We start from the raw sequence: 115,343 nt of genomic DNA on the forward strand, positions 1-115,343 counted from the left end.
CAGGCATAATGTGCGCAATTCTGTGTGTGACTGCCGCGTTAACCAGCGTCACCACGCCGCCCGCCAATCTGTAGGCTGTGAGGTTTGTCGAGAAAGATATTTATTCTTTTCCGAATGCTCCGAAAAAAGCACTTACAGATCAATTAAGCTTAACCTGGTGCCCGACCGCATCTAGCCAAAGTAGATCAATTGCGTCGACTACCTTTGGATCGAAGTTACTTTTCTCTTCCCAGTATCTTCCTGAAGGGACGAAATAGTTAGCGGCTGCTTCGGCTTGCAGTGCTTTGTCCACGCAGTTTTTTTTGAATTGTGTTGGTGTTAATTCTTCGAGTTCGGAGCGACAAGCTCGCGGGAATATGAGCCGTGTTCGCTGCGCTGTAGATAAATTCACGACCGCACAGCCAGCCCTTGACGCTAAGGCCCAAAATCTAGCTGATTTTGCCTCAAGTGACCGTAGGGTGATATCATCTCGCAATGGATCTGCTTTGCCGTGGCCATAAAAGTGAGTGGGGCCATTATCCGGATATATCATGTCGCACCCGATCATCGCGATCACGCGAGGCTTCAGTGCTCCGAGCGCCCAGTATCCAGCAGTAAAAGCCATTGTTCCGCCGGCATACACAAAGCCACCGAATTCATTTTGCACCGGGACATACTCTCGTGCGCCAACGATACGTTGTCCTCTTTGCAGTGAATTTGGCCGTCGATTTGCGGGAAAGTCTTCGGGGTGTATCAGCCAGTCCCAATCCTCACGCACCCGCCAGGCATTGTTGATGGCAACAAAAAATTCTGAGGGTTTGCGCGGATGGTTACGTGTCTTTGTAACACTTGGCCCAGATCCCAGAATGATAACAGTGCAATCCGTCATTGTTTCTTCTTGCAATACAATCCTATTTTAAATGTTAGCCCAGCCTGGGCTAAATTCTAGAAATTGGCCCACGGTTGACGGTTTGCAGCTTACTCCTCCACAGTGAAAAGCTTTTTTTCCGACATGTTTTTGATACTCTGCTGAGGGTAGGCACCTTGCGAAATCGATATCACTGTGTGTGATGATTGATTACTACAAGAGTGATCCCATCACTCGTCGAGGAGACTTAGACATGTCCACTTTGAGGATTGAGAGTGTTGATTTCTTTTACCTGTCAATGCCGCAAGTCACGGTTGCAGCTGATGGGAGCCAGGACGCATTGGTGGTCAGGGTGCGTGGGGGCGATTACGAGGGATGGGGAGAGTGTGAGGCTGCTCCGCTACCATCAATTGCTGCATTTGTCTGCCCAATCTCGCACGGCGCATGTCGTCCAGTATCTGACGCAGTGCTCGGGGCGCGGATCGAAAGCCCAAATGATATCAGAGCAATTGCCGCAAAGGTTGCTTACAACTCTATGGACCTACTGCAGGCCGCTCACACTTGGTCCGGAATTGAAATGGCCCTATGGGACTTGCTCGGCCGGGCTCGAGGCGTCCCAGTTTGGCAACTCTTAAATTGGGAGAAGGCATACGCCAAAACTCCCTACGCCTCAGTCTTGTTTGGCAGCAGCCCTGAGATAACATTGTCCCGTGCCAAAGACATAAGATCCAGTGGCTTTCGAGCCGCAAAATTTGGTTGGGCACCTTTTGGCCAGTCTGTTGAAGCTGACGCCAATCAAGTGGCAGCAGCCCGCGAAGGATTGGGTCCAGACGGCATCCTCTTGATAGATGCCGGTCAAATATTTGGTGAAGACGTGGAGGCGGCAGCGGCGCGGCTGCCAGCTATGGAGGCTGCCAATGTCATGCTATTTGAGGAGCCCTTTCACGGTCACGCATATCGTGCGTATCAGTCGCTTTCTAGCCAATGTAGCACAGTCAAAACCGCTGGCGGAGAGGCGGCACATAATCGGCACATGGCAGAGCACTTGATTGACTTTGGAGGCGTTGGCTTCATCCAAATTGATTGCGGTAGAATTGGTGGTATTGGGCCTGCGGTCGATGTGGCGCGCTATGCCGCCGAGCGAGACGTGGTCTACATAAATCACACGTTCACATCGAACCTAGCTCTGTCAGCCTCAATCCAACCTTATGCCGGCCTCCAGAACCATAAAATCTGTGAGTATCCCACCGGTTTGTCGGCGCTGGCACGCGAGCTGACGATTACTCAGATCGCCCCCAATGCCAATGGAGAGATTGAATTGCCAGATGCTCCAGGGTTGGGAATTGAGCTGAACCTCGAAGCCCTGGAAACCTATCGGGTGGATGTGGACATCCGCATTAATGGGGAGCGTGTTTTTCAGTCTCCTAGAATTTAACGTACCCCAAAGCTTATCCGTCATGTCCGCGTTGAGCCGCACTAAATTTTCACTTCTATTTACTATTGGAGTTCATTCAACAACCATTTCGCAAATGCTGCGGCGTCCGCACGCGTTGTTGATGTTAGAGGCTCTAATAGGAAGAACCCTTCTTCAATTTCTTGAGTAAACTCAAATGGTGCTACCAACCGGCCTATTTTCAGGTCGTTAGCGACCAACGAACTTCTGCCGAGTGCAATGCCTGCGTCTTGTGCAGCCAGTTCATATGCGGCTAGCGAGTTGTCGACTTGCAGCCCAAGTCCGTGGTCAACGCCCTGAAGATTTGCGGCATTGAGCCATGTGCCCCACCCATCTTGATAACCTTGTACATGGATTAGTCGCTCAGTGCTAAGCTGTTCAGGGTGCTTCAGGGTTTTCGCTCTGGATGGCGCGCAAACTGGAGTAATTTTCTCATACGATAAACGATAGCTTTTGGCGCCAGGAAAAGTCCCCGTTCCATATTGGATATCAAAATCGTAGGCTTCATGATCAAATGCATCGACCCACACACTTGATATGATGCGTATTTTCTGATCGGGGTGATCAGCTAGGAATTTTGGAATTTTTTCAGATAGCACGTTTACCAAGAATGAAATGGCACAGCGGATTGTCAGTACATCCCCTTGAGTGCTTCCAAAAACTTCTCTAGTCCCGCGCGATAGCCTTTGTAGCGAGTCCTGAACTTTTGGGAGGTACGCCTCCGCCCACTTTGTCATTTCCAAGCTTCGGGGATGGCGAATGAACAATTGGCGTTTCAGGCGCAGCTCTAATGACTTCACATGTTTGGAAATTGCCGCTTGTGTAAGGTTCAATTCATGCGCCGCAGCCGTGAAGCTCAGCAATCTCGCTGATGCTTCAAACGCACGAAGCCATGTAAGTGGTGGAAGATCGCGATACATAGAATATGACTATGCATAACTTTTTGTAATGGCAAAGATCATAAATCGATTGATTGAGTGCCACAGTACTAAATTCTATCTTTTGTTCGATCTTGGGGAGCGAGCAGATGTTTTTATTTCAGCCTAATAGTCGAATTAAGCCTTCACCCTTTCTAGAGGCAGCAATCCTTGATGGTCTCAAAATGGCAAACGTCTACAACCGTATGATTATGCCTACGTCATATGGGGACCCAGAGGGTGAGTACTGGCGACTAATTAATGGGGTGTCGCAATGGGATGTTGGTGTTGAGCGCCAAGTCCAGCTGAAAGGAAAAGACGCAGCCAAGTTGGCACAAATTCTTGTGACAAGAGACCTATCAAGGTGTGAGGTCGGACAAGGAAAATATGTGGCGATATGTGATCACCGGGGCACCATTTTTAACGATCCGATTTTGCTAAAGTTAGCTGATGATTTGTTTTGGCTTTCCATCGCCGACAGTGATGTAGAGCTCTGGGCTAGGGCAATCGCTGCGGAACGTGGTCTCGACGTTGAGATCTGTGAGCCCGATGTTTCGCCGATGGCAATCCAGGGCCCCAAAGCCGAGGATGTTGTCGCGCATGTGGTCGGGAATTGGGTGCGAGAGCTGAAGTATTTTTGGTTTAGAGAATGTGAAATTGAGGGGATCCCTGTCGCCATTCAACGTTCCGGCTGGTCCAAGCAGGGAGGGTTTGAAATCTATCTGAAGGACGCCCAGTTTGGGACAAGGTTGTGGAACATATTCAAGGAAGCCGGAAAGCCTTGGGATATTGGTCCAGGCGCCCCTGCCACACCCGAGCGCGTAGAAAGTGGCCTTGTTTCAGTTGGCGGTGACACCGATGATAAGACCAATCCTTTTGAAATTAGAATGGAAAAATACATCGACTTACATGTGCCCGATGACACCATTGGGATACAGGCTTTGCGGCAAATTAAAGTTGAGGGTTTTAGGCGTCACCAGCTTGGGATCATTTTGGAGGGCGATACCCCCGCTCCGCTTGGAGTGCACCGTGAGGATATTGTAGCCTCCGGAAAAAAAATTGGAATGTTGACCAACTGTGTTTGGTCCTATCGGCTCAAAGCCAACATTGGTTTTGCTTTGGTTGACCGTGCCGTCCCCGTGGGTGCCCAAGTTGAAGTACTCCGCCAAGCAGGGCGCAGTAATGGCTGTCTCGTAGAAATGCCTTTTTTGTGATGCAAGCGCGGCTTTTTTCCATCTTCCGCTTAAGTTGGCCTTTGTTTGCAAGGGGTATTTTTTGGGTCGGATTTTATGGGGTCATTCTTATTTCGTGGGTTATTTTAATTAAGATGAATGCCTCGCCATTACCTGGAATGACCGCTGCTGAATACTGGGCAGCTCTGTGTGTTTCAGCCGGTTCCTCCAATCCAAGTTTGATCTTTAGCATGTGGGCACTGATGTCTGCGGCGATGATGTTACCGACGTTTGTTCCAGCAGCTCGAGTGTTTGGCGACCTTGGGAGCGTGGACGCCACAAGTGCTGGATCCATGACTGCTCTAGCTCTTGGCTATTTGTCGGCTTGGTTAATATTTGCAAGCGCCGCCACTACATTGCAGATATTATTGGCTAGAGCCGGAGCTCTAAGCGATGCTGGGCAACTATTAAACCCTTGGATAACCGCAATCCTTTTGGGTATCTCAGGCGGCTACCAATTCAGTGCGTCCAAAATGGCTTGCCTGTCCAAGTGCCGTCATCCGCTATTGTTCTTCATGGAGTATTGGAAACCGGGATACTGGCCGGCGTTTTCAATGGGCGTCAGGCTTGGACTGTGGTGCATTGGATGCTGTTGGCTTTTGATGCTGATTGGTTTCATTGGTGGCGCGATGAACGTTCTTTGGATGGGTGCGGCGACAATTTTCATGGTTTTTGAAAAGCTTCCTGAGTTTGGTCGATTTGTGACTAAGCCTCTGGGGGTTATCTTGATTGGTGCTGCGCTGATAAAATTTGTTATATTAATGACGGTAGGAGGACAGTTATGAAAAATACGATCCCAGAATGGAACTTGAAGGGCGAGTTAATTTTAAACTGTAACTGTACAGTTTTCTGCCCATGCGTTGTAAGTTTAGGGAAGCATCCACCGACCGAAGGTTATTGCCAGGCGTGGATGGGCGTTAGAATTGATGAAGGCAATTTTGACGGTGAAAGTTTGGCAGGCCTGAACATAGGCATGGTGCTAGACATACCTGGCAACATGGGCCGAGGAAACTGGAAGGCAGCCGCCTATATCGACGAACGGGCAACTGAAAAGGCCTTTGAGGGACTGGTGTCAATTTTCTCTGGTAAAGTGCGCGGCACAACTGGGTTATTTTCAATGCTTGTTTCAGAGTTTCTGGGAGCTGAGCGTGCACCTGTTGTTTTTGAAAATGACGGTCCTAAGCGCCGCTTAATAGTTGGCAAAATAATTCAGGGCGAGGTGGAGCCCATTGAGGGTCCTGACCCGAATGAAGACGTTAAAGTGATAAACACGGGCTACTGGATGGGTTCTGAAATCACTATCGCCTCTGCCAATAAGGGGCGAGTTCGCGCCCACGGACGTGTGTGGGACTTTGAAGGTAGATCTGCGGAAATTTGTCAGATTAACTGGCATGGCCCTGCGTAGGAGGAGTGGGTATGAGAGAGCATTTTGAAGAGCTTAAATTCAATCCAGCTAATCATGTGCCTCTTTCGCCCGTGTCTTTTTTAAAGCGCGCATCCGCGGTGTATTGTGATCATCCGGCTTGGACTTATGGCGATGAGCAGTGCACTTGGCGTGACATGGCGCTCCGTTGCCGTTCAGTTGCGGGCGCACTGGTTACGCGCGGCATCAAACCGGGCGATACAGTTTCGGTAATTTCTCCAAATATACCTCAGCTTTTTGAGTTGCATTATGCTGTCCCGATGAGCGGGGCCGTATTAAATACGATCAATACTCGCCTCGAAAAAGAAACCGTTGCCTATATTCTTGAACACTCTGACAGTTGCCTTGTTCTTTGCGATAAAGCATTTCTGCCGCTTCTCAAGGCAGCATTTGAGATCAACGGAAAAGCGTTACCTGTAATTGAAATTGTCGATGCTCAGGCAGGTCAAAGTGCAAGTGGCGATGACACATATGACAAGATGATAGAATGTCAGCCGATTGACTGGCGGCTGCCAGGCTCCGAGGACCAGGCAATTTGTTTGAATTACACCTCAGGAACATCGGGTCAGCCAAAGGGAGTAGTCTATCATCATCGCGGCGCCTATCTGATGGCTATGGGTACAGTCGCTGCTTGGGCACTTCCACAAATGCCAACTTACCTCTCCATCGTACCAATGTTCCACTGTAATGGCTGGAACCACCCGTGGGCGATGGCAGTTGTAGGTGGAAATATGGTTTTCACCCGCGACCCTCTTCCTGCGAAACTTATTTCGGCGATTAAGGTTCACGGTGTTACTCACATGGGTGGGGCTCCCATTGTGTTGCAAATGTTATGTGAAAGCCCTGATGCGCCAGAGAATCCTTTTTCACCAATGATAAAAGTGATGACAGCGGGTGCTCCTCCTCCTCCATCTGTCTTGGAAAAGGCGGCTGCTTTGGGCCTCGAAGTCATGCAAGTTTATGGTTTAACCGAAACTTACGGCCACATATCTCAATGTTTGTGGAAGGATGAGTGGGCTGATCTTTCAATGGCAGAACGGGCGTCTATGCAGGCCATGCAGGGCGTTAGTTTTCCGATGGTTGAAGATGTACGTGTGGTGGATCGTCAAACAGGTAACGATGTTGTCGCAGATGGAAAAACTCAGGGAGAAATTGCTATCCGCGGCAACACCGTAATGACTGGCTATTATAAGAATGAGATCGCCACTAAAGACGCATTTTTAGATGGGTGGTTTTGGTCGGGAGATGCTGCCGTAGTTCACCCAGATGGGTATGTGCAAATTCGTGACCGCCTAAAAGATGTCATTATTTCTGGGGGAGAGAATATTTCCTCCGTCGAAGTTGAGGCTGTATTGCACCGCCATCCAGCAGTGCAACTGGCGGCGGTTGTTGCGAGACCTCACGCCAAATGGGGTGAAAGCCCTTGTGCATTTGTAGAATTAAGAGTTGGGAGTAATCCTACAGAGCAAGAGATTATTGATTTTTGTAGGAACAATATCGCTCATTTTAAGGCGCCAAAAACAGTTGTTTTTGGAGAACTCCCCAAGACAGCGACTGGGAAAGTTCAAAAGTACTTATTGCGTGGTTTGGCGCGAGAATTGGGTGAACAAAATTGAACCTTCACGAGAACGTTTTCGACCTTTCGCTTCATCGACGGCTGCATGAATGCGAAGATATTTGTGCGGCGAAGAAGGGTTGCTTTGGCTCATTTTCTGGGAATGAAACTTCTTAGCAAGGACTGCAGAAAATACCAGCTGCTCCCGCGAAGGACTTATGGTTTGCGTCAACTTGGGCATGGCTCGGCGTGTTAACGATCAAGACGATTTGAGGGCAGCCGATCCTTCACAAGTTGTACCCAGAATTCAACACCAATGGGTATAAGCGCGTCGTTGAAGTCATAGGTATCGGAATGCAATGGCTGCCCGTGGGTGCCGTTGAGGCCGTTTCCAAGGAGAAGAAGACAGCCAGGCACCTCATGGCAGAAATGTGCAAAATCTTCGGAAAAACTCATGGGATCTCGATCGCCGATTGTGTCGCAACCCGCTGCCCTGCCAGCACGAATGACAGCATTTGTCGGAGTTTCTGAATTTACTGTCTCAATGAACTCGGTCCGAAAATCGACTGATACGTTAACCCCATGGGCAGCCGCGATACCATCTGAGATCTGCCGCATGTAGGTTTCGATAGCTGTCCTATCTTCTGTGCAGCGTGCTCGCACATCACCTTTCAAGATGGCTTGACCTGGTAAAACATTACGCTTGCCGTCTGTGATGAATTCAGTGACCGAGACCACTGCTCCAGCCCCTGGTGCAATTTTGCGGGATACTATGGATTGCAGGGCTTGCACAATTTCTGAACCAACGGTGATGGTGTCGCGGCCAACTTGTGGCATAGATGCGTGTCCGCCTTGTCCATGAATATGGATTTCGAACAGGCTCTCAGAAGAACACATCAGTCCAACGCGAGTTGAGACCTGACCCAAGGGCGCTCCCGGAAGGTTGTGGATTGCATAGACTTCTTCAATTGGAAAACGTTGTAGAATACCTTCATCTAACATCGCCCGAGCACCAAGGCCATTTTCTTCATTAGGCTGAAACAGAAAAATTACAGTCCCATCAAAGTTTCTATCAGCAGAAAGCCGCTGCGCCGCGCCGAGAAGCATAGTTGTGTGACCGTCATGGCCACAGGCATGCATTACTCCTGGGGTCTTTGAGGCGTATCCATGAGTACTTTTTTCCAAAATCGGCAAGGCATCCATGTCTGCACGAAGGCCTATAGCATGATTGCCAGAACCCGATCGTAACACTCCAACCACGCCAGCGCCTTCATACACCTCAAGACCAAAGTCACGTAAAAGGCCGGCTATCGTTTCTTTGGTCTTGGTTTCTTGGAAGCCTAATTCAGGCGATTTGTGTAAGTTTTGACGCAATTGTGCCAAATTCAGCTTTAGTTTTCCCACGCACAGGTTCCTTTCGGCACAAGTAATCTGTGAAGCAAAAAATACTTATGCATTCATTGGACGTTGCTTGCTAGCTTTTGCGCTAAAGTCCACCGCAATTATGCTGGATGCCATTTGCCTCCGGAAACAGTTCCCACTGGTGTCAACAAGCTATCGTGGCTCACGATTTCACCTGTTACATCTGCCAAATCGACGGTGCCTGGAGTTAGTCGTATTACGCTAGCCTCAGGTTGAGCAGTTTTGCCCAAATGGCCAAGATCTGGCCGGCTAAGAACTTTAGCAGGAGCAATACTTGCCGCAGCAATGACATCTTCGACTGACCAGCCGAGTGCTAAGAATTTGGTCATAACGTTAAGATTGTCATGTGCCGGACCGTCAATGCAAAATGCATGAATGTCTGACGAAATTACATCAGGCCGAAACCCTGCGGCATCCATTTTTCGCGCGGTATCCCACGAAAATGACCCCATGCCATGCGCTATATCAAAAATTACACCACGTTCCCGAGCTGCCAAAACAGCATCCCTCACGCGGCCGTCGCCGTGGCAGGGTGCATTAGGGAATGGTCGGAAGCAATGAGTTAGGACATCTCCTTTGCGTAGACGCGCTACTACGTCCGAGTAAGATGGAGGCGGTTCGTCGATGTGCACCATTAACGGCAAGCCCGTTCGATCGGCAACATCCTGCGCTACATCCAGAGGAGCAATACCGGATGGCCCAGAAGCGTGAGCCCCTATTCTAACTTTTATGCCAACGATAACGCCTGGGTGCGCGGAGGCTACCGCAGCAGCTTCACGCGCAGCCATCAGGCGCATATCGTGGCTCTCGCCGACCATAATAGTGCCGCCAAAGCCGTAGATCCCTGCGAACGACACGTGGAGATAGGCTAGGATACGGACCCTGGATTGTTCAATCACATGCTCTCTAAAGCCGGTAAAATTTCCTGGGCCTGCGCTGCCTGCATCCACGAGTGTTGTACAAGCAGATTTGTCCGCGAAGCTTTCAGGCTTAACGCCAAGAGAAGTACCACCCCAATAAACATGTACGTGCAGGTCAATCATACCCGGGGTTACAATGCTTCCCTTGCAATCAATAACTTGTGCCCCATCCGGTTCCGGCACGTCGAGACCTAAGACTTTGTCTTTTCCAAGTACCAGGTCAGCGACCCGGTCAACGCCATTAGCGGGGTCAATTACCCGGCCACCGCGTAATACAATCGACCCTGTCATAGCGGCTTATAGGCGATTGCTTCGATTTCGACAGCGATATCGATCATCAATCGCGACTCAGCTGTTGAACGGGCGGGAGGATCTGATGGGAAATGCTTTCCATAAGCTTCATTGAAGGCAGAAAAATCATCTCTGTCCCTCAACCACACTGTCGTTTTGACGACGTCGGCTAGCGTACACCCAGCGAGGGATAATGCTTTAGCCACATTTGCCAGTACTTGGTCAGTTTCAGGTCCGATCCCGCCTGGAACGATAGCCCCATCCTCACCGACGGGCACTTGACCAGAGACAAAAACGAAATCTCCCGCACGTACAGCGGGCGACAGCGGCACATGGGAGGAGCCTAAGCTTTGCTTTTTAGTCATTTTAGAGCCTTCCTATTTTATTTAGATGGTTTTTGAGGGTTTAACCTGAGTACAACGAAAGCCATTTAACTAAGGATCAAGTGACGCAGCCTCGAGCCGCTACAATCTCTTCCCCTTCTATTTTTTTACCACGCAACAGCGTGATACGATCCATCATGTTAGTGACCACACAGGCGTGATTGGGAATGATGCGCACACGTTGGCCCACCGATAGTTGGTGGGGTGTTTTAGAAAGCATTATTCCATGCTCCTCTGACAATGCGTGGATAGTAAGATCAGGATGGTCAACGACATAGCCATAGCCATCCATACCCAACAAATCAGAGGTTAAAACTTTTGAGCCTGCATCAATGATTGCTCTTTTTTCAGTGGGTGTTGAAATAACAGTGGCTAGAACGGTAAGTGCACAATCATCCCACTTGGCAGTTCCTCGAGTGACAAGCGATCGGTCGTTATAAATGTATGTTCCCGGACGATACTCAGTTGCAACGGGCACATCATCCGCCTTCCACATACCAGGAGTTCCGCCGGTTGATATTGTATCAACTTGAAGCCCTGCGTTGAGGCAAGCATGCTGAGCATCTGTCAGCCACTGTTGGACCTCTCTTTCCCTGTCAGTAGGAGGATAGGTCATCAAGCCGCCAAACATTAATCCAGCTGTGTTGTTGATGCGCTGCGCAATCTCGCAAGCTGCTTCAGGCGTTTGGACACCACATCGTCCTGCACCAGTGTCACACTCAACAAGGACCCTTAGCGGAGTTGTGTTAGAAAAGGCTGCTGACAAGCCTTCAATCACAGTGAGATTGTCTGCGACTACCGTTAATTTAATCTTACTAGCCAAACGATTTAGTCGGTCGAGTTTTGATGCGCTAAGAATATTGTATGTAATGAGAATGTCATCCAGACCAGCGTTTGCCATTACCTCTGCTTCACTGATTTTCTGGCATGTTATGCCCACTGCACCCGCTTTGATTTGAGCCTTCGCGAGGTCTGGCAACTTATGAGTTTTAATGTGAGGTCTAACGGTTATTTGCGCTTTATTTGCAAAGCTCTGAAACCGATGAATATTTCGTTCCGCAATATCTAAGTCTACTAGGACGGAAGGCGTATCGAGCGTAGCAAACATAGCCGGGGGCAGATTGTCCAACATTCGAAACTCTTTCAATTTTCGTCATTCATTATTGTATTCAATGCCCGATCTATGGCAGTGGAGGCGGCGGCGCGAACGCCGCCGCCCTTATTTCTTAATCCATCATATAAAGTTGAGAATTTGCTGCCCCGAGCTCCGACTTCATCAAGTTGAGGAGTTCGGTTGCCTTGGCGTCTAGGTTGTTTGCGATGTGCTGTTCAAATGCTGGTTGGGCGGCATCGACAAACTCCTGCCGAGTTTCGTCGTTTAGTGCGGTGACTGTCATAGTCTGCATCAATCCCGCCAAACCACGGTCAGATGCCTCGATTATGCGTGCCAACCCGCGGCTGGCGGCCACACACTCTTCCGCAGCCAAGCGCATGGTTGCCTGCTGCGCAGGCGTGAGGCCCTCATACATCGCGCGGTTCACTAAGAACGTGTATGGCGAGAACAGGTGGTTTGTCAGTGTCATGTACTGCTGAACTTCATTGAAGTTCGAGAACGAAATAATTGGGATGGGGTTCATCTGCCCATCAATTACGCCAGTTTGGAGGCCCGAATATACTTCGCCCCAGGCCAGTGGATAAGCTTCAGCACCGAGTGCTTGGATAATGACCTGGTGAGAGGGAAGGGTCATCGTACGGATACGCACGCCTTCCATGTCGTCCAGTGACGCGATTTCCTGTTTGGAATTGGTAATGGCAAAGAAGCCGCCCGTATCTGGGAACCCAAGAACGACGACGTCGCCGAGCGTTTCTTCGATATCCGCCGCCAAGGCTTGGCCAAAGGCGCCATCAAACACATGATATGTCGCCGCGTTGTTGGCAAATGCGAATGGCATGTTCAACACGTCAATCCGCGGGTAATAGCTTGCCATGGCGCCCGTGGAGGAAAGTGTCGCATGGATAATGCCGTCGCGAACTTGCTGCACGTGCTCAGATGCGTTGCCGAGTTGGTTATTACCGAAAATTTCGACGTTAATCTCTCCGTTTGTGGCAGACTCCATAATGTTGCTGAATACGCCTGCACAAGCGTGTTGTGGGTTATCAAAAACATCAGGGTTATTGTCGGTTCCAAATCTAAGTGTTTGTTCGGCATTAGCAGTGGCTGCTACCGCGCACAGCGCGAGTGTTGCCGTCATTGTTCGAAGTTTGGTCATCCGTAAGGTCCTCCTAGGTTGGTTTAGTTTAGTTTGCAAACCCGAAAGCACGAGGCAGGGCTAGCGCGACGTCTTCCATAAAGGCGAACGCAAATAGGACTGCGATTTGCGCCAAAAGGAATGGGAAAAGCTTGATAGAAATCCGTTCAACAGTTTCGCCCGTCACCGATGACAAAACGAACAGACATGCGCCAACCGGTGGGGTCATTAGTGAGATGTTTAGGGCGAGGACAAAGATTATTCCTGCGTGAATTGGCTCCAGACCGATGCTTGCGGTCAGCGGCGTAAGAACTGGAGCCAGCAGAATTAGAATTGCAGTAATGTCCATAATCATGCCGACCACTAAGAGTAGCGCAACGATTATTGCTATAATGACATAGGGGTTCTCACTGAGGGTTAGCACGGCCTGTGCGACAGCCTGCGGAATACGCTCAAAGGTCAGCCAGAAGCCTAAGATGTTCGCAAAGGCGATAATCACAAAAATTACGCCCGTTATCCGAGCAGTGCGGATCAGCATTTGGTAGAGGTCTCGCCACACTAATGTGCGGTAGATGACCCCGCCGAGAAATAGTGCGTATGCCACCGCAATTGATGCGGCTTCGGTAGGGGTTACGATGCCGCCCAATATGCCGCCAAGAATAATTATGGGCATAAATAGTGCGGTTAGCGAATGTTTGAAAGTTGCCCAAATTTCCGCAAAAGTGGCGCCGCGTTCTGCGACGGGCAAGTTCTCGCGCTTTCCCCCGATAACAATAATGCCCATGCAGACCACGGCTATCGCCAGGCCAGGCAAGATACCTGCCGCGAAAAGTCCTGCGATCGAAACGCCCATCAGTGACCCGTAAATCACCATTAAGCCAGAAGGTGGGATCGTGGGTCCGATAATCGACCCTGCTGCTGTAACCGCACAGGCATAGTCACGGCGATAACCGGCTTTAACCATTGCGGGAACCAATGTCCGCCCGAATGCTGCTGCATCAGCCGTTGCCGAACCAGTTAGCCCTGCAAAAAATACAGAAGCTAGCATATTAGAATGAGCCAATCCCCCCCGGAACCGCCCAACTAGAGCTTGCGCAAAGGCAACGAGGCGCTGTGTAATTCCCACCGCATTCATAATCTCGCCGGCAAGTATAAAAAAGGGCATGGCTAAAAACGGGAAAAGATCGAGCCCGGCGAAGATCCGCGATGGTGAAATGGCGAGGAATGATGTCCCTCCAAGCGAGATCAATCCAACTACACCAGCGGCTCCAATGACAAAGCCAATTGGCATTCCAATTAAAATAAGTCCGACGAAAACGACAGCTACGATCATGTCAAACTTTCTTCTCGATTGGGCCTGTCTACATGCGACCCAAGATCGCGCAGCATTGTCAGAAACATTTGAACTGAGGCCAAGAATGCGGCCGCGGGAACGGCAGTGAAAAAGGGACCCATACTCGCTCCGAAAATCATTGCTTCTCTACCGAAGCCGCCTGCAGCGAATGGGATACCTGTCACAAAAAGATAGGTAAACAATGCGAGCGTGACTAAGTCGGCAAAGATCAGAAATCCGCGACGGACACCAATAGGCAGTCGTCCAACGAAACTCATGAGGCCGATATGATCGCGGCGAGCAATTCCTGCAGAGATCGCAAGAAGTGCAGCCCAAATCATTAGGTACCGCGCAAATGCTTCAGGCCAGTCGAGTTGCCAACGGAAATAGTAGCGATCAATAACACCCAGCCAAACATCCAGAACGAGCAACGCCATTAAAATGGCCAATATGAGTTCCACAGCGCGGTTAATGCGGTCGCTCCATAAGGCCGCAAACTCCCATCCTGGATAATCTTTTTCGGGCGGTGCGTCGGTCACTCTGTTCTCCGTGATCGGCTTTAGCAAAAAAGAATCGTTAGGATTCAACCGTAACACGAAATTTATTTTTGGATAGTAAAACTATTTCTTTTGCAATTTTTTGGTCATTAAGTAATTTCGCTACGTATTTAATTGTGTCTGTACACGTAGAGGGCGCCATGTATTGGGAGAAGATGACATCAGCTCGAATTGAGGAGGTTGAGCGCAGTACACCAGTTATTTTGAACTTGGCGGCCATAGAGCAGCATGGCCCTCATCTGCCTGTCGATACTGACGTAGTCATCGGGTCTCATTTTTTGTCCAGGCTTGATCAGGATGATCCGGGGGGCCAACTAATTCTCCCAACAGTGAAAGTAGGGTGCTCGGCGCATCATCTTGATTTTTGCGGAACGTTAAGTGTGCCTCATCGAGTGATGATGGAATATGTTATTTCAATTTTAAATTCGGTCTGTGGCGCTGGCTTTAGGAATATTCTTCTGTTCAATTCGCACGGCGGAAATCAGGCTATCGGTCAGGTCATCTTAGAGGATTTCGGAGCCGCCCACCCGGAGTGTCGAATTGCATTAGTGACATGGTGGACTTTGGCTCGGGATGCGCTCGCTGAAGTCAGCGAGACTGGACAGTTTGGGACAGGCCATGCTTGTGAATTTGAGACGTCCTTGATGATGGCAGCGGGAGCGGTTGCGCCAAGTATCGATTTGCCGGCAGGGGAGTTCTTTGTCAAAAGTTACGCCTGGGCCGACGGTTCAATGCTTTATAAGAGTGGAGGCACCCTTTATCGCTCAATGCACAGTATTTCTGGAGGCAGTGGTGTCGTGGGCCAGCCTGATGCCGCGAGCGTCGAGCAGGGAAACAAGATAACAGAGGAGGTGGTGAGGCGTTTGAAGGCAGTGGTTGAGGACCTTGGCCAGTTTGCCCCATAAAATCAGATCGCGGCGATGCAGGCCCTAAAAGTCAAATGATCATCGCTGCTGACCGAGTTGATTATTTTGTCGCGAACGCCTTATTTATTATGCCCATTCTGAGGCGATTGTAAGTTTGATGAATGAGAATTGTGGACCGAGGTCCACCTAAATACCAACGCGCGCAACTGACGAAAGAACTGCAATATGACGAAACGTACTCCACCGCTATCCTCGTCAGGCAAATCTAAATTACCGAGCCGTGGTTCTGGCAACTTGCTGGATATCTTGCGCAGCTCGGTACCCGATTTGAACAACGGCGAAGCCAAGGTGGCGCGTATCATTTTAGCGAACACTGAATGGGTCTCACATGCATCAATAAAAGCAGTGGCGGATAGGGCTGCCGTTTCCGAACCAACTGTCTTACGTATGTGCCGTCGAATTGGCCTAGAAGGCTTTAAAGCTTTAAAGCATCGCCTCGCTCAAGATTTAATTCTGACGCAGGTGTTAAACACGCCGCACGTGGAGGACGGCCATGCATTCCCCAGTGAATTGGTTAAGGTAATGCTTGACTCATCCATGGGGGCATTGCGCGGCGCCGCGCAGGCAACTGACGTCAAAGTGTTGGATGAGGCTGCTGCCGCGGTCGTCAAATCACGGATCACCTACTGCATTGGCGTGGGTGGGTCATCAAGTGTGTTGTGTGAAGAACTCGAAAATCGCATGTTTCGACTTGGTCTTCCCGTCCAATCAATTCTGGATTCCTATCGTCAACGAATGGCTGCAGCCGTCGCGAAGAAGGGCGATCTGTTCGTTGCTATTTCGTCTACCGGCGTCCCCGCGCCAGTGGTGCAATCTATTGAATTGGCTCGATCGAACGGCGCAACGACGATAGCGATTACGCAAGTTGATAGTCCCCTGGCCAAGGTGAGCGAAATTGTCTTGCCGGTCGAATTTTTTAACGATCACACCTTTTTCATGCTGCCTGCACAGACGCGCTATGCACAGCTTTTTACTATCGATTGTTTGATGGGAACAATCGCGGCACGGATGCCCGATGCCGCCGCTAATTTACAGTCAATCCGCAACACCCTGCGGGCTCTTCATGGCACCATTCGGCACCAACCAATTGGCGATTAGTTTGTTGTGTTAATTTCGCCATCTAAGCTATTCGAACACACCAGTTTCGGCATGTCGCGCCTCAATAGCTTCCATGTAAGCGCGTCCCCGCTTTCCTGCTTTTTGAAAACTTTTATATGCCAATACCCGTAATACTGATTGAACACCTGAATAGCTGTCAAACAGGTAAGGAGACTCAACTGGACAGGTAAGGGTCCATCGCGCAAATGCTGGCACGACACGCGCGGAGGGATCTGTGAGTAATAGGATTGGGACGCCACGATCATGGAGAGCCTCCATTTCATTTTTTAACGAGCTGAGGATACGGCGCAAGCCGATAACCAAAACCACATCTTCACTCGTCAGGTCCGCAGTGCTCTCAGTGATAGTTTCGCCTGGTCCAGGCGAAATGCGCGTTCCACTTCGAAATTGTAGAAATTGATTGCGAGCGTAGCTGGCCAAAAAATGGCTGTTGCGAAATCCCATGAAAACGAGGTTGCGCGCGGCAACTAGAGCATCGGCCATCTCGTCAATTTCAGACGGGACCAAGCCGTTAAGGGCTTGGCTCAGATTGCGCGTTTCTACTTCTAAAAAGTCTGACAGAAATTCATTGTCTGCAGTTTTATTGGCCGGTCCTGTTTGAAACAAGGGCGAACCCCAGCTGCGAGCGTCACGTGCGGCGAGCCGCATTTCTTCGTAACTAGAAAATTGGGCGCGCCTCACGAAGCGTGTGATTGTAGCCTTGGACACATCTGCTCGTTCAGCCAACTCAGAGGCAGAGTAAAGTCCTAGCTCTCCTGGGGCATCAAGGATGACATCGGCCACCCTTTTTTCTTGCTTGCTGAAGTCTTGATAAATTCTGTGCAGGGTATCTACGATGACACTATGTGAGCTAGGTCCGCCCGCTTTTTTCTTATTTTTTGTCACACAGATCACCACTTAATTGCATGAAATTTATTTTTCATAGTTCTTGCTTTTGTGAAATTTTTATATCATCTTTAACCTGAAATTAAAAGAGCTTGAAATATATTTTAGTGTCCGTTGCGAAGCTTTAATGTGGGAGCAGGATGCTTTCTGGGCCGTTCGCCGCCCACCTTGAGAGGAGCTTTGACAGTGCGCTTCACCAACACTTTAGGCCTAGAGAAAGACAATGAACTCTTGCTTAATTCTATGGCAAGCAAGGGGGCCGCATATGGGCCAGAACAATCGGCCGTGTTAAACGATGACGCATTTGCTATTGCCAAGTCCACTATTTCTGCCTGGCCTGGATATGTGCCGACCCCTCTAATCCAGCTAAAGTCACTCGCTGCCAAAGCACGTGTTGAGAGCATACATTACAAGGATGAGGGCCCGCGTTTTGGTCTCGGTAGTTTTAAGGCGCTAGGTGGAGCTTATGCCGTTTCACAGTTGCTGCGTCGTGAAATCGCAAGGATCAAAGGCATTGAAATGCCCAAAATTAGTGCGCTCTTAGACGGTACCCATAGTGATTTGATATCTCAGGTGACTGTGTGTTGCGCGACAGATGGCAACCACGGTCGCTCTGTCGCCTGGGGTGCGCAGACATTTGGCTGCAAGTGTGTAATCTTAATTCACTCGACAGTCAGCGAAGGTCGCAAGCACGCTATCGAGGCCTATGGGGCCACTGTAATCCGCACCAAAGGTAATTACGATGACAGCGTGCGTGAGGCACAAGAGTCAGCAACCCGAGAGGGATGGTTCGTTGTCTCTGATACCTCGTACCCAGGCTACACAGATATACCAAAGGACGTGATGCAGGGTTACGAACTAATGGCCGCTGAAGCCTGTGACCAATTGGAAGCTGCGCCTACACATATTTTTTTACAAACTGGCGTTGGCGGTATGGCGGCGGCAGTGGCTGCCTACACCAAGCGCAGATATGGCAATGATCGGCCAGTGATTGTGTTGGCGGATCCTGATCAATCTGCTTGTTGGCTTGAATCCATAAGACACGGAACTCCTACTCCAGTGCATGGCGATTTAGACACTTTAATGGCGGGCCTAGCCTGTGGCGAAATTAGTGTGATCGCTTGGGATATCCTGCGTCAGACTGCCGATGCCGTAATGTCAGTTACGGATGATGACGCAGTAATGATGATGCAGGTTTTGGCTAATCCGACCGCAGAAGACTTACCAATCGTTGCTGGAGAGTCGGCCGTGGCGGGCTTGGCTGCACTGATGGCCGCAGCGGATCATTCCCAAGCGCGCAGCAAATTGAGTTTGGATGCTAATTCTAGAGTTCTCATATTTGGCACCGAAAGTGACACGGATCCTGATCTATACGTAAAATTGATAGGGCGCAGTGCTGATGAAGTTCGGAAAATCAGATGAATGTTCAGATCAACTTAGACCGCTTGATGGGCCGTGTCTTCGCCTTGGGCAAAATTGGTGCACTGCACGGCGGTGGTGTGAAGCGTCTCGCTCTAAGCGATGAGGACAGGGCAGGGCGTGACCTTGTCATCCAGTGGATGGAAGAGGCAGGCCTTCAAATTACCACTGATGTAATTGGCAATACCTGGGGAGTGCGCGCAGGCTCTGACGATGCAGCGCCCGTGATCATTGGGTCTCATATAGACACTGTCGCCACTGGAGGTTTGTATGATGGAGCTTTAGGCGTTTTGGCTGGGCTTGAAATTATTCAGGCCTTGAATGACGCGGGGGCAGTGACCCGTCTGCCAGTGGGAATTGCTTTTTTTACAAATGAAGAGGGTGCGCGGTTTGCCCCCGACATGATGGGTTCGGGCGTTGCACAGGGCGCGCTGGATTTGGATGAAATGCTGTCAGTTCAGGGAATTGATGGCAAAACGGTAGGGGAAGAGCTTCTACGTATTGGTTACGCAGGCAAAGCCTCAGTGCTTGCTCTACGTCCCCACTGCTTCCTGGAACTGCATATTGAACAAGGTCCAGTCCTTGAAGCCGAAAGTTTGGCCATCGGCGCGGTGACCGGCGTGCAAGGCATTTCTTGGGCTGAATATGTCATTGAGGGGCAGTCCTGCCACGCGGGTACTACGCCGATGGTGATGCGACATGATGCGGGGCTGGTTGCTGCACAAATTGCCGTTGAAGCGCGCGCCATTGCGAATGATTTTGGGCCGCCTCAAGTGGCCACCGTTGGCATGTTTGACGTTTCACCTGGTCTGGTAAACGTCGTGCCTGAGCGTGCAGTGTTGACCGTTGATTTGCGCAACACCTGTGATGAGACGCTCAAAAAAGCTGAAGAGCGCCTTAATCGAGCGGCTGAAGATTTCGCTGTGGCACAAGGGTGTAAAGTTCAACGTCGTAGTCTTGCTAGGTTTGCACCTGTTGAATTTGATTTAGGTCTTGTCGGTGAGATTGAATCTCATGCGAAGTCTTTGGGTTATTCAGTGCGCCTAATGCCCTCTGGTGCAGGTCATGATGCACAGATGTTCGCGCCAAATTGCCCCACCGCTATGGTCTTTGTGCCTTCGAAAGACGGATTAAGCCACAACATCAATGAATTTACAGCTCCGGAGCATATTGCTCCCGGTGTCGATGTGTTGCTGGGGGTTGTATTAGGCCAGGCCGAATTGGTCTCTTAATGAGAGTGAAAAAAATGAAGCGTGAATATATGGCTGCAGCGGCCCAATTAGGGCCAATAGCTAAGGATGAACCGCGCAGTTCGGCTGTGTCTCGAATGGTTTCATTGCTACATGAAGCAAAGGCGCGCGGCGTTGAAGTAGTAGTGTTTCCAGAATTGGCGCTGACCACATTTTTTCCGAGATGGTACACTGAGGATGATGCTGAGTTGGATGCATGGTTTGAAACTCAGATGCCGAATGCTGATGTGCAGCCTTTATTTGACGCAGCCGCAAAACTTAATGTTGGTTTTTACCTCGGCTATGCCGAGTTGGTTGTGCAAAATGGGAAGAAGCAACGGTTCAACACATCAATAATTGTTGACGGTTCTGGGAAGATTGTCGGGAAATACCGTAAAATCCATTTGCCTGGCCATTTTGAACATGAACCATGGCGACCATTTCAACATCTCGAAAAGTGTTACTTTGAAAAAGGAGACTTAGGATTTCCGGTTTTCGATGCGTTTGGCGGTAAGGTTGGCATGTGTATATGCAATGACCGACGTTGGCCCGAGACGTTTAGGGTCATGGGCTTGCGAGGAGCAGAGTTAGTCATGCTCGGCTACAATACGCCGCGACATTATCCTCTTGCTCCAGAGCACGATCACTTACAAGATTTTCATAATCATTTGTGCATGCAGGCGAGTGCCTATGCAAATGGTTGCTGGGTTATCGGGACTGCGAAAGCAGGATTAGAAGAAAACTGCGATTTGATCGGTGGTAGCTGCATCATCGCGCCAACCGGAGAAATTGTGGCCAAAGCACAGGGCGTCGGTGACGAACTGGTAATCGCCAAGATCAATTTGGATCGTTGTAAAGAACTGCGCGAGAACGTTTTCAATTTTTCGCTTCATCGACAGCCGGACGAATACAAAGATATTTGCGCGCTAAAGTAAGGTGCTTTGGCTCATTTTGTGCTAGCTAAACTCTTGGAAAAGGACTGCGAAAAATATCAACCGCCACCACTAGCTAGTTCAGGGATCTCGCTGAATTGCGTGCTCGATGCGCTTGCCTAAGTTCATCGCAATTTGAGTGCCGAATGCCACGCAGTATTTGTGATTTTCTGCGACAACAGCCGGTAGGTGTGTCGCATTCATCAGGGCCTTGTCTATCCCTGCGAGGCCAGCCCCACCTCCCGTGAGAACTAGTCCGTTTTCCTGAATGTCTCCAGCCAAATCAGGCGGTGTCTGCTCCAGGAGGAGCATCACGGCCTCGCAGATACTACTCACCAACGGCCGCAGCGCCTCGGCCATGTCTGCCTGCGTGACCTCGATTTCTTGTGGCAGGCCACTGACGCTGTGACGACCCCGAACGCTCGCCTTGCGCCCGACGCCGTCATTGGGCGAGACGGCTGTGCCGATCTCAAATTTCAGCATTTCACAAGTGGCCAAGCCGACATTTAGATTATATTTCTTTTTGATGAATGCGGCTATCGCCGCGTCAAAGTGGTCCCCGCCAACTCGGATCGACTGCGCGACGACAATGCCCCCTAGAGACAGCACCGCAACCTCGGTCGTGCCGCCGCCAATGTCCACGATCATGGAGCCCGTAGGTTCCAGAACTGGCATTCCGGCGCCCAGTGCGGCCGCCATCGGCTCCTCGACAAGGCCGACACGGCGGCCGCCAGCGGCCTCAACGGACGCCTTGATCGCGCGCTTCTCCACTGGCGTGGCGCCATATGGCACGCACACAAATACAACTGGCTTTCGAAACGCAAAATTATTCAGCACTTTTTTAAAGAATGCAGAAATCATGTCCTGGGCCGCGTCAAAATCCGCAATCACGCCATCGGACAGTGGGCGGATGGCCAATATACTCTCCGGCGTCTTTCCCAGCATGAGTTTGGCGTCATCCCCAACCGCCAGGAGCCGCTTCTGACCATTTTTCATCTGATAGGCGATAACCGAGGGCTCATCTAAGACGACGCCATTCTTGTTGTCGACGATGACAATATTGGCCGTACCTAAGTCAATGCTAATCTCATAAGCCAAGAATTTCCCCTCACTATTAAGCTCTTGGCCTTTTGATGGCGCAGGCTAGTGGCTGACTGCGTTGCCCCCGGAATTCCAACGCGCTCCGTTCTTCATTCTTTCATTCAACTAAATTCACAAAAATATCAAATGCAATCAATGTTTTTTCTGAGCTACAAAATTTCTCTACGCACTTTCCCAGACGTTGTGCTCTGCCTTCTCAAGGTATCGAGCTAAAACTGCATGGGTCCGCCAGCCACCTGCACGCATTATGGCGATACTGTCGTTCCCCTGTCTCAGTAATTCCTGAGCGGCTCCCACACGAAGTGAGTGGGCGCTGAAGTCATCGACGACCCACTTGTCGTACCCGGCCAAACGCGCGCTCGACTTGATAATATTTTTCACCGTGGAGCCAGAGAGTGGCCGATTGATCGCCACGCCGCGATAGATCGCGCAAAAGAGGGGCCCTATCTCCCCACCGCGCCACTCGAGCCATTGACCCACGAGCTCTGCGGAGCGGGGAGACGTGAAGGCAATCCGGCCATGACCGGACTGATCTGTCTTGGAGCGGCGCAGGATCACCTCCAGCGTGCCGTCCCGGCGCCAACTCACATCCTCGCTGCGCAGCGCGGTGATCTCTGATCGACGCGCTAACAAGTCATAGCCGAGCGAGAGCAGGGCCCTATTGCGGAGCCCCCAAGGTGTGCCCGGCTGCACGTCGAGGAGTTCGTGTAATGCGGCTAGGCTGAGCCCCCGAGCCTGCTTGGGCCGCGTTGGCCGCGCCCGCGCAATCCGGCGCAGGCACAATTCCACTTCTGGATCATCTGTGGGGTCAGACACTCCCGCCAGCGTGAAGACGCGGCGGGCACTGTAGACACGCCGCAGGACAGTGCCATGACACATGCCACGCTCCGCCTCATGCTCTAAGAAGTCACAGACATCCTCGGGCGATAGGGCATTCCAATTGAGCTCATGCCTCACGCACCAGTCGACTAACGTGCGCATGTCGGTATAGTATGACTTGATAGTGGCGGGCGCGTATGCGCCGTTGAGGGGTGCGATAAAATCCTGCCAATTATCTGATTGGGTACCCATGAAGTATATTTTGAACTAAATTGGTCCAAAATGCAAGAAGAACATGAAATTTGTGCAAGCCAAATAATTCTTGCACGTGCAGCCCTCGGATTATCAATTAGAGAGCTGTGTGTGAACACAGGAATAAGTATGTCGTCCCTGAAAAGGTATGAGCTGGCTAATGCTGTTCCTTCGACGACGAAGGGACACTTGGCGCTTTTGAAGTCGTTCTTTGAAGCCCGCGGCATTGAGTTCGTGGGCGCGCCGGACGAGGGCCCGGGCATCCGGATATGGGATCGGGATAGCGGCTAGCGCGGTCGCGTCAAAAGCTCTGGCAGTTTCATATAAAGCGGAGCAAGAGACCCCCAATTTTACACTTCCCGCTCACTATTACCCAATGTCCAGGGCCTGCAACGGTTCGGGACCAGACCCGGCTCAGGGTCGCGATATCCCTTACAGCTTGCCCATCATGAGATAAACGCTAACTAATACTACAATTAGTGTAGAAGGGGGGCGTGCCACTTGATCTCTAAGGCAATTAAAATTTCAGTATGTGCCGCGTTAGCGTCCGTCGCTCCTAGTTTCGCGATCGCTCAGTCGGGCCTGGCGGACGCCTTCTGCCAGGCCTACATGCCCGTCGTGGAGCAGTCTCTCTACATGCGCGACCAGGGCATCCCCATTGGCGTGTCGAAGGACATGGCCGACTCCGCATTCGACACCAATCGCGAGCTGTGGCTGTGGCTAAATCAGGCCATAGACCTCGCATACCAGGACCCGGGTCTCGTCCGCGCGGCCATTAGCGATGGGCGCATGATGCAGAGCTGCGTCGCCTCCGTACGCGGATATTGAGGGCCGCCCGATGAAGTTTTCATTGTCAGCCTTAATAGCAGTCGCCCTTATCACATTCGCGGGCCCGGCGGCGGCGGCCTGCGGCGCGGGCGAGGTCTCCGTATTCTCCTGCTCGATCGCCTCAAACGGCAATCGCCTTGAGGTTTGCCGATCGGAGACGTGGCTGGGATACAGCTACGGCCCCGCGAAGGGCAGCCCCGACCTGGAGCTGTCGGCAGACATCTACACTGACTTCCGCCCGTGGCTCGACGGCGATGCCGTGCGAGAGGACATATTCCGCTTCCGCAATGGCGACTACCGCTACGACGTCGTAAGCGGCCTGACGGCCTCGGGCAATGACGACGTGGCCTACGGCCGCGTGGACGTCTACCAGAACCAGGACCGGATCGCGTCTCTAGAGTGCAACCCGTCCTCTCTGATGACCCAGTCATCGGCGCTCTACGAGGAGCTGGACGGGTTGGCGCTCTGCTGGAATGACGGCCTTGACCGCTGGGCCGAGTGCCCCGAGGCGGAGCCCGAGCCCGAAGTGGGCTCAGTGCCCGGAAAGCCACCCCTGCCAAGCGCAGGCAATAATCCGGCCCCGGGCAAAGTCCCGCAGCCACAGGCGCCTTCCGACCAGCCCGCCCAGCCAGTGGACGCGGGCAGTGACACGCTGAACACGGTGACCGAGACCCAATGGACGCTCTACGGCACGCCATCCTGCGGGATTGGCGGAGAGGTGACCGACTACCAGCGCTTCCTGCCGACGGAGTACTACAACGTCATCACGGGCACTGAGTATCACTCCGACGACATGCGGGTGGAGTACTTCCGCGTGGACGAGGCCCGCCGCCGTTTCGAGGCCAGCTATTCAACCTGGGTGGCCATGGCCCCGGCCCACCCCTGGACGATTATAGAATACGTGGGCGTGCTGCAGGCAGACGGCTCCATGAAGCTCTCGACAGTGATACAGCAGGTTGACTTCGACACCGTCAACGACCTCGTCCCGCGCTACGATACGACGCGCGAGGAGGAGACGCTATGGCCCTGCGACAACCTCCCCGAGGCGTCGGCCGGATCCGATGGCGCAACGCGCGTACTCGTCCAAGTGCCCGACGGATTAGACCCTGACGCATATGACAGCTGCGACGCGGTATTCAGTGCGGCGTTCGACGGGCTGGACGTGCCAATCATGACTGTATTCGAGCAGGTGGACGGGACCTGGCAGGCCGAGAACTTCCACACGGCCCACTGCGAGGAAAATAGCCCGAACATGTGCCCCTTCATGGGGGGTGAGTGGACCCAGAACCCCCGCGAAGTCTCGTCGAACCCGATCGTGCTGGAGATCACCAACGACGGCTGCACGAGCAGCTATGAGTTCATTCTCGAAGGGCGCTCGGGTGTCGCAAACGGCTCGAGCCGCGGCGACTGCGCGTTTGGGGGTGAGCCCTTCACCTACGCAGTGATCGACTGCGCGCAGTAAACACCCGCACCCACCCAATGCGTGAGGGGAGGGCGCGAGGCACCACTCGGAGCAGTGACGCGCCCGGAACGCGGTTCAGAGGAGAAAACATAAGCCACTGAAATTATTCACTGAAACGCGTTCCACACGCGCGGCTGCGTGCTCAACAACTTTTCAGGATTTCTAAATTCCCGATAAGGTCACAACCCCCTCACACCCCCTCCACAATCTCGCGCATGGCGGTGAGGAATTGTGCGACTTCGGTTTCGGTGTTGTAGTGGCACATTGAGACGCGTACGGCGGCGTCTAGGCCCAAGGGGGAGAGCACGTTGCCTGAATAATGATCCGCCTTGCGGGTATGGGTGCGGATGCCGCGTTCGCGCAGTTTGGTGACAATATAAGGCGCGGCTTGGCCCTTGACGGTCAGGCAAACCAGACCCTCGCGGGCGGGGTTCTCGAGGCCGCCGATGATGTCGACCTCCGCCATATCTTTGAGGCCTTTGATATTGCCAATGCCGTTGATCATGGCATCGGTGAGGTGTTTTTCATGGGCGTGGATCGCCTCGCCTGCCGCGACAATCCGCGCGCGAGGATCGGTCTGGTTCGAAACTTCGCCGCCGAGCCAGACAAAATAATCCACCACATCGGAAAAGGTCACATAGGCACCCGTATCACGTGTGCCGAATTCCCATGGGTTTCCGGGCGCATCAATCAGATGTTCGTGCTTGATCGCATGCAGCCTGTCGCTGACCCAAGCCACGCCATAGCCATGACGCGAGAAGACCTTATAGGGCGAGATGACATAGCCATCGACATCATAGCTTTCGATATCAAGCCTGCCATGCGCGGCGTGCTGGATGCCATCAACGATGATGATGCAATCAGGCGCGATTTTGCGGATTTCGGCGGCAATGGCGCCCACATCCACACCCATGCCCGTGACGGGCGAGGTGTGCAGGATCGTGGCCACGCGGGTATCTGGGGTGATTTCGGGGCGATAGGCCTCGGGGCCGACTGTGCCCGTGGTGTCATCATGCGCGACAAGAATATGGGGTTTGCCCGCCACTTCGGCCCAATGGGCGGCGGCACTGCGCGAGGCGGGATGCTCCAATGTGCTGCCCAAAACGCGGCCTGCGCCCGTGCCGACAATCGCGGTTCGGATCAAGCGAAACAGCAATTCTGTTCCGCTTTCGCCGACGAAAAACTGCCCCTTCGGTGCGTTGAAAAACAACCGCATATCTGCCTTTGCTTTGTCAATCAGCGCCACAAGGGCATGGGCGGCAGGGTTGTCACGGCCTTGATTGTCAGGGATGGCGGCGAATTTGGCCGAAGTTTCGACCACAGAATTCAAGGTCAATGCACCGCCTGCATTCTCGAAGAACACCCGAGGCCCTTCAAAGGGGCAGGTGTCCACATGGGCGAAGCGACCGCGAATTTCATCCAACAAACCCGATTTTTCACTCAGCATTTGACCATTTCTTTCCAGACAGTAAGGTTGCGCCTCTTAGGGCAGAGGGCGATAAAACGTCCCAAATCAGCGCGCCCATAGGAGTGAGGAAATCGCAAATGAGCAACCCCCTTTTTGATGCCTTATTGGCCCCCCATCAGAGCAAGGAGAGCAGCTTTCTCATTTTGCCGGACGGGTCAGAAATGGCACATAGCGCATTCCTTGGTTTGGCCAACCAAATGGCGCATGCTTTGCGCGCCGCCGATGTGGGGGTGGGGGATCGGGTTGCGGTGCATGTTGAGAAAACCGCGCCTGCCTTGGCGCTTTATGCGGCGTGTATCACGGCGGGTGCTGTGTTTTTGCCACTGAACACCGCCTACACGCCCGCAGAACTATCCTATTTCATCACTGATGCGGATGCGGCGCTGGTGGTTTGTGATCCGTCTGAACTGGCTGCCTTGACCCCAATTGCCGAAACCTGCAAGGCGGCAATCCTGACCTTGGATGCGTCAGGGCAGGGCAGTTTGGCCCGTGCGGCGGCGCAACACCCCACGGAATTTACGCCCGTGCCACGCGGCCAGAATGATCTTGCAGCGCTTCTTTACACTTCGGGGACAACAGGCCGCTCCAAGGGGGCGATGTTGACCCATGAGAACCTGCTGTCAAACGCGCGCGCCTTGGCCGAGGAGTGGCGCTTTAAAAGGGATGATGTGCTGCTGCACGCTTTGCCGATATTCCATTCGCATGGGCTTTTTGTTGCTTGCAATGTCAGCTTGTTGGCAGGCAATGCGATGATCTTTCTGCCAAAATTTGACCAAGAGGCAATTATGCAGCTCTTGCCGCGCGCCACCACGATGATGGGCGTGCCAACCTTCTACACGCGGCTGTTGGAGGATGCCCGCTTCACCCGTGAGTTGGTCGCGCATATGCGGCTGTTTGTGTCTGGCTCTGCCCCGCTTTTGGCGGAAACCCATTTGGCTTTTGAAGGGCGCACAGGTCACCGCATTCTTGAAAGATACGGGATGACTGAGACGAATATGAACACCTCAAACCCCTATACGGGGGATCGGCGCGCAGGAACCGTGGGCTTCCCCCTGAAGGGGGTGGAGGTGCGTGTCTGTGATTCTGAGACGCGCGCAGAATTACCCACGGGTGAGATCGGGATGCTTCATGTGCGCGGGCCAAATGTATTTTGTGGCTATTGGAATATGCCTGAAAAAACCCGTGAAGAACTGCTTGACGATGGGTTTTTCATCACGGGCGATTTGGCCAAGATTGACGCGGATGGCTATATCACCATTGTGGGGCGGGGTAAGGATTTGATCATCTCCGGCGGGTTTAACATTTACCCAAAAGAGATCGAGATGTTCCTCGATGCGCAGTCAGGGGTTAAGGAAAGCGCTGTCATCGGGGCCCCGCATTCCGATTTTGGGGAAAGCGTGGTCGCGGTCTTGGTGCCTGAGGCGGAAGGCAGTATTGATTTGGATGCCATCCTTGCGGCGGCCAAGGCCGAACTTGCAGGTTTCAAGCGCCCCCGTCATTTCGCGATTGTCGATGCCTTGCCACGCAATACAATGGGCAAGGTGCAAAAGGCCGAGATGCGCAAAACCTATGCAGATGTGTTTCAGGCTTAGACAGGTGGGGTCGGGCGGCGTTCCAAATCTGCGCGCCGCTCGCGTGCGAAGACATACAAACCTGACCCCACGATAATCGCGATACCCAACCATGTCAGGCTATCTGGGAAATCTCGGAACAGGAAATACCCCACCGCGACCGATCCCGCGATTTCGAGATATTGCAGCGGCGCGATTGTAGCTGTGGGTGCCAGTTTTAAGGCGACTGACAGCAACAGATGAGAAATTGTGGCCAGGATACCCACGGCCAATAAGGCCATTATGGCAAATTCACTGGGCCAAACGGGATCTAACCATGGGTTGTTCGTGCCCTCAAACCCAATAATGAGGGGCAGGATTAACAGGGATGCCCCCAAGGCCGTATAAGCTTGAAGCGCGATTGGATGTTGGCGGTCTGACATCGTGCGCGTGAGGATCATATAGGCGGCAAATGTCACAGCCGTGCCAAGGGGGAGTAACGCCACAAACCCCAATTCCTGAAAGCTTGGTTGGATCACAAAAAGCGCACCGATAAACCCAATAACACAGGCGGTTATACGGCGCGGGCCAACCTGCTCGCCCAGCAAAAGGCCCCCCATGAGGGTTAAGATGAATGGCTCGACAAAGAAGATGGCCATAGCATTTGCAATCGGCATGTATCGAATGGCTGAGAAAAAGCAAAATGTTGCCAAGAGCAGCATCAAGCCGCGCATCAGATGCCCCACAACATCGCGCGCCGTGGGACGCATGGCGACCCCCATCATAATCGCCATGGGGATCAGGATCACAACTTGAACCCCAAAGCGCGCCGCAACAATTTGCAGCACAGGCACTTCATTTGGGGTCAGCTTGGCCATCCCGTCCATGATTGGGGCGGTGATGCAAAAGCCGATCATAAAAAGAATGCCCAAAACGGGCTTATCTGCGGTGCTGCGCATGCGGTAATCCATCGTGAGAGTGGCCCCAACAAACAGGGGCGCATGGCCCATCACTGGCACGATCAGGTGGTTTTGGGAATGATAATTTGCGGGGCAGGGGTTTAGGCCATGACCTCGTTGCGATCATCATCGCGCAAGGGGGCTGGGCGGGGGGCAGGTGTTGCGAAGACGATCAACCCCATCACATCTTCTCCACGATCTTGGCGAATAGGGGCTTTGGTGATCTGCGGCGGGGCAAAGCCCGCTTGTGCCAGAAGATCGGTGATATATCCCTGTGAATGGGTGAAGCGGCGCGATGCCATCAGACGCAGGGGCGCATCCCCAGCCTCAACCGTGAAACAAAGCCGCCCTTCGGGCAAAAGCGCATCGGCGCACCACCCAATCACCTGTTCCAATGCACCGATATAATTGAACACATCCGCCGCAACGATCAGATCATAACTTGGGCCGATAAGGGCCAGTTCCGTGATATCGCATTTTTCCAGCCTGTCGTAACAGCCCTTTTCTTGCGCCTCTGACAACATGGCCGCAGAGAGGTCATACCCAACAAGCTGCGCTGCAAGCGGCCGCAACAGAACCCCCATCAGACCTGTGCCGCATCCCAAATCCAGTGCAGCATCGGTGTGGCGAAGGTCTGTGCGCGACAACTCTTCGGCAATTAATTCTGGTGCGCGATACCCAAGCCCCTCGCGCAGTGATTTCTCGAAGCGCGGCGCATATTGATCAAATAATGTCTCGATAAAGGCCGCGGGCATGCGGTCGGTGATGGGGTCAGCTCGCGCGATAAGATCGCATTTCATCGCTGCACCGAAAGGATCGCTTGGGTCGAGGCTCATGGCCTTACGCCAAGCTGCAAGCGCCAAATCTGCTTCGCCTGTGGCCTCGTGATATTCACCCAAACGATACCACCCAGCCGCCCAATCAGGGGATAATTCAAGCGCGGAATTTAACGCCTCGACTGCGCCTGCAGCATCGCCTAAATGGGCCAGGGTTTCGGCAAAAGATGCGCGCCTATCTGCCGCCGTATCGCCAGAGGAAAAGGTGTTAAACCCCATGATTTTTTAACTTTAAACCTTGGCCTAACGTCTTTGTTGCGTCCGTGGCCATGAAACTACGGCTGAGCCCCGTAGCAACGTCGCAGATATGTCCTGACTGTCCTGCAGTCAAGCACCTTAACACATCAAATCAAGGTATCACTTTGGCCTTCAATTTTTGTTGTAATCTTTGGATTTGGTAGCTTGCACGCAGATGCGATTAATTATCTACGACATGCTGACGTCACGGATCATTTGAAAGCCTGTATAACCGTTCTTTGCTATATCTTCACAACGGGCGCTGTAGACATCGAGCCCGCCAGCATACGGCATGAACACACGTGGTTTTCCGGGAATATTAGCTCCCAAATACCAAGAGTGGTTTGCCTTAGGTAGCAGGGTGTTACTTGCAACTGTATTCACGTGTTCTGTCCATTGAAACATCGCTTCTTCACGAACCTCAACGGATCGAACTTTGTTAGATTCAGCAAATTGTAATAAGTCAGTAATCCAATTCACATTTTGCTCAATCGATCTTGGCATATTGGTTAAGACTGATGGGCTGCCTGGCCCAGTAACAATGAACATATTTGGAAAATGAGCTACGCCGACACCTAGATAAGTCTTTGGTCCGTCGCGCCATGCGTCACACAGCCGAAGGCCGTTTTTTCCGACTATGTCCATATTAAGAAGTGCGCCGGACATCGCATCAAAGCCAGTGGCAAATACTATGATATCGGCTTCGATCTTTGTCCCGTCCTCAAGAACCAAACCGTGCTTGTCTAATTTCGAAATCGGGTTTTCACGAACATCAACAAGATGAACATTCTTCCGATTGTAGGTTTCGAAATAATTTGTATCTATCGGGGGACGCTTTGTCGCGAATGGGTGATCGGACGGCAGTAACTTTTGGGCGGTGTCTTGGTTCCCGACAATTTCAAATATCTTTGAGCGTATAAAATCGGACATGATCTTATTTGATTGCTCGTTGAATAGAATGTCCTGAAAACTTTCGCGGAACCGAAGGCCTCCTACCTCCCAGGCTTCTTCTAAAATCTCGGTGCGTTCGTTTTCAGGTGTTTCAACTAGATTCCTTGGAGGAGCTGTCCATGGATGGCCATGCCGTGATGATAGCATCTGAGCCCTTACATGGTTTCGTTCTTTTGTAAATTTTGAATGAAAATCGGGGTGCAGTGGAGCATTTCTAGCTGGAACACTGTAATTGGGGGTACGCTGTAAGACGGTTAGCTGCTGCGCCTCTTCTGCAATCACTGGAATTGCCTGAATTCCGGTTGAGCCTGTGCCAATAATCGCTACCGATTTGTTGCGAAAATCTACGCCATCATGAGGCCATTGACCCGTATGGTATATTTGACCTTCAAATTCTTGCGCGCCATCAAAATCTGGAGTGTTCGTCGAGGACAAGCAGCCTACCGCCGATACCAGATATTTTGCTTCAATACTAAAGCCACTATTGCACTGTATTTGCCAGCATGCCGTGTCTTCATTCCACACAGCTGTTTTGACGCGTTGATCAAGATAAATGTCACGTCGCAAATGCAATTTGTCTGCACAAAAATTCAGATAGGAGAGTATCTCAGCTTGGCCCGGATATCGCTCTGACCATCTCCATTCGTTCAGAATTTCGTCGGAAAAATAATAACAATATGTGTGGCTTTCTGAGTCACACCGAGCGCCCGGGTACCGGTTCCAGTACCAAGTTCCTCCAACACCAGCGCCAGCCTCAACAATAGCGGCTTTCAAGTGCAATTTATCCCGCAATAAATGAAGCTGATATAGGCCGGAAAATCCAGCGCCGATGATGAGGGCATCAAGCTGTAATTTCGATCCATTAGCTACGGGGTGTTGATCAATCGATGTGTTTGCCATTGTCTTTTTAAACATTAGTGTTTCAGAATTTCCTCTAGGAGCTAGCACTGTAACGTGACTATTCTAGTCTGGACAGAGCCAAGGCAGTTGTTGCGTTTGGGTTGAAGTTTTTGAGCTGTTCGGGAGGTGAATTATGAGAGAGATAGTGATTGGCGGCGCCCAAATGGGCGCGATTCAAAAAGCCGATACCAGAGAAGCTGTCGTGGATCGGATGATTGTTTTGCTTGATCAGGCAAAAGCAGCGGGCTGCGATCTGGTCGTATATCCCGAACTAGCTCTTACAACTTTTTTCCCGCGCTGGTTTATTGATAACCAATCAGAGGTTGATTTTTGGTTTGAAAATGAAATGCCTAATGCTGCAACTGCGCCACTTTTTGCAGCAGCGAAGAAAGCTCAGATAGCGATAAGTTTTGGATATGCGGAACGCACTCAAGATGGGCATTACTACAACACTTCTGTGCTCACTGATCGAGATGCGAACATAATTGGCACGTATAGAAAGGTGCATTTGCCTGGGCATTCGGAATATGATCCCGAGCGCTCATTCCAGCATCTCGAAAAACGCTATTTTGAGCCTGGCAATCTTGGATTTCCAGTGTGGAAAAATTTGAATGCAAGAATGGGGATGTGTATCTGTAACGATCGCCGTTGGCCCGAAGTATATCGTGAAATGGGTTTGCAAGGTGTCGAGCTGGTGATGCTTGGATACAATACTCCGACGGTGAATAGTCAGTTATCTGATGAAGGTATTGAGCAAAGGCTTTACCATTCTGAACTTTCGATGACTGCAGGCGCTTATCAAAATGCGACTTGGGTGGTGGGTATTGCAAAAGCCGGTTTGGAGGACGGACACCCTCTAATGGCAGGATCAATAATCGTAGATCCTAATGGTTATGTTGTTGCGAGAGCTTCCTCTGAGGTCGATGAACTTGTTGTTCATGCTTGTGATATGGATGCTTGTACCTTTGGTAAAACAACAATTTTTGACTTTGGCCGGCATCGTCGTATCGAACATTATCAACGGATAGGTACACAAGCTGGTGTAGTTATAAATGACTGACCAAAAGCATTGCACGCTCAGAATAAGTCGTCTGAGTTTGAGAAGGCGTTGCGTTGGTTTGGGCGTCTGATGACTAGAGACGGATTTTGGAGCGGTCAAAATGGCTGAAAAGATTAACAGACATTCGCGCGGCGTATTTATCATTTCCGTTACACCATTCTCGAAAAACGGAGCGCTTGATTTAGAAAGCGCTGACCGATTGATCGAGTTTTACATCGAATGTGGTGTAACCGGCATGACCATTCTCGGTATAATGGGCGAAGCTCAAAAACTATCAGCGCAAGATGCCATTCAGTTCTCCAAGCATGTTTTGGATCGTGTCGCAGGTCGAATTCCAGTTGTGGTTGGCGTATCTGGCGCCGGTTTGGGGAACCTATCTGATCTGACTAAATCCGTCATGGATGATGGTGCTGCAGGTGTAATGGTAGCTCCCATGCCTGGTCTTGTGCACGAGGTGAAAATAAAAAACTACTTTGGTGAAGTTTGTAAGGCTCTAGGGGATGATGTCCCGATTTGCCTGCAAGACTACCCACAGACAACAGGCGTTAACTTTAGCGTAGAAACAATCCTCGATTTAACTCGCACTTACGCACAAATTGTTATGCTAAAACATGAAGATTGGCCTGGACTAACTAAACTTTCACAGGTTCGCGCTCAAAGTGGCACTGACCATACGCCGAGATTGTCTATTCTAACGGGAAATGCCGCTTTATTTCTTCCTCAAGAACTTCAGCGCGGAGCTGATGGAGCAATGACAGGTTTTGCCTACCCTGAAATGTTAGTGAACGTGGTAAACCGGTATCAAGAAGGTGACTTAGATGCAGCTGAAAACCTCTTTGATGCTTACTTGCCTTTAGTGCGCTACGAACATCAGCTTGGTATCGGCTTAGCTATACGCAAGGAGATACTATTCCGTCGAGGTGTAATTGAAAGTCCTACTGTAAGAGCTCCTGGTCCTGCGCTTAGCGATGTCGACCACGCCGAGCTAACGCGTTTAATAGAGCGCCTGAATGTAAGATTGTCTGAACTGCAGTAAAATATTTTCAATTTAATTAGGTCTGGAGAGAACGGTGCAGCATGATTTGGTGATAAAGGGCGGTAAAGTTGTCACCGCGTCCGAAATCTTCGTTGCTGATGTTGGCGTTTCGGGTGGTAAGATTGCCACATTGGGTAGCGATCTGTCGGGTGATGAGGTCATTGATGCTACCAATAAACTGGTAATGCCAGGCGGAATTGAAGCGCATTGCCACATCGCTCAGGAGAGCGGCATGGGCCTCATGAGTGCTGATGACTATGAAACTGGATCAATATCAGCGGCGTTTGGTGGAAATTCTTGTTTCGTACCGTTCGCAGCTCAAAAAGTTGGTCAGAGTGTTGCTGAAACGCTTTCTACCTATGACGGCAGGGCTTCAACAAAATCAGTTATCGACTACTCTTATCATCTCATACTTACCGATCCGAATGCAGATGTTCTGGCAGAGCTTCCAGGCGTCTTTGAGAGGGGGATTACCTCTTTCAAAATTTTCATGACTTATGCGACCCGAGTCAGTGATGCGCAAATACTTAATATTATGACCGCTGCGCGACGCTATGGGGGCCTTACCATGGTCCACGCTGAAAATCATGACATGCTCACGTGGATGTCCTCTGCTTTAGTGGAGAATGGCTACACCGATCCCAAATTTCACGCTCCGTCGCGCCCAGCTATAGCTGAAGAAGAAGCAATCAATCGTGTAATAAGTTTAGCCAAGCTCACAAATGCCCCGTTGATGATTGTTCATGTTTCGACACCGAAGGGCGCAGCCTTGGTTGCTGAAGCGAGATCTGAAGGTGCATATATCTTTGGTGAAACTTGTCCGCATTACCTATTATTGACGCGAAATGATCTAGATCGCTCGGGCAAGGAAGGAGCAAAGTACATTTGTTCGCCGCCACTTCGTGACGAAAATACGCAATCAATTTTGTGGCGTCATGTCGCTGCTGGAACGTTTAGCGTTGTGTCATCGGACCACGCCCCTTACCGGTTCGATGATACGGGTAAGTTTGCCAATGGGCCGGACGTTGATTTCCGCAAAATAGCGAACGGAATGCCAGGTATTGAGATGCGATTGCCAATTCTGTTCTCAGAAGGTGTGATGAAGGGCCGAATTAACCTTAATCAGTTCGTAGCTTTATCGTCTACTAATGCGGCTCGATTGTATGGCATGCACCCTTTCAAAGGTACAATGGCCATTGGTGCAGATGCTGACATCGCGATATGGGATCCAAACCTCACGAAGGTGGCTGGTGAGACACATGATTATGTGAATTATAATCCATTTGAAGGGATGGAAATTACAGGTTGGCCAGTGACTGTTCTTACAAGGGGTCAAAAGATTGTTGAGAACGATAAGCTGATAGCTAATCCAGGTGATGGAGCATTCGTCAAACGGGGTCGTACCGATTTGTCGGGCTTAACCGGAACGCATTTGCCAGAAACTGATCCAATATACAATTTTGGGGCAAATATTATTACATGAACGGTCCGATAGTAGTAATTAATCCAAATTCGAATGAATTGGTTACCGAAGGCATAAGGGATGCGCTGAAGGAATTTAATCTTCCCAAAAGGCCTGCAATTGAGTGTGTCACTTTGACGGAGGGGCCGTTCGGAATCGAAAGTCAGTTGGATTCTGATAGTGTAATTATCCCGTTAGTTAATTTGGTACAGTCCCGAGCGGATGCGGGGGCTTTTGTTATAGCTTGTTATTCAGATCCAGGTCTTCACGCTTGCCGATCAATTACCCAAAAGCCTGTTTTTGGAATTCAAGAAAGTGGAGTGTTGAGCGCACTAGCTCGCGCAGATCGCTTTGGAGTTATCGCAATCTCAGAAGCCTCCATACAACGTCATTGGCGAGTTATGGCAAGGATGCAAGTTCTTGATCGGCTGGCCGGTGAATTGCCATTGAATATGAGCGTTGATGAAAGCGCTCGGGGCACTAAAACGCTCGAAAAACTTGTGAATGTGGGCGGACTTCTGAAAAAACAGGGCGCTGATGTGCTTGTTTTGGGGTGTGCTGGAATGGCAACGCACCGAAAAAAGCTGGAAGAGGCGCTTGGAATACCTGTGATTGATCCAACTCAAGCAGCTGTAGCATTGGCTATGGGAGTTTTGCTCTCAAACGCATAAGCAACTGTACAATCCGTAAGTGGTCATCCGCGATCGTTTTGAGAAAATTATTATTTTGTTAGCGGGACAAGTGATTAATATAGTCTGTTGAAGTTCTATGATTTCTCACGGAAATCCCTAATGATTGATCAATCAACCATGCTAGCTCGGACGGCTGTGCGTTGTTGAATTTACAATGAAAACTTTTTGATGTGTCTGTGGAAGCTAGTAATCTGATAAATAAAAGAAAAGTGGTGAAATTTGACTAATAAAATTGGGATTGTTTGGGCAAATCAATCCGCATCGTTAAAAAGTATTTTTTTGATGATAGCATCCACTTTCTTTGCTGCGACGATGCATGTTCTTGTAAGGATTAATACCGAAGACTTGCACGCCTTTGAGGTCGCTTTTTTCAGGAGTCTATTCGGGTTTATCGTGATTTTACCGATGATAGTTCGATCACGTTTTAAGTTTCTAAAAACGACTAAGTTACGGTTACACCTTGTCCGTGGTCTCTTAAACACAACTTCAATGCTAATGTTCTTTTCTAGTTTAGGATTGATTACGTTAGCTCGCGTTAATTCGCTAAGTTTCACAGCCCCAATCTTTTTGGCGATATTAAGCGTGATCTTCTTGGGTGAGCGCTTCCGGATCTATCGTTGGATGGCAATTGTCATGGGTTTCATAGGAATGCTCATCATTCTTCGCCCAGGTTTGTTGGAAATTGACACTGGTTCGATATTGGTACTTGCGTCAGCTTTTTTTTGGGCTGGATCAATGCTATTTATTAAAATCTTATCAAAAACTGACGATAGCTTGACCATAGTTTCTTGGATGGGCGTCACCACGATTATTTTATCGTTCATTCCAGCTATTTTGGTTTGGAAAACCCCAGATTTTAATCAACTTGTTTGGTTAGTCGTTATTGGATGCTTGGGATCTGCCACTCAGCTCACCCTTAGCCAGGCATTCAAGGAGGGGGACCCAACCTTATTGATGCCTTTTGACTATGTTAAGTTAATTTGGGGAATTGTATTCGGGTTTTGGCTCTTTGGCGAAGTCCCAGATGTTTTCACTTGGATCGGTGGAACTATAATTTTTGTCTCAGGAGTGCTCATTGCTATGAGAGAAAAGAAAAGTAACGCGAAGCCCGCACGTGCATCGACCTCAGTGGTTTAATAGTATCCGATGAAGCGCAACTACAGTACGAAATATCTGGCCAGCGAACTGAAATGTGCTGCGCTGAACGGGGGATATTAAGATGCGTTCTATAAAAACCATCCATATCGTATCCGCACATGCCGAAGGGGAAGTGGGTGACGTAATAGTCGGAGGGATACTACCCCCACCTGGCGAAACTTTGTGGGAGCAATCGCGATGGATTGCGAACAGCCAAGAGCTTCGGAACTTTGTTCTGAATGAGCCGCGTGGGGGAGTGTTTCGTCATGTAAACCTTCTAGTTCCACCCAAAAACCCCGAAGCCCAAGCCGCTTTCATCATAATGGAACCAGAAGACACACCTCCCATGTCAGGCTCTAACTCTATCTGCGTCGCGACCGTGCTGCTCGATAGCGGCATATTACCAATGGTCGAACCAGAAACGCACTTAGTGCTGGAGGCCCCTGGGGGCTTAGTTCGCGTGCGAGCCGAATGTAAAAACGGCAAAGCTGAGCGGATATTTGTACAAAATGTTCCCTCATTTGCAGGTGATTTAAATGAAAAAATTGAGGTCGAAGGCATTGGAACCGTCACTGTTGATACTGCTTATGGCGGAGATAGCTTTGTGGTAATTGATGCGCCATCAATGGGCTTCGCGCTTACCGAAGACGAAGCGCATGACATTGCGACACTTGGAGTTAAGATCAGTGATGCCACCACTACCCAGCTAGGCTTCACCCACCCAGAGAACCCTGATTGGCGACATATTTCCTTCTGTCTTTTCGCTGGCCCGCTGACCCGAGGCTCAAATGGGCTAGAAACAAAGGCAGCAGTCGCTATCAAACCAGGTAAGGTTGACCGCTCACCCACAGGCACAGCACTCTCAGCCCGCATGGCGCTTTTAAATGCTCGCGGGCAGATGAAAACGGGCGATCGGTTGACCGCAACTTCTCTGATTGGGTCAACTTTTTCAGGCACCATATTGGGCGAAACCTTCATAGGGGATAAACCCGCCATTCACCCCGAAATTTCGGGTCGAGGCTGGATTACAGGCATTCATCAACATATGCTTGACCCCTCCGACCCATGGCCTCAAGGTTATCGGCTATCTGACACATGGGGAGCTAGGTAAGTCGCGGGCAGGCGGAGTTTACCTTACCAAAACAGACATAAGCGGAAGCAACGCGCACGCAGGCGGGAGCAAACACGCAGCCACGCGCGTGTGGGACGGTGGTTCGAGTTTAGCGTGAAATTACGTCTAAGTTCGGCGTATAATTTGCCAGATTGGCCTATTTTACGAAATTTTTGCCTTGCGCGTATCGCCATTTACTTGTGTGGACGCCATGCAGCGTGGGGACGAATGTGGGGACGCAGAGCTTAGCAATTTACTAAGCTATTGAAGTTATTTTATATTTTGGGGGGATGTGGCAGCCCGTAGGGGAATCGAACCCCTCTTTCCAGGTTGAAAACCTGGCGTCCTAACCGATAGACGAACGGGCCACGCTTAGTGTGGGCGGTTCTTAGGAAATGTGCGGCTGAGGCGCAAGAGGATTCTGTACTTATGCGCGCTAATTTTTTATTTCATAAATTGATCTAGGTCTAACTCAGCGTGCTTGGCCATCTGCCCACGCGGCATCTTCAAGGCGCAATTGTACTTTGCTGCGGCCCTGCCAATGGTTCAACTCGAGCCGCCCTGCGATGTGGATGTTGCGTCCTGATCGCTGTGCCTGTTGTAAAGCAGGACCAAGCGGGCCCTCCATAGCACCAAAAGCAATGCCGTCTATTTTCGTAGGACCGCCATCGGTGGCAGTGAATTTTAAATGAGTTTCGCCCACCGGTTTTGAGAAGATGATTTTCATATTTGGAAAGCCAAAGCGTGGAGCGGGGGCTGAGGCACCGAATGGTCCTACTTGGTCCAACAGTTCTATTAATTCCGTCGTGGCTCCCGAGGGTAGGATTATAGCGTCGACCCGTAAATCTTGATGTATGGTGAGACCTGAACCTTGACGAGCTAGAAGATCTGACAAGCGTGCCATCGCGGGTTCTAGTTGCGCGCGATCGAGACTTAGACCTGCAGCCATTTTGTGCCCGCCGCCTTTTTCAATCAGGCCCTCTGCCGCTAACTTTTGTATGGCTGAGCCTAGGTCAATACCCGCAACTGAACGACCAGATCCCTTGCCGGCATCCCCATCAAAGCCGATGACAATGGCTGGACGGTTCGATGCTTCTTTTAGTCGGCTTGCAACAATACCTACCACACCAGCGTGCCATCCATCGTTTGCAGCCCAGACAAGCGGTGCATCCAAACCGCGCGCTTCTGCTTGCGCAAAAGCTGCATTACGTACTGCAGCCTCGATTTCGCGGCGGTCTGTGTTGAGGCTTTCGAGCTTGGTTGCTATCGCTTGGGCCTTATTCGGCTCAGTCTCGCACAAAAGTTTCGCACCAAGATCGGCTTCTCCAATACGTCCTCCTGCATTGATGCGTGGGCCGAGGACGAATCCTAAATGGTGGGCGCTTGGAGTACGATCAAGGCGAGCTACATCGCATAGCGCCACAATCCCTGGACGCGCACGTCTTGCCATGACAGCTAGTCCTTGACGCACAAATGCGCGATTTACCCCGATTAATGGCGCAACGTCAGCCACTGTAGCCAGGGCAACTAGATCTAGCATTGCCATTAGATCAGGGCCGATTTTGTCATGAACTTTTCTTAGCTCACGGTTCATTTCCACTAATACTAAAAATACAACAGCAGCCGCACAAAGATGACCCCATTCTCCAGTTTCGTCTTGGCGATTTGGGTTTACAACGGCGACACAATTGGGCAACTCAGCACCACCCAAATGGTGATCGAGAACCACCACATCACAGTTTGCTGCTGCGATTGGCTCATGTGACAAGGTCCCACAATCAACACAGATGATAAGATCATGTGAAGCGCCTAGTTCCTGCATTGCAGGGATGTTTGGGCCATAGCCTTCGTCAATTCGATCAGGCACATATATGGTGGCGTCGTGGCCCAATTGACGCAGCCAGTCGACCAAAAGTGTGGCAGAGCTAGCCCCATCGACATCGTAATCTGCAAAAATTGCAATCTTTTGGCGCGTGGTGGCGGCGGTCAAGATACGAACTGCGGCCTTATTCATATCCAGCAAATTGCTTGGGTCAGGCAGCAGGTCGCGAAGTGTGGGGTTCAAAAAACTTTTGGCCTGCTCAGACAATACTCTGCGCTGCGCCAAAAGCATGGCCACAGGTTGGGGGAGTTGCGCTTCACGCGTAATTACGGTTGCATGGCGCGCCATCTCAGTTGCTGGCGCGACCCATCTTTTGCCCGTAAGCGATACCTTTACTTCCAGGCAGATATTCGCGTTCAAATCATCTGTCATAACAGATTTCGTGGTATGAGCTCCGTGTGTTTTGTAGTTTGGGTCATTTAGCGACCCGTAGGATGACGGTAGCTCATACGGCGAATTGATCCCGTTTTGGAGCGCATTAAGACCGTTTCTGTGGTCAGCCAACCTGGTTCTCTTTTGATGCCGGAAAGGATTGATCCTGATGTCACACCTGTGGCAGCGAAGATCACATCCTCTGTTACCATTTCATCGCGCGTGTAGACACGTTCAAAATCGGTAATACCGGCTTTGGCAGCGCGAGCACGCTCGTCCTCATTTCGGAACAGCAGTCGTCCCCACATTTGTCCGCCCATGCATTTCAAGGCTGCCGCGGCTAGAACTCCTTCCGGTGCACCACCTTGGCCCATATACATATCAATACCAGTCAGATTAGCCTCGGCGGTATGAATGACACCGGCTACATCGCCGTCGGTAATCAAACGGATCGAGGCGCCTGTGCCGCGAATTTCCGAAATTATCGCCTCATGTCGGGGGCGCTCAAGAACACAGACTGTGATATCGTTTGGGCTGCATCCGCGCGCTTTGGCAAGAGCCGTAACACGTTCTGAAGGAGTCATATCTAGGTTGAGGATGCCTTCAGGGTAGCCAGGCCCAATTGCAAGCTTATCCATATAAGTATCAGGCGCGTGAAGCATAGATCCACGTGGCCCCATCGCAATCACAGTCAAGGCGTTTGGCATGTCCTTTGCGGTCAGGGTAGTCCCTTCAAGCGGATCGAGCGCTATATCAACAGCGGGGCCATTTCCCGTGCCAACCTCTTCGCCGATATATAACATTGGGGCTTCGTCTCGTTCGCCCTCACCGATCACAACCACACCCTGGATATCGAGCAGGTTCAACTGCTCGCGCATGGCGTTTACGGCGGCTTGGTCAGCGGCTTTTTCGTCGCCCCGACCAATGAGATCTGCAGAAGCAATTGCCGCTGCTTCAGATACCCGCGCCAATCCCAGGGACAGCAAGCGATCATTAAAATCGGATTTTTGCGACATGGGCGCTATAGCCTTTCTTTCAGACGTCTTCGATGCGCAAAGCAACTGGGGCGCTCATCAATACGCCCGTCTGCGGCAAGGCTGCAAGCGCCTCTTGCAGTGCGGGCTGAGCAGCTTTGTGAGTTACTATTAATACGGGCGCAGCTTCGTCAGGGTGATCATATTGACGCATTCGATCAATTGAAATGCCATTATCTCCCAATACTGTGGCAATTTTTGCCAAAGCGCCAGGTTTGTCGTTGAGGGTCATGCGAATATAGTAACGCGCAGCCGAGGCCGCTGATGCGGGCGGTGCGGCTTTGAGGGTATTCGCGCGTTGGCCAAATGTAGAAATCCGTATGTTGCGCGCGATATCGCAAATATCTGACAGCACTGCACTTGCTGTTGGACCTTCGCCTGCACCCGCACCGCGCAGCACGATTTGGCCAACATAGTCTCCTTCCACCACCACCATATTGGTGCCTCCCTCAAGCTGCCCTAGGGGCGAAGAAGCAGGAACCAGGCAGGGGCTCATCCGTTGTTCCAAGCCACGCGCTGTCATACGCGCCACTCCGAGAAGTTTAATCTTGAACCCAAGATCAGCAGCGCGATTGATGTCTTCGATGGTGACTGCGCCAATGCCCTCGAGGCTTATACCGCTAAAATCGACTTTTGTTCCAAAAGCGACAGAGGACAAAAGCGCCAATTTATGTCCGGCATCAATGCCTCCGACATCAAGCTGTGGGTCAGCTTCTAAATAGCCAAGGCCATCAGCCTCGGCAAAAGCTTCCTCATAGGTGAGGCCTGCATTGCCCATCCGCGTGAGGATGTAATTGCAGGTTCCGTTCATCACCCCCATTATCCGGGTGATCTGGTTGCCGGCCAACCCTTCGGTCAAAGATTTGATGATTGGGATGCCGCCCGCCACTGCAGCCTCAAAACGCAGGACAAGGTTATTATCCTCTGCCGCTTCAGCCAGTTCCTGTCCATACAACGCCAAAAGCGCCTTATTGGCTGTGACAACATCCTTGCCTGCGGCAATTGCTGCTTCGGTCGACGTCTTTGCAGGGCCATCCGAGCCGCCCATCAATTCAACAAATACATCCACATCATCGCGCTTGGCCATCGCAACGGGATCATCTTCCCATGCGTATTTCGCCAAATTCACGCCGCGATCTTTGTCACGGCTGCGTGCGCTTACGGCAGAAATGGTAACCTTGCGCCCTGTGCGAGCCTCGATCAGTGCGCCATTGTTCTGAATTATCTTTATGACACCTGTGCCAACCGTGCCAAGACCTGCGATTGCAAGACGCAAAGGGCGTTCCATGATGCCGAACCTCCAATAGCTGTGCGTATCGCGCACATTATCAAGTTGAACCCCTGTTAGCTCCTTCCAAGAAAAGGTGCAACGCAGGCAGAACAACTATTCCTCAAGCATTAATTAATGGGCTCATTAGCCAAAGCCGCTGCGCGGCGGCGCAGGTCTTCTGCGCGACCAGCCAATTCCCCAACGGTTGCTTCAGGGGTGCTTAGTGTTTCGGCGCTGGCAGGACTGCGCATCTCTTCAATCTCAAGCGCGCTAAGCGGCAAAAGCGCGGGATAGCTTGCATTACGCACTTCTTGGCGAGCGCTGTCCTGGGTGCTGCAGGCAGACAAAATGAAGGGTAATGTTAACAAAAAGGGCGTGAAAAATCGCATAGCACTGCGATAGCGCGCCAATCGACTTGGGTCTAGTCTTGTTTGCGTGTTCGAGCCCGGCTAATTTGGCACATTGGCGTTTTTTATGTTTAGAGTGACGCAGGGAATACAAAAGCGCTTTTTAACTGGTCTTAGGCTTGGTGCGTTTAAAAAAAGGATTTTGCGCCATGGAAGACAAAGTCTTGCAACCAACTGTGATCCGTCAGAACCCTTATCGTGGGGTAGGTCTGCCTAATCTGCGGGGTTTCCCCAGTGATGATGCAAGCCCTGTGAAGGCTCTCCTGGAACACTGTCCTGCTTACGCGCCCACGCCTCTTTTGGTGCGTGATGATTTGGCAAAAACTGCCGGCACAGCCGCGTTTTTTGTTAAAGACGAGCGTGGGCGCATGGGACTTGGAAGTTTTAAAGCCTTGGGAGCAGCCTATGTGATCGCCCGCGTAGCACGCGCAGCCATGGAAAATGGGGCCACTGACTACAGCACGGCCCTGACAGGCCGAGCGTTTATCGCCGCAAGTGCAGGCAATCATGGCCTGTCTGTAGCTGCAGGGGCGCGGGTCTTTGGCGCGCGTGCAATAATTTATCTGTCTGACACTGTGCCGGAGGCTTTTGCCGATCGCCTCCGTGCGCAAGGGGCAGAGCCGCGCCGTGCGGGCGCCATATACGAAGAAAGCATTGCCGCGGCTGAGGCCGCCGCATCGGCAGGAGAAGGCACGCTTCTTCCGGATAGCACATGGGAGGGTGAGATGACCCAAGGCTATTTGGTGATGGAGGGGTATTTGCAAATTGGGGCAGAAATGGTCGAAGCGATGGACAGCCCACCAACGCATATTTTCTTGCAAGCAGGTGTGGGTGGAATGGCAGGAGCCTTGGCTGCACATGCGCGCGCCACATGGGGGCAGGCCCCACAGATTATCGTGGTAGAGCCTGATGCAGCTCCCGCCCTTCAAGATGCGATTGCTGCAGGCCATGTTGTCGACAGCAAAGGCCCTGTCTCAATCATGGGGCGGCTGGACTGTAAGACAGCCTCGCTTGTGGCGTTAGCGGGGCTGGCGCGCGATGCAGATCAGTTTTTGACGATCTCAGATGGCCAAGCGGCCTCTGGAGTGGCGCGATTGACTAAAGCGGGGCTTGCCTCCACGCCATCGGGTGCGGCGGGCGTAATTGCAGCGGCTTATCTTGGCTATGACTTTCCGCCAGATGCGCGAGTCCTCTGTGTTCTTAGCGAAGGGCCAGAGGATGTCTGATCTGTTCCCACCCGCTGAATATCACCGCCGTCATCGTGGGATTCAGGCCCGCCTACAGGCTATAGGCCTAGATGCAATTTTGCTGACCCAAGCGGCGGATATTTTCTACGTCACAGGCTTTCTCACGCGCTTTTGGGAGAGCCCCGCACGACCGTGGTTTGTGCTGATCCCCGCCACAGGCGCTCCAATGGCTGTGATCCCTGAGATCGGGGCTTATCTCATGGGGAAATCGGTGATCACAGATATCCGGACATGGCCCGCACCGCGCCCCGAAGATGACGGGATCAGCCTGCTGGCTGAGGCATTATGTGAAGTCACACCCAAAAGTGGAAAGATCGGGGTTGCAATGGGCCTGGAGACACAGCTGCGGATGCCCTTGGGGGATTTCTTTGTGCTGCAAACCCGTCTCGCCCCCCGCAGTTTTGTGGATGCAACAGATATCATGCACCGCACTCGTGAGATAAAATCGGCGCTTGAGATTGAAAAACTGCGCTCTGCTTGCGCCATTGGCAATCGCGCCTTTGCCCGCGTTGATGAAATTGCCCGCCGCGGCACGCCGTTAGATGCGGTGTTTCGCGCATTTCAAATCCTGCTGCTCGAGGAGGGGGCCGATTGGGTGTCTTATGTCGCAGGGGGGGCTGGCGAGGGAGGCTATGGCGATGTAATTTCACCTGCCGCACCGACACCGCTGCGCAATGGTGATATTTTGATGTTGGATACGGGCGCGGTGAAAGACGGCTATTTTTGCGATTTCGACCGAAATTTTGCTATCGGAACCCCAAGCCCTGACGCTGCCCGCGGGCATCAGATTTTACAAGATGCGATTTATGCCGTGATGGAAGTGATCGAACCTAATATACGCGCCTCGGATCTGCACGCGATGCTGTGCCGCGAAATTGCCGCGCGTGGTGGCACGCCGTGTGGCGGGCGGTTAGGGCATGGGTTGGGGGTGACGCTCACCGAATGGCCATCCCTTACGCCGCAAGACCAGACAGTGCTGCACGCAGGTATGGTTCTCACGCTTGAGCCATCTGTTGATCTGGGAAAGGGACGGATTCTAGTGGCCGAAGAAAATATTGTCCTGGCAGAAAACGGGGCCGAGTTTTTAACAAACCCCGCCCCGCGTGACATTACAATTTTATAAGCGCTTTCAGATGCTTGGATAGATGGGGAAGCGCTGACAGAGTGCCTTTACCTCTGCGGCAACTTTCGCCTCTACGGCGCCATTTCCATCCTCACCATTCGCTGCCAAGCCATCGACCACCTCAACAATCCAATCCGCAACTTGGCGGAATTCGGTCTCGGTAAAGCCACGCGTTGTGGCCGCAGGTGTTCCCAAACGCACGCCCGAAGTGATCATTGGCTTTTCCGTGTCAAATGGGATGCCGTTTTTGTTGCAGGTTATATTAGCACGGCCAAGCGCCTTTTCAGTGGCATTGCCTTTTACGCCTTTGGGGCGCAGGTCAACCAACATCAAATGCGTATCTGTGCCGCCAGTGACGATATCCAAGCCCCCCTTCATCAGCTGATCCGCCAGCGCCTTGGCATTGGCAATCACTTGGGTCTGATAGGCCTTGAATTCAGGGCGCAGCGCCTCGCCAAAGGCCACGGCCTTAGCGGCGATGACATGCATCAACGGGCCGCCTTGAATGCCCGGGAAGATGGCGGAATTGACCTTCTTGGCGATATCTTCGTCATTGGTCAGGATCATCCCACCGCGTGGCCCGCGCAGGGTTTTATGCGTGGTGGTGGTTGCAACATGCGCATGTGGGAAAGGTGAAGGGTAATGACCCGATGCCACTAGCCCCGCGAAATGCGCCATGTCGACCAAAAGATAGGCCCCAACACTGTCAGCAATCTCACGCATTTTTGCAAAATCAATGACACGCGGAATGGCCGAGCCGCCCGCGATCAGCATTTTGGGCTTATGTTCAGCCGCAAGTTCGGCAATCGCGTCATAGTCGATTTCCATGTCCTGCTTGCGCACGCCGTATTGAATGGCATTAAACCACTTGCCCGATTGGTTGGGCTTGGCGCCATGGGTCAGGTGGCCGCCTGCATCAAGGCTCATGCCCAAGATGGTATCGCCGGGCGTCAAAAGAGCTGTGAAAACCCCTTGGTTCGCCTGGCTGCCTGAATTGGGCTGCACATTGGCATGCGCACAGTCAAACAATTTGCATGCCCGCTCAATCGCAAGGTTTTCTGCGATATCGACATAATCGCAGCCGCCATAATACCGCCGACCTGGATAGCCTTCGGCATATTTGTTGGTCATCACCGAGCCTTGCGCGGCCATCACAGCAGCCGAGACGATGTTCTCGGAGGCGATCAATTCGATCTCTTCGCTTTGACGACCGAATTCTTTGGTAATCGCGCCAAAGATTTCAGGGTCACGGGTGCTGAGGGCTTCGGTGAAAAATCCATCGTCACGGTGGGGCGCAGTCATAGTGAGGGCTCCTTACATCGGGGGCGCGTTTTGTTGGGTCACGCGCGGGCGCTGTCTATCGCATGGGGTTTAGGGCAGAACAGCCCCTTGGAAAAGGGCGAAAGCGGCAATTCGACAGAGAGTCGCGCCCTGCCGCCCTGCAAGCCGGGCAAATTTGCACTGTTTTGCGGGGTCTTGTGTTTCGGCATGGCAGGGAACAGGATGGCGATACCCCAGTCTCGCAAAGGTCGCGCAGATGAGCAAAGATTTGAAAATAGCCTTTTTGGCCTCGCGGGCGCGGATGGCGCAGGCAGCCCTTGCGGAATTGAGCGCGGCTTATGGCCAATCAACGCCTCAGGAGGCTGATGTCATCGTGGCGCTTGGCGGGGATGGCTTTATGCTGTCGACTTTGCACGAAACCCAACCGCTCGACCGTCCTGTCTATGGAATGAACCGTGGCACGGTCGGCTTTTTGATGAATGAATATTCTGCCGATGGTTTGATGGCCCGCCTGACTGCGGCGGAGGAGGCGCAGATCAACCCGTTGCGGATGAAGGCGCGGCGCGCGACAGGCGAAACAATCGAGGCTTTGGCGATCAATGAGGTCAGTCTGCTGCGCGCAGGCCCCCAAGCCGCTAAGTTGCGCATCCATGTTGATGGAAAGCTGCGCATGCAAGAACTGGTATGCGACGGCGCGCTGTTATGCACGCCTGCAGGCTCGACCGCCTATAACTATTCCGCGCATGGCCCGATTTTGCCCATTGGTGCAGATGTTTTGGCAATGACCGCCGTGGCGGCGTTTCGTCCGCGCAGGTGGCGGGGGGCGCTGCTCAATAAATCATCTAACGTGATTTTCGAAGTGGTCGATCCGGACCACCGCCCTGTGATGGCAGATGCCGATAGCGTTTCGGTGAACAATGTCACCCATGTAGAGATATCGAGCGCGCAAGACGTGACCCATCGTATCCTGTTCGATCCAGGCCATGGTTTGGAAGAGCGGCTTTTGCGCGAGCAATTCGTGTAATCCAAGCGGAATTTGCCCTTTCCTAGGCGATAGTTTAACGTTAAACTAATTGCGGAGGGCCGCCGATTGGGGATGTTTGGCGACCATAGCCGATTGGGAATAGATCATGACTGAAGACAGCAACGACAGTTTGCGCCAGCGCGCGCTTGCCTATCATGCAGGCCCAAAACCAGGAAAGTTAGAGGTGCGCGCGACCAAGCCTTTGGCGAATGGGCGCGACCTGTCCTTGGCCTATAGCCCCGGCGTTGCTGAAGCCTGCCTTGAAATCAAAGCAGACCCCGCCCATGCCGAAAGCTATACAGGACGCGGTAACCTTGTCGCCGTGGTCACCAATGGCACGGCTGTGCTAGGCCTTGGTAATATTGGCGCACTCGCCTCTAAGCCTGTGATGGAGGGGAAGGCCGTTCTTTTCAAGAAATTTGCCGGCATTGACTGCTTTGACATTGAATTGAACGAGAGCGACCCCGAGAAACTGGCGGATATTGTTTGCGCGCTTGAGCCAACCTTTGGCGCAATTAATCTTGAGGATATCAAAGCGCCAGATTGTTTTATCGTAGAAAAACTATGCCGCGAGCGAATGAATATTCCCGTTTTCCATGACGACCAACATGGAACTGCGATTGTCGTGGGCGCGGCCGCAACAAACGCGCTGCGTCTTGCGGGGAAATCCTTTGCCGATATCAAGGTCGTGTCCACGGGCGGTGGTGCGGCGGGGATTGCCTGCCTCAATATGCTGCTGAAACTGGGCCTCAAGCGTGAGAATGTTTGGCTCTGCGATTTGGATGGTCTGGTCTATCGGGGCCGTAAAGCGGGGATGACACCGCAAAAAGCCGAATATGCCCAAGGCGATAGCCCGGCTTCCTTGAGTAATGTGATCGAGGGGGCGGATTTGTTCCTTGGCCTCTCTGGCCCGGGTGTTTTGACGCGCGAGATGGTTGCGCGCATGGCGGATCGTCCTGTGGTCTTTGCCTTGGCGAACCCGAACCCAGAAATCACCCCTGATGATGTGCGCGCGGTAAAGCCTGACGCGATCATTGCTACGGGGCGGTCAGATTTTCCCAATCAGGTGAACAACGTCTTATGCTTTCCGTTCATTTTCCGCGGCGCCTTGGATGTCGGAGCAAGCGAAATCAATGACGCGATGCAAATTGCCTGTATTGAAGGCATCGCCGCCTTGGCACGCGCCACCACCAGTGCCGAAGCGGCCGCGGCCTATAAGGGCGAGCAGCTGACTTTTGGCCCTGACTACCTGATACCTAAGCCGTTTGACCCGCGCCTGATGGGTGTGGTGGCCAGTGCCGTGGCTGAGGCGGCTATGAGTTCGGGTGTGGCGAAGCGGCCCATTGATGACATCGCCGCCTATCGCGCCAAACTTAATCAGGCGGTGTTCCGCTCTGCGCTTATCATGCGCCCTGTTTTTGCCGCAGCGGCCACCACGACACGCCGTATTGCTTTTGCAGAAGGCGAGGATGAGCGCGTTTTGCGTGCGGCCCAAGCCATGCTTGAGGAAACCACAGACACCCCAATTCTTATCGGTCGTCCCGATGTGATTGAAATGCGGGCTGAGCGGGCAGGCCTGACCATCCGCCCGCGTGTGGATTTCGAAATCGTAAACCCCGAAAATGACCCGCGCTATCGGGATTATTGGGGCAGCTATCACAGCGTGATGGAACGCCACGGGGTGACCCCCGATTTGGCCCGCGCGATTATGCGCACAAACACCACCGCCATCGGCGCGGTCATGGTGTATCGCGAAGAGGCAGACAGCTTAATCTGCGGCACCTTTGGCCAGTATTTGTGGCACTTGAAATATATCAGCCAGCTTTTGGCCCGTGACGGGTTACATCCTGTTGGGGCGCTGTCCTTGATGATTTTGGAAGATGGGCCGCTCTTTATTGCCGATACGCATATTCATGCGCAGCCCACCCCAGACCAAATCGCCGAGACGGTGATTGCCACAGCCCGTCATGTGCGCCGCTTTGGCATCGCGCCAAAAATTGCGCTGTGTTCTGGCAGTCAATTCGGCAATCTCGACAGTGATAGTGGGCGGCGGATGCGCGCGGCGCTCGATATTCTGGACGCGATGGGGCTTGATTTCGCCTATGAGGGCGAGATGCATATCGACAGCGCGCTTGATCCCGAGCTGCGCGCCCGAATTTTCCCCAATTCGCGCCTTGAGGGGCAGGCCAACGCGCTTGTCTTTGCCAATACTGATGCCGCTGGGGCGGCACGGAACATCCTAAAGATGAAGGCGGGTGGGCTGGAAGTCGGGCCGATTCTTATGGGGATGGGCAATCGCGCGCATATCGTCACCCCCTCAATCACCGCGCGGGGGCTGTTGAATATCTCTGCCCTCGCAGGCACGCCTGTCGCCACCTATGGCTGACAGGCGCACTGCCGCGCCTTAGCCAAAGGTGATGCGCAACAGTGTGACAAACATCAATGCGGTTGCCCCAAGCCCCGAGATGATCAGTGCGGGAAAGCCCCAAATCACAACGGCCGAGGCAACAGCCGAAACAACCATGATAATAAGGGCAAAACTGTTGTCTACTTCGCCTTAGACCACCTCGCGTGCGATGCGCCCGATGACGGGCAGGCGATAGGTGACATGGCGTGTGATATAATGGCTTGTGTCTTCGTTTAAGGACATGGTCATGGGGGAGGCTCCTGTTCGATATGCCCCATCTAACGTCCCCGCCGTTAAAACAAAGTGGCGCATGGTCGCAGTTTTCGCGCCTGCGTCAAAGTCACCTTCTTGCGCAAGCTATGGTTGAAGGGATAGAAAATTGCGCAAGCAAAGGGAGGCCCGCATGAGCTATCAAAAGATTTATGAGTATGCCCGGTCCAACCCAGAAGGGTTTTGGATGGAGGCTGCTTCTGCCATTGATTGGGATGTTGAACCATCCCAAGCGCTGTCTGATGAAAACGCGCCTCTTTATGAATGGTTTGCAGATGGTCAACTGAATGGTTGTTGGAACGCGGTCGATCGCCATGTTGCCGCAGGCCATGGGGATCGCACCGCTATCATCTATGACAGCCCCATCACCAGCACGGTTCAGAAAATTTCCTATGCAGAATTGCAAGAACGTGTCGCGCTTCTGGCGGGTGGCCTTCAAGCCAAAGGTGTGACCAAAGGGGATCGGGTCATTATCTATATGCCGATGGTGCCACAGGCGGTTGAGGCGATGCTTGCCTGCGCGCGTATTGGCGCGGTGCATTCGGTGGTCTTTGGCGGCTTTGCTGCGGCTGAATTGGCGGTGCGCATTGATGATGCGCAACCCAAATGTATCATCGCCGCCTCCTGTGGCCTCGAGCCGGGCCGCGTGGTGCATTATAAACCGCTTTTGGATGCGGCCATCGAGGCCGCCGCCCATAAGCCAGATTTCTGCGTGATCTTTCAGCGCGAGCAAGAAGTGGCAAGCTTGACCGATGGGCGCGATGTCGATTGGTATGGCTTCCAACACGGGGTTGCGCCTGCGCCTTGTGTGCCCGTAGAGGGCAACCACCCCGCCTATATTCTCTACACCTCTGGCACAACGGGCCAGCCAAAGGGCGTTGTGCGCCATACAGGCGGCCATCTGGTTGCGTTGAATTGGTCAATGCGCAATCTCTACGACATGAACCCCGGCGAGGTGTTTTGGGCCGCCTCTGATGTGGGTTGGGTCGTGGGGCATTCCTATATTTGTTACGCGCCTCTGACCTTTGGCTGCACCACAATCGTCTTTGAAGGCAAACCTATTGGCACGCCGGATGCAGGCACGTTCTGGCGTGTGATTGATGAGCATAAAGTTAAATGCCTGTTTACCGCCCCAACGGCCTTTCGCGCGATCAAGCGCGAAGACCCAGTAGGCAGCTTTATTGGGAAATATGACATCTCTAGCCTTGAATCGCTGTTCTTGGCGGGTGAGCGTGCCGATCCTGACACAATCCAATGGGCGCAGGCAAAACTTGGCGTGCCCGTGATTGACCATTGGTGGCAAACCGAAACGGGTTGGGCCATTTGTGGCAACCCATTGGGTATTGAAAAATTGCCTGTCAAAATTGGCAGCCCCTCGGTGCCAATGCCCGGGTATGATGTGCAAATTTTGGATGAGGGCGGGCATGCATTGCCTGCGGGCGAATTGGGCGCGATTGCGATTAAATTGCCCTTGCCGCCTGCAACCTTGCCTACGTTGTGGAATGCCGAAGCCCGCTTCCGCAAATCCTATCTTGAGCATTTCAAAGGCTATTACGAGACGGGTGATGCGGGATATAAGGATGAAGACGGGTATCTTTATATCATGGCGCGCACGGATGATGTGATCAACGTGGCGGGTCACCGCTTGTCGACAGGTGGGATGGAGGAGGTTCTTGCCTCCCACCCAGATGTGGCTGAATGCGCGGTGATCGGTGTGGCAGATGATCTCAAAGGGCAAATGCCTCTGGGGTTTTTGTGTCTCAATAAAGGGGCGACCAAAGATGCGGCAGATGTCGTGTCTGAATGCGTGAAACTTGTGCGTGACAAAATCGGCCCCGTTGCGGCGTTCAAACTGGCCGTTGTGGTGGATCGCCTGCCCAAAACCCGTTCGGGCAAGATTTTGCGTGGAACAATGGTGAAAATCGCTGATGGCGAAAGCTATAAAATGCCTGCAACAATTGATGATCCTGCGATTTTAGACGAGATTGCAGTGGCCTTGAAAACTTTGGGCTACCCCAAAGCCTAAGGCGGGTTTGACGAGACGGGATGAAGGGCGGGCCTTTGGGCCCGCTTTTTCTTTCGCCTTGCGTGCATCGGTTCGTCAGGACAGATTGAGGCAACGCAATTCAAGGAGTGCGGATCATGCCTCAGACAAAGACACCAGACCCCGCATTGATGGCCGCCGCCGCAGAAATCCGTCCGCGCGCCTATGCCCCGTATTCGGGCTTTGCAGTCGGTGCTGCGCTGCGTGGGGCAGATGGGCAGATTTACCAAGGGGTGAATGTCGAAAACGCGGCCTATCCCCAAGGCACCTGTGCCGAGGCGGGCGCAATTTCAGCGATGATTGCCGCAGGCTGTCATGAGATCCTAGAGGTTGCGGTGATCGCAGATAGCCCCATTCCTGTCGCCCCTTGTGGGGGGTGTCGTCAAAAATTGCGGGAATTCAGCAAAGATGAGGTGCTGATCACCATGGCCACAACGCGCGGCACAGGTCAGGCGATCCTGAGCATGGCGGACATTCTGCCTGGCGCCTTTGTGAAATCGGCGATGGAATAGGGCAGATCATGGCCGATCCGCGCAGCATCTTGGCAAAATTGCGAGAGGGGCAAACTCTGACCGAATTTGAGATGTTTGCCTTTGCCGAAGGGTTGGCGGATGGCACTGTCAGCGATGCGCAGGCGGGGGCCTTTGCGATGGCCGTATGTTTGCGCGGTCTCAGCCTTGAGAACCGCACTCATCTGACCCATGGGATGCTGGAAAGCGGCACGGTTTTGGGGTGGTCATTGGATGGCCCTGTCATCGACAAACATTCCACAGGCGGGGTGGGCGATTGTGTATCGCTGATCCTTGCCCCTGCCTTAGCGGCGTGCGGGGCCTATGTGCCGATGATTTCAGGGCGCGGCTTGGGGCATACGGGCGGCACTTTGGACAAACTTTCGGCAATTTCGGGCTTGCAGATTGATGTCTCCATTGAGGATTTGCAACGCATTGTGGGGCAAGTGGGCTGTGCGATTGTCAGCGCCAATGCCGATATCGCCCCTGCGGATCGCAGGCTTTATGGGTTGCGTGATATCACCGCCACTGTGCCAAGCATTGATTTGATCACGGCCTCTATTTTGTCCAAGAAATTGGCAGCAGGGCTAGAGGCCTTGGTTTTAGACGTTAAATGCGGCACGGGTGCCTTTATGCAAACCCCGCACGAGGCCGTGCAACTGGCTCAATCCTTGGTGGATACAGCGCAAAGTGCGGGCTGTAAAACCACGGCGCTTGTCACCGATATGAACCAACCGCTTGCGCGTGCAGCGGGCAATTCTTTGGAAATGATGGAGGTGATGGAGGCGCTGTGCAGTCCAAAGCTCGACAGTGATCTGATCCGTCTAACCATCAGCCTTGGGGGTGAGGTTTTGATGCAAGCGGGGCTTGCGGTTGATGCGGCGGCAGGTGAGATGGCACTGACAAACGCGCTGACCCAAGGTCACGCCGCCGAGGTTTTTGGCCGTATGGTCGCGGCGCAAGGGGGTGCCACAGATTTTGTGGCACGTTGGCGAGATCGCTTGCCTGCAGCGCCCTATGCGGTGGATATTTTCCCGCAAAAGACGGGCTATATCCGTGCAATTGACGCCCGCACCTTGGGCGAGGTTGTGGTGCATCTTGGCGGGGGACGCCTGCAGGCAGAGGATCAGATCGACAAACGTGTGGGTCTTTCTGACATCCAGCGGATTGGTGATTTGGCCGACCCCACGACCCCGCTTTTGCGCCTTCATGCGCGCGACCCTGAGATTGCCAAACATATGGGGACAATTGTGTTAGACGCCTTCACCCTCTCCGAAGAAACGCCGCCGCGCCCTGCCTTGATCCATGAAAGGATCGGCTGAATGGCGCGCGGATTTTTGGTGGTGATGGATTCTGTTGGTATCGGGGGCGCACCAGACGCAGACCGATATTTCAATGCGGGCCATCCAGATACAGGCGCGAATACCTTGGGCCATATCGCGCAGGCACAGCCGCTGAGAGTGCCGAATTTGGATCGTCTGGGTCTCGGGGCCGCTTTGCATCTGGCAAGCGGCATCTGCCCTGCACCCCTGACACCGGCTGCACCGAATGCCATATGGGGTGTGGCCGAAGAATCCGCCAAAGGAAAAGACACGCCATCAGGCCATTGGGAATTGACGGGCTGCGCCTTGCCTTGGGATTGGCACTATTTTCCCACTACCGTTCCCAGTTTCCCTGAGGCTTTGGTCGCGGCGGTTCAATCTATCGCAGGTGTTGGGGGGATTTTGGGCAATTGCCACGCCTCTGGCACTGAGATCATCGAACGCCTTGGGGCGCAACATCTGCAAACGGGGTATCCGATTTGCTACACTTCCGCCGATAGTGTCTTTCAGATTGCCGCGCATGAAGAGGTCTTTGCGCTAGAGCGTCTCTATGACCTCTGCGAAAGGATCGCCCCGCAGCTGCACGCGATGCGGGTAGGGCGGGTGATCGCGCGCCCCTTTACGGGTCGCCTAGGCGCGTTTGAGCGCACTGAAAACCGCCGCGATTACGCGATGATGCCGCCCTACCCAACCTTGTTGGATCACGCATCTGAGGCAGGGCGCGCGGTCATTGCCATTGGCAAAATCAGAGATATTTTCGCGCATCGTGGTATCACAGAAAGTCATAAAGGAAGTGATGCCCGCCTGATGGAACATCTGGCTCACGCGGTAGATTGCGCCCCCGATGGTAGCCTCATAATCGCCAATTTTGTTGAGTTTGATGCCCGTTTTGGCCATCGCCGCGATGTGGCGGGTTATGCGGGTGCGCTGGAATGGTTTGACGCAGCGATTGCGCCAATTGTTGCCGCGCTGCGCGCGGGTGACATGCTGATTTTAACCGCGGATCATGGCAATGATCCCACATGGGTTGGCACGGATCACACCCGTGAACGTGTCCCATTTTTGGTGGCGGCCCCTGACCATGCACCCCAAGGGCTAGGCCTTCGGGCCTTTGCCGATATTGGCGCAAGCCTTGCCGCGCATTTGGGGCTTGGCCCCCTTCAGATTGGAACCCCAGCCTTATGAGCCAGATTGACAGTCAAATTATCTATGCTGCCATGACCTTTGTCGCTGCCCTATTTGGGGTGCGTCTGGCCGCGCGGGTCTTGTCGCAGCGGGTGATCTCATGGCGCGCGGCCACCTTATTTGCCATAGTGGTCACCGCGCTTGGCTATTATTTCTAGGGGAACGGCGATGTCAGATATGGCCCGCGTCAAAAAGGTTGAATTGCACCTTCATCTTGAGGGGGCAGCACAGCCTGATTTTATTCGTCAGATTGCCTTCGAAAAAAAGGTGGATTTATCGGGCATTTTCACCGCTCAGGGCGGCTACGACATACATGACTTCGTCCATTTTTTGCGCGTCTATGAGGCCGCAACATCTGTTCTAACCACCCCTGAGGATTACGCGCGACTGACGCGGTCTGTGCTTGAGGCATCAGCACGTCATGGGGTGGTTTATTGCGAAACTTTCCTGTCCCCTGATTTTTGTGGCGACGGGGATATTGGCGCTTGGCGCGATTACCTCTCTGCAATGACCGAAGCTGCAGATGCCGCCGAGCGGGATTTTGGGATCACGATGCGGGGCGTGATTACGGCGGTTCGTCATTTCGGGCCAGATCAGGCGAAACGGGCCGCGCGCTGTGCTGCGGAAACGGCGGGGCGCATGATTTGTGGCTTTGGAATGGCGGGGGACGAGAAGATTGGCCATGTGCGCGATTTTTCTTGGAGCTTTGATTGCGCGGCTGAGGCAGGCTTGCCCTTCAGCATTCATGCTGGCGAATGGGGGGGGGCGCAATCGGTGCGTGAGACTTTAGATACCTATAATCCTCCTCGTATTGGACATGGAGTCGAGGCGATCAGCGATCCTGACTTGATTGCGCGACTTGCCGACACGGGCGTTGTTTTGGAATGTTGTCCTGTGTCGAATGTCTTTCTTGGGGTTTTCCCAAATTGGAAAAGTCATCCCCTTGCGCGGCTGCGCGAGGCTGGGGTGAAGGTGACTGTGTCAACCGATGATCCGCCCTTTTTCCATACCAACATGAGCCGTGAATATGAGGCCTTGGAACAGCATTTTGGGTGGGGTGAGGCAGAATTTATCGAAATAAACCAAACCGCGCTTGCAGCGGCCTTTTGTGATCAGAAAACTCGCGCGCGCGTTAGAAAACGACTTGAAGGCTAGGGGGTGAAGACCATGCCAGAATTTGATACGCTGACCATCGTGACCCATCCGCTTGTGCAGCATAAGCTGAGCTTGATGCGGGACAAAACCTGCTCCTCTCAAGATTTTGCGCGGCTTTTGACCGAAATTTCGATGCTGATGGCCTATGAGGTCACCCGCAATTTAGCAGTCACCACCACCGCCGTTGAAACACCACTTGAGGTGATGAATGCCCCTACACTCGTAGGAAAAAAAATGGCTTTGATTTCGATTTTGCGTGCGGGCAACGGAATGCTTGACGGGATGCGCGCCGTGATCCCTGCCGCGCGGGTTGGGTTTGTCGGGCTTTACCGCAATGAGGAAACCCTTGAGCCGGTGGACTACTATCTCAAACTGCCCTCCCACCTATCACAACGTTATGTCATCGCCCTTGATCCTATGTTGGCAACGGGCAATTCCGCGGCTGCCGCGGTGGATAAAATCAAATCAGAAGGGGCCGTTGATATCAGTCTGACGACATTGCTAGCCGCACCTGAGGGCGTCAGGGCATTTGCAGCTCGCCACCCTGATGTACCGATTTTCACGGCATCCTTGGACCGTGGCTTGAACGAAAAGGGTTATATCCTTCCGGGTCTGGGAGATGCAGGGGATCGAATATTTGCTACCAAGTAAAGAGTGCTTTGGTTTGGGATGCGTGGCTTTGGCCGGCCATTTCTGAAACAGAGCGTTAACACGGATTGCAGTATTGATCTCGCGAGTGGCCGGGTTCTACTTGGCGCGCGTTCAGTGACTTAATCAGTTGGAGCAGATTTCCTGTAGGGCAACCCATCTGGTATCATCTAATAATGGTGTGTTTGGCGTGGCACGAAGGGGGTCTGCCTCGATCAGGCTTAGAGTTTTCTCGCCTGAAATATCTAGGGCGTAGGCGTAAGGCTGCGAGGAAATCTCGGCCTGTGCAAATTGCGATAAAAGCGCCTCATCGGCCACATCTGTTGGCGTTTCGGTCAGCAGACTGGCGGCGCGCGCAGCCAGATGCGTGTCGCTGATCTCGCCTGTGGTCAACAGTCGAAATGTCGTCCACAAACCCGCCTCTTGCAGCAGGGCTTGGGTGGGGTTGCTGTCCACCAAGCGGATATATTCCGACAATAAAAACCCTGCCAACACATCAGGGCTTTGGTAATCCTCAACCACGGATCGGTTCAGCACGATCAAATCGCCGGGCAAATGTAGGCTTGCGGGCAGACCATCGCGCAGAACCACAAGCCGCGGCACGGTCGGTGTGGAGATGAACACCCGCCGCGCAAGGGTTGCAAGCGCGGCTTGCCCCGCGGTTTGATTGCAGCTTGGCCCCGTCAGTTGGATCATCTCTGTGAGAATATCCTGACCTATTTCGCGCTTTTTTGCCTCGGGCAAAAGATGCACTGTCTGGCGCACCAATGCATCAGGCAACCAAAACAGGCCCAAGCCCAGAACCACTGCCGCGGTTGTGGCCGCCAGAATACCACGCAACCGCCCCGGATGGGGGCGATGGCGGTCAATCATACTGCGCAGCTTTTCGATTGCGGCGATCATGTCCTCATCCGCGATCTCGAGGCTTTCGTCACTGCCCTCCACAGGCACATAAAGAGCGGGCAGCTCGCCTGGATTGACGCGGATCACCGCGGCCAGCGACCAATGGGTGAGCGCGGTTTCTGAAAGGGTCGATATGATCAAAGAAGTGTTGCCCAAATTGATCAACACTTCGCGGCGTTGGCTGTCGCCAACATCGCGCCAAAGGCCTGTGGCCTCTAGTTTTTGATATTCCTCTAACGCGGTCACGCAATACCCTCGCGCTTATGCATCGCGAAACCCGTCATCTTTGCCCAAGGTTGGCGCAGGCATTAGGTCATAGGGATGTGCCCAATTGGGTTGGCGGGCCAAGCGGGTCAGCCATGCCGAAATCGCAGGATAATCGGCGCGCGTGAAATTGAAATTTTCAGGATAATAGAGATAGCCCGCGCAGGCGATATCGGCCGCAGAGACACTGTCGCAGGCAATCCATTCGCGGGTGCTGAGCACCCCTTCGAGAATGGAAAGCGCGGCCTGCATCCGCCCCGTCAAATACCCAATAACGCCCGCATCTCGTTTGTCCTCGGGCGCGAAATTCATCAAGAACCGCAACGGCCCCGCAGTGCCCGAAACCTTTTGATTATCGAACAAAATCCACCGCAAGATTTCTTGACGGTCTGCGGCACTCGCCCCTGCGAGTTTGCCTGTTTCATCCATAACCCAAGTTTGGATCAACCCTGATTGGGTCAGGATTTTACCCCCTGCATCTAGCACGGGAACTTCGCCCATTGGGTTTATTGCGCGAAACTCTGCCCCGCGCGCCTCGCCGTTGAAGAAATCGACAAAACGGGGCTGCCAAGGCACACCTGCCAAAGTCAGGCACAGCGCGGCTTTATAGGCATTTCCAGATTCCCCAAAACAATAGAGGGTGTTGGTCACGGCTCCGTTTCCTTATGTCACGTTATGCCTGTCGGTCTTGATCCGATTTCCGGTCTGCCAGCATTTGCGCCACCAAATCAATTTGACTTTGCAAATCACGAATGGCTTGGCCTAACTCGGTATATTGTGCTTGCATATCGTGCAATCTTTCACGCCCAACTTCTAGGCTTCTTTCCAGTTGCGTCACTTGATTGTCGCCAAGTGCATAAAGGTCAAGCAATTGTCGCATCGCCTCTAGGCTAAAGCCAAAGCGTTTGCCCTGTAAAATCAGTTTGAGACGCGCTTGGTCGCTGCGGGAATAAAGCCGCTTTTGTCCCACACGCAAGGGGGCCAACAGCTCCTTGCTTTCGTAGAAGCGAAGGCTGCGCGGCGTCACTTGAAACAGGGCGCACATCTCGCCGATGGTGCGAAAATCGGCCTCGCGCTGTGGGGCGTCTGATGGCATTTGCGGCATCCTCGGCTGATCCATGATGTGATTGCAGCTTATCATAGAATTGGTATCGATGTAATTTGCGCATTGCCGCGGGCGCGCACCGCGCGTTAGATGGTGCAGATCATCAACCCCAATTTGTTGGATTATGCCCGTGCCCTCCGACCAGTCGGATATCCTCCATGTCGCGCAGAGTTTCATCACGCAACTGCCCTATGCGGCGGCGTTGCAGATGAACATTGTTGCCCTTGGATCTGGGACTGCGGTGATGACGATGCGGGTTCTGCCTGATCTCTGTGATGCGGTGGGCGCGCTGCATGAAGGGGCAATCACGGCGCTGATGGACACCTGTGCAGGCACGGCAGTGGTGGCGCATGACAGCAAACCCCTTGCGACCGCGACCTTAGATCTGCGCCTTGATGTGATGGGCCAGAGTGCAAAAGGCACAGTTCTGGCCAAGGCGGAGTGTTACGCCATCAGGGGAAATGTGGCCTTTGTCACTGTGGCGGCCACTGATCAAGAGACAGGCGCGCTTTTGGCCAAAGCCAGCGGAAGTTTCACGGTCGAATATGGGCCAGAGGGCAAGGGTGTCTTGGAGATGGTCAACCCGCAAAAGAGGCAGGGCTGATGCAGCAGATTTTGAACCAGCTGCCCTATGCGCGGTTTTTGGGCCTAGAGGGCCAAGAGGGCGGGGTGATCAAATTGCCCTATCGTGGCGTTTTGATTGGCAATCCGATTTTGCCCGCACTGCATGGCGGGGTTACGGCATCGGTGCTGCAGATCGCGGCGCAAACCCATGTGATACATGCGCTCTCTATCCCGCTGACAACCCCGCCAAAGTTGATTGATTTCACTGTGGATTATTTGCGCCGCGGCCTGCCCGAGGATGGGTTTGCCAAGGCGCAGCTGACCCGCGCGGGGCGCCGTTTTGCCTCGGTCTCGATCACGATGTGGCAAGGTGATCGAGACACCCCCATTGCCGCGGCGCATGGCCATTTTGCCTTGGTGACAGCCCCATGACGGACCAGACCCCGCCCTTGACCCATGCGCGGGTGTTGCGCATCGCCGTGCCTGTGGTTTTGTCAAACATCACAGTGCCCCTTTTGGGTTTGGTCGACACGGGCGTTGTTGGCCAATTGGGTGATGCGGCTATGATCGGCGCGGTAGGCTTGGGTGCGATATCCATGACCACTGTATTTTGGATTTTTGGATTCTTGCGCATGGGCACTGTCGGTTTGGCCGCGCAGGCCCATGGGGCAGGGGATCAGGCCGAAATCTCGGCCTTGCTGTCGCGCGTTTTGATGATCGGCGTGGCGGCTGGTGTGCTTTTGATCCTTCTGCAATCAGCAATTTTCGTGGCCATTTTTGCAATAGCCCCCGCAAGTGATGCGGTCGAGGCCTTGGCGCGCGATTACATGGCAATCCGCATTTGGTCTGCCCCCGCTGCAATCGCGATTTATGGTATCACGGGGTGGTTGATTGCCGCTGAACGCACAGGCGCTGTGTTCGTTTTACAGCTCTGGATGAACGGGTTGAACATCCTGCTGTCAGTGGGGTTTGTGTTGGGTTTGGGTTATCATGTCGATGGTGTGGCCGCCGCCACGGCCATTGCAGAATGGTCCGGCTTGGCGCTTGGGCTTTATCTGTGTCGCGCGGGATTTTCGCAAGCGGCATGGCGCGATTGGCCGCGCGTTTTTGATCGCGGGCGGCTGATGCATATGGCGCAGGTCAACACCGATATTTTGATCCGTTCCGTTTTTCTGATGGCGGGGTTTACCTCATTTATCTATATCGGCTCGGATTTAGGGGATACGACCCTCGCTTCCAATCAAATTCTTATGCAATTCATTCATATTACCGCCTATGGGTTGGACGGGTTTGCTTTTGCCGCCGAAAGTCTTGTTGGAAAATCCTTAGGGGCCAAAAACCGCGCCGCCTTGCGCCGAAGCGCCATGATGACGGCGCTTTGGTCGGGCGGTGTCGCGGTGGTGATGGCCGCAGCTTTTTGGGTCTTTGGAGGCGAGATTATTGATATTCTCACCACTGCGCCCGAAGTGCGGATTGAGGCGCGTGATTACCTGTTTTGGATGGTGCTTGCGCCGCTTGTTGGGTTTCAAGCATGGATTTTGGACGGGATATTCATTGGCGCAACCCGCACCCGTGACATGCGCAACATGATGGCCCTATCTTTCGCAGGCTATGTCATGCTGTGCCTGACGCTGATTCCCGCCTATGGAAATCACGGGTTATGGGCCGCGTTGTTGGGGATGTTCATCCTACGCGGTCTCAGCCTTGGGGCGCGCTATCCCGCACTTGAGCGCAGCGCGACCTAAAGCAGCGTAAGGATATTTTCAGGCGGGCGGCCAATCGCGGCGGCGGTTTCACTGATCAAAACAGGGCGTTCAATCAGGCGCGGATCATCGGCCATGGCAGCTAAGATTGCGGCCTCATCCGTCAAATCTACCCCCGTTTCGCGGGCCTCTTTTGCGCGGATCAAATCGCGGGCAGGGCGGCCTAGTTTTGCGATCACTGCGGCCAGTTCGGCATGGGTGGGCGCGGCGTCTAAATAGGCGCGCGTGTCAAACTCTATGCCGCGCTCTGTCAGCAATGCCAAAGCCTGACGGGATTTCGAACAGCGTGGATTATGCCATACGGTCAAAGCCATGCGTCAACCCCCGTGCCGATGGCAGATTGCAAACTGTCATGGCCATCTTGCGCAAGAGCGGCGTCAAGACCTTGAAGGATATCGGCAACCAAACCCATACCCCCATAAACAAGCCCCGTGTAAAGCTGCACCAAATGCGCGCCCGCCTTGATCTTGGTATAGGCTTGATCCGCATTGGCCACGCCCCCCACACCAATCAAGGCAATCTTGCCGCCTGTTTGCTGCGACAGTCGTGCCAGAACTTGGGTGGATCGCTCGAACAAGGGCTGCCCTGAGAGGCCCCCTGTTTCGCGCCGATGGCGCCCGCGCAACCCCTCGCGTGAAATGGTGGTATTAGTGGCAATGATCCCCGCAAGCTGCATCCGCAAGGCAAGCTCTGCAATGGCGTCAATCTCGTCATTGGTCAGGTCAGGTGCAATTTTCACAAAGAGGGGCACGGGACGGGCGAGATCAAAATTTGCATCCATTACCCCTTGCAACAAGCGTTCTAGCTGGTCTGCGGCCTGCAGGTCGCGCAGGTTCTCGGTGTTGGGCGAGGAGATGTTGATCGTAGCAAAATCAATCATCCCCCCACAACGGGCCAAAACCAAAGCGTAATCTGCCGCGCGATCCGTGCTGGTTTTATTGGCGCCCAAATTCAAACCCAAAGGAATGCGATGGGGGCGGTCGGCAAGACGTTTGGATGCAGCCTCCATGCCTTCATTGTTAAAGCCAAAGCGATTGATCACTGCGCGGTCACGCGGCAGGCGAAACACGCGGGGTTGCGGGTTTCCTGGCTGCGCCTGCGGCGTGATTGCCCCCACCTCAATAAACCCCAACCCCGTTTTCATTAAGGGCGCAATTGCGGTGGCATTTTTGTCAAAGCCCGCCGCAAGGCCAAGCGGGTTTGGGAAATTCATCCCTGCAACAGTTACTGCCAAACGTGGGGTGGTAATCGGCCCCGTTCGGGGGGCAAGCCCCATGTTCAGCGCCGTTAGCGCAAGGCCATGCGCCCGTTCAGGAGAAATAAGGCGCAACGCAGCGAGAGCAGCTTTATCAAACATCAACTGTCCTAATCTTTAATCAACCGTTTAAATTGGGCAGGATATGAACACCATTTTGTAACTTTAATTCGTGATGCCACAAAATCCCGCGCAAGGGCAGTTTTGAATACAAATGAGGGAAAAGGGCACCCCCGCGTGACACCTCCCAACGCAGCGCGTCGCCAAATATACTGGCTTCATAGGCTATGAGCACCAATCCGCTAACACCCGAAAAATGTTTGGACAAGGTTTCCTCGACCTGTGCCGCGGTGGAGAAATGGATATACCCATCGGCCTGATCAACGGGCGCACCCAATGTTTCTTTTTGTGTGCAAAGATCTCGCCATTCTAGGGTTTGAAGGATTTTAAATATGATCATTTCCAGTAAAGTTCGCCGGTTAAGAATGTTACTATCGTGATAGGGCCAAAGCTTAGATTGTTAAGTCTGTATCAGTTGTTTTCGTAAAACGAACTAGTTTTTGCTTCGATAAGCTTCAAGCTTACTTGCTTCCAAACTCACTGTGTGACTTATTGAACAGCGAAGTAAGCTTGGGTTGAAGTCAATGAAGCCCTCAAAAAAGGTAGCTTTAATCGGATGTGGTGGAACGATTTCCACTCGCGCTTCTCACGCCTTTGATGTGTTAGATTACCCTGAAACTGGGCATAAGCTTACCGCAAATGAGATGGTTTCCGAATTACAACCACTCGTAGATTTTGCTGATTTAGAGGCAATCGCTTTTCGAGAAGTTGGATCAAGCAAGATTGGTCCAACAGATTGGTTAGAGCTAGCGCGCTTAGTACGAGATATATTTGATGAGAAACCTGAATTAACGGGGATAGTCATACTTCATGGAACGGCAACATTAGAAGAAACGGCTTTCTTTCTCGATCTCACAGTCGAATTAGATCGCCCTGTTGTCCTTGTAGGTGCCCAGCGACCGCTAGGAGCCGTAGGTAGTGATGCATTGTCCAACGCCGTAGCGGCAATCCGAACGGCCACCGATGAGAAGTTACGTTCGATGGGGGTTTTGATTGTTTTTAACGATGAAATTCATAGTGCCCGTGATGTTGCTAAGGGCTCTACTTATCGCCTCAATGCGTTTTCTTCGGGAGCTTATGGAGCATTAGGCGTAGTAGATCCAGATGGGGTAAGGGTCAGACGAGCGCCGCTTCCTAGTGATGTCAAATTCTCTATTTCTCACCTTTCTGCTCTACCTCGGGTAGACGTGCTTTATGCTGTTGCTGGTGGTGATGAAACAATTGCACGTGCTTGTATAAAAGCTGGTGCCCGTGGTTTAGTTTCTGCGGGGTTTGCCCCAGGTATGACATCTCCACTAGAATGGAAAGAATTACTGAGGGCGGTTTCCAAAGGTATCCCGGTTGTACAATGTAGCCGAGTTGCTTCTGGTAGGATTGCACGAAGGTTACATTTGAAAGAATTCAGTATTGTTTCTGGAGAAAACTTGTCAGCTCACAAGGCACGAATTTTGCTTATGTTGGGACTGACCGTTACTGAGGAGACTGAAGCGTTGCAAAACTATTTTGATCAGATGTGAAATGAAACTGCGTGCTCATAATCGTTATGACTATGTCCCCTTGCCAGATCGTCAGGATTACACCTGGCCGGAAGGGAAGAGATTAGCTTTCTGTTTATGCAATAACTTGGAAGTATTTTCCTATCGAGAGGGTATCGGATCTGATAGCGCGGTTTTAAACGCTCCTCAGACACACCGTAATTACGCATGGCGTGACTATGGAAATAGAGTTGGTCAATGGTATCTCTTTGACTTGCTCGACGATTTTTCAATTCCTGCATCGCATAATTCAAATTCCGCGCTTTTCAGGCGTCACCCGCAACTGCTGGATAGGATAAAACTAAGGGGTGATGAAATAGTTGCTCATGGCCGTTCCAATGGTGAACGACAAGACGTCTTGGATGAACCAAACGAACGTGAATTGATACAGGAAGCTACCGAAGAGCTCATTGAACTGATTGGTTACCAACCAAAAGGGTGGATGGGGCCGTATTTCGCACAAAGCGAAGTAACATTAGATTTGCTGCAAGAGGCCGGATATTGCTTCAATTTGGATTGGCCGGCAGATGATCAGCCATTTTGGATGCGGACACGTAACGGTAGTATTATGTCTGTGCCTTACTCAATTGAATTAAATGACTCGCCTTCGATGGTCTTTCGGCAAGAGAGTGCGATGTCGTTTGAAAGGATGATCAAAGACCAATTTGATGAAATGATGTACCTATCCCAAAAACGGCCTCTTGTTTTCACATTAATTACTCATCCATTTGTCTTTGGTCACCCGTATAGGCTCAGAGCATTGCGCCGTGCTTTGACGCATATAATGGAGCGCCGAGACCAGCTTTGGATTACAACTGTTGGAGGCGTTTACGATTATTGTGCTGGTCTCGAAAAGGGCATTGTGCCTGGGAGTTGAGATACTTGCTCTAATCGTGTCAAAAAGTGCGGCTGCTGGAAGAAGGCAAATGTATCCCTCGTCATTCAGATTACGGATTGGTTGACCCCGTTTTACGTTGCGCATCACGCACTAACGCAGCAAAGCGATACATGCCGTGCACCATTTTTGTATATGGCGTAAGTAGAAAAAACGTAAGAACTGCGCCTAGGTGGACCGCCAAAGTCAGCGGCATTAAGGCGGTCTGGCCAAGAATATACAAAACGAGGCCACTGGCGGCCACAAACCCCAATAGGGCAATGAACCCGAATTCCCCATTGCGCGCCGCCATTGAGCCTAAATTGGGATCAGCTTTAAGTTTGAGGCGGAATAACCAAATAGCGCCCCATGTTAGCATCAGGCCGCCAGGCATGCCCAAAAGTTTGGGCAACGAGAAAAAACCGTGTGGCGCTGGAAGGTCAAAGATGTAGTGGAGAATGGTCCCTGAGGAAGTGCTCGCAAAGCACAGCAAGAATCCGTACAAAACTAATTGATGAGCAACGCGCCTTGCTTGGGTAAAGCGGTCTTCGTCTTCAAAATTGCAGCCCTCGCCATGCCCACCAGCCAGATTATGCATAGTGGCAGCAGCGCGGAGGGCATTGTAAATATGGATAAGTTTAATGCGTGTTCCGTCTACAGCCAGCCAGTACCGACGCAAACTTACCGTGAGGCTGGTAAGTGGCAATACGAAGGCAGGTGCAAATATTAAAATCATTAGGTCGTGAGAGATGAACGCGTAAAACCCTTCTCCATTGCCTCGCCCAAGCCATTGGGTCACAACGAAAAAAGCAGAGAAACAAAGACTGGTTGCAAGAGCGATGGCCATCCCATTTTTTTGAAAATGGGTTGCGACAAAACGCGGATACGCAAAAGCCTCCCAGCTGTCTTGCCTGACCTCTGCTAGCGCGGCTGGTAGGTTTAGGTCAAACTCATGCGGAGCCGTATACTGGCACGCGTAGTAACAGCCACGGCAATTGTGACAGAGATTTGCCAATTGTATGATTTCTCCGTCAGAAAACTCTCGATTGCTATGAAGCGAAGGGAAAACTGAGCAGTAGCCTTCACAGTAGCGGCATGCATTGCAAATTTCAGCCTGCCGGCGCGCTTCTTCCTTCATATCAGTTAACATACTTTGCAGCCTCTTTCCCGGCGATACGTCCGAAAACGGTACCGATAGTCATTCCAAACCCCGCTAAATATCCTTGGCCCAGAATGGATCCGGCCATTGTCTCACCCGCAGCCCAAAGGTTGCTTACCGGGCGATTGCCAACGCTACATTGCGCGTTCTCGTCGACCTTCAAGCCTAGGTACGTGAATGTGACTCCAGTGCGTAGCGAGTAACCATAAAAAGGTGCTTCTATAATGGGCCGTGCCCAGTTGGTCTTTGGTGGTTTAAGGCCAGATGTGCTTACACCATCCAATTCTGTCGGACGAAAGCCAGTAGTATCACCACAGCTTGCATTGAATTTGTCTACCGTAGCTCGCAGCTTTTGTGCGGGTAGATCCATTTTTAATGCTAAATCCTCAATCGTGTCCGCTTTGATCGGTGGGAAGACGGACGGCATGAACAGTTCAAGTGACTTTGCATCGATGATCGCATAGCCTATTTGCTCAGGTTGAGCGGCGACCAGCCGGCCCCAGATAGCATAACGTTTGGGCCACACGTCTTCGCCTTCATCGTAAAACCGTTCAGCATTCTTGTTCACGACAATCGAGAAAGGTACACAATCAAGCCGTGTGACGATACCACCATCGTATTTCGGCGAACGTCCATCTATAGCAACAGCATGGCATTGTGTCGGGTCTCCCACTTGCTCTAGCCCCTGGCGGAGCAAGTCGTCTAGAACTACACCACGATTGTAGGGCGTGCCTCGGATTAGAAAATTCTTTGCAGCGGGGCCCCAGGCACGTGCGAGCCAATCGGTGTCCGCTTGAAATCCGCCTGATGCTACCACAACAGCCTTTGGCGATAGTCGATAAGATTGCTCGTGCTGAATGTAGTCGAGATAGATGACTTCGCCGTCATCTATTTCAAGATGGGTAACACTCGCATCGTATTTGACATCTACTCCCAAATTTTCAGCCGTGCGGTAATACGCATTGATAAGAGCTTTCCCGCCACCGAGAAAAAAGGCGTTTGTCCGGGCAAGGGACAACGTGCCGGATAGAGATGGCTGAAATCTTACGCCGTGTCTCTCCATCCACGGCATACATTTCTCGGATTGGCGAATGACCATTCGGGCAAGGCCTTGATCGGTTTTGCCGTTTGTAACTTTCATTAGATCGTTAAAATATTCATCTTCGCTATAGCTTTCGATTAAAGGCCCTATCGGCTCGGAATGCATGCATCGAAAATTACGCGTATGACGAGAGTTCCCCCCGCGGTAAGCCTTTGGCGCAGCCTCTAGAATTAAAACCCTTGCGCCAGCCTCAGCGGCACTAATCGCAGAACACAGTGCTGCATTTCCACCTCCAATCACGACAATTTCGTAGGACTCTGACGCTCTAATAATCTTCAATTTACACCTTTTGGAAAATTAAGGATTTGAAAACACCATGTCTGATCTATCGGCAAACCGGTTAGTAAAGCACAAGCAATCAAAGTGCATTTATACCGAACTTGAGTATCGATAATTGTTGTTTTTTATCAGGTAACATTCAATGGTCATACTTAGACGCAGTTTCAAGCATAGCATGTATCACTTCCGGCTTCGGTTTTGGAGATTTTGGGTAGGCAGTTCTACTGTGTGATAGGTTTAGGCCGAACAAAGCCTCAGCCATAGCATATGTAAGCGGACCTGGGTTTATAACTGGGACAGGTAGCGCCTCAGCCAAATGCATGTGGGCTTGATGCATAGTGGTAGAGCCTAAGACTATGACATCAGCTCCGTCTGTTTCGATGCATTGTAATGCAAGTTTTGTAAGAGCTGGGAAGATGTCGGATTCTTTTCCGGTCAACAGGCTTTGGTTATTCGGCGTTATATCTAATGCTCTGATTGACGCGCAGGCATGGGTTATACCAAGCTCATCAAGCGTCTTTGTGTAGAGGTGCTTCCAGTGCGGCCACAGGGCAATAATTGAGAAACGTTTTCCCAGCATCATCGCCATTAGAAGCGAGGCTCGTCCGGGACCAATAACTGGTATAGTCAATTCAGACCTAAGGGCCGCCACCCCACTGTCACTCATCGTGTCAATGCATACTGCGTCAAATCCCCGTTTTTCGGCTTCTAGACCAGCCTCCAAAACTCCTATCTCAGCTAGCGCCATGTCTGAGGCGCTTACGTAATTTTGTGGCGCTAACTTAACGGATTCAAACGTAAAAGATATGTCTGGGCCTAACTTTACAGCATTCAGCTGTTCTTCTCTCTGGCTGCGATTTTCTGGCGTCATAGGGAATGGAACAATTACAAGAACAGACTTCATTTTGGCACTCCAAACGCAGTGATTTTATTGTGATTTTTTTAATTTTAAGTAACACTAAACCCAAATTTTTGAAAGGCTACACCAATGAAGCATATGCTGAATTTTGCCGAGTTTCTTGCACAGGCTTCAGTTCCAGATGATGTTTTAAATAAAACGGCATTGATCCTTTGTGACAGTATTGGCGCCATAGTCGGGGGAGCGGCGGAGTTAGAAGTTCGTTCGTTAACTGAAAAGTTTTCGTCCCGATCTCATGGCCCTGCCATAATTATCGGTTCAAAAAGTTTAACTGACATAAAAGTTGCTGCTTTTTTAAATGGCACTGCTGGTACGACCCTTGAAATGGATGAGGGTAATCAATTTTGCAAAGGCCACCCCGCAATGCATGTCATTCCAGCGGCACTAGCGGAGGCTTCGGTTCAAAAAGTATCTGGGAAAAAGCTGCTTACAGCAATTACGCTGGGGTATGAGGCTGCAGCGCGAGTTGGAATTGCAACGTCTTTACGGCCTTCGATGCATCCACATGGCACTTGGGGTGCAATTGGGGCAGCAGTAGCGGTGATGCATCTAAGAGATGCCAGCGAAACACAAATTTATGAAGTTATGAATATTGCGGCAAACCTTGGCCTTACAACCTCGCGAAAAACGATGTTGGAAGGTGGGACAGTTCGAAACGTTTTTGCGGGTATTTCAAACAAGATGGGTTTGATTGCCGCAGATCTAGTAGAAGTGGGATATTCAGGTGATCGCAACGGGGTAGGGCATGTGTTTGGATCTGTCGCCTCTGATAGTTTTGATGACAGTGCACTTTCAGATCAACTTGGAGAACGTTGGGAAGTGATGAGGAACTATTTTAAAATGCACTCTTGTTGCCGTTACAATCATGCGGCGTTGGATGTGATTGAAGCTTTGCAGGTCAAGCATCCCAGCATGTCGACTTCTGAGATCAAAAAAGTAGAAGTATTCACCTATGGATTGGCAGTAGAGCTAAATGATCCTGCACCGCGAAATGTTTTAGCGGCCAAGTTTTCTGTTCCATTTGCGGTAGCCACCACGCTCATTAATGGATCAAGCGGAGTAGATAGCTTCACCATCGATAAAGTCGGTGATGAGCTGATCACAAAGTTGGCGTCAAAAGTAAGAGTTTTTGAAGATAAAGTTATGAGTGCACAGCTACCTAATAAACGACCTGCGAAGGTAAAAGTTTACCTGAAGGATGAACGCATTTTGGAGGCCAGTACTGAAACCAATCGCGGCGATTGGGCGGACCCCTATAGCATTGAGGATATCAAATCTAAGTATCATTCGCTTACCAAGCGTTCCTGGAGTCTAGAGCAGTCTGATGACGTTTGGAATGCAATAATGCGGCTTGAGAAAGCGGAAGATTTGTCAGAGCTTTTTGATGCTCTGTAGAGTTACTCCATATTGATCGGCATCTTATTAATCTGATGAATATTTCTTTTCCGCTGCGTCGTATTCAAACTTTGCAACCAATCTCTGACGTTCTGCAAAATCAGAAAGGCTATCGATAACCTCGCTTACGTCGCCTGTTTCTTTAAGTGACTTGAGAACATTACTCATCGCACGCATTGCCGCTTGCAAAGGAGTATTTGCGTAAAGAACTATTGAGTAGCCTAGGTCAAAGAGATCTTTTTGGTTTATGAGAGGTGTTTTGCCACCCACGACCATATTGGCTACCTGAGGTGCAGATAGTCGTTTCGTGATCTCTTTCAGTTCTTCCACCGTCTGCGGAGCCTCAACAAAAGTCATATCAGCTCCAGCCTCAAGGAACGCTTCTGCGCGATCTAGCGCACCATTAAGCCCCTCGATAGACCTCGCATCGGTGCGAGCGATCACCATAGTGTTTGGATCATTTCTGACGTCGCAAACCGCCTTGATTTTATTCACCGCTTCGCTGAGTGGTATGATGGATTTCCCTTCAAAATGCCCACATTTTTTTGGAAAAACCTGATCTTCCAATTGTACTGCGAAAGCTCCAGCACGTTCGATAACGCGCATGGTGCGTTGTGCGTTCAAAGCATTTCCGAACCCAGTATCTATATCGACAATTAATGGCTTATCGGTAATCTCAGAAATCGCTGAAGTTGTGTAAGCAAGCTCTGTGAGGGTTACCAGTCCTATGTCGGGTGCTCCGAGATAAGTATTAGCAATACCAGCGCCTGTAACATAAATAGCTTCGAATCCAGTGTCTTCAATTATCCTTGCGGTCAGAGCGTTTCCAGCACCTGGAACGATGAGAGCACTACGTGACATACATAGTTCACGAAATTCTCTGCGTCGCTGTTCCAAAGTTTTCTGATCTCTAAGATTACTCACCTAGTTTCTCCTTGAACCATTGTGCCGTAAGCCACGCACGGATTGTTGTACCGCCTTTTATGAGTGCCATAATTTATAGATTGATATTTAATTCTCGTGAGTCATGCTTCGTGTTGTAAACCTTCGAAAGGAGTGAAGATTTGGCTGAACTTGTACTTACTGGTGGGAATGTCTGGCTCGACCAAAAAGGAATGGTTGCGGCTGATATTGTAATCTCCAAAGGCAAAATAAGTGCCATCGTAGCACCTGGAACTGGGGCTGGGGAAGAAGTTATCAACGTAACTGGCACGACGATTTTGCCAGGCGCGATCGATGCACACATTCATCTTGGGCATGGTAGCGACATTTCGCGTCCGAGGATGCCTAGCGATGCAATGACTGAAACCGCTGCAGCCGCGTGTGGCGGGGTCACATGTTTTATTCCGTATATAATGAGCTCAGAACCATATACTCCGGTTTTTGACGAACTTAAATCGGTTACTGAAGCTGGAGCGAGAATTGATTTTGGATTTCATTTTGTCATTGCCACGGAGGCGCAGCTTTCAGAAGTTCCATTTCTTTGCCGTAAAGGATCCCCCACCGCTAAACTATTTATGAATATCCGTGGTGACGAAGGCGCCCGCCTGGGTTTGCCAGGCACAGATGACGGATTTATGTATCGGCTTTTAGAAACTCTTGCTGCCGAGAACGGCATGTTGTGCCCCCATCCAGAAAATATAGAGGTTGCGTGGGTTTTAAGAGACCGTGTGATGAGGAGAGAAGGTCCTGACAACGATAATTTGGCAGCCTGGAATGCCACACGACCTCCATTTGTAGAGGCCGAGGCATTATCGCGCGCTTCCTATTTTGGGAAAATTACGGGCTCAAAAGTGCACGGTGTGCATACATCGTCTGCAGCCGCTCTTGAGGTTGCAGTCATGCAGCGAAATGCAGGCTCCGATGTGTCTATTGAAACATGCATACAATACCTGCTTCATGATGTTGATAGTGATATCGGTGCCCTTGGTAAGGTCAATCCGCCCCTGAGAATGGCGAGTGACCGGGAGGCGCTTTGGGCGGGTATTGTTAATGGCCAGATTGATACTATTGCGACCGATCATATTCACCGCCCAATAGATTCTAAACAGGGTGGCATATGGAAGGCGCAACCAGGATTTCCTGGCCTTGATACTTTTATACCGGCTTTGTTGACGGCGGCAAAGGAGCGTTCAATTTCTATTGATAAAATCTTGCCACTTATTAGCCGAAACCCAGCGCGCAGGATGGGTCTTGAGAATAAAGGCCGTATTGAAGTGGGTGCTGATGCGGATTTCGCGATTGTAGATATGAACGCTCGTTGGAAAGTTAGTAACGGCTCTTTAGCCTCTGATGCTGGCTATTCCACGTTAGAAGGGCAAACAATGACTGTAAAAGTTATACATACATTGTCTCGTGGAGTGTTCGTACTTAGAGATGGTGACTTGACTAACGATAGCGTTGGGAAGGGGCGCTATGTTCCCCGCATGCTAGCTCCAGTATCACACGTTACTTAAGCCGAGCTCGCACGGCATAAAGGCGTCCATGTAGGGCATCATCGTTCAAAAGAGGTGTTGCATCTCCAGTGGGATATCGGCCAATACCAAGTTCCTCTTCTATTTCGAAACGGCTTGATATCCAATTTTTTAGTTCACAGGCCTCAATTGGGGTGAACGGCCCTTGGTTTGGAATTTGAGCTTTGGACTCTTTATCGCGCCACAGTTTACCATATTGAGACGCCATATTTCGGCTACTTACAACCAAATGACCGTCTTTTTTAAGTACACGGGCCACTTCATCTAATAATCTTTCGGGATCGGGCAAATGCTCAAGGATTTGCGGAATGACTACTAAGTCTATGGTGCGATTTTTATGTAAAAGACGTCCGTCGGGCATTAGTTCAAATGAGACGTTATCGAGCGCTATCCTCTCTTGAAGCAAGCGCTCTCGAATGAACGTCAAGTTGTGAGTCGAAAGTTCCGCTACTGAAAGTTTGCATTTATTCCCCAAGATTTTGCAAAGCGCTGTTGTTGATGTTCCTCCCCAAGGCATGATTTCAAGCGCCCGACCACCACGAATGGTTGGCAGCAGACTGTGTTCGACACTCTGAGCCTCACCTTGTCTGTTTGAAACATACACATTCGCCAAGGGAGATTTGGCCCACACGGCGTACCCTCTAAAATCCGCAATCTGAGCTAATGACCAATTTCCAGGATCCCATTCAGCGAACGGGTTAACGTTGTTAGTAATCTCGAAATACGGATAGTCATCGGCAGGTATGACTGGGTAAGTCGCGTTTGACGGACGATCAAAGTGTTCCCATGAAAAAACCTCATTCACGGGGCGGCGTGGTGCTTTGATAACTGGCGCGCTATTCTTAGCTTTTCCGATTGCTAGTGCACCCTGGATTTCAAAATTTTTTGGTACTTTGAGAAAACTTCGTAACTCATCCTGATCGCCAATCCCTGCGTTCCATATGCATTGATAGCCGCGCAAATGTGCTGATAGCATCATATGGTAGCAAGCGCCTGCGACTGACTGAACAATAGAAAAATTTCCATGAGTCCAGCCTTTCTGAAAGCACAGGTATATTAACGCGCTGCAATATTCGAAATGGTGATTTCCACCAGAAATTTCCCTCGCGTGTTTCTTTCGCTCTGGGTCTGCTACAACAATGAAATGCCAATTTTGTTGATTGCAAGAAGATGGTGCTTGAAGGCCGTCCGCAATAATTTCTTCTAGTTCTATGGGGTCAATAGAAGAGCCATCAAAGTCGCGACATGAATATCGCTCAGCTAGTCTGTATAAAATCTCTGTGAAATGTGGATGTTTGCGATTTTTTTCGTGTGTTTCGTTGGGATCAATTAGTGTCAATTTTAGCTCCCAGTTTACTGCAGTTTGCGAAGGTTTTAGCCCCTAAAAATGCCTGTCGGCGACAAATTCCATAGGTTGACGAAGTTAACATTTCAGCATGCTCGAGATGTTCTTGATGGACTGAAACTGAGTAATTTCTAGAAGAGAGTTCCAAAAATCATTGCGTGTGCTCTCATCTAATTTGCGTGCCGTATTTTCTAAGAATTTTTGTTTTATCAAATTAGGCTCGACCGGTCTGTTCGCGGTTCCCTTGACATCATGTATGGTGATGTCCGCCACACTTGAGTCTTTCCTCTTAACTCTAACATACGCAGGAAAAACATTGGGGAAACCTGAGTTTTTCATTGGTGTCCACTCAATTTTTTTTGCTAATTCAATAACTGGCTTGGAAGGCTTTTTCTCAAATGAATGAACGTCAATTTTTCCTTTTATAAGTAGTAACGCTATACAATATGGCAGCGCCCATTTTGCATCATAGCCGGATAAGGGGTTCTGTTTTCTGTCCCATGGTTCACAGATTAAAGGCGCTTGCGCGTTTGCCACTTTTAGATGGATCTTATCCACGTCACGCGCAGTCAAGCCATCCTGCATTAGCTGTTCGATCGCCTCCAAAAAGGGGTGAATATAGTGACAACAGGGATATAGTTTAAAGGCAGCGTTCTGACTGTGCCAAACTTGGCCCAGATCTCCCAATTGATCCAATAAATTTCCTGAAGTTCTAGCAAATGATTTCATAACCCCCAGAGGGTTTTCAAGAATTCCAGGCGGGCCCGTCATGCCCGATTTACTCAGCTGTACAGCTTTTATTCCAATATGGGCGGCCCAACCTGGGTTCAAAGCCTTAACGCTTGAACCATTTTCTAAAAACGCAAGAAGGCCTGATGCTTGTGACCCAGCGATTCCGATAGCATTTTCCGTTACTTCTTGGCTTAAGCCATGCAGGCGACATGTTATCGCAGCGGTCGCGATCGAACCGGCAATAGATGTCACCTGAAAACCATTTTTTTGGAACATGCCAGGGGCAGCTAGGCCAATTCGTATCATTATTTCGTATGCTAAAATATACCCTATTAGCATTTCAGCTCCGCTGCAATTTGCCTCCTCTGCAGCGGCTAAAGCTGATGGTGCAGCAACTGCGCTTCCGTGGATTACCGAGCTTGTGTGTGTGTCATCATACTCAAGAGAATGGATTAACATCCCATTTAGTAATGCAGCGTCGGCTGGTGACGAACTATTGCCACCGATACATGTTGCCGATCCCCCTTTGTCTACAGAGCCATACCATCTTTTTTGCATGGTTCCTGCAGAAGCTGCTAATCCTACCCCAATGGTGTCTGCAAAATGCAATTTAGCAGACTCGATAACGTGCGTTGGAATGTCATTTTCTTTCACAGCGGTGGTGAAATTTGTGATTAAATGAGCTGCGGACATCATTGCATATTGATTTCATGCATTGCGCGTAATCCACCGTTGCGACCCAGTACCAGCGCTGTGATTAATCCGTTTCCAGAAGCATAGCCCATGGCCCCTTTGGCACCGCTTATCCCTGCCGCAGCTCCCCCGCCAGCAAATAGGTTTTTAATAATACTTCCGTCTTTACGCATCACACGTGCATGGTTATCGACCTTCAAGCCACCTTGAGTGTGAAATAGTCCAGGCTTCACCTGGACGATGGCATAAGGCGCTTGTAGCGGTGCCATTTCAAACTTTTTGCGACCATACAAATCATTTGTACTGCCTGTTGCAGCTTTGTTGTAAGCTCTAATGGTTTCTTCAAGGGGCTTGGTCGGTAGATTGGCTTTCTCGGCTAAACCTTGGAGAGAGTTCGACCATTTGATCGCCCCCATATTGGACATTTCAGCATATTCCTCCTCAGCCAAGGCGATTGCGTGTATTTGCTCGTCGTATACTGCCCAAGCGAATTCGCCTTGTTTACGCACTTGTGCCGCGAACCCCGAGTAACCATCATCTTCGTTGCCAAACCGCTCACCATCACTGCCAACCAAAACTCCACCCTTTTCGATTGTCGTCCAGCTGAGCAATTGGCCTTGTGGGTAGGCGACGGCTGCATATCCTTGGTAGGCTGCCATGTTGCCGAGATCTGCCCCAAGTGATTGACCCCATTCAATGGCATCACCAGTGCTGCCGGGTGCCCCAAAATACTCCACGTTAGCAATTTCCGGACAAAATCGTTGGACCAATTCACGGTTTGCAGCGAAACCATTAGTCGCCAGTAGGACCTTTTTAGAGAAGACATCTACTCCCGCAACCACGGCTCCAATAACGTCTCCATCTTTATTTGTCAGAAGCCGCTCTGCCGAATTGCCTACCGCTAGGGGAATATCACGTTCTTCCACAAATTTAAGCAAGTCATCTACCAAGTCTTGTCCACGCCGCGACTTTGGTGCGTGTAATCTTTCAACTGAGTGTCCAATATGGCGATAGTCGATGATTAGTTCCATTCGAGCGCCCAAATCATCAATCAGCCATTCGCATAAGCGGCCGCATTCATGCGCTATCAGTGACGTAATATTGTTTGCATCATGATCCCCCGCAATTGCTGTGAGATCAGATATCATCTGTTCAGGGCTGTCTTTTATGCCTGCGGCAACTTGAAAACGCGATCCAGCTCCTGGGATTGAACCCGTAGATAATGATGAGTTGCCCCCCGGTGTTGCGCGCTTTTCAATAATAGCTACGTTTCCGCCCGCGTCATGAGCAGATATGGCTGCTGCAAGCCCACATGCACCCGCACCGATGACTAAAAGATCCAGGTGGTCACTCATCTTTTGTCATCCACGCGACATTTTCCTTCCAACCCTTGGCAAGGACTTCTGGTTCTAATTCCAGTATCTTTTCAAGATATGCGAACATATTGGGGTATGGATCAGAGACGATATCTTTTATTTTTTGACGTATTTCGTCCGGAGTGAATGGAAGATCTGGACCGCCTCGAGCGCTCAACACTTCGTGTGTCAACGTCCGCCCGTCTTTCAATGTCCAAGTTACTCGCGTGGGGCGATCATTGGGCCATTCGGGAATTGGCTCGTAAGGTGACGTAGAGACCCTATGCCTTAATGAAACCACACTGGGCTCCGATAAGACTTCTGCCGAAAATGCTGCAAATCCTCCCTCGCGTTTTAAAGCGGATGCCGCGGCGATATGTTGGATAGAGAACTTCCCGGCAATGGTCGTGGTAGGATCTGGATTATCCATAACACGAGCTTTTTCATGCGTCTCAAGATGAATGGTTTGTATTTCTGATGGATCCGCTTGCTCGGCCAATTTGAGGTTAGCTTCAATCGTTGCATGGCCATATTGGCAGCATGCAAAAACTTTATGGTATCCGTCAGATATGGCCCAACTTTGGCCTAACTCTGAACATAATTCATCTGCATTAGGCTTGGCGCCAAATGCGTCAGCATAAACATCGTGTAGTGCCGTTCGCAAACCAACTATGCCGTGACTGGCCCAGTCTACTGAACGCAAAGCGGTTTGCGCTGCTATCCCCGGCCAGATGTTTCGACAAAGAGAGCCTAAGATTGGATGCGTGTATGGGCCAGGAACAACCATGGTTGCTGCACTAGATATAGCTCCAACGGTTATGCTTTGTTCAGTGCGGCGGAGGGCACAAACTGCTGCCGCCGCTCCCACAGCGGCGAGTGAGCCATGTGGATGCAACACCAGATTAGGAAACGTAAAAGCCCGGGCCACACGGGCAACGGTTTCATAGCCAAGAACAAGAGCCCTGAGTAGTTCTTCAGTTGTGTGGTTTTCAGCTTCTGCTTCGGCCAGCAAAGCAGGCAAACAATAAATGCCTGCATGGCATATGACGCGTCGATACCCTTCATCGAGCTCGGCCCAGTCTGACGCACATCCGTTCGCGAGAGCAGCAGAATAGCGATCTAGTTTTTGCCCTTTTCCGTTGAAAAGCGTTGCTTCTGGTTTTCCTGCACTTACAGCAACGCCTTCTTGAAGAGATTGAAGTTCAGGTTCGTCGCGTGCTGCAACCATCGCCCCAATATCGTCAGAAAGAACCAATGAGGCTCGCTTTTGAACTGGAACCGGGATATCTTTCCATTCTGTTGTTGATGTGAAAGCTACTAATTTCTCTAAAGCACTCGCTACAGATTTCGCATGCATTTCACACCTCCGTTTTAATAAGACTGATTATTTCGGAGGAAGTGTGAACGTCCGCATATTTAGCATTCATGTCCCACAGGTTTACTGCATGCGAAGTTGGTGACCGGTCATAAACAGCATCGTCAGGTACTAATACTTTAAAATTGTACGCGAAAGCATCAGTTACAGAACTCCTTATACATCCGCTCGTGGTGCAACCTGTCACAACAAGAGTATCCACATTAAGGTCGATTAAGTGGCTGACCAAAGGGGTGCCGAAGAATGCGCTTGGATGTTTTTTGGGTAATAGTATGTCGCCCGAAATTGGTGCAATTTCTTCAACAAATTCGTAGCCTTTTGAGTCAATCCCCATGATTGATGGAATTTTCTCGGCTAGTCGCCCTCCATCAGTAGCTAGATTTTTTGGCGCAACGTGAGGATACAAAATTGGAAATCCCCTATCTCGAAAAAGTGATACCAGCCGTTTGATATTCTCAACAGCGCTCCATCCGACATCACCGCAGGATGTTGGATACTCCTTAATAGCCTCCCAATAGGGCTTTGGCTTCGTTCCAATTGTGCGGTACTGAACATCGATAATCAGTAGGGCAGGGCGTTTTCCTATACTTCCTTGACCCCCAAAACCTGCTTCTTTGTAACGCTTTTTTTCATCGTCAGTGATTACTTGGTCCCAGGCTGCCATTGCACGCACTCCAGATCATCATAACAGGACTTAAGGCGAAGTTGACGGAACTGATTACATCATGTCAAGTCACACAGTTGCGGATGATATCTCGCTTTAAGAAAAAATTAAAAACTGAACGATCCAAGGCGATCACATTCAAGCAATGGAAGTTCTTGATATGAACAATGAGCAACTGATTAATTTGGTGTTAAGATATTTTTCTGCGGTTGATAGAGAGGATATTGATACTCTTCTAGGAACGCTGACCAGTGATTGCCTATTTACGGTCGAAACGCACGGAGTGCGGTTGCAAGGGCACGATGCAATAGAAGGCATGTTCCGCAGGTTATGGAATAGCCATGCTGCGGTTTTACACCATGAGTTTGAGTTCGTTTCAGATGCGGAGACAAACCGCATTGTTGCGCGCTTTCAAGTGGATAATACTGAACACGATGGAAGCCACACATTGAAGTCAAACTGTAACTTTTTTGAGGTGCGGGACGAAAGGTTCTGTGCTGTTGCCGTGTATATGACAGGTGAAAATACGTTGGAATCCGCTCAATGACTTCAGGTGATTTGACTAAACTTTCTCAATCTTATTTTTATGCTTTAGACCATAAAAATTTAGTTAGGTTAGGTAACCTTTTAACCGATCAATGCGCCTTGATAATTGAAACGCACAATTTGCGTTATAGTGGCAAGACTGAAATATTAGAGCTTTTCAGAAGTCGCTGGGAAAATTCAAAAATAAGTGCAGTACATCATGATTTTAAACACATTGTTGATGTCCCCGCTAAGTGCATCGTAACAACTTTCAAGGTCACTTACTCTGGACCTGAAGCCCCGCCTGTTAAGTCAAACGCTAATATTTTTCAGATCCAAAACCGCTTGATATCAACAATTCAAATTTACATGGCTGGTGCGAACACAGTTCAATCGTAAGCTCAAGTATGTGAGAGTAGTTCCATTACTTCTTCGGTACTACGCACTTTACCAAACAAACGTTGAAAGTTGCGCATCGTATTGTGGTGGAGGTCCTTATGTGTCGTCGCGCAAGCATCTTCCACGATGGTGACATCGTAACCTCTATCAGCAGCTTCTCGCGCAGTCGTTTCGACGCACATATTGGTCGAAACGCCAGTTACAAAAAGAGCGTTGCACCCAAGTGTTCTTAGAAGATGATCTATTCCTGTAGATGCAAATGCACCAATGGTCGTTTTTCTCACGATGTGATCATTTGGGCCGGGTTTTAGTTCATCTATAATTTCGTGAGATCGCGACCCTATGAAATTTTTCATGTCTAGAAATAATTCACGCATGTGAACAGGAGCATCTCTGCAATCGGGCATCGCTGCGCCGATTGTGATATAGATAATATGGCCGCTGGCTTTCCGAATGGTGTCAATTAGGCGTAAATTGTTTGGAATTACCAATTCATGAATGCGTTGAAAGCGCCAATCTGTAATTGTTAAACCTTCGCTTTTCATGCGCTGCGCTAGTGGTCCATCTCGATGCCCAGTCGCATATTGCATATCCACAATAAGCAACGCCGACTTGGTTGGGTCAATAGGGCGCACATTGTTGTAGGCTTGAATATAATCGGCAGTCTCGAGAACATCAGTCACGTCGGATCTCCAATTTTTTCTATTGTAACGGGAAATAGCTGCTCTAGAGCGCTCCAGTCATCTAATTCTAAGAGGTGGTATATTGAAAAAGTAAAAGCCTCACCCGCATCTAATTCAGGTGGAGTAATCGGAAACGCCAGATTGCCTCCAGTGGCCGACCTTCCGGGAAAACCGAAATGCAACAATTGTTGTCTGAAAGTTGCCAAAACTAACTTAGCTTTTTCAGAATTTTCAGCGATACATTCACACAGCAGAAAAATTTCTCGCGGCAAATTAACCGGAGGTTCAGGCCAATCTGTTACTCCGTCAATGCCGTAGTGCCTTATATTCAAACTCCACTCGCTGAATGGAATGATTTCCCTGACAACCTCTTCAACTTTATTTATGATATTTTTACTCTGCTTTATGAAATTGATGTCTGCATTTCCTGCGAGCATGACTGCCCGACTTCCCAGTTTTCGGGCGCCTTCTATTTTTATCCAGGGCTTGTCAGCGGCTTGCCAAGTTGCTCCTGATATTTTCACGCGCCTTTCGTCGATGGCTTCATATTTTGCATGTTTTAGGCATGCACGGCCGTTGGGTTCATGAATAAAGTAGGGATCAGACTGTTCGTAAAGTGCGTGGGCGGCTACGGATGTCGGAGTTGCGTGCATGGCCTCATTCATACTCTCGACCGTAAAACTGTCGCCGTCGAAAGTGGCGAGCATTGCATCACGCCCACCAGGTTCACAGCACAATGATGTACACTCAAGAATTTTCGCCATATGCACAGCGACGCCGGTGGGGAAGCCTAACATCTTTGGTATTACTGCAAACGGAGCGGTGTCGCATGCCCTTCCAGCTACAATCACGTCTGCTCCCAACTTTAATGCGCGTTCGAACGGTCCCATACCTGCTTGACCGACAATTACTTCGGTTTGTTTGAGTGTGTTTTCATCCAAGTCAATTGGACCAATGGGCTTAAGTTTTTGATTTAGCAGTGAGTGTTCAACTAGATCATGTGGGATGACGGAGCGGATGATGCCGAGTTTAAAATGGAGTTTGTCTTCGACGGCAATTTCTTTCAAAATTTTAAGAACAACGTCTAGATGCACGTCCGCTCCTGCTGTCCCTGCACTTCCTATTAGTAAGGGAACACCCAGCTGTTGCGCGCCATGAAGAACCAACCGCATATCTGAGCGTACTAAAACTTCCGGAGCTGCGATTTTGTCGGTTGCTAAATACGTTGGTCCTGGATCAACAGATCCCATATCTGCCGCTATAACATGCGGTTTAGATTTGATTCCGCGCTCAAAGCTCTTCTTTGGAATTCCAAAGCCAAGTTGCCCTGAAGCAGATAATATCCTTAATGGACCTGGGTTTTGTTCCCGCAATTTAAGCAGCCGTTCAAGCGCGCTCATACTAAAATCCCCAACAGTGGTCCATGCTGTTGACTGCCGTACACATCACGGTCACCTGGCGAACCGGCTATAATCTTACGCCTAAGAACTATCTTTATGGCCAAAGCAGTTTGATATGGAATGATTTCCAAGTCAGCGATTTTACAGCCATACCTCTGGCAAACAGAATTTGGCGTTAGTGATGAGCGGCCCAGAACAAATTCTTCATTAGTATTGAACAAAATATCTATTGTTAGCAGTGTGGGGCCTGCGTTTTTTGAACGGATAATTTTAGCGACATCTGCCAAACTCCTTTTCATGTCCATCCCCACAAGTGTCTCAAATGATTTGATACTTCACCCGCAGTAGCTTTCCATATCCCGTCTATGTTCGTTAAGTTTTGTAGCGCCATTTTAAGATATCTAATCCTATGTGGCTGTCCTATCACCCAGGGGTGCAGAGATAAAACGAATGAACGGCCGCCTTCTTTTGCGAGGCTGATTGCAGCTTCATTAACCAAATCAGGATACCTGTCGTTTGGCACTTTACGTAGCCATAGCGCCGTAACGTCATCCCATTCCATTTGGTTCGGGATAGATAGAATAGGAGGTTTCGTAGTCATCGGATATGGTTGATCATCATTCGGCCAATCAAGGATGTATTGATAACCCGCGTCGCTTAATAAATGCGGAGTCCTATCGCTTTCACCGCTGTCTGGGCCCAACCAGCCGATCGGCTTTATGCCTAAAACTCTTTCAAATGTGTCAGTGGTACGAGTTATTACCGCCCGTTCTTCTTCTTCATTCATCGCTGAAGACAGCATTCGTGTCTGTGCTTCACCGTGTGCCACAAATTCATATCCCCGGCCTCGGAATTCATTAACAAGTTCAGGGTAACGCGATAACGCCAATGAATTTGCAGCTACTGAGACCCTCATTTTGAAAGCGTCGAGTAATTTAAGAATTCGGAAAACGCCTACTCTGTTGCCATATTCTCTTTGAGTAAATGGTCTATATTCTGGGAAGTAGAAGCCATATTCCCCCGTAAATCTATTGTCCCTTATCGCTTGATCAGGTGGCTGCAATTCCCAATATTCCAAGTGTAGAAGGACTGTGACCGCAAGTTTTTTGTTGCATGGCCAGTCAAGAGGCGGCCTACGCGTGATTGGTGAAAACTCGTAAATATCATGATCCATTCCTCTACGGGGTTTTGTCATGATGCTTCTCTAGCTTTGTGCCATGCGATGTGATCAGCGCAATTTCTTAGGTACCAATCAGCAATTTCATCACCAGTGGCGATCCAAACTTTGTCATGTTCTTTGATGTACTCTAACAGCCGTGCGAGATGTCCTATTCGATGTGGTTGGCCCATCATGTACGGATGCAAAGCAAGGCATAAAACTTGCCCACCTTCGTCGTACAAAGTATCGAACGCGTCTTTAGCAAATGTGTAATAATCCAACGCCTCAAATTGCTGGCGATGTAAGATTGAGTCATTGTAATCCATTGAATATGGAATTGTGATCAAAGAACCCGTTCGGACCCTTAGGGGGAGAGGCTGATCATCATGGTGCCAATCGCAGTAGTAGGTTATTTTGGCTTCAGCGATCAGATCAGGCGTATTAAGCGTGTAAGATGCCGCTGGTGAGAACCAGCCGCTTAGTGTTTTACCGGTGAGTTCACCGTATAAAGTGACGGCCTCCTCAATTTCCGCTCTTTCCTCATGTTCTGACATGTCCCAATGGTACCTAGTATTATACATCCCATGGCACATGATCGACCAGTTTCGTGCTTCCATGGCCTTAAAAATTTCAGGATAATGGACCCAATTTGCCATTGATAATGAGACTGTTGCGCGTATTTCAAAACGGTCAAAAAGGTCAAACATGCGCCAAATTCCGACCCGATTTCCGTAGTCTCTTGTGCCATACCCAATTATGTCGGGGTGCTTCATTCGTGGCCATGGATCGCGCTTTTTGGATGGTCGCGGCAAGAATTCATAGTGCTCAACATTTGGCACTACCCAGATTGCAATTTTTGCATCATTTGGCCACCTAAGTTGTGGCCTTTTTGATATTGGAGAAAAAGGAGCTCTGTCTGCAGGATCGAAGTTGAACTCATTCAACATGCCTCTACTCCCAAATCAAAATTGATTATAGTTGACGCTAATTGGTATTCACTGTCAAACAATCTAATCAATATTTCGCTGCATCAAACGCCAACAAAAAAGGTAGAATATTAGGGTGGCGACACAATAATAACTCCATGAGGATGATATCGAAAATCTAGATTTCACTGGTCGCTATGGGAAGTGGATTGTACTAGCCGGGGTGTGGCTGATTTACTTTTGCTTTGGCATTAATATCGCCTCAATGGCCCCGTTGATCGCTCCGATAAGCGAAGAGTTGGGGGTCGGCTTTTCAAGTATGGGGCTGATACTTGGGGCGTGGCCACTTACTTACATCATTGCTTCGATACCATCCGGGATTTTGCTTGATCGGTTTGGTGCCCGTAGGATGCTTTTCGTGGCTGCTTTGATAATGGCGGCGTCGATGATTGCGCGTAGTGCTGCAGTTAATTCATTCCAAATGTTTTTCGCTGTTTCAATCTTGGGGTTTGGTGGACCACTAATTTCTGTCGGCGCCCCTAAGGTGATAGCTGGGTGTTTTAAGGGTCCATCGCGTGCAAGCGCGATGGGGGTATATGTAACTGGTCCATACCTTGGAGGACTGGTGTCTCTGTCTCTTATGAATAGTGTTGTTATGGTATTTGTGGATCAAAACTGGCGCGCTGCAATCTGCATTTTTGCTCTATTCACGTTGATGAGTGGCATGCTTTGGTTAATCGCCACAAATATTAAAGGTGTAAAAGTAGCTGAAGATGCAGACGGTAAAAAATTTAATTTATTGGCATTCTTCGAATTGATCGGTTTACGTCCTGTTCAACTTATTTTGTTAATGAGCGTGGGAATATTCTTTATCAACCATTCATTGAACAATTGGCTGCCAGAAATTCTGGTCAGCCGTGGCCTTGATCGAGTTGCAGCGGGATATTGGGCGTCAATTCCGTCAATCATCGGGATCCTCGGTGCACTAATAATCCCTCGGTTAGCTGTTCCAAAGTATCGTTTGAGTGTGATGGCAGGTCTTTTTATTGCCACATTTACAGCCAGCCTGTTGTTGCAGACCGATGCTGGTCCCTTAATGTTTATGGGCCTGTGCATTCAAGGATTGGCTCGCGGATCTATGATGACCGTTGCGATACTCATACTTATGGAAACGCCAAAAGTGCCTGCTGATCGCCTTGGGTTGGCGGGAGGGTTGTTTTTTACCGTTGCTGAAATTGGAGGTGTATTGGGACCTGTCTCATTCGGTATATTGTCCGATTTGACCGGCTCCTTTGCCCCTTCACTCGCATTAGTGACCACGATAAGCGCAACGCTAATAGTCGTCTTGATCGCATTGCATCATGTTACACCGAAACAATATCAGTAATGACCTCCTATGTGAGAGATGGTACGCATTAAATTTTTTTAGGTTGCTTCAGCAAGCTATTAAGCCAGTACACGCAATGGATTTCGATCTTGAGAGTCTATTGACAACTCCGCAGTGCGCTACACACTGTAGTGTGTATTAAATGGGCTTGGTCGTTGGATCCTACTGATCGGATTTCTTGTGAAAAAGCATCCAACCATTTGATGACTGAAAGTTAACGCGGAGAAGTCCGCATAAGGTAAACGAAACAAAAGCTTGGCTGTAAAAGCCAGGACAATCAGGGAGAAGTTTTGTCATGAATATGATCAAGCTTATAGGTGCTGCGGCACTTACATCGGTTGTTTCGACAAGTGCGTTTGCAGACGTCACTTTGCGTTGGGGCCACTATTTGGGAGATTCCCCCTTCTTGCAGGCGGAAAAGGATTTCGCTGCTGCAGTGACAGAACGCACTGAAGGGCGTGTAAATATTGAAGTTACTTATGCGGGTGGCCTTGGCGGCGGTGCTGAGTTACTAACATTGGCTGGAAGAGGCGCAATTGATATGGCTTCAGTTGTCCCCGGCTACTATCCTGATCAACTTCTTTTCTGGAAAACCTACCAGCTGCCGTTTACGTGGGGATCGCCCCGTCAGGTGATGGAAATTGCAGCTTCTGCATATGAGGCACTTCCGCAGTTTAGAGCGGAGCTAGACAGTTTCGGCGTGACATTCCTCTTCCAACAGCCCCTAGGTTCATACTACATGACCGGCCCAGATGCTAACTGTGACAACGTAGCGGGCCTAGAAGGCAAGAAGATCCGCTCATTTGGCTCGGACATTCCGTTGGCTCATGAAGCTATCGGCGCTGTTCCCGTGAGCATCGGTGTTGGTGATATTTATGAGGCATTGCAGCGTGGATCGCTCGACTATTCGTTCATCAACCGAGGCAATATCCTAGCTAATCGTCTCTACGAACCTGGAACATATAGCTGTGGGCCAGTCATGTCGATCTCAGGGCACTTGATTGTAATCAACAGTGACAAGTGGGCTGAAATTTCTTCGGAAGACCAGGCTATAATGCTGGAAGAGGCTCGGATAGCGGGTTCAAATTATATTGATAATATCGAAGCAGCTGAAGCCGCTGCAGGCGAACAAATTGAAGCGAATGGCGGTGTGATTGTCCCATTCCCTGCTGATGAGTTCGCGGCATGGCAAGCGGCTGCACCTAATTTCCTTAACCGTTGGGCCGAAGACATGGCATCTCGTGGCCAAGGCGATGCTGCCGCGGAAGTCGTTGCCTACTTCAACGAACAAATCGGTGGGTAATACCTATCAAACGTTGGTTATGGCGGACTTCTTTTCGCCATAACCTGAACATCGTAAGCGTGGAAAATTTGATTGAAACTTCTTTTGAAAATTTCTGAACGCCTAGCACTGATAGTTCTGCTGATAGGCGGAGTCGGCATGATTATGTCGACTTTTTTAGGTGTAGCAGATGTGGTGGGCACACAAGTGTTGAACGTGCCAGTCCCTGGTCCCAGAGAGCTAACTGAAAGCACCATGGTGTTGATAGTATTTGGTGCTTTGACGTTTGCGCAGATCCGCCGTGCTCACATTCGAGTAGAGATAGCTTACCTCGCAGTCGGTCCTCGATTTCGTGCAGTGATGGATGTTGTGACTGACGTTGCAGCGATAATTTTTTTCTCGCTTATAGCTTGGCAGGGCCTTTTAGAGGCGCAATACTCCATCAAGATTGGTGAAGCCACTTCTGGTTTGATCCGTTTCCCACTATGGCCTGCAAGATTCACGCTGGTTGCTGGCGCATCCTTAATAATTTTGAGGCTTGTCTTGGACTTAATTATCGATTGCGGACGAGTTAGATCTGGTGAGCCACAGCCTGCACCCTCGATCTGACGCAAATCAGTAACAATGTAGATAAGGCAAGTATAATAATGTTAGACACTGGCACCACCGGAATTATCGTCGGTATCTTGCTATTTTTTATGCTTACCTTCGGCGTTCATATCGGCGTAGCCCTTGGGCTTTCTGGTGTGGTTGGAATATTCCTCGCAATAAACCCTCAGGCGTCTTTTGCTCAAGTTGCCACAATACCATTTTCTACCACTAATTCTTTTACTCTAGCGGTTATCCCTCTGTTTATCTTGATGGGAGCGCTTGCAAGCCAAGCCGGACTTACTACTGATCTATATCGTGCTGCTTACAGATGGCTCGGCCGAATTTCAGGTGGTTTGGCGATGGCTACAACACTCGCGTCGGCGATATTTGGAGCTGCTTGTGGTTCAACTATTGTGAATGCAGCTGTTTTCACAAAAATGGCGATGCCCGAAATGACCAGATTTGGTTATGATAAGCGTATATCTGCCGGTTGTATTGCAGCATCAGGAACCCTAGCCTCACTGATCCCTCCATCAGTTTTGATGATTGTTTATGCTGTTATTACAGAGCAGTCAGTTGCTCGACTGTTGATTGCCGGCTTAATACCGGGGATCCTGTCAGCAGCCATTTACATGCTCGGGATTTATTTCATTGCCCGGCTTTACCCAAAGTTATGTCCAATCCCGGATGAGCGTTTCACATTAAGAGAGAAAATAAGCTCATTGAAGGGTGTGTGGGGCATAATGGCCTTATTCACATTGGTAATTGGTGGAATTTACCTTGGGTTTTTTGTGCCGACCTACGCGGGTGCTGTAGGAGCATTTGGTGCCTTTATGATTGTTTTACTAAAAGGCCGAATGAATAGCCGAGCCTTGATTGAAACATTTAAAGACGCTGGAATTACCACATCAACTATTTTTATAGTGGTGATTGGTGGAATTATATTTGCTAGGTTTTTAACCTACACAGGGTTAGTCCGTGATGTGTCCGACTGGATGCTTGCAATGGAACTGGCTCCTCTCACATATCTGCTGGCTTTTGCAGGATTATATCTCATTTTGGGAATGCTTATTGATCCCATTGCAATCATGGTTATGACCCTTCCAATTATGTTTCCGGTCATGACGAGCGTGGGTTATGATCCAATTTGGCTGGGTGTAATTTCTATTAAATTGGCTGAAATAAGCCTGATTACCCCACCAGTTGGTTTAAATGCGTATGTTGTACGAAGTTCGTCGCCGGTACCTTTGACACTCGAGCAAGTTTTTGCAGGTATCACGCCCTTCCTGGTAATGGACGTGTTAACTCTTGCGCTGTTAATAGCATTTCCATCGATAGTAACGTTTTTGCCAAATCTGATGAACTGATCAGCGCATCATAGCGTTGGTCAATGTGCGCCTGAAGCTATTGCGATTTAGCAATTAACTTGCGGTAGTTTTGGACTTTCCTGCGATGAACCCCAACACGGAGGCTGAAAGTAAGCCATTGCCGGACAAATATCCACTATCACCTGCTCCAGATACGCCACATGCTGCTCCGCCCGCGGCATGTAGGTTTTGAAAGCATCCACCTGAGGTGTGACGCACCAATGCTGTTGCAGGGTCAACGTCTAATCCGCCCTGTGTATGGAATAGAGCACCGGTAACCTTAACAGCGTGAAAAGATGGCATAAGTTTCGCATTAGCCCATTCTCTTCCGAAGCGATCAGTGCCGCCATATGGGATGTCTAAAATGTTACTTTCTAGACTGCCGCTTGGTAGGTTGCATTTGGTTTCCAGTTCTTCAGTTGTGCTTGCGGAAACAATCGCACCTTGCGCTTCTGCGTCTTTAAAATCGGAAAATTGCCGAGCAATTTTTGCGATTTTACTGTCAAAAATAGTCCAAGCTATACCTTCGGGTTGGGATAGGACTGCGCGTGCTGCTTCAGAATACCCTTGCGCTTCATTCCAAAAACGCTGTCCAGAAATATTTACCTGAAACCCACCCTGCATAATTACTGCCCAGGTAATTAAAATGCCATGCGGAAAAGCAACGTTACCGTGACCTTGATATGCTGATAAATGTTTTGTTGAGGCCCCTAATCCTTGCCCCCAAATCACTGCATCGCCCTGATTTCCGCTGTGACCAAACCACAAACCGCGATCTATTTCTGGCATGTGTTTAGACACCATCGTGCGATTTCCTCCGAAGCCGTTGCAAGCTAATATGACCCGATCGGCTGAAACGGTTTCGAAAGTTCCATCTGGCAATCGTAAACGGGCACCAAAAACCGTTTTATCAAGAGCATATAGAGCGTCTGCGCGCCTTTGGCATATCAATGGTATCTCAAGTTGTTCTATGCGCGAGCGTAAGCTGTTGATTAGTTCTACACCTGACCGGCTGGGTAAGCCGTGCATTCGCCTTTCAGAGTGCCCAGGGTAGTCAAAGTCTTCCACCAATGAAAATGGCAAGTCATGTTGTTCAATCAGCCACTCAATGACCTTGGCTGATCCTTCTGAAAGCACACGTTCGAGTTCGAAATCGTTTTCCTGTTTCGCTTTTTTTCGAATGTCATTTGCAAAAATTTCAGGATTGTCATTAATTCCCGCGTTTTTTTGGAGTTTTGTTCCTGCGGCGGGTATCAAGCCTGCGCTTAGGGCAGTTGATCCTGATGGCACTGGATCGGCCTCGATTATCAGTACGTCCTGGCCCGCTTCATATGCAGAAAGTGCAGCAATCATGCCGCAAGCTCCCGCTCCGATTATCAACGTTTCTATATGTATATCGTAGTTATCCAGAGGCGCTTCAATCACCGGGTATGTCCTTGAATTTTTCGTCCAGCGCTGACATTTCTTGTAGCCCAATAATGTCATTCAGTTCTGTAAAATTGTACATACGATCTTTATATGCCTGGGTAGAGCCTGTCCTCGAAAGAGTTTCATAGTATTCTCTTGCTGTTTTTGCCAAAGCTCGGACTATCCCGCCGGGAAAGATTACTATATCGAAACCCATTTCTTCGAGCTCGTCTGAGGAAAATTCAGGTGTTCTGCCGCCTTCTACTACGTTTGCGACCAACGGCGCACGTCCACCTAGACGCTTTGTGATTGTATTAAGTTGTTCCTGGGTGTTCGGCGCTTCCACAAAAATTACGTCAGCACCGGCCTCTAGATACAAAGTGGCTCGGTCTAAAGCTGCCGTTAGCCCCTCAACAGCGATTGCATCTGTCCGCGCAATTACAAGCGTATCTTTTGATCGTGCGTCAACCATCGACGAGATTTTTGCCACCATTTCTCCTGGTGATATGAGGGACTTGTTTGAAAGATGGCCGCACTTTTTGGGAAAGATTTGGTCTTCTACTTGTAAAGCCGCGGCTCCGGCGCGTTCATAGTTCAACATGGTCCGCCGAGCATTCAAAGGATTTCCGAACCCGGTATCTGCGTCCACTATTACCGGCAAGCTTGTTTTGTCTGAAATTAGCGCCAAAGTCTCGGCCATTTCGGTTGCTGTTGTTAGGCCAAAATCCGGTTGTCCTAAGCGTGTGTAAGCGACAGCCGCTCCAGACAGGTATAGCGCTTCGAACCCACATTGAGCGGCTATGGTTGCACTAAGCGCATCGAAAACTCCTGGCGCAATCAGGATCTCTTTTTTGGTTAGCCGTCGCCGTAAAGTCATTCGATTTTTTTAATAAGGCTAAGGGCGTCTGCACAGCTCAAAACCTCTGAAACGGTGCTAAGAGATGTCACGGTGGCATCGTGAACTTGAGAGTTAAACGCTGCGCATCCGTCAGATAGCAAGATTGTGTGGATGTCGCGAAGATGCGCGTCTCTTACAGTGCTGGCCACACCACCGTTTGTGACAATGCCCCCTATGATGAGTGTGTTAATATCTTGGTGGTTTAAAATATATTCTAACCTGGTTTGGTAGAATGCCGAGTAGTTCACCTTCTCAATTGTAAAATCCGCTGGCGCTAGTTCATTCACTAAATTATGGCCGAAGCCTCCCGGTGCAAAATCACCTTTACCCAAGAATGGCCGTAATTTTTTTAAATGAGGGGCAATAAGAGGTTCGCCACCTCTACCCGGCACTAATGTGAATTGTGCAGAGATGTATGTTCCGCCTGCATTTATCAGTGCGTCTCTTATAGGTTTAATCATCTCCGGTAATTTTAAAATTGCCTCTGCTGATTGATTGGCGCGCCCGTAAGCACCATCAGCGTGTAAAAAATCATTTTGTAAATCGATAGTAAGAAGCGCTGTTTTGCTCGGATTCATGATTTTGACCTTTCAATTAGGGTATTACCATAATCGTCAATGCGGCCGACAAGCTCTGGTTCGATAAGAACTGTGGTGTCTGGCTGTTCGAGTATGGCTGGTCCAGGAATTACGGCTCCAACTGGCAATTCCAGCCTGTCATATATGTTAGTATCATACCATTGATCGCCAAAGTGCACCGAGCGCGTCCCTTTAAATGCTTGTTTAATTGACCCTCCCTTGGGTGCTAATGTCGCCAAGTCAAAGCGAGGTCGTTTCCCGGTTACAGAAGTTCTAATATTGATTATTCGTCTCACACCGTTTTCAAGCAAGCGGCCGAAGGTTTTTTTATACTCCAGATCAAATGCATTACTAATCTGATCCAGTGATGGTACCGCTACGACTTCATTACTTACATTAATGTCGATTGGAACATTTACCGTATGTGTTTGACCTTGATACGCCATATCGAAGGTGAAAGATGTAACCCTGCTTTCAAAGTTAGTTCCTGCCGCATCAAGAGCCCGGTGTCCTTCACGGACATGATTTTGTAAGTATTCAAAAATTACTGCTGGATCTGTGTCATTCACTCCGGAATTAAGGGTTTGCACAAAATCCTGACGCATATCGGCGATCACGCAGCCCATTGCAGACGTCACTCCTGGATACCGCGGTACAATAGCTTTTGCTAAACCTACCTCTTCCAACATTGCACACGCGTGTAATGCTCCACCCCCTCCAAACGGCATAAATGCGAACCGTTTGGGATCAAACCCACGTTCGATAGAAACCAATCTTAAGGCACCTGCCATTCGGCTATTGGCGACACGCAAAATAGCCTCTGCTGCTTCGATGGCAGTAAGGCCTAATGGGTCTCCAACATGCGTTTCGATTGCCTTTGATGCGGCAAGCACATCAAGCTTTTCAATTTTACCACCGATTGGGTTTTCTGGATCAATTCTGCCTAGTACAACATTTGCGTCTGTTACCGTTGGTCGCGTATTGCCTTGTCCATAAGCGACTGGTCCAGGGGTTGAGCCTGCGCTTTCAGGCCCAATATTTAAAAGTCCGCCTTTGTCTACCCATGCGATTGATCCACCACCGGCGCCAATGGTTGTAATCTCTATCATTGGTGAACGCACGACCATTCCAAAGTCGATTGAGGTTTGCGAAGATAACATGCTTTGGTTGTTTGCAATTAGTGAGACATCAAATGATGTCCCGCCCATGTCGCCCGTTATTATGTCTGGTAACCCTGCTGCTTCAGCAATGTAGCCAGCTGCAATTACGCCAGCTGCGGGCCCAGACAATGCGGTCCTGATTGGAAGTTTCGCGGCGGTATCCACCCCCATAACGCCACCATTTGACTGAACGATTAGAAACTCGCCTGAAAAACCACCTGTGCTTAAAGCCTTTTCAAGCCGATTTAGATATCCAGACACCTCTGGTTGCAAATAAGCGTTCAGGGCTGTGGTCGAAAACCGTTCAAATTCTCTAATTTCAGGCAGTATCTCGGAGGACGAAGCCACATGTGCGTTGGGCCACATTTCCCGCACAGCAGCTACCGCTCTGTCTTCGTTCTCACTATTCGCGTAGGAATTAGCGAATAATATTGATATCGCGCTACACCCCAAGTCCAGCAACTCTTGAGCTGCTTTCCGTACCGCAGGCAAATCTACGGGTGTCCTGATAGTTCCATCAGCCAAGGTTCTCTCAGAAACTTCTAACCGACAATTACGTTCAGCGATTGGAATAAAATTGCCTCGCAACCCCCAGGTTTTAGGACGATCGCGCCGCCGCATTTCCAAAACATCTCGCATGCCTTGTGTGGTAATGACGCCAATTTTTGCGCCTTTACGTTCCAATAACGCATTTGTACCAGCAGTGGTCCCATGTACTACCACAGATAGGTCGCTGAAATTATTGACTAGGGAACGTATTCCACTGAGGAAACCGTCCGATTGATCCGGACGTGAGGTTGGGACTTTGGTGACTTCAGCAGTGCCAGATTTCTCGTTGAGCGCAAATATGTCAGTGAATGTACCCCCAACGTCGACGCCAATTATGATCTCAGTCATATAGTGACCTCCTGCCAGGCGGAACCATAATCTTCGGTGGCTTTCTCTGCAGTTATGTATCCTGCTGCAACATCCCGCGCCACGCTTTCTGCTGGCCTTTTCGAGGGTGTTCCATAGCCACCACCACCCGGAGTATCCAAACGCACGGACTGACCCTGCTTGAGATTTATTCCTACCATTTTGGAGGTCATGGGTGGGTTTTGCCAGCCACCGTCCTGTTCATAAGTAAATACATTTAAAGCTGCATTCCCGCCGCCAACTACACCGGAAGGGGCGTATTTTCCGCGTTCGCCAAAAAGAAAGGCTTTAGCTCCACTCTCTTCTAGAACCTCAATTTCGTAGGTCGCGCCAAGTCCCCCGCGATACATTCCTGAACCCGCGCTGTCCGTTCTAAGGGCCCATTTTCGGAACATAACAGGGTACGCCGCTTCAAGAATTTCCAACGGTGGGATCGTAGCTGTGGAAATAGGAGCATTACCATGGTTGAGGCCATCGCTTTCATTTGATCCCCCATGCCCTCCGCCGTAGAAACTAAACATCACCCATGGTTGACCATTTTTGCGCTTGCCGGATATCGATAAAGCATTGATTGTGCCATAGGCGTTTGCGACGACGCGCTCTGGCGCGGCCTGAGCGGCCGCTTGGAAAATTACGTCAATCATTCGCAAAATTGTCTCTGTGTAGCCGCCTACAGGTGCTGGAAATGGAGCTGAAAGCAGTGAGCCTTCTGGAATTACGATATTAATTGGTCGCATAACCCCTGAGTTTGCAGGCAGATTAGGAAACATATGTTTTATCGCAACATAAGCTGTTGCTATCGCAGTCGGGAGAGCGATGTTCACAGGCCCCGCACAGCGCGCAGCAGTTCCTTCGAAATTTAAAGACATAGTGTCATTTTTAATTTCGAGGCACACTTTTATCGGTAAGGAAGTGTCAGAGACACCGTCATTATCTAGATAATCAATCGCTTCCCAGCGCCCATCTGGAAGTTCTTTGAGCTCCTCGCGCATTAAAATTTCGGCGCGATCTTGAAGTGCATTCAAAGCGGATTTAACCGTGTCGGGCCCGTACTCGAAAAGTAGTTCATCTAATCTTTTTACGCCAAGATCTAAGGCGCCTAGTTGGCCATTCAGATCGCCCTGCGCTGACTGCGGGAGCCGTGTGTTGCGCATCAAGATATCAATAATATCAGTCTGGAGCTCTCCTTCTTTCACCAATTTGACTGGTGGTAGTATGAATGCTTCTTGAAACGCATCTGTTGCTTCAGGATTATAATTCCCTGGGATTGCACCCCCAAGGTCATGCCAATGCCCAACTGATGCAAGATAGCAAAATAGTTCTCCATTATTGAAATAAGGCCGTACTAATCGCATGTCATTTAGGTGGGTCCCACCGAGGTGAGCATCATTGAAAATATAGATATCGCCGTCCTTCAAATTGCCATCTTTAGAGGCTTTTTCGATAACGCTCTTCACGGCAAACGACATCACGCCTACGAAGATGGGGAGACCCGATTTCCCCTGTACCAAAGTGTCACCCGATTGAGGATGATAGAGGCCGTGTGAGGCATCATGTGCCTCCGCAATAATTGGGTTAAAGGCAGCTCGAAAGAGAGTGGCGTCCATTTCATCGGCTATTTGCTCCATCCGTCCAGCGAGAACAGCAAGTGTTATGGGATCTATATCTTGGGTCATTTTTTTATTTTTTCCTCACCAATATCGTTCCAAACATCCTGCTTAGAAATCACGCCCCGAATGACTTCAAATCTGTCTATAAAACGAATTCCCTCGAAGGGCTCGCCGTCAAGCCATTCTCCAGATAGCGTGCCCCGGCAATAAACTACAGCTTCATCGCCAGGTGATTGAAACGCTTCGAAACCGTCATATTTTTTTACAACATAACGATATCGTTTGGATGCCCAGTTAACTAGGTCCTCTAAACGGTGCATTGGCTGAGTACCGGGAAACGTCATTGAGAACTTCTCATCGAGGTACTCTTCGGCAGCTGCTATATCGCGTTGTTCCATAAGCGTTAGAAATTGACTTACAATTTCGCGTGGGTCTGGGAGCGCTGGTGCTGGTGATCTGTGAGAGCGGCCGCGCATGTATTCAGACTGAAGCATCTCATGTACCATCACAGTAACTGCATCCGGGCTAGCCGGCACAACAATTCTAACTGCATCCGTTAATGCCTCACAGATCCTCGTTTTTTCGCTCTCGGAATACCCCTCAATTAAATGAACCTCGACAATCGGCATGATAAAGACCTTCGTAGTTTGGTGAAGAAGAAGTTGCTTACGGCAGATTACTCAACTGAAGACCATAACTGGCGCTGATTTTTGAAATCACCCAGGCCCATCTCCATCGTGAATTGATACATATCAGAACGGTACCAAACCTCGATGTAATGTAGCGGACCGTCAGTTTCATTTCCTAGAAGACGTCGTAATTTCAGAACTGGCGCGTCTTCTGGCAACATTAGGTTCTGTGCTATAAAAGGGTTTGCTGCCTCGCATGAGATAGTTTGGCGCGCCCATTCGGTGGTGAACCCGCCTTCTTCTATCAGCTGATAAACCGGTTTTTTGGACAATTCTTCCTTAGTCCAGGATTTCCCAACTTTTTCAGGGCTATAGCTGAGAACGTATGAGAATGGATCATTCTGATAGTAGCGCTTCCGATGAATTTGTCGTGCGTACTGAGAATTTGGTAAAGCCAAATGTTGTGCAATGCTGGGCGGCGGCTTTACCAAATCGACGGATAAAACTTCCACAGTGGTTGTGGCCGCAATCTTACGTAGGCTGTCCATTAACGCAGTGAAACCATCATTATTTGGCAGATTTGACGCAACATATGTAACGACAGTTCCGCTTCCCCGATGTCTTTCAACAAGCCCCTGCTGGGCAAGTTCATTCAGGGCACGCTTAATGGTGATCCTTGATACATCGAACTCTTTCGCAAGCTTCCCCTCGCTTGGGAATTTAAATCCGTCAGCCAGACTTCCTGAGATAATTCTATGCTTAAAATCTAAAAAAATTTGATGGTATAACGGTGTCGGGCTTTTCGTATCAACGTGCCCCGAGAACAATCCTGTCATGAATGGGCCTCGTCACCATTTATAGCGTGGCTGCTTTGACTAAAGCCCAAAGGAAGCCCTGCATCAGCGATGAACCCATAAATAGATGAACCTGAAATTTGTTCGGCTAATTTCTTTCGAACCTCAATAAGCTCCGGCAAGTTAATTCCAGTTTCATAGCCCATTGAGTGCAACATGAAGACCAAATCTTCCGTCACAATATTGCCACTTGCTCCAGGCGCAAAAGGGCATCCGCCTAAGCCTCCAAGAGAAGCATCGATCGTCGTGATCCCGCAATCTAACGCTGCTAAAGCGTTAGCCAAGCCAAGTCCGCGTGTGTTGTGTAGATGCACGCCAGTTACATTCGCCGGTCCAATAGCTTTTTGTACTGCTTTTAAATGATCTTTGACCATTTTAGGGTCAGCGTACCCAGTAGTGTCTGATAGGCCAATTTCATCGGCCCCTGCGATCATCAAACGTTCAGCCAGTTCAACGACGGTTTTTTGAGGTACGTTTCCATCAATTGTGCAGCCGAATGCGGTGGCAATGCCAATTTCTATATTTGCACGAGTTTCACTCGGTTGATCGTCTACGAGCGCCCTTATCTGTTTGACCTCTTCGATCATTTGTTCATGGGTGCGATTAACGTTGCGCAACGAATGGGTTTCGCTTGCTGATACTGGTATTGATAGTTTGTGAACGCCGGCCGCCACAGCTGCTTTCGCTCCTTGCAGGTTGGGCACCAAAGCAGCGACCTTCAATCCAGGAATAGTTAATGCAAATTCCACTAGCGCGGGCGTATCTTGCATTTGCGGTAATCGTTTGAAGCTTACGAATGAACCAACTTCAATTTCTGGTACTCCCGCAGCCGCTTCAGAAGCAATCCATTGCTTTTTGATTTCTAAATCTACCAAAAAATCGAGACTTTGAACGCCATCACGTGGGCCAACTTCGCTGACAGTTATCATTGTGGGTTCACTTTAAAATTGACATAATGGTATATCCTTATACCAAATGTAATAAAAGTAAACAGATCGGTGAGAAAATGGCTCAGTTGGATGGCATTCGTGTAGTTGAATTTTCGCACATGGTAATGGGGCCAACTGTCGGCATGATTTTAGCCGATTTGGGTGCTGATGTTGTCAAGGTCGAGCCTGTAGGAGGCGATAAGACCCGGCGGTTGCCAGGTTCTGGCGCAGGTTATTTCGCGATGTATAATCGCAACAAGCAGAGTATCACGGTCGATTTGAAATCGGAAAAAGGCTTAAGCGTGGTGCGCTCGCTTATTGCCGACGCCGATATTTTGGTTGAAAATTTTCGCGATGGTGCTCTCGATAAGCTTGGCCTGGGTTATGAAGAGGTACGTGAAATCAACCCAAGCATCATTTATCAATCCTGCAAGGGTTTCTTGTCTGGGCCGTACGAAAGCCGAACTGCACTGGATGAAGTGGCCCAGATGATGGGGGGGCTGGCTTACATGACCGGCCCGAAAGGAAGGCCGCTAAGAGCTGGAGCTTCGGTCATAGATGTCACAGGCGCTTTATTTGGTGTTATTGGCATTCTGTCCGCGCTAGTCGCTAGGAAGGACAGTGGGAAGGGCGCAAACATTCGTGCATCTTTGTATGAAACTACGGCTTTTTTAGTTGGGCAGCATATCGCTCAAGGAGCAGTAACAGGCACAGAGGCTCCTCCAATGCCTGAACGGATTTCAGCTTGGGCTGTGTATGATGTTTTCGAAACGCTTGACAGTCAAATGTTCGTTGCTGTTGTGAGTGACGGACAATGGAAGTCTCTTTGCAGGGCATTCTCATTGATGGATTGGGAAAGCGATAACGCGTTGGCTACCAATGCAGGCCGGGTGGCGAAAAGGAAGGTTATAATACCACGACTTCGTGAAATATTTGGAGCCCTGGATAGTGAAGCTTTGGGCGCTCGCTTAGAGACCATTGGTCTTCCGTACGCACCAATTCGAAAACCAGATGATCTTTTGACCGATCCTCATTTAAATGCTCATGGTTTGCTGCCGATGGAGCTTCCTGATGGTAAACAGATCAAGTTACCTGCGCTACCTTTAGAAATAGATGGTGTTCGACCTCAGGTTCGACTGAACCCGCCCAGAGTAGGGGCGGACAATGATAAGATTTATTCGAAATTGGGTTTTATCCCACCGTCAGAAGAGTAGATTTTAAAAATGGGGCAAACTCTTTACCAGAAGCTCAGAAAACTTCACGAAGTGCGTCAGTTTGATGATGGCTCATCGTTGATACTAATTGATCGGATTATGCTGCACGAACGCACTGGTTCGGTTGCATTGTCCAATATGTTGTCTGAAAATCGAAACATTGCAGCGCCAGAGACCGTTTTTTCGACTATTGATCACATCGTAGATACCAAGCCTGGTCGCCCAGATATCTCTAGAATGCCCGGTGGAATGATTTTTATTGAGGAGATGCATCGCGCTTCTCAAGTCTTTGGTATCCGTTTGTATGGTGCTGATGATGATCGACAAGGTATTGTACACGTAATAGCTCCAGAGCAGGGAATTGTTTTGCCGGGCATAACCATCGTTTGTCCGGACAGTCACACATGTACACTTGGTGCAATGGGAGCCTTGGCGTGGGGAATAGGTTCAACTGACTGCGAGCATGCTTTAGCCACAAGAACACTTAGGGTTCCTCAGTTCAAACAAATGCGCATCCGGTTGACTGGAAAAAAGCCACAATGGCTTACCGCTAAAGATATCGTAATAAATTTAATAAGTCGGTTCGGTGCTGATTTTGGGACAGGCTTTGTGATCGAATTTGCAGGATCAGCAATTGAGGAGATGGAAATTGAGGAGCGCTTAACTCTTTGCAATATGGGTGTAGAGTTTGCAGCATTCACAGCAATTATAGCGCCAGATCACAAGACTATTGAGTATACACGGGGGCGGCCTTTTGCTCCGAAAGATGAGGATGGATTGATTGCGGAGGCGCATTGGGCGTCATTGATTAGTGATGTAGATGCATCATTCGATGTTGATCTTGAAGTGGATGTTGCAGAAATCGCACCAATGATAACTTGGGGTACCAGCCCCGAACATGCCATCGCTATTGATGAGGTTTTGCCCGATCAACGTTCAGATTTTGCCGATGTATTTAAATATATTGGTTTAAAGCCTCATGAACCAATTCGTGGACAAGCAATAGATGGTGCATTTATTGGATCCTGTACCAATAGCAGGTTAAGTGATCTTCGACGCGCTGCGAACATATTAAAGGGTCGAAAAGTTAAGTCTGAAATTAGAGCAATTTGTGCCCCTGGCTCTAAAGAAGTTAAGATATCTGCTGAAGCAGAAGGTTTGGATAAAATCTTTCTAGACGCAGGGTTCGAATGGCATGAAGCTGGATGTGCGTTTTGTTTTTATGCTGGTGGTGAGACCTTCCCACCAGGAAGTCGTGTCATCTCCTCGACCAATCGGAATTTTGAAGGACGTCAAGGGCCAGGTGTTTGCACACACATCGCCAGCCCTGAGACTGTTGCTTGGAGTGCGATAAACGGACATATCAGTGATGTGCGCGAGGCATACGAATGAAGCCATTTACGAACCATAGTGGCATCGCGCTCCCGTTGTTGACGGATAATCTTAACACTGATGTGATCATTCCATCGCGCGAGATGAAACGGGTTTCAAAGGTTGGGCTGGCAAATGGCCTCTTTGCCAATATCCGCTATTCAGATGGCAACAGAAAACCTGACCCTGAATTTCTTTTAAATCATCCAAATTATTGTGCCGCTTCTATACTAATTCTGGGTAGAAATGCAGGATGTGGTTCGTCGAGGGAGCATGCTGTCTGGGCTCTTGCAGATTACGGGTTCAAGGTAGTAGTAGCGGAAAGCTTTGCATCAATCTTTTATAACAATTGCGTCGCTAATGGTGTTCTACCAATTACCCTCGATCGCCCATCAATAGAAGCTATCACTGAGTGGGTAAGAATGAATCCTACCTCACATCATTTGTCAGTGAACCTTGAGAAATGTACCCTCGCTACAACTGATAACAGTTTTGATTTTGTGATATCTCCATTGGCGCGCCGAATGCTTTTAAATGGTTTGGCTCCAATAGATCTCACACTTGAAGATAAGGGTTTGATCGATCGTTTCATCGCAGATGATATGCGGAGGCGTCAGTGGCTTTACAGGATCAGCGACTGAGTCATTAGGCTGTTTCGTGAAATTAACTCAAACCGGGTCCCGCTGTGTGTCTTTATTCGGCGACCGAATATGACTTACTTGACCTCGAATGTCGGGTCAAATATCTGTCAGATTATTGAGCGGGTATGGTGTAATGGTAGCGCCCTAGCCTTCCAAGCTAGTCGTGCGGGTTCGATTCCCGCTACCCGCTCCATCAAAACCTCCTTCATCTTATGATTTGCGATAGTTCTCAGCTGATCTGATGAATTCTATTTGCAGTGGGTCTATCACTATCCTCAGCCGTCCCTTGGATGTTAGGCGGAGCGCACGAGCAATGTCTAACCAAGTTTGCGTCATGACAGCATATATTCGTTCTGGGCGCTGGGTCGCTAAATGGTGCTTGGACTTTTATACATGTGGCAGAATATTACGGTCATCATTATTAATAAATTTCATACGGTTGATTGCACAGGGATAATGATTGATGCCTAAAACACCTGATTCATTGAGGTCATCTCGTTGGTTCGCCCCAGATGATTTGCGAAGTTTTGGTCATCGATCTCGAATGATGCAGCTTGGTTATGCGGAAGAGGAGTTCCGGGGGAAACCGATAATTGGTGTTTTAAACACTTGGTCAGAGATCAACTCGTGCCACGGGCATTTTCCTGAGCGCGCCAAGGAAGTTAAGCGCGGTGTGAACCAAACGGGCGGCTTCCCTATAGAGATGCCAGTTCTCAGTTTGGATGAACAATTTACAAAACCGAGTTCTATGCTCTATCGCAACATGCTGGCCATGGAGACTGAAGAGGTTATCCGCTCTCACCCCTTTGATGGGGTTATATTGATGGGTGGCTGCGATAAGACGACGCCTGCTCTGATTATGGGAGCGCTTAGCGCTGGAGTGCCATTCATCTATCTACCTGCGGGACCGATGCTACGCGGAAACTACGCCGGAGAGATCCTAGGTTCCGGTTCTGACGCTTGGAAATATTGGGATGAACGGCGCGCTGGCAATATCAACGATGAGCAGTGGCGGGGTGTGCAAGGCGGAATTGCTCGTTCTCATGGCGTCTGTATGACGATGGGCACGGCATCCACGATGACGACCATAGCGGATGCTATGGGGCTGACGCTTCCAGGAGCCTCCTCAATCCCGGCAGTTGATGCCAATCATTCGCGCATGGCAAGCGCTTGTGGCCGAAGGATCGTAGAAATGGTTTGGGAAGATGTCTCTATGCAAGACATTGTTACCTCGGCCAGTGTGAAGAACGCCGCCATCGTCGCCATGGCCACTGGCTGTTCCACTAATGCAGTGGTGCACCTCATCGCTATTGCCCGCCGCGCGGGGGTGGAACTGACGCTCGACGACCTCGACGCGTTGGGGCGTACTGTTCCCTTGCTCGCCAACGTTCGACCGTCAGGGAAGGACTACCTGATGGAGGATTTCTATTACGCCGGAGGGTTGCTTGCCATGATCAAGCAGATCGCAGACCGGCTCGACACATCGGCTGTTTCGGTCAACGGTCGAAGGCTAGCTGATAATATTGCAGATGCTCAGGTCTATAACGATGACGTCATACGCCCGTTGTCCAACCCGGTCTACCATGAGGGGTCTCTAGCGGTTTTACGTGGCAACCTCTGTCCGTCGGGTGCGGTAATTAAACCAGCCGCTTGCGATCCGAAATATCATATCCATGAAGGGCCGGCACTGGTCTTTGACAGCTATTCCGAGATGAAAACGGCGATTGACGACGAAGATCTTGAAGTTACGCCTGATCATGTTCTGGTCTTGCGTAATGCCGGGCCACAGGGTGGACCAGGTTTTCCGGAATGGGGGATGTTGCCGATCCCAAAAGCGCTTATAAAGCAGGGGCATCGCGATATGCTGCGCATTTCAGATGCGCGTATGTCTGGGACATCTTACGGCGCCTGTGTTCTTCATGTTGCTCCAGAAAGCTTTGTTGGTGGACCGTTGGCTTTATTAAAAACCGGCGACATAGTCCGAATGGACCTGCCGAACCGGTCGCTCAATATGATAGTTGATGACGCGGAACTAGAGCGCCGCAAAGCCGCCTGGATTCCCCCTGAACCTCGCTTCCAACGCGGCTGGGGATGGATGTTCTCCAAACATGTGGGGCAAGCCGATACCGGCTGCGATTTTGATTATCTGACACGCGATCACGGTCAAACTGCGGGTGAGCCTGATATATTCTAATGGAATAAAATCGCGACCTTGCGCATTGTGTTATCTCTGTCCAAAGGATGTCCTTCTGAAATGAGGCAAGAGATTATATTTGGGAAGTTTGGCCAACGCTCAATTGCAAATATTTATGGCTCCTAAAGTTTGAAACAAAGGAATTGCCCCATGAGCAATCATCCACTGACACAGAAAATGAAAGAAAAACTCGAACAGGTTTCTGTTGCTACATTGGCAACCGCACTTTTCAAGCGTGGTTTGCGCCACCAAACCATCCAGGATGTGCGGCCTCTATCGCCAAAAGGTAAGAATATGGTAGGCCCTGCCTTCACATTGCGCTTTATACCTGCGCGAGAAGACCGCAATCAGCTGGCTGAGCTTAGTAATCCGGATCACCCGCAGCGAGTCGCTATCGAGACTTGTCCGCTTGGACATGTTTTGGTGATAGACAGCAGGAAATCGGCGCTTGCCGCTAGTGCTGGAGACATTTTGATTACTCGTTTGATGATGCGCGGCGGTGCTGGTGTGGTGACTGACGGCGGTTTGCGTGATGCTATGAATATCTCCGAACTCGATATACCGGCCTATCATAACCGCCCCTCTTCACCTACGAGCCTGGTGACGAACGAGGCAATAGCGATAAACGAACCTATTGGTTGTGGCGATGCACCGGTCTTTCCCGGTGATATTGTGGTCGGCGACGATGACAGTGTCATAGTTATTCCAGCCCATCTGGCTGAGGAAGTCGCAGACGAAGCCGTTGAGATGACGGCGTACGAAGATTTTGTAATTGAGCAAGTACAAAATGGTGCCACGATTATTGGTCTGTATCCCGCAACCAAGGGAGAAAATATCGATAAATTTGCCAAATGGCGTAAGGCAAATAATCGTTAAATGAGTAAAAATAGCGTTAGTTAGAGATCGCAACTCGAATAGCTTACAAAAGGAGCTTCAAGTCACGCACTTTAAATTTATTGGCAGACCATTTGCCTTGTGGTTTGGTGAGATTGCTATTTACGAATTTTATGACGGAGACCCAAAATGACTGGGCCTGAGAATGTAAAACTGATTATATTTGATTGTTTTGGAACAGTTGTTGATTGGCGTGGAAGCATTATTGAGGACTTGTCTAAGTGGGGCGAACAAAAAGGCCTATCAATTGACTGGGCGCTGTTAGCAGATCTTTGGCGCGGCAGCTACGAGCCGCAAATGGGGCGCGTAAGATCAGGGGAAATTCCTTGGACTAATTTGGATGACTTACATTTTGAAAGTCTTCAGGCTGTGCTATCAGAACTACACGCACCTGAGCTTGGTCAGCTAGATTTAATGCATATTAACCGTGTTTGGCACCGTTTAAATCCTTGGCCAGACGCAGTTGAGGGGCTGGAACGCTTGAAGCGTAAGTTTGTGATTGGCCCATTATCTAATGCTAATGTTTCTCTTCTGGTTAACATGGCCAAATTTGCGAATTTGCCTTGGGATCATGCCTTTTCTTGCGAGTTATACCAGCATTATAAACCTGATCCTGAGACATACTTGGGAGTGTGTCAGATGATGTATCTGGATCCTGAAGAGGTGATGTTATGTGCTGCGCATAATTATGACCTTGTTGCCGCACGTGAATGTGGACTGCGGACGGCATTCATCCCAAGGTCTACCGAGTATGGTCCCGGGCAGAAGACTGATCTCACTGCCGAGCAAGAGTGGGATGTCATTGCGTCTGACTTAATTGAGTTTGCAACTGAGATGGGCGCCTAGAAATATAAGGCTCAATTAAACTTTAATTGAAACTTGTATGCGCTGCCATCTTGTATGAAGGTGGCTCAAGTATTCCGCTCGCAAAGGTACAAATATGAAGAATGCAGTAGTTATCGGTGGTACGGGCGGGATAGGCGCCGGTATTGCGCGCGTGCTATTGCGAGAGGGTTGGCATGTATTGGCCACAGGTCTTGATGAGCGCGAGATCGATGCTTTCTCAATTGCTGTGCCCAGCGCGGAAACCGCTGTACTAGATGTCACCGACCAAGGTCAGGTTACTGAATTTTTTAACCGGTTTGAAACTCTGGATGCCCTTGTTAATTGTGCCGGCGTTTTGTTTCGTGGTGCGGAATACGAAATGGATGTTTTCACCAAGGTCATCGAGATCAACCTCACTGGTACAATGCGTACATGTCTAGCAGCTCATGAATTGCTCGCCAGATCTAAAGGTGCGATTGTTAATACTGCCTCGATGCTCAGTACATTTGGCGGACCACTTGTGCCAGCCTATTCAGCCTCAAAAGGCGGCGTTTCCCAGTTAACCAAGGCTTTGGCTGGAAAATGGGCCGCCGATGGAATTCGCGTAAACGCGATTGCACCTGGATGGATTGAAACAGAAATGACAGCTGCCTTGCGCGAAGATCCAGAGCGCAATGGACCAATCTTGGCTCGCACACCAATGGGACGTTGGGGCAAACCTGATGAAATTGGAGAGCTTGTAGCGTGGCTACTATCGCATCGCGCGGGCTTTATAACCGGTGCTATCTACCCTGTAGATGGCGGATACAGTGCAATGTGAGATAATATGCCCCTACAAAAAACTGACCAAGATCCAATGACCCCATATCAGCTTCCTTTTCCAAAAGATGCCTTGGAAGAGATAGTAGTGCCTAATGCTATTCCAGATGATGAAAGGATCTGGGTTCCGCAGGCTCCCAATGTATGGTTTCGTCCGCTGTGTTTGAATCGTTCTCAGGGTTATTGGATGAACCTTCTGAAGGTGAAAAAATCAGGTGTTCTATCGCGCCATCGACACCCTCAAGCAGTACATGGTTGGGTTCTTAAAGGACGGTGGTATTACCTTGAGCACGATTGGGAGGCGACCGAGGGCTCGTATGTGTATGAACCTCCTGGTGAAACTCACACTTTGGTGGTTCCCGAAGGGGTCGAAGAAATGATCACCTTTTTCCAAGTTAATGGCGTCATGTGCTATGTCGATCCTTATGGCGAGGTTTTGGGCTATGAGGATGTCTTTACCAAGATTGATCTGTGCCGCGCGCATTACGAACGCGTCGGGCTTGGCGCAGATTACGTTGACCAATTCATCAGATGACAGATCATGCGCCATCCCCGAATGCTGCGGAAGCTGGCTTTTGGGATGCGGTCTATCACGATCGGGCGGTTGATCAGCTTGGCTGGTATCAAGCAGATTACACCCACGTCCTTGCCCAAATCGCGGCGCTCAAGCTTGGGCCTGACGCGCCCATTCTAGATGCAGGGGCAGGGCGGTCAGGTTTGGTGCGTGGCTTGACGCTTGCAGGCTATCGCGATGTCACAGCCATCGATATTTCGGCCCATGCCATGACCCAAAGCACGGCGGCCTGTCGTGATCTTGACCATCCGCCGCGCTTCATTTGTGCGGATTTGCGCAACTGGCAACCGCCCCGCCACTATCACCTTTGGCATGATCGCGCGGTGTTTCATTTCTTAACCGACCCTGACGCGCAGGCGGCCTATGTGCAGATGATGGCCCGCGCTGTGATTCCCAAGGGTCATGTGATCTTGTCGGTGTTTCACCAAGATGGCCCTGAGCGATGCAGCGGCCTGCCTGTGCAGCGTTATGATGCCGCCACGCTTGCTGCGCGGCTGGGGTCAGATTTCACCCTGCGCGCGGCGGAGACAGCCACGCATCACACGCCAAGCGGTGTTGCGCAGCTTTTCCTTAGGGCGCATTTTGTGCGGGCGGCAGGGGTGTCGGGGCAGAGCCCTCAACCCGCAATTTAACGCGCCCGCCTACCATCACGCTTTGCCCGAATTCCAAGACTGCGCCAGATTTTGCGCAGATGTTAATCGCGGTGATTTCTAACAGGGCCGCGCCATGGCGAATGCCCAATTGATGTGCCTGCAATTTTGTGGCCGCGCGCGCGTCAATTTGCGTGTCGCGGCGCAGGTAATCGTCAAACCCATCCGCCGCAAAGGCCGCTGTAATCGAAGGGTCGCGTGTAAGATTGTCCAATAAATTCGGCAGCCTTGCGGCAGGAAAGCAAGATGAAAACAGCGACAGAGCCACCCCATCGGCATAGGATAGACCCTCTGCGTGATGCACCAATTCCCCCTCGCGGATATCGAGCATCTCGGCCTCTTTGGCATCAGCAGGGCGGCTGAACAATGCGGTGTAACGTCTGTCGGGCACACGGCCTGTTGCGCGGATGGCTTGGGAAAACCGTACCCTTGGCCCAATCTGATAAGGGGTCTGGGCTTCGGTTACAAAAACGCCTGCGCCTTGGCGGCTAAGGGCCAGCCCCGCCTCAACCAGACTTGCGATGGCGCGGCGCACCGTATGGCGGTTCACGCCAAAGCGGGCGGCCAATTCCGCCTCTGTGGGCAATTTCGTGCCCGCTGCAAAGCGTCCCAAACGGATATCGGTTTCAAGGTCGTCTCGAATTTCTGTCCAGATCGTGGCTTTGGGCATCTGTCATCAAAATTTCATCAAAAGCCGCTTGTGAGGGGGCAGGGTTGAGCGTAAAGTTTGTCTAGTTGTATATTTTATCGGATAACTTCGCAAGATGTCGAATTTAGGCGAACACATCGAACGGCAAGCATGGCTGTCCACCATGGCACAGGCCTCCGCAGATCGCTTGATCGCGCTGTGTCAATCCGCAGGCGTTGAGGTGCCGCATAGCGTTTTGCGTGCGCCTGAAATTGGCACGGTCATGGTGCGTGGGCGCGCAGGCGCGGTGGGCGCTGCGTTTAATCTCGGTGAAATGACTGTCACCCGCGCCTCGGTGCGCCTCACCGAGAGCGGTGCGGTCGGGCATGGATATGTGCAGGGCCGCAGTCATGAGGCCGCAACCTATGCCGCGCTTGTCGATGCGCTGTGTCAGACAGATCAAGGGTCGGCTTTGATCGCCTCCGTGATCACCCCTTTGCGCGCGGAAAAAGCAGCGCGTGAGGGCGCGCGGGCGGAGCGCGCGGCGGGCACAAAGGTTGAATTTTTCACCATGGTTCGGGGGGAATGAGTATGGCAATGTCTGAGCCAAATGTGACCGATGCAATGGGGGGCGGATTCGCCAATCCCCCGCGCGATGCGGCAATTGCCTTTCGCGCGGCCTTGGATGTGATGGCCCGTCCTGGGGTGATCCGCGAGATTTCAGGTGGGCATCCGCCGCTGCCCTTATCCCCTGCGGCGGGCAGTTTGCTGCTGGTTCTTTGTGATCCTGAAACACGGGTTTACCTTTCCCCGTCTTGCGACACAGACGCCATTCGCGCATGGCTGCGCTTTCATACGGGCGCGCCTTTGGTTGCTGCGGATGAGGCAGATTTTGCCATTGGCCCATGGGATGAGCTTTGCGTTGATCTCGGCAAAATGCGTCAAGGTGTGCAAGATTACCCTGACCGCTCTGTCACATTGATCGTTGAGATGGATCATCTCGCGGCGGAGGGGGTGCGCTTGACCGGGCCAGGCATTCAGGCGGAGGCCTATCTCAATCTGCCCGAGACTGCGGCTTTTGTCGTCAATGCGCGCCGCTTCCCGCTTGGTTTTGATACGTTCTTCACGTCAGGCAGCCAAATAGCGGCCCTGCCGCGATCCACCCGTATTGAGGGGGCTTCCTAATGTATGTTGCGGTAAAGGGGGGCGAGCGGGCGATTGACGCCGCCCATGAATGGCTGGCCGATGAGCGGCGCGGCGCAACCGATGTGGCGGAACTGAGCATCTCGCAAATTCGCGAACAGCTTAGCTTGGCTGTCAATCGGGTCATGGCCGAAGGTTCGCTATACGATCCTGATTTGGCAGCTCTGGCGATCAAGCAGGCGCGCGGCGATATGATTGAGGCGATTTTTCTGATCCGCGCCTATCGCACCACCTTGCCCCGTTTTGGGGTTAGCGCCCCGATTGATACTGGCGTGATGCGCTGTGATCGGCGCATTTCGGCCACCTTTAAGGATCTGCCAGGCGGGCAGATCTTGGGGCCAACCTTTGACTATACCCACCGTCTGTTGGATTTCGCGTTGATGGCAGATGGGGCGGTCCCGTCCGAGGATGAGGGGGGCGCCCCAGTGGATGCCGCACCTTTGCCGCATGTCACCGAATTTCTGGATCGCGAGGGTCTATTGCAGCCCGAGCCTGAGGATAACACGCCCCCGCGTGATCTGACGCGCGAGCCCTTGGATTTCCCTGCGGATCGTCCGCTGAAACTTCAGGCCTTGGCGCGTGGCGATGAGGGGTTTGTTCTCTCCATGGCTTATTCCACGCAACGGGGCTATGCGCGCAACCACCCGTTCGTGGGCGAATTGCGGATCGGGCGCGTGGCTGTGTCGATGGATATTCCCGAATTGGGCTGTGCCATTGATCTGGGCGAGATCACGGTCAGCGAATGTGAAACCGTGAACCAATTCACAGGCAGCAAGACCGAGCCGCCGCAATTCACCCGCGGTTACGGTTTGGTCTTTGGGCAATCCGAACGCAAAGCGATTTCCATGGCCCTCGTGGATCGCGCCTTGCGATGGGAGGAATTGGGTGAGGATAATGTGGGCGCGCCCGCGCAAGACGCAGAGTTTGTCCTGTCCCATTCCGATAATGTGCAAGCAACTGGGTTTCTCGAACATATCAAATTGCCCCATTATGTGGATTTCCAATCTGAATTGGAGCTGATCCGCCGCCTGCGCGCCGAGGCGATGATGGCATCTACAGGCCCACGGGAGGCTGCAGAATGAGCTATAATTTTGCCTATCTCGATGAACAGACCAAGCGGATGATCCGCCGCGCTATTCTGAAGGGGGTGGCCATTCCAGGCTATCAGGTGCCCTTCGCAAGTCGCGAAATGCCAATGCCCTATGGGTGGGGCACGGGCGGCGTGCAGGTTTCTGCCGCCTGCTTGACCCCTGATGATGTGTTCAAAGTCATCGACCAAGGTGCGGATGACACGACCAATGCCGTTTCAATCCGCCGCTTTTTCGAGAAAACCGCAGGCGTGGCCGTGACCGAGAAAACCACGGAGGCCACTGTCATCCAAACGCGCCACCGCATCCCTGAAACGCCGCTCAGTGCGGATCAGATTTTGGTCTATCAAGTGCCAATCCCCGAGCCGCTGCGTTTCCTAGAGCCGCGTGAAACCGAAACGCGCAAGATGCATGGGCTTGAGGAATATGGCCTGATGCATGTCAAGCTCTACGAGGACATTGCGCGCCATGGCGAGATTGCGACCGCCTATGCCTATCCCGTGAAGGTGGAAGAGCGCTATGTGATGGATCCGTCTCCAATCCCGAAATTCGACAATCCCAAATTGGAAAGCCCTGCCTTGCAATTGTTTGGGGCGGGACGTGAGCAAAGGATTTATGCCCTGCCACCCTATACCAAGGTCGTGAGTCTCGATTTTGAAGATTACCCCTTTGATCCGTCAAAAGCGGCACATCCTTGTGCGCTATGTGGGGCTGAAGACAGTTATTTAGATGAGGTGATCGTGGATGATGCGGGCGGGCGGATGTTTGTCTGTTCCGACACAGATTACTGCGCCAGCCGCCGCGAGACAGGAGAGGCCGCATGACCCCGCTTTTGCAAGTGCGCAATATTGAGAAACGATACGGCACGCGGATTGGCTGTGCAGATGTCTCGTTTGATCTTTATCCAGGCGAAGTCTTGGGGATTGTGGGCGAGTCTGGGTCAGGTAAGTCTACGCTGCTCAATTGCCTAGCGGGACATCTGAGCCCTGATCAGGGGGAAGTGATTTTTGACACCCGTGCCGATGGCCCCCGTGATGTCCGTCAGATGCCTGAGGCCGAGCGGCGGATGCTGTCGCGCACCGATTGGGCCTTTGTGCATCAAAATCCGCGTGATGGATTGCGGATGCGGGTATCCGCAGGCGGTAATGTCGGCGAGCGGTTGATGGCGGTCGGCGCGCGTCATTATGGCGATATTCGCCAGACCGCAGGTGACTGGCTGAGCAAGGTTGAAATCGACACCGCCCGTATGGATGATCGCCCTTCGGCCTTTTCGGGTGGGATGCAGCAGCGCCTGCAAATCGCGCGCAATTTGGTGACGGGCCCGCGCCTTGTTTTCATGGACGAACCCACGGGCGGCTTGGACGTTAGCGTGCAGGCACGGCTGTTGGATTTGCTGCGCGGTCTTGTCCGCCGTATGGGATTGTCGGCCATTATCGTCACCCATGATTTGGCGGTCGTGCGTCTTTTGGCAGATCGGCTGATGGTGATGAAATCGGGCCATGTTGTGGAAACAGGTTTGACCGATCAGGTCTTGGATGATCCGCAACATGCCTATACGCAGCTTTTGGTATCTTCGGTTTTGCAGGTGTGAGGGATGACGATGATCACAGTCACAGATTTGGGGAAATCTTTTACCCTGCACAATCAAAACAGCGCGGTGATCCCCGTGCTAGAGGGCGCGAATTTTTCCGTGGCGGCGGGCGAATGTGTCGCCCTGACAGGGGAAAGCGGGGCAGGGAAATCTACTGTCATGCGCATCCTTTACGGAAATTATCTGGCGCAAGCGGGGCGTGTGGTGGTGAACGGGTTGGACATCACCACCGCCACCCCGCGCGAGATTTTGACCCTACGGCGCGAGGTTTTAGGGTATGTCAGCCAGTTCTTGCGCGTGGTGCCGCGCGTGCCCACCCTAGAGGTTGTGGCAGAACCGCTCTTGTCTCTTGGTGTGGCTGAGGACGAAGCGCAGGCGCGGGCCGCAGATTTGCTGACGCGGTTGCGCATCCCCGAACGGCTTTGGCCGTTATCGCCCACGACATTCTCGGGCGGTGAACAGCAACGCGTCAACATCGCGCGCGGATTTGCACATCGCTATCCTGTTTTGCTGTTGGATGAGCCAACCGCCAGCCTTGATGCCCAGAACCGCGAGACGGTGCTATCGCTGATCGAAGAGGCGAAGGCAGAAGGGGCTGCGATAGTTGGAATTTTCCATGACCTTGAAGCGCGCGAGCGGGTGGCGGATCGCGCCATTGATGTCAGCGTCTTTACCCCAAGGAAGATCGCATGAAGACAGGCCGCATCATTGCGGTTGTTGGCCCCTCGGGGGTGGGCAAAGACAGCGTGATGGCAGGGCTGATGGCCCGCCATCCAGATTTGCGCGCGGCCAAACGCGTGATCACCCGCCCCAGTGATGCGGGGGGTGAGGCCTTTGATGGGGTCAGCGCAGATGAATTTGCGCGTCTCAACGGGCAGGGGGCCTTTGCCTTGTCATGGCAGGCGCATGGCCTCTCTTATGGTATTCCCGCTGAGGTGGCCGATTGGATTGCCGCAGGTCATGATGTCCTTGCAAACCTGTCTCGCAATGTGTTGAGCGAGGCTGCGTTGCGATTTGCGCATGTAGTGGTTCTGTCCATCACCGCAAGTCCTGCGGTTTTGGCCACGCGTCTTGCCGCGCGCGGGCGCGAGGATGCACAGGATATCGCCGCGCGTCTGGCGCGACAGGTTCCTTTGCCCGAAGGCCTGAATATCGTGGAAATTGACAATAGCGGCACGATAGGGGTCGCCATCGCCGCCGCTGAGGCAGGCTTATTCAAAGGATAGACCAATCATGAGCAGCGAATTGATTTTCGGCAATGCGCAGATCGTTACTGTGGATCGGGTCTTTGCAGGCAGTGTGATTGTGCAAGATGGGGTCATTGCGGATATCCGCGAAGGCGGCACCTTGCCGCGTGGCGCGATTGATTGCGAGGGCGATTATCTGACGCCCGGTCTGGTTGAATTGCACACTGACAATCTTGAGCGGCACATGCAGCCGCGCCCGTCAGTTGATTGGCCCCATGATGCGGCCATTATCGCCCATGATGCCGAACTGGCAGGGGCAGGGATCACGACAGTTTTCGATGCCATGCGCATTGGGTCGATTAATTCGGGCAAAACCCGTTACGAACGCTATGCCCGTCCTTTGGCCAGCGAGATGTTGGCCCTGCGCGATCAAGGGATGCTGAAGATCAGCCATTTTCTACACTTGCGCGCCGAAATCTGTTCCGAAACCTTGGCGGAAGAATTGGCCGAATTTGGCCCAGCAGACCGCGTAGGTTTGGTGAGCCTGATGGATCACACACCAGGGCAACGGCAATTCCGTGATCTGTCCAAGCTCAAAGCCTATGTGATGGGCAAGAACAATCTCAGCGAGGATGAATGGTTAGACCATATCGCACAGCTGACAGATATGCGTGCGCGATTTGGGGATATGCACGAACAGGCCGCAGTGGATCACGCCCGCCGCTATGGCGCGCTTTTGGCAAGCCATGATGATACCACCGCGGATCATGTCGCGAAATCGGCAGGCTACGGGATCAAATTGGCCGAATTCCCGACCACGCGCGAGGCGGCCGAGGCCTGCCATAGGCATGGCATCGCGGTTATGATGGGCGCGCCCAATTTGATCCGTGGCGGGTCACATTCGGGCAATGTTTCGGCTGCCGAACTGGCCGAAGCGGGCCTGTTGGATATCATCTCCTCCGATTATGTCCCTGCCGCGCTTTTGCTGTCGGCTTATCGCTTGGGGCAAATGTGGAATGATCTGCCGCGCGCCATGGCCACAGTGACGGCCAACCCTGCTAAGGCCGCGGGTTTGCAGGATCGTGGCCGCATCGAACAAGGCTTGCGCGGTGACGTTTTGCGCCTGTCTGTTGCGGGCGGCACACCGCGTTTGCGCGGGGTTTGGTCGCGCGGCCTGCGCGTTGCCTGACCGATGATATTTTTACGAAACGGTAACAATTCGGTCACATAACTGAATCACTGCACGGCGATACGGCCCTCAAGATTTTGGAAGGGGGCCTTATGCTCGAAGTGCGCAACGTAACCCGGGTTTTTGGCAGCAAAATTGCCGTTGACCGCGTTAGCTTTTCTATCGACCGACCTGCCTTTGTCGGGATCATTGGCCGCTCTGGGGCGGGCAAGTCCACCTTTCTTCGGATGATGAACCGCCTGACCGATGCCACGGATGGCGAAATTCTGGTTGATGGCACCAATGTGCTTGCCTATCGCGGCGCGGAGGCGCGCGCATGGCAAAGCCGCTGCGCCATGATCTTTCAGCAGTTTAATCTTGTGCCACGCCTCGATGTTGTCTCGAATGTATTGCATGGGAAATTGAACCACGCTTCGACCTTGGCCACGATGTTTAATCTTTGGTCAAAGGCCGATATTTCCCGCGCGATTGATATTCTTGATCGTCTGGGCATTGCCGAACAAGCACCCAAACGGGCTGAGGCGTTGTCCGGTGGTCAACAGCAACGGGTCGCCATCGCCCGCGCCTT

112 protein-coding genes and 2 tRNA genes (2 of these 114 cut by a window edge) are annotated in these 115,343 nt (G+C 51.0%); 63 read left to right on the top strand and 51 right to left on the bottom strand.

Going from position 1 to position 115,343, the window contains the following annotated elements:
- Positions 1-74, top strand: partial view of a copper resistance D family protein gene (locus AAC622_RS01475; RefSeq protein ID WP_340259969.1) — the 3' end only. Its footprint begins 790 nt before the window's first position; only the last 74 of its 864 coding nucleotides appear in the window; its start codon lies beyond the left edge, outside the window; it ends in the stop codon at positions 72-74.
- Between the two features lie 65 nt (positions 75-139).
- On the opposite strand, the gene AAC622_RS01480 is transcribed toward AAC622_RS01475, so the two are convergent.
- The gene (locus AAC622_RS01480; protein ID WP_340259970.1) at positions 140-883 is read right to left on the bottom strand and encodes a hypothetical protein; all 744 of its coding nucleotides are present in this window, start codon (positions 881-883) and stop codon (positions 140-142) included.
- 166 nt (positions 884-1,049) lie between these two features.
- On the opposite strand from AAC622_RS01480, the gene AAC622_RS01485 reads away from it, so the two are divergent.
- Positions 1,050-2,282, top strand: a complete 1,233-nt coding sequence (locus tag AAC622_RS01485) for a mandelate racemase/muconate lactonizing enzyme family protein (RefSeq protein WP_340259971.1) — start codon at positions 1,050-1,052, stop codon at positions 2,280-2,282.
- A gap of 62 nt (positions 2,283-2,344) precedes the next feature.
- Here the strand turns inward: AAC622_RS01485 and AAC622_RS01490 are convergent, their stop codons facing one another.
- Complete coding sequence (locus tag AAC622_RS01490; protein ID WP_340259972.1) at positions 2,345-3,220, bottom strand: LysR family transcriptional regulator; 876 nt, start codon at positions 3,218-3,220, stop codon at positions 2,345-2,347.
- A gap of 107 nt (positions 3,221-3,327) precedes the next feature.
- Here AAC622_RS01490 and AAC622_RS01495 point away from each other — a divergent pair, with 107 nt between their 5' ends.
- From AAC622_RS01495 to AAC622_RS01510, 4 genes are read left to right on the top strand one after another with little or no spacing between them, the layout of a single operon-like run.
- The gene (locus AAC622_RS01495) at positions 3,328-4,431 is read left to right on the top strand and encodes a glycine cleavage T C-terminal barrel domain-containing protein (RefSeq protein ID WP_340259973.1); all 1,104 of its coding nucleotides are present in this window, start codon (positions 3,328-3,330) and stop codon (positions 4,429-4,431) included.
- Positions 4,431-5,234: a DUF2182 domain-containing protein gene (locus AAC622_RS01500; RefSeq protein ID WP_340259974.1), complete on the top strand. Its 804-nt coding sequence runs from the start codon at positions 4,431-4,433 to the stop codon at positions 5,232-5,234. Before AAC622_RS01495 ends, AAC622_RS01500 begins: the two co-directional genes overlap by 1 nt.
- Positions 5,231-5,854 carry a DUF1326 domain-containing protein gene (locus AAC622_RS01505; protein ID WP_340254689.1) on the top strand — a complete coding sequence of 208 codons (624 nt, stop codon included), beginning with the start codon at positions 5,231-5,233 and terminating at the stop codon, positions 5,852-5,854. Before AAC622_RS01500 ends, AAC622_RS01505 begins: the two co-directional genes overlap by 4 nt.
- A gap of 11 nt (positions 5,855-5,865) precedes the next feature.
- On the top strand, positions 5,866-7,488 hold the full coding sequence (locus tag AAC622_RS01510) for an AMP-binding protein (RefSeq protein ID WP_340254692.1): 1,623 nt from the start codon (positions 5,866-5,868) through the stop codon (positions 7,486-7,488).
- A 191-nt stretch (positions 7,489-7,679) separates the two neighbouring features.
- Here AAC622_RS01510 and AAC622_RS01515 read toward each other — a convergent pair whose 3' ends face one another.
- The 7 genes from AAC622_RS01515 to AAC622_RS01545 all read right to left on the bottom strand — a co-directional run bounded on the left by AAC622_RS01515 (position 7,680) and on the right by AAC622_RS01545 (position 14,564).
- A complete protein-coding gene (locus AAC622_RS01515; protein ID WP_340259975.1) occupies positions 7,680-8,831 on the bottom strand; it encodes an amidohydrolase in 1,152 nt (383 codons plus the stop codon).
- Positions 8,832-8,929: 98 nt separating this feature from the next.
- Positions 8,930-10,060: an amidohydrolase/deacetylase family metallohydrolase gene (locus AAC622_RS01520; protein ID WP_340259976.1), complete on the bottom strand. Its 1,131-nt coding sequence runs from the start codon at positions 10,058-10,060 to the stop codon at positions 8,930-8,932.
- Positions 10,057-10,425, bottom strand: coding sequence for a RidA family protein (locus tag AAC622_RS01525; protein WP_340259977.1), 369 nt, complete (start codon positions 10,423-10,425; stop codon positions 10,057-10,059). Before AAC622_RS01525 ends, AAC622_RS01520 begins: the two co-directional genes overlap by 4 nt.
- A gap of 76 nt (positions 10,426-10,501) precedes the next feature.
- The gene (locus tag AAC622_RS01530; protein WP_340259978.1) at positions 10,502-11,575 is read right to left on the bottom strand and encodes a D-TA family PLP-dependent enzyme; all 1,074 of its coding nucleotides are present in this window, start codon (positions 11,573-11,575) and stop codon (positions 10,502-10,504) included.
- A gap of 94 nt (positions 11,576-11,669) precedes the next feature.
- Complete coding sequence (locus AAC622_RS01535) at positions 11,670-12,713, bottom strand: TRAP transporter substrate-binding protein (RefSeq protein ID WP_340254707.1); 1,044 nt, start codon at positions 12,711-12,713, stop codon at positions 11,670-11,672.
- Between the two features lie 28 nt (positions 12,714-12,741).
- Positions 12,742-14,025 carry a TRAP transporter large permease gene (locus AAC622_RS01540; protein WP_340254710.1) on the bottom strand — a complete coding sequence of 428 codons (1,284 nt, stop codon included), beginning with the start codon at positions 14,023-14,025 and terminating at the stop codon, positions 12,742-12,744.
- Entirely contained in the window at positions 14,022-14,564 is a 543-nt protein-coding gene (locus AAC622_RS01545; protein WP_340254713.1) for a TRAP transporter small permease, read from the bottom strand. The genes AAC622_RS01540 and AAC622_RS01545 overlap by 4 nt, the downstream gene beginning before the upstream one ends.
- 158 nt (positions 14,565-14,722) lie before the next feature.
- On the opposite strand from AAC622_RS01545, the gene AAC622_RS01550 reads away from it, so the two are divergent.
- On the top strand, positions 14,723-15,487 hold the full coding sequence (locus AAC622_RS01550; RefSeq protein ID WP_340259979.1) for a creatininase family protein: 765 nt from the start codon (positions 14,723-14,725) through the stop codon (positions 15,485-15,487).
- A 186-nt stretch (positions 15,488-15,673) separates the two neighbouring features.
- Positions 15,674-16,606, top strand: coding sequence for a MurR/RpiR family transcriptional regulator (locus tag AAC622_RS01555; RefSeq protein WP_340259980.1), 933 nt, complete (start codon positions 15,674-15,676; stop codon positions 16,604-16,606).
- A 27-nt stretch (positions 16,607-16,633) separates the two neighbouring features.
- Here AAC622_RS01555 and AAC622_RS01560 read toward each other — a convergent pair whose 3' ends face one another.
- A complete protein-coding gene (locus AAC622_RS01560; protein WP_340259981.1) occupies positions 16,634-17,512 on the bottom strand; it encodes a MurR/RpiR family transcriptional regulator in 879 nt (292 codons plus the stop codon).
- Between the two features lie 186 nt (positions 17,513-17,698).
- Between AAC622_RS01560 and AAC622_RS01565 the strand changes: the two genes are divergently transcribed.
- The 3 genes from AAC622_RS01565 to AAC622_RS01575 are packed head-to-tail and all read left to right on the top strand — an operon-like array spanning position 17,699 to position 21,095.
- A complete protein-coding gene (locus AAC622_RS01565; RefSeq protein ID WP_340259982.1) occupies positions 17,699-18,934 on the top strand; it encodes a diaminopropionate ammonia-lyase in 1,236 nt (411 codons plus the stop codon).
- Positions 18,931-20,163 (top strand): Zn-dependent hydrolase, encoded by a 1,233-nt coding sequence (locus tag AAC622_RS01570; protein ID WP_340254726.1) that lies wholly within the window; start codon positions 18,931-18,933, stop codon positions 20,161-20,163. The genes AAC622_RS01565 and AAC622_RS01570 overlap by 4 nt, the downstream gene beginning before the upstream one ends.
- Before the next feature lie 14 nt (positions 20,164-20,177).
- Entirely contained in the window at positions 20,178-21,095 is a 918-nt protein-coding gene (locus tag AAC622_RS01575) for an N-carbamoyl-D-amino-acid hydrolase (protein ID WP_340259983.1), read from the top strand.
- Between the two features lie 78 nt (positions 21,096-21,173).
- Here AAC622_RS01575 and AAC622_RS01580 read toward each other — a convergent pair whose 3' ends face one another.
- Together AAC622_RS01580 and AAC622_RS01585 are read right to left on the bottom strand one after the other, a co-directional pair.
- Complete coding sequence (locus AAC622_RS01580; RefSeq protein ID WP_340259984.1) at positions 21,174-22,190, bottom strand: rod shape-determining protein; 1,017 nt, start codon at positions 22,188-22,190, stop codon at positions 21,174-21,176.
- Between the two features lie 165 nt (positions 22,191-22,355).
- Positions 22,356-23,264, bottom strand: coding sequence for a tyrosine-type recombinase/integrase (locus tag AAC622_RS01585; RefSeq protein ID WP_340259985.1), 909 nt, complete (start codon positions 23,262-23,264; stop codon positions 22,356-22,358).
- Between the two features lie 501 nt (positions 23,265-23,765).
- Between AAC622_RS01585 and AAC622_RS01590 the strand changes: the two genes are divergently transcribed.
- Positions 23,766-24,092 carry a hypothetical protein gene (locus AAC622_RS01590; protein ID WP_340259986.1) on the top strand — a complete coding sequence of 109 codons (327 nt, stop codon included), beginning with the start codon at positions 23,766-23,768 and terminating at the stop codon, positions 24,090-24,092.
- Positions 24,093-24,102: 10 nt separating this feature from the next.
- Positions 24,103-25,554 carry a hypothetical protein gene (locus tag AAC622_RS01595; RefSeq protein WP_340259987.1) on the top strand — a complete coding sequence of 484 codons (1,452 nt, stop codon included), beginning with the start codon at positions 24,103-24,105 and terminating at the stop codon, positions 25,552-25,554.
- A 190-nt stretch (positions 25,555-25,744) separates the two neighbouring features.
- Here AAC622_RS01595 and AAC622_RS01600 read toward each other — a convergent pair whose 3' ends face one another.
- Positions 25,745-27,001, bottom strand: a complete 1,257-nt coding sequence (locus AAC622_RS01600) for an aminotransferase class V-fold PLP-dependent enzyme (RefSeq protein ID WP_340259988.1) — start codon at positions 26,999-27,001, stop codon at positions 25,745-25,747.
- 98 nt (positions 27,002-27,099) lie between these two features.
- Between AAC622_RS01600 and AAC622_RS01605 the strand changes: the two genes are divergently transcribed.
- A complete protein-coding gene (locus AAC622_RS01605; RefSeq protein ID WP_340259989.1) occupies positions 27,100-28,614 on the top strand; it encodes a malonate--CoA ligase in 1,515 nt (504 codons plus the stop codon).
- Here the strand turns inward: AAC622_RS01605 and AAC622_RS01610 are convergent.
- From AAC622_RS01610 to AAC622_RS01620, 3 genes are all read right to left on the bottom strand, one after another.
- On the bottom strand, positions 28,611-29,531 hold the full coding sequence (locus AAC622_RS01610; protein ID WP_340259990.1) for a DMT family transporter: 921 nt from the start codon (positions 29,529-29,531) through the stop codon (positions 28,611-28,613). The genes AAC622_RS01605 and AAC622_RS01610 overlap by 4 nt on opposite strands.
- 101 nt (positions 29,532-29,632) lie before the next feature.
- Positions 29,633-30,586, bottom strand: coding sequence for a class I SAM-dependent DNA methyltransferase (locus AAC622_RS01615; protein WP_340259991.1), 954 nt, complete (start codon positions 30,584-30,586; stop codon positions 29,633-29,635).
- Between the two features lie 207 nt (positions 30,587-30,793).
- Positions 30,794-32,455 (bottom strand): flavin-containing monooxygenase, encoded by a 1,662-nt coding sequence (locus AAC622_RS01620; RefSeq protein ID WP_340259992.1) that lies wholly within the window; start codon positions 32,453-32,455, stop codon positions 30,794-30,796.
- Positions 32,456-32,588: 133 nt separating this feature from the next.
- Here AAC622_RS01620 and AAC622_RS01625 point away from each other — a divergent pair, with 133 nt between their 5' ends.
- The 6 genes from AAC622_RS01625 (at position 32,589) to AAC622_RS01650 (ending at position 38,953) form a co-directional block, all read left to right on the top strand.
- The gene (locus AAC622_RS01625) at positions 32,589-33,515 is read left to right on the top strand and encodes an N-carbamoyl-D-amino-acid hydrolase (protein ID WP_340259993.1); all 927 of its coding nucleotides are present in this window, start codon (positions 32,589-32,591) and stop codon (positions 33,513-33,515) included.
- A gap of 100 nt (positions 33,516-33,615) precedes the next feature.
- Positions 33,616-34,551 (top strand): dihydrodipicolinate synthase family protein, encoded by a 936-nt coding sequence (locus AAC622_RS01630; protein WP_340259994.1) that lies wholly within the window; start codon positions 33,616-33,618, stop codon positions 34,549-34,551.
- Positions 34,552-34,585: 34 nt separating this feature from the next.
- Positions 34,586-36,034 carry a dihydropyrimidinase gene (gene hydA / locus AAC622_RS01635; RefSeq protein WP_340259995.1) on the top strand — a complete coding sequence of 483 codons (1,449 nt, stop codon included), beginning with the start codon at positions 34,586-34,588 and terminating at the stop codon, positions 36,032-36,034.
- The gene (locus AAC622_RS01640; protein ID WP_340259996.1) at positions 36,031-36,684 is read left to right on the top strand and encodes an aspartate/glutamate racemase family protein; all 654 of its coding nucleotides are present in this window, start codon (positions 36,031-36,033) and stop codon (positions 36,682-36,684) included. The genes hydA and AAC622_RS01640 overlap by 4 nt, the downstream gene beginning before the upstream one ends.
- Before the next feature lie 240 nt (positions 36,685-36,924).
- Positions 36,925-37,842 (top strand): DMT family transporter, encoded by a 918-nt coding sequence (locus tag AAC622_RS01645; protein ID WP_340259997.1) that lies wholly within the window; start codon positions 36,925-36,927, stop codon positions 37,840-37,842.
- 82 nt (positions 37,843-37,924) lie between these two features.
- The gene (locus AAC622_RS01650; RefSeq protein ID WP_340259998.1) at positions 37,925-38,953 is read left to right on the top strand and encodes a trans-3-hydroxy-L-proline dehydratase; all 1,029 of its coding nucleotides are present in this window, start codon (positions 37,925-37,927) and stop codon (positions 38,951-38,953) included.
- Positions 38,954-39,246: 293 nt separating this feature from the next.
- Here AAC622_RS01650 and AAC622_RS01655 read toward each other — a convergent pair.
- The 5 genes from AAC622_RS01655 to AAC622_RS01675 all read right to left on the bottom strand — a co-directional run bounded on the left by AAC622_RS01655 (position 39,247) and on the right by AAC622_RS01675 (position 43,819).
- A tRNA-Glu gene (locus tag AAC622_RS01655) sits at positions 39,247-39,321 on the bottom strand.
- A gap of 104 nt (positions 39,322-39,425) precedes the next feature.
- Positions 39,426-41,207: a single-stranded-DNA-specific exonuclease RecJ gene (gene recJ / locus AAC622_RS01660; RefSeq protein WP_340261376.1), complete on the bottom strand. Its 1,782-nt coding sequence runs from the start codon at positions 41,205-41,207 to the stop codon at positions 39,426-39,428.
- A 47-nt stretch (positions 41,208-41,254) separates the two neighbouring features.
- Entirely contained in the window at positions 41,255-42,223 is a 969-nt protein-coding gene (gene glpX, locus AAC622_RS01665) for a class II fructose-bisphosphatase (RefSeq protein ID WP_340254809.1), read from the bottom strand.
- Positions 42,224-42,242: 19 nt separating this feature from the next.
- Positions 42,243-43,529 (bottom strand): homoserine dehydrogenase, encoded by a 1,287-nt coding sequence (locus tag AAC622_RS01670; RefSeq protein ID WP_340259999.1) that lies wholly within the window; start codon positions 43,527-43,529, stop codon positions 42,243-42,245.
- 110 nt (positions 43,530-43,639) lie between these two features.
- Entirely contained in the window at positions 43,640-43,819 is a 180-nt protein-coding gene (locus tag AAC622_RS01675; protein WP_340254815.1) for a hypothetical protein, read from the bottom strand.
- A 248-nt stretch (positions 43,820-44,067) separates the two neighbouring features.
- Here AAC622_RS01675 and AAC622_RS01680 point away from each other — a divergent pair, with 248 nt between their 5' ends.
- Positions 44,068-45,144 (top strand): pyridoxal-phosphate dependent enzyme, encoded by a 1,077-nt coding sequence (locus tag AAC622_RS01680; protein WP_340260000.1) that lies wholly within the window; start codon positions 44,068-44,070, stop codon positions 45,142-45,144.
- Positions 45,137-46,288, top strand: a complete 1,152-nt coding sequence (locus AAC622_RS01685; RefSeq protein WP_340260001.1) for a M24 family metallopeptidase — start codon at positions 45,137-45,139, stop codon at positions 46,286-46,288. Before AAC622_RS01680 ends, AAC622_RS01685 begins: the two co-directional genes overlap by 8 nt.
- Positions 46,289-46,294: 6 nt before the next feature.
- Here the strand turns inward: AAC622_RS01685 and glyA are convergent, their stop codons facing one another.
- A complete protein-coding gene (gene glyA / locus AAC622_RS01690) occupies positions 46,295-47,590 on the bottom strand; it encodes a serine hydroxymethyltransferase (protein ID WP_317655468.1) in 1,296 nt (431 codons plus the stop codon).
- A gap of 235 nt (positions 47,591-47,825) precedes the next feature.
- Between glyA and AAC622_RS01695 the strand changes: the two genes are divergently transcribed.
- From AAC622_RS01695 to upp, 9 genes are all read left to right on the top strand, one after another.
- On the top strand, positions 47,826-48,593 hold the full coding sequence (locus tag AAC622_RS01695) for an NAD kinase (RefSeq protein ID WP_340260002.1): 768 nt from the start codon (positions 47,826-47,828) through the stop codon (positions 48,591-48,593).
- A gap of 106 nt (positions 48,594-48,699) precedes the next feature.
- A complete protein-coding gene (locus AAC622_RS01700) occupies positions 48,700-50,979 on the top strand; it encodes an NADP-dependent malic enzyme (protein ID WP_340260003.1) in 2,280 nt (759 codons plus the stop codon).
- Between the two features lie 424 nt (positions 50,980-51,403).
- Positions 51,404-53,296, top strand: coding sequence for a propionyl-CoA synthetase (locus AAC622_RS01705; protein WP_340260004.1), 1,893 nt, complete (start codon positions 51,404-51,406; stop codon positions 53,294-53,296).
- 116 nt (positions 53,297-53,412) lie between these two features.
- Entirely contained in the window at positions 53,413-53,826 is a 414-nt protein-coding gene (locus tag AAC622_RS01710; protein ID WP_340260005.1) for a cytidine deaminase, read from the top strand.
- A gap of 8 nt (positions 53,827-53,834) precedes the next feature.
- Positions 53,835-55,145, top strand: a complete 1,311-nt coding sequence (locus AAC622_RS01715; protein ID WP_340260006.1) for a thymidine phosphorylase — start codon at positions 53,835-53,837, stop codon at positions 55,143-55,145.
- Positions 55,146-56,330, top strand: coding sequence for a phosphopentomutase (locus AAC622_RS01720; RefSeq protein WP_340260007.1), 1,185 nt, complete (start codon positions 55,146-55,148; stop codon positions 56,328-56,330).
- On the top strand, positions 56,327-56,488 hold the full coding sequence (locus AAC622_RS01725; RefSeq protein ID WP_340245198.1) for a hypothetical protein: 162 nt from the start codon (positions 56,327-56,329) through the stop codon (positions 56,486-56,488). Before AAC622_RS01720 ends, AAC622_RS01725 begins: the two co-directional genes overlap by 4 nt.
- Before the next feature lie 10 nt (positions 56,489-56,498).
- The gene (locus AAC622_RS01730) at positions 56,499-57,485 is read left to right on the top strand and encodes an adenosine deaminase (protein WP_340260008.1); all 987 of its coding nucleotides are present in this window, start codon (positions 56,499-56,501) and stop codon (positions 57,483-57,485) included.
- Positions 57,486-57,497: 12 nt separating this feature from the next.
- Positions 57,498-58,136, top strand: coding sequence for a uracil phosphoribosyltransferase (upp, locus tag AAC622_RS01735; protein WP_340260009.1), 639 nt, complete (start codon positions 57,498-57,500; stop codon positions 58,134-58,136).
- Positions 58,137-58,259: 123 nt separating this feature from the next.
- On the opposite strand, the gene AAC622_RS01740 is transcribed toward upp, so the two are convergent.
- Genes AAC622_RS01740 through AAC622_RS01750 form a run of 3 tightly spaced genes read right to left on the bottom strand, consistent with a single transcriptional unit; the run spans position 58,260 to position 60,396 of the window.
- On the bottom strand, positions 58,260-59,282 hold the full coding sequence (locus tag AAC622_RS01740; protein ID WP_340260010.1) for a hypothetical protein: 1,023 nt from the start codon (positions 59,280-59,282) through the stop codon (positions 58,260-58,262).
- Between the two features lie 15 nt (positions 59,283-59,297).
- Positions 59,298-59,951, bottom strand: a complete 654-nt coding sequence (locus AAC622_RS01745) for a glutathione S-transferase family protein (protein ID WP_340260011.1) — start codon at positions 59,949-59,951, stop codon at positions 59,298-59,300.
- Between the two features lie 22 nt (positions 59,952-59,973).
- Positions 59,974-60,396, bottom strand: a complete 423-nt coding sequence (locus AAC622_RS01750; RefSeq protein ID WP_340260012.1) for a MerR family transcriptional regulator — start codon at positions 60,394-60,396, stop codon at positions 59,974-59,976.
- Between the two features lie 139 nt (positions 60,397-60,535).
- On the opposite strand from AAC622_RS01750, the gene AAC622_RS01755 reads away from it, so the two are divergent.
- Genes AAC622_RS01755 through AAC622_RS01765 form a run of 3 tightly spaced genes read left to right on the top strand, consistent with a single transcriptional unit; the run spans position 60,536 to position 62,714 of the window.
- Entirely contained in the window at positions 60,536-61,009 is a 474-nt protein-coding gene (locus AAC622_RS01755) for a PaaI family thioesterase (protein ID WP_340260013.1), read from the top strand.
- Positions 61,009-61,401, top strand: a complete 393-nt coding sequence (locus AAC622_RS01760; RefSeq protein ID WP_340260014.1) for a PaaI family thioesterase — start codon at positions 61,009-61,011, stop codon at positions 61,399-61,401. The genes AAC622_RS01755 and AAC622_RS01760 overlap by 1 nt, the downstream gene beginning before the upstream one ends.
- Positions 61,398-62,714: an MATE family efflux transporter gene (locus AAC622_RS01765; RefSeq protein WP_340260015.1), complete on the top strand. Its 1,317-nt coding sequence runs from the start codon at positions 61,398-61,400 to the stop codon at positions 62,712-62,714. Before AAC622_RS01760 ends, AAC622_RS01765 begins: the two co-directional genes overlap by 4 nt.
- Here the strand turns inward: AAC622_RS01765 and arsC are convergent.
- From arsC to AAC622_RS01780, 3 genes are read right to left on the bottom strand one after another with little or no spacing between them, the layout of a single operon-like run.
- Positions 62,711-63,046, bottom strand: coding sequence for an arsenate reductase (glutaredoxin) (arsC, locus tag AAC622_RS01770; protein WP_340254867.1), 336 nt, complete (start codon positions 63,044-63,046; stop codon positions 62,711-62,713). The two genes, AAC622_RS01765 and arsC, sit on opposite strands and share 4 nt — an antisense overlap.
- Positions 63,037-64,089 (bottom strand): quinone-dependent dihydroorotate dehydrogenase, encoded by a 1,053-nt coding sequence (locus AAC622_RS01775; protein WP_340254870.1) that lies wholly within the window; start codon positions 64,087-64,089, stop codon positions 63,037-63,039. The genes arsC and AAC622_RS01775 overlap by 10 nt, the downstream gene beginning before the upstream one ends.
- 19 nt (positions 64,090-64,108) lie before the next feature.
- Entirely contained in the window at positions 64,109-64,447 is a 339-nt protein-coding gene (locus tag AAC622_RS01780) for a DUF952 domain-containing protein (RefSeq protein WP_340260016.1), read from the bottom strand.
- A 184-nt stretch (positions 64,448-64,631) separates the two neighbouring features.
- Here AAC622_RS01780 and AAC622_RS01785 point away from each other — a divergent pair, with 184 nt between their 5' ends.
- Positions 64,632-65,624, top strand: a complete 993-nt coding sequence (locus AAC622_RS01785) for an asparaginase (RefSeq protein WP_340260017.1) — start codon at positions 64,632-64,634, stop codon at positions 65,622-65,624.
- 1 nt (position 65,625) lies between these two features.
- The gene (locus tag AAC622_RS01790) at positions 65,626-66,519 is read left to right on the top strand and encodes a polysaccharide deacetylase family protein (RefSeq protein ID WP_340260018.1); all 894 of its coding nucleotides are present in this window, start codon (positions 65,626-65,628) and stop codon (positions 66,517-66,519) included.
- Positions 66,520-66,589: 70 nt separating this feature from the next.
- Here the strand turns inward: AAC622_RS01790 and tcuB are convergent, their stop codons facing one another.
- The 3 genes from tcuB to AAC622_RS01805 all read right to left on the bottom strand — a co-directional run bounded on the left by tcuB (position 66,590) and on the right by AAC622_RS01805 (position 69,960).
- A complete protein-coding gene (tcuB, locus tag AAC622_RS01795) occupies positions 66,590-67,666 on the bottom strand; it encodes a tricarballylate utilization 4Fe-4S protein TcuB (RefSeq protein ID WP_340260019.1) in 1,077 nt (358 codons plus the stop codon).
- The gene (gene tcuA / locus AAC622_RS01800) at positions 67,656-69,056 is read right to left on the bottom strand and encodes an FAD-dependent tricarballylate dehydrogenase TcuA (protein WP_445322588.1); all 1,401 of its coding nucleotides are present in this window, start codon (positions 69,054-69,056) and stop codon (positions 67,656-67,658) included. Before tcuA ends, tcuB begins: the two co-directional genes overlap by 11 nt.
- A 139-nt stretch (positions 69,057-69,195) precedes the next feature.
- Positions 69,196-69,960 (bottom strand): aspartate/glutamate racemase family protein, encoded by a 765-nt coding sequence (locus AAC622_RS01805; protein WP_340254885.1) that lies wholly within the window; start codon positions 69,958-69,960, stop codon positions 69,196-69,198.
- Between the two features lie 84 nt (positions 69,961-70,044).
- On the opposite strand from AAC622_RS01805, the gene AAC622_RS01810 reads away from it, so the two are divergent.
- A complete protein-coding gene (locus AAC622_RS01810; RefSeq protein WP_340260020.1) occupies positions 70,045-71,370 on the top strand; it encodes an MmgE/PrpD family protein in 1,326 nt (441 codons plus the stop codon).
- 27 nt (positions 71,371-71,397) lie between these two features.
- Here the strand turns inward: AAC622_RS01810 and AAC622_RS01815 are convergent, their stop codons facing one another.
- A complete protein-coding gene (locus tag AAC622_RS01815; RefSeq protein ID WP_340254892.1) occupies positions 71,398-72,294 on the bottom strand; it encodes an isocitrate lyase/PEP mutase family protein in 897 nt (298 codons plus the stop codon).
- A gap of 140 nt (positions 72,295-72,434) precedes the next feature.
- Here AAC622_RS01815 and AAC622_RS01820 point away from each other — a divergent pair, with 140 nt between their 5' ends.
- Complete coding sequence (locus AAC622_RS01820) at positions 72,435-73,826, top strand: dihydroorotase (protein WP_340260021.1); 1,392 nt, start codon at positions 72,435-72,437, stop codon at positions 73,824-73,826.
- On the opposite strand, the gene AAC622_RS01825 is transcribed toward AAC622_RS01820, so the two are convergent.
- The 5 genes from AAC622_RS01825 to AAC622_RS01845 form a co-directional block, all read right to left on the bottom strand.
- The gene (locus tag AAC622_RS01825) at positions 73,819-75,183 is read right to left on the bottom strand and encodes a nitroreductase family protein (RefSeq protein ID WP_340260022.1); all 1,365 of its coding nucleotides are present in this window, start codon (positions 75,181-75,183) and stop codon (positions 73,819-73,821) included. The genes AAC622_RS01820 and AAC622_RS01825 overlap by 8 nt on opposite strands.
- Positions 75,184-75,267: 84 nt before the next feature.
- The gene (locus AAC622_RS01830) at positions 75,268-76,617 is read right to left on the bottom strand and encodes an MmgE/PrpD family protein (protein ID WP_340260023.1); all 1,350 of its coding nucleotides are present in this window, start codon (positions 76,615-76,617) and stop codon (positions 75,268-75,270) included.
- A complete protein-coding gene (locus tag AAC622_RS01835; protein ID WP_340260024.1) occupies positions 76,614-77,969 on the bottom strand; it encodes an FAD-dependent oxidoreductase in 1,356 nt (451 codons plus the stop codon). Before AAC622_RS01835 ends, AAC622_RS01830 begins: the two co-directional genes overlap by 4 nt.
- Complete coding sequence (locus AAC622_RS01840; protein ID WP_340260025.1) at positions 77,962-79,326, bottom strand: MmgE/PrpD family protein; 1,365 nt, start codon at positions 79,324-79,326, stop codon at positions 77,962-77,964. Before AAC622_RS01840 ends, AAC622_RS01835 begins: the two co-directional genes overlap by 8 nt.
- Position 79,327: 1 nt before the next feature.
- Positions 79,328-80,008, bottom strand: coding sequence for an isochorismatase family protein (locus AAC622_RS01845; protein ID WP_340260026.1), 681 nt, complete (start codon positions 80,006-80,008; stop codon positions 79,328-79,330).
- Between the two features lie 160 nt (positions 80,009-80,168).
- Between AAC622_RS01845 and AAC622_RS01850 the strand changes: the two genes are divergently transcribed.
- On the top strand, positions 80,169-80,555 hold the full coding sequence (locus AAC622_RS01850) for a nuclear transport factor 2 family protein (protein ID WP_340260027.1): 387 nt from the start codon (positions 80,169-80,171) through the stop codon (positions 80,553-80,555).
- Positions 80,552-80,932 (top strand): hypothetical protein, encoded by a 381-nt coding sequence (locus AAC622_RS01855; RefSeq protein WP_340254916.1) that lies wholly within the window; start codon positions 80,552-80,554, stop codon positions 80,930-80,932. Before AAC622_RS01850 ends, AAC622_RS01855 begins: the two co-directional genes overlap by 4 nt.
- Before the next feature lie 2 nt (positions 80,933-80,934).
- Here AAC622_RS01855 and AAC622_RS01860 read toward each other — a convergent pair whose 3' ends face one another.
- From AAC622_RS01860 to AAC622_RS01880, 5 genes are read right to left on the bottom strand one after another with little or no spacing between them, the layout of a single operon-like run.
- Positions 80,935-81,615, bottom strand: coding sequence for a cysteine hydrolase family protein (locus tag AAC622_RS01860; RefSeq protein ID WP_340254920.1), 681 nt, complete (start codon positions 81,613-81,615; stop codon positions 80,935-80,937).
- Positions 81,612-83,015 carry an acyclic terpene utilization AtuA family protein gene (locus AAC622_RS01865; protein WP_340260028.1) on the bottom strand — a complete coding sequence of 468 codons (1,404 nt, stop codon included), beginning with the start codon at positions 83,013-83,015 and terminating at the stop codon, positions 81,612-81,614. The genes AAC622_RS01860 and AAC622_RS01865 overlap by 4 nt, the downstream gene beginning before the upstream one ends.
- Complete coding sequence (locus tag AAC622_RS01870; protein WP_340260029.1) at positions 83,012-83,302, bottom strand: DUF4387 domain-containing protein; 291 nt, start codon at positions 83,300-83,302, stop codon at positions 83,012-83,014. Before AAC622_RS01870 ends, AAC622_RS01865 begins: the two co-directional genes overlap by 4 nt.
- A gap of 8 nt (positions 83,303-83,310) precedes the next feature.
- Entirely contained in the window at positions 83,311-84,210 is a 900-nt protein-coding gene (locus tag AAC622_RS01875) for a polysaccharide deacetylase family protein (RefSeq protein ID WP_340260030.1), read from the bottom strand.
- Positions 84,207-85,121: a polysaccharide deacetylase family protein gene (locus AAC622_RS01880; RefSeq protein ID WP_340260031.1), complete on the bottom strand. Its 915-nt coding sequence runs from the start codon at positions 85,119-85,121 to the stop codon at positions 84,207-84,209. The genes AAC622_RS01875 and AAC622_RS01880 overlap by 4 nt, the downstream gene beginning before the upstream one ends.
- A gap of 202 nt (positions 85,122-85,323) precedes the next feature.
- On the opposite strand from AAC622_RS01880, the gene AAC622_RS01885 reads away from it, so the two are divergent.
- The 4 genes from AAC622_RS01885 to AAC622_RS01900 all read left to right on the top strand — a co-directional run bounded on the left by AAC622_RS01885 (position 85,324) and on the right by AAC622_RS01900 (position 89,727).
- Entirely contained in the window at positions 85,324-86,487 is a 1,164-nt protein-coding gene (locus AAC622_RS01885) for an MFS transporter (RefSeq protein WP_340260032.1), read from the top strand.
- A gap of 295 nt (positions 86,488-86,782) precedes the next feature.
- Positions 86,783-87,790, top strand: a complete 1,008-nt coding sequence (gene dctP, locus AAC622_RS01890; protein WP_340260033.1) for a TRAP transporter substrate-binding protein DctP — start codon at positions 86,783-86,785, stop codon at positions 87,788-87,790.
- Positions 87,791-87,862: 72 nt separating this feature from the next.
- Positions 87,863-88,378: a TRAP transporter small permease subunit gene (locus AAC622_RS01895; RefSeq protein WP_340260034.1), complete on the top strand. Its 516-nt coding sequence runs from the start codon at positions 87,863-87,865 to the stop codon at positions 88,376-88,378.
- A gap of 38 nt (positions 88,379-88,416) precedes the next feature.
- On the top strand, positions 88,417-89,727 hold the full coding sequence (locus AAC622_RS01900) for a TRAP transporter large permease (RefSeq protein ID WP_340260035.1): 1,311 nt from the start codon (positions 88,417-88,419) through the stop codon (positions 89,725-89,727).
- Between the two features lie 54 nt (positions 89,728-89,781).
- On the opposite strand, the gene AAC622_RS01905 is transcribed toward AAC622_RS01900, so the two are convergent.
- From AAC622_RS01905 to AAC622_RS01940, 8 genes are read right to left on the bottom strand one after another with little or no spacing between them, the layout of a single operon-like run.
- Positions 89,782-91,212: an FAD-dependent oxidoreductase gene (locus AAC622_RS01905; RefSeq protein ID WP_340254947.1), complete on the bottom strand. Its 1,431-nt coding sequence runs from the start codon at positions 91,210-91,212 to the stop codon at positions 89,782-89,784.
- The gene (locus AAC622_RS01910; protein WP_340260037.1) at positions 91,145-92,011 is read right to left on the bottom strand and encodes an isocitrate lyase/PEP mutase family protein; all 867 of its coding nucleotides are present in this window, start codon (positions 92,009-92,011) and stop codon (positions 91,145-91,147) included. Before AAC622_RS01910 ends, AAC622_RS01905 begins: the two co-directional genes overlap by 68 nt.
- Entirely contained in the window at positions 92,008-92,610 is a 603-nt protein-coding gene (locus AAC622_RS01915; protein ID WP_340254953.1) for a cysteine hydrolase family protein, read from the bottom strand. The genes AAC622_RS01910 and AAC622_RS01915 overlap by 4 nt, the downstream gene beginning before the upstream one ends.
- Positions 92,607-94,667, bottom strand: coding sequence for a hydantoinase/oxoprolinase family protein (locus AAC622_RS01920; RefSeq protein ID WP_340260038.1), 2,061 nt, complete (start codon positions 94,665-94,667; stop codon positions 92,607-92,609). The genes AAC622_RS01915 and AAC622_RS01920 overlap by 4 nt, the downstream gene beginning before the upstream one ends.
- On the bottom strand, positions 94,664-96,361 hold the full coding sequence (locus tag AAC622_RS01925; RefSeq protein WP_340260039.1) for a hydantoinase B/oxoprolinase family protein: 1,698 nt from the start codon (positions 96,359-96,361) through the stop codon (positions 94,664-94,666). The genes AAC622_RS01920 and AAC622_RS01925 overlap by 4 nt, the downstream gene beginning before the upstream one ends.
- Positions 96,358-96,924: a DUF4440 domain-containing protein gene (locus tag AAC622_RS01930; protein ID WP_340260040.1), complete on the bottom strand. Its 567-nt coding sequence runs from the start codon at positions 96,922-96,924 to the stop codon at positions 96,358-96,360. The genes AAC622_RS01925 and AAC622_RS01930 overlap by 4 nt, the downstream gene beginning before the upstream one ends.
- A gap of 47 nt (positions 96,925-96,971) precedes the next feature.
- Complete coding sequence (locus AAC622_RS01935) at positions 96,972-97,760, bottom strand: GntR family transcriptional regulator (protein WP_340260041.1); 789 nt, start codon at positions 97,758-97,760, stop codon at positions 96,972-96,974.
- Complete coding sequence (locus tag AAC622_RS01940) at positions 97,757-98,707, bottom strand: hydroxymethylglutaryl-CoA lyase (RefSeq protein ID WP_340260042.1); 951 nt, start codon at positions 98,705-98,707, stop codon at positions 97,757-97,759. Before AAC622_RS01940 ends, AAC622_RS01935 begins: the two co-directional genes overlap by 4 nt.
- 26 nt (positions 98,708-98,733) lie before the next feature.
- Here AAC622_RS01940 and AAC622_RS01945 point away from each other — a divergent pair, with 26 nt between their 5' ends.
- The 10 genes from AAC622_RS01945 (at position 98,734) to AAC622_RS01990 (ending at position 107,871) form a co-directional block, all read left to right on the top strand.
- The gene (locus AAC622_RS01945) at positions 98,734-99,921 is read left to right on the top strand and encodes a CaiB/BaiF CoA transferase family protein (RefSeq protein ID WP_340260043.1); all 1,188 of its coding nucleotides are present in this window, start codon (positions 98,734-98,736) and stop codon (positions 99,919-99,921) included.
- Between the two features lie 9 nt (positions 99,922-99,930).
- Positions 99,931-101,313 (top strand): 3-isopropylmalate dehydratase large subunit, encoded by a 1,383-nt coding sequence (locus tag AAC622_RS01950; protein WP_340260044.1) that lies wholly within the window; start codon positions 99,931-99,933, stop codon positions 101,311-101,313.
- The gene (gene leuD, locus AAC622_RS01955) at positions 101,310-101,933 is read left to right on the top strand and encodes a 3-isopropylmalate dehydratase small subunit (protein ID WP_340260045.1); all 624 of its coding nucleotides are present in this window, start codon (positions 101,310-101,312) and stop codon (positions 101,931-101,933) included. The genes AAC622_RS01950 and leuD overlap by 4 nt, the downstream gene beginning before the upstream one ends.
- A gap of 119 nt (positions 101,934-102,052) precedes the next feature.
- Positions 102,053-102,126 (top strand) — tRNA-Gly (locus AAC622_RS01960).
- A 270-nt stretch (positions 102,127-102,396) separates the two neighbouring features.
- Entirely contained in the window at positions 102,397-104,127 is a 1,731-nt protein-coding gene (gene araD, locus AAC622_RS01965; protein WP_340260046.1) for an L-arabinonate dehydratase, read from the top strand.
- A gap of 150 nt (positions 104,128-104,277) precedes the next feature.
- Positions 104,278-105,003, top strand: a complete 726-nt coding sequence (locus tag AAC622_RS01970; protein WP_340260047.1) for a ribonuclease activity regulator RraA — start codon at positions 104,278-104,280, stop codon at positions 105,001-105,003.
- A gap of 147 nt (positions 105,004-105,150) precedes the next feature.
- Positions 105,151-105,867: a haloacid dehalogenase type II gene (locus AAC622_RS01975; protein ID WP_340260048.1), complete on the top strand. Its 717-nt coding sequence runs from the start codon at positions 105,151-105,153 to the stop codon at positions 105,865-105,867.
- A gap of 94 nt (positions 105,868-105,961) precedes the next feature.
- The gene (locus tag AAC622_RS01980; RefSeq protein WP_340260049.1) at positions 105,962-106,666 is read left to right on the top strand and encodes an SDR family NAD(P)-dependent oxidoreductase; all 705 of its coding nucleotides are present in this window, start codon (positions 105,962-105,964) and stop codon (positions 106,664-106,666) included.
- 36 nt (positions 106,667-106,702) lie between these two features.
- The gene (locus AAC622_RS01985; protein WP_340256446.1) at positions 106,703-107,200 is read left to right on the top strand and encodes a 2,4'-dihydroxyacetophenone dioxygenase family protein; all 498 of its coding nucleotides are present in this window, start codon (positions 106,703-106,705) and stop codon (positions 107,198-107,200) included.
- On the top strand, positions 107,197-107,871 hold the full coding sequence (locus AAC622_RS01990) for a class I SAM-dependent methyltransferase (protein ID WP_340254992.1): 675 nt from the start codon (positions 107,197-107,199) through the stop codon (positions 107,869-107,871). Before AAC622_RS01985 ends, AAC622_RS01990 begins: the two co-directional genes overlap by 4 nt.
- Here the strand turns inward: AAC622_RS01990 and phnF are convergent.
- The gene (phnF, locus tag AAC622_RS01995) at positions 107,810-108,559 is read right to left on the bottom strand and encodes a phosphonate metabolism transcriptional regulator PhnF (protein ID WP_340260050.1); all 750 of its coding nucleotides are present in this window, start codon (positions 108,557-108,559) and stop codon (positions 107,810-107,812) included. The genes AAC622_RS01990 and phnF overlap by 62 nt on opposite strands.
- Positions 108,560-108,653: 94 nt before the next feature.
- Here phnF and phnG point away from each other — a divergent pair, with 94 nt between their 5' ends.
- From phnG to phnC, 9 genes are all read left to right on the top strand, one after another.
- Complete coding sequence (phnG, locus tag AAC622_RS02000) at positions 108,654-109,106, top strand: phosphonate C-P lyase system protein PhnG (protein WP_340260051.1); 453 nt, start codon at positions 108,654-108,656, stop codon at positions 109,104-109,106.
- Between the two features lie 8 nt (positions 109,107-109,114).
- Entirely contained in the window at positions 109,115-109,702 is a 588-nt protein-coding gene (gene phnH, locus AAC622_RS02005) for a phosphonate C-P lyase system protein PhnH (RefSeq protein WP_340260052.1), read from the top strand.
- Entirely contained in the window at positions 109,702-110,802 is a 1,101-nt protein-coding gene (locus AAC622_RS02010) for a carbon-phosphorus lyase complex subunit PhnI (RefSeq protein ID WP_340260053.1), read from the top strand. The genes phnH and AAC622_RS02010 overlap by 1 nt, the downstream gene beginning before the upstream one ends.
- A complete protein-coding gene (locus tag AAC622_RS02015) occupies positions 110,799-111,632 on the top strand; it encodes an alpha-D-ribose 1-methylphosphonate 5-phosphate C-P-lyase PhnJ (protein ID WP_340255007.1) in 834 nt (277 codons plus the stop codon). The genes AAC622_RS02010 and AAC622_RS02015 overlap by 4 nt, the downstream gene beginning before the upstream one ends.
- Positions 111,629-112,399 (top strand): phosphonate C-P lyase system protein PhnK, encoded by a 771-nt coding sequence (phnK, locus tag AAC622_RS02020; RefSeq protein ID WP_340260054.1) that lies wholly within the window; start codon positions 111,629-111,631, stop codon positions 112,397-112,399. Before AAC622_RS02015 ends, phnK begins: the two co-directional genes overlap by 4 nt.
- Before the next feature lie 9 nt (positions 112,400-112,408).
- Positions 112,409-113,092, top strand: coding sequence for a phosphonate C-P lyase system protein PhnL (phnL, locus tag AAC622_RS02025; RefSeq protein ID WP_340245286.1), 684 nt, complete (start codon positions 112,409-112,411; stop codon positions 113,090-113,092).
- The gene (gene phnN / locus AAC622_RS02030) at positions 113,089-113,625 is read left to right on the top strand and encodes a phosphonate metabolism protein/1,5-bisphosphokinase (PRPP-forming) PhnN (protein ID WP_340260055.1); all 537 of its coding nucleotides are present in this window, start codon (positions 113,089-113,091) and stop codon (positions 113,623-113,625) included. Before phnL ends, phnN begins: the two co-directional genes overlap by 4 nt.
- A gap of 7 nt (positions 113,626-113,632) precedes the next feature.
- Positions 113,633-114,775 (top strand): alpha-D-ribose 1-methylphosphonate 5-triphosphate diphosphatase, encoded by a 1,143-nt coding sequence (locus AAC622_RS02035; protein WP_340260056.1) that lies wholly within the window; start codon positions 113,633-113,635, stop codon positions 114,773-114,775.
- A gap of 92 nt (positions 114,776-114,867) precedes the next feature.
- Positions 114,868-115,343 carry the 5' portion of a phosphonate ABC transporter ATP-binding protein gene (gene phnC, locus AAC622_RS02040; RefSeq protein WP_340260057.1) on the top strand. It continues 355 nt past the right edge of the window, so 476 of the gene's 831 nt are visible here — the first part of the coding sequence; the start codon lies at positions 114,868-114,870; its stop codon lies off the right edge, out of view.

Origin of the sequence: Roseobacter sp. HKCCA0882 (assembly GCF_037805225.1) — a bacterium.
Taxonomy (GTDB): domain Bacteria; phylum Pseudomonadota; class Alphaproteobacteria; order Rhodobacterales; family Rhodobacteraceae; genus M30B80.

Excerpts from the sequence above, each read along its gene's own strand:
- AAC622_RS01485 (WP_340259971.1), top strand. The coding sequence starts at position 1,050 with ATGATTGATTACTACAAGAGTGATCCCATCACTCGTCGAGGAGACTTA.
- AAC622_RS01490 (WP_340259972.1), bottom strand. The coding sequence starts at position 3,220 with ATGTATCGCGATCTTCCACCACTTACATGGCTTCGTGCGTTTGAAGCA.
- AAC622_RS01495 (WP_340259973.1), top strand. The coding sequence starts at position 3,328 with ATGTTTTTATTTCAGCCTAATAGTCGAATTAAGCCTTCACCCTTTCTA.
- AAC622_RS01500 (WP_340259974.1), top strand. The coding sequence starts at position 4,431 with ATGCAAGCGCGGCTTTTTTCCATCTTCCGCTTAAGTTGGCCTTTGTTT.
- AAC622_RS01505 (WP_340254689.1), top strand. The coding sequence starts at position 5,231 with ATGAAAAATACGATCCCAGAATGGAACTTGAAGGGCGAGTTAATTTTA.
- AAC622_RS01510 (WP_340254692.1), top strand. The coding sequence starts at position 5,866 with ATGAGAGAGCATTTTGAAGAGCTTAAATTCAATCCAGCTAATCATGTG.
- AAC622_RS01520 (WP_340259976.1), bottom strand. The coding sequence starts at position 10,060 with ATGACAGGGTCGATTGTATTACGCGGTGGCCGGGTAATTGACCCCGCT.
- AAC622_RS01525 (WP_340259977.1), bottom strand. The coding sequence starts at position 10,425 with ATGACTAAAAAGCAAAGCTTAGGCTCCTCCCATGTGCCGCTGTCGCCC.
- AAC622_RS01530 (WP_340259978.1), bottom strand. The coding sequence starts at position 11,575 with ATGTTGGACAATCTGCCCCCGGCTATGTTTGCTACGCTCGATACGCCT.
- AAC622_RS01535 (WP_340254707.1), bottom strand. The coding sequence starts at position 12,713 with ATGACCAAACTTCGAACAATGACGGCAACACTCGCGCTGTGCGCGGTA.
- AAC622_RS01540 (WP_340254710.1), bottom strand. The coding sequence starts at position 14,025 with ATGATCGTAGCTGTCGTTTTCGTCGGACTTATTTTAATTGGAATGCCA.
- AAC622_RS01550 (WP_340259979.1), top strand. The coding sequence starts at position 14,723 with ATGTATTGGGAGAAGATGACATCAGCTCGAATTGAGGAGGTTGAGCGC.
- AAC622_RS01555 (WP_340259980.1), top strand. The coding sequence starts at position 15,674 with ATGACGAAACGTACTCCACCGCTATCCTCGTCAGGCAAATCTAAATTA.
- AAC622_RS01570 (WP_340254726.1), top strand. The coding sequence starts at position 18,931 with ATGAATGTTCAGATCAACTTAGACCGCTTGATGGGCCGTGTCTTCGCC.
- AAC622_RS01575 (WP_340259983.1), top strand. The coding sequence starts at position 20,178 with ATGAAGCGTGAATATATGGCTGCAGCGGCCCAATTAGGGCCAATAGCT.
- AAC622_RS01585 (WP_340259985.1), bottom strand. The coding sequence starts at position 23,264 with ATGGGTACCCAATCAGATAATTGGCAGGATTTTATCGCACCCCTCAAC.
- AAC622_RS01595 (WP_340259987.1), top strand. The coding sequence starts at position 24,103 with ATGAAGTTTTCATTGTCAGCCTTAATAGCAGTCGCCCTTATCACATTC.
- AAC622_RS01600 (WP_340259988.1), bottom strand. The coding sequence starts at position 27,001 with ATGCTGAGTGAAAAATCGGGTTTGTTGGATGAAATTCGCGGTCGCTTC.
- AAC622_RS01605 (WP_340259989.1), top strand. The coding sequence starts at position 27,100 with ATGAGCAACCCCCTTTTTGATGCCTTATTGGCCCCCCATCAGAGCAAG.
- AAC622_RS01610 (WP_340259990.1), bottom strand. The coding sequence starts at position 29,531 with ATGCGCAGCACCGCAGATAAGCCCGTTTTGGGCATTCTTTTTATGATC.
- AAC622_RS01615 (WP_340259991.1), bottom strand. The coding sequence starts at position 30,586 with ATGGGGTTTAACACCTTTTCCTCTGGCGATACGGCGGCAGATAGGCGC.
- AAC622_RS01620 (WP_340259992.1), bottom strand. The coding sequence starts at position 32,455 with ATGGCAAACACATCGATTGATCAACACCCCGTAGCTAATGGATCGAAA.
- AAC622_RS01625 (WP_340259993.1), top strand. The coding sequence starts at position 32,589 with ATGAGAGAGATAGTGATTGGCGGCGCCCAAATGGGCGCGATTCAAAAA.
- AAC622_RS01630 (WP_340259994.1), top strand. The coding sequence starts at position 33,616 with ATGGCTGAAAAGATTAACAGACATTCGCGCGGCGTATTTATCATTTCC.
- AAC622_RS01640 (WP_340259996.1), top strand. The coding sequence starts at position 36,031 with ATGAACGGTCCGATAGTAGTAATTAATCCAAATTCGAATGAATTGGTT.
- AAC622_RS01650 (WP_340259998.1), top strand. The coding sequence starts at position 37,925 with ATGCGTTCTATAAAAACCATCCATATCGTATCCGCACATGCCGAAGGG.
- recJ (WP_340261376.1), bottom strand. The coding sequence starts at position 41,207 with ATGACAGATGATTTGAACGCGAATATCTGCCTGGAAGTAAAGGTATCG.
- glpX (WP_340254809.1), bottom strand. The coding sequence starts at position 42,223 with ATGTCGCAAAAATCCGATTTTAATGATCGCTTGCTGTCCCTGGGATTG.
- AAC622_RS01670 (WP_340259999.1), bottom strand. The coding sequence starts at position 43,529 with ATGGAACGCCCTTTGCGTCTTGCAATCGCAGGTCTTGGCACGGTTGGC.
- AAC622_RS01680 (WP_340260000.1), top strand. The coding sequence starts at position 44,068 with ATGGAAGACAAAGTCTTGCAACCAACTGTGATCCGTCAGAACCCTTAT.
- AAC622_RS01685 (WP_340260001.1), top strand. The coding sequence starts at position 45,137 with ATGTCTGATCTGTTCCCACCCGCTGAATATCACCGCCGTCATCGTGGG.
- glyA (WP_317655468.1), bottom strand. The coding sequence starts at position 47,590 with ATGACTGCGCCCCACCGTGACGATGGATTTTTCACCGAAGCCCTCAGC.
- AAC622_RS01695 (WP_340260002.1), top strand. The coding sequence starts at position 47,826 with ATGAGCAAAGATTTGAAAATAGCCTTTTTGGCCTCGCGGGCGCGGATG.
- AAC622_RS01700 (WP_340260003.1), top strand. The coding sequence starts at position 48,700 with ATGACTGAAGACAGCAACGACAGTTTGCGCCAGCGCGCGCTTGCCTAT.
- AAC622_RS01705 (WP_340260004.1), top strand. The coding sequence starts at position 51,404 with ATGAGCTATCAAAAGATTTATGAGTATGCCCGGTCCAACCCAGAAGGG.
- AAC622_RS01710 (WP_340260005.1), top strand. The coding sequence starts at position 53,413 with ATGCCTCAGACAAAGACACCAGACCCCGCATTGATGGCCGCCGCCGCA.
- AAC622_RS01715 (WP_340260006.1), top strand. The coding sequence starts at position 53,835 with ATGGCCGATCCGCGCAGCATCTTGGCAAAATTGCGAGAGGGGCAAACT.
- AAC622_RS01720 (WP_340260007.1), top strand. The coding sequence starts at position 55,146 with ATGGCGCGCGGATTTTTGGTGGTGATGGATTCTGTTGGTATCGGGGGC.
- AAC622_RS01725 (WP_340245198.1), top strand. The coding sequence starts at position 56,327 with ATGAGCCAGATTGACAGTCAAATTATCTATGCTGCCATGACCTTTGTC.
- AAC622_RS01730 (WP_340260008.1), top strand. The coding sequence starts at position 56,499 with ATGTCAGATATGGCCCGCGTCAAAAAGGTTGAATTGCACCTTCATCTT.
- upp (WP_340260009.1), top strand. The coding sequence starts at position 57,498 with ATGCCAGAATTTGATACGCTGACCATCGTGACCCATCCGCTTGTGCAG.
- AAC622_RS01750 (WP_340260012.1), bottom strand. The coding sequence starts at position 60,396 with ATGCCATCAGACGCCCCACAGCGCGAGGCCGATTTTCGCACCATCGGC.
- AAC622_RS01760 (WP_340260014.1), top strand. The coding sequence starts at position 61,009 with ATGCAGCAGATTTTGAACCAGCTGCCCTATGCGCGGTTTTTGGGCCTA.
- AAC622_RS01765 (WP_340260015.1), top strand. The coding sequence starts at position 61,398 with ATGACGGACCAGACCCCGCCCTTGACCCATGCGCGGGTGTTGCGCATC.
- arsC (WP_340254867.1), bottom strand. The coding sequence starts at position 63,046 with ATGGCTTTGACCGTATGGCATAATCCACGCTGTTCGAAATCCCGTCAG.
- AAC622_RS01775 (WP_340254870.1), bottom strand. The coding sequence starts at position 64,089 with ATGTTTGATAAAGCTGCTCTCGCTGCGTTGCGCCTTATTTCTCCTGAA.
- AAC622_RS01780 (WP_340260016.1), bottom strand. The coding sequence starts at position 64,447 with ATGATCATATTTAAAATCCTTCAAACCCTAGAATGGCGAGATCTTTGC.
- AAC622_RS01785 (WP_340260017.1), top strand. The coding sequence starts at position 64,632 with ATGAAGCCCTCAAAAAAGGTAGCTTTAATCGGATGTGGTGGAACGATT.
- AAC622_RS01790 (WP_340260018.1), top strand. The coding sequence starts at position 65,626 with ATGAAACTGCGTGCTCATAATCGTTATGACTATGTCCCCTTGCCAGAT.
- tcuB (WP_340260019.1), bottom strand. The coding sequence starts at position 67,666 with ATGTTAACTGATATGAAGGAAGAAGCGCGCCGGCAGGCTGAAATTTGC.
- AAC622_RS01805 (WP_340254885.1), bottom strand. The coding sequence starts at position 69,960 with ATGAAGTCTGTTCTTGTAATTGTTCCATTCCCTATGACGCCAGAAAAT.
- AAC622_RS01810 (WP_340260020.1), top strand. The coding sequence starts at position 70,045 with ATGAAGCATATGCTGAATTTTGCCGAGTTTCTTGCACAGGCTTCAGTT.
- AAC622_RS01830 (WP_340260023.1), bottom strand. The coding sequence starts at position 76,617 with ATGATGTCCGCAGCTCATTTAATCACAAATTTCACCACCGCTGTGAAA.
- AAC622_RS01835 (WP_340260024.1), bottom strand. The coding sequence starts at position 77,969 with ATGAGTGACCACCTGGATCTTTTAGTCATCGGTGCGGGTGCATGTGGG.
- AAC622_RS01840 (WP_340260025.1), bottom strand. The coding sequence starts at position 79,326 with ATGCATGCGAAATCTGTAGCGAGTGCTTTAGAGAAATTAGTAGCTTTC.
- AAC622_RS01845 (WP_340260026.1), bottom strand. The coding sequence starts at position 80,008 with ATGGCAGCCTGGGACCAAGTAATCACTGACGATGAAAAAAAGCGTTAC.
- AAC622_RS01850 (WP_340260027.1), top strand. The coding sequence starts at position 80,169 with ATGAACAATGAGCAACTGATTAATTTGGTGTTAAGATATTTTTCTGCG.
- AAC622_RS01855 (WP_340254916.1), top strand. The coding sequence starts at position 80,552 with ATGACTTCAGGTGATTTGACTAAACTTTCTCAATCTTATTTTTATGCT.
- AAC622_RS01865 (WP_340260028.1), bottom strand. The coding sequence starts at position 83,015 with ATGAGCGCGCTTGAACGGCTGCTTAAATTGCGGGAACAAAACCCAGGT.
- AAC622_RS01875 (WP_340260030.1), bottom strand. The coding sequence starts at position 84,210 with ATGACAAAACCCCGTAGAGGAATGGATCATGATATTTACGAGTTTTCA.
- AAC622_RS01880 (WP_340260031.1), bottom strand. The coding sequence starts at position 85,121 with ATGTTGAATGAGTTCAACTTCGATCCTGCAGACAGAGCTCCTTTTTCT.
- dctP (WP_340260033.1), top strand. The coding sequence starts at position 86,783 with ATGAATATGATCAAGCTTATAGGTGCTGCGGCACTTACATCGGTTGTT.
- AAC622_RS01900 (WP_340260035.1), top strand. The coding sequence starts at position 88,417 with ATGTTAGACACTGGCACCACCGGAATTATCGTCGGTATCTTGCTATTT.
- AAC622_RS01905 (WP_340254947.1), bottom strand. The coding sequence starts at position 91,212 with ATGACATTATTGGGCTACAAGAAATGTCAGCGCTGGACGAAAAATTCA.
- AAC622_RS01910 (WP_340260037.1), bottom strand. The coding sequence starts at position 92,011 with ATGACTTTACGGCGACGGCTAACCAAAAAAGAGATCCTGATTGCGCCA.
- AAC622_RS01915 (WP_340254953.1), bottom strand. The coding sequence starts at position 92,610 with ATGAATCCGAGCAAAACAGCGCTTCTTACTATCGATTTACAAAATGAT.
- AAC622_RS01920 (WP_340260038.1), bottom strand. The coding sequence starts at position 94,667 with ATGACTGAGATCATAATTGGCGTCGACGTTGGGGGTACATTCACTGAC.
- AAC622_RS01925 (WP_340260039.1), bottom strand. The coding sequence starts at position 96,361 with ATGACCCAAGATATAGATCCCATAACACTTGCTGTTCTCGCTGGACGG.
- AAC622_RS01930 (WP_340260040.1), bottom strand. The coding sequence starts at position 96,924 with ATGCCGATTGTCGAGGTTCATTTAATTGAGGGGTATTCCGAGAGCGAA.
- AAC622_RS01935 (WP_340260041.1), bottom strand. The coding sequence starts at position 97,760 with ATGACAGGATTGTTCTCGGGGCACGTTGATACGAAAAGCCCGACACCG.
- AAC622_RS01940 (WP_340260042.1), bottom strand. The coding sequence starts at position 98,707 with ATGATAACTGTCAGCGAAGTTGGCCCACGTGATGGCGTTCAAAGTCTC.
- AAC622_RS01945 (WP_340260043.1), top strand. The coding sequence starts at position 98,734 with ATGGTATATCCTTATACCAAATGTAATAAAAGTAAACAGATCGGTGAG.
- AAC622_RS01950 (WP_340260044.1), top strand. The coding sequence starts at position 99,931 with ATGGGGCAAACTCTTTACCAGAAGCTCAGAAAACTTCACGAAGTGCGT.
- leuD (WP_340260045.1), top strand. The coding sequence starts at position 101,310 with ATGAAGCCATTTACGAACCATAGTGGCATCGCGCTCCCGTTGTTGACG.
- araD (WP_340260046.1), top strand. The coding sequence starts at position 102,397 with ATGCCTAAAACACCTGATTCATTGAGGTCATCTCGTTGGTTCGCCCCA.
- AAC622_RS01970 (WP_340260047.1), top strand. The coding sequence starts at position 104,278 with ATGAGCAATCATCCACTGACACAGAAAATGAAAGAAAAACTCGAACAG.
- AAC622_RS01975 (WP_340260048.1), top strand. The coding sequence starts at position 105,151 with ATGACTGGGCCTGAGAATGTAAAACTGATTATATTTGATTGTTTTGGA.
- AAC622_RS01980 (WP_340260049.1), top strand. The coding sequence starts at position 105,962 with ATGAAGAATGCAGTAGTTATCGGTGGTACGGGCGGGATAGGCGCCGGT.
- AAC622_RS01985 (WP_340256446.1), top strand. The coding sequence starts at position 106,703 with ATGACCCCATATCAGCTTCCTTTTCCAAAAGATGCCTTGGAAGAGATA.
- AAC622_RS01990 (WP_340254992.1), top strand. The coding sequence starts at position 107,197 with ATGACAGATCATGCGCCATCCCCGAATGCTGCGGAAGCTGGCTTTTGG.
- phnF (WP_340260050.1), bottom strand. The coding sequence starts at position 108,559 with ATGCCCAAAGCCACGATCTGGACAGAAATTCGAGACGACCTTGAAACC.
- phnG (WP_340260051.1), top strand. The coding sequence starts at position 108,654 with ATGTCGAATTTAGGCGAACACATCGAACGGCAAGCATGGCTGTCCACC.
- phnH (WP_340260052.1), top strand. The coding sequence starts at position 109,115 with ATGTCTGAGCCAAATGTGACCGATGCAATGGGGGGCGGATTCGCCAAT.
- AAC622_RS02010 (WP_340260053.1), top strand. The coding sequence starts at position 109,702 with ATGTATGTTGCGGTAAAGGGGGGCGAGCGGGCGATTGACGCCGCCCAT.
- AAC622_RS02015 (WP_340255007.1), top strand. The coding sequence starts at position 110,799 with ATGAGCTATAATTTTGCCTATCTCGATGAACAGACCAAGCGGATGATC.
- phnK (WP_340260054.1), top strand. The coding sequence starts at position 111,629 with ATGACCCCGCTTTTGCAAGTGCGCAATATTGAGAAACGATACGGCACG.
- phnL (WP_340245286.1), top strand. The coding sequence starts at position 112,409 with ATGATCACAGTCACAGATTTGGGGAAATCTTTTACCCTGCACAATCAA.
- phnN (WP_340260055.1), top strand. The coding sequence starts at position 113,089 with ATGAAGACAGGCCGCATCATTGCGGTTGTTGGCCCCTCGGGGGTGGGC.
- AAC622_RS02035 (WP_340260056.1), top strand. The coding sequence starts at position 113,633 with ATGAGCAGCGAATTGATTTTCGGCAATGCGCAGATCGTTACTGTGGAT.